Raw genomic sequence first — 115,343 nt, forward strand, 5'->3', positions numbered from 1 at the left:
GGAGAACACTCAAATGCCGGAGGATTAGGTTTTGTTAGAAAAAGCTTGCTTAAGAAAATCAAAGTAACTGCCAATGGTACTGCATACCGTAATTATGAACTAACCCATGATCATACGCTTATGGGGTATAATCGAGTGACTAGCATACAGGAGAAAACAGGAGATAATACCCTGGCACATTCTCCCATTACCTTTAGCTATACGAATACCAATAATAATGTTAACCATACATTATCATCTACTAATTTGGGAGTTGTTAATATAGAGCAGCGCAATGCGCAAATGACATCTCTTGATTTAACGGGTAATGGAAAAATGGATTTTATTGTATATCCAAAGGATTCTAAAAAAGAGTTCTGGTTGTTTAAAGGCAATAATTTTCAACGCCCTTATACTATTAAACCGGGCAATAGTTTTTACAAAATTTTTCCCACTACCTGGTTGAATCATCAAAACAAAATTTTACCGGGACAAGGGTTTACCTTAATACGAACCGCTACCAATTATGATGTAGAGTTCAAAGTATATTCAGATGGCGCTCCAATTGCGTTGCAGTATAGTAAAACCTGGGATATCCCTACCTATACCTACTCTAATAGCTGTTTTGGAGGAAGTGACCGTAAACGAATACCACAAACCTATTTGTCAGGAGATTTTAACGGCGACGGACTTACCGATGTAATGGCAGTAAGCAGACCTTTTGGCTATAGAAGCTGTTACTCAACTTTTCCCTGTGATCCTATTGACCCCCATGGAGCAGGTGAGAAAGAACCTCATACCGAAGAGCGTAATCCATTACTAGGAGGAGGCTGTTGTACCTGTAATCAATATTATGCCAAAGGAGGTAGTGTACATTTCATAGATTTAGACCGAAGGGTAACCTCGGGGTTTGTAAAGAAATTGAGTGCTCTAAAACAATACCTTAAATCCACAGATAAACTTCTGGCTCTTGATGCCAATGGAGACGGGAAAACGAATATTATTCATATCGCTACTGGTAAATTATTTGTATATGAGCTGGACAGCAACAAGAATTTGAAGCTTTTATGGCAAACCAACAATCAGTACATCAAAACCGACCGTCCTATACTTGCCGGGGATTATAACGGAGATGGAAAAGCAGATCTAATGATCCCCAGAGCCCATAACTCTAATACGTTTGATTTCTTTTTGGCAAACGGTAAAAGTTTCTGGTATAACAAGCGAACAGAGCCTTTTAAATATTATGTGACCAATTTTGATGCTAATGGAGGTACTTTACGTTCATATAATCTGGTACCAGTGGATATTAACGGGGATGGGAAAACTGATATTATTGATTATCATACCACTACCTATAATAGCAATTCTAATGGGTATCAATCTGTAAAAGCGTTTTATAACAAGTCCAAAAGGTCAACTTCTTCAGACCCAACATTTGTTCATGGTGGTGTAGCAACTTCCAATGGAAGCTTAAAACATTTCCCGGTCCCTATTTTTCTGTCGGGTGACCGCCCTAATGCTTCACTGGAGTTTGCATCTATCAGTAATAAATGGGTACATTCTTTTCGTTTTAACCAGGATCACCGTAAAGATGTTGCTCTTCAAAAAATATCCAATAATGGAGTGGACCATTATATACACTATAGTGATATGGATCCAAATGATAATCTGAATGGGGTAGTCTATACCCGTGGATCTGATCAGGTATACCCTTATGTAGACATTGCAACATCACCGGGAACCAAGCTGGTGCGCCGTATAGAACGAAAAGTACCTTCACTTTCTGTTCCTACCTTGAGGCAAGATTATTATTATAAAGGGGCTGTATCCCATTTTAAAGGTATGGGTTTTGCAGGGTTTCAGTATACTTCTCGCAGCAACTGGCATACAGGACATGCAGACCGTATCTATACGAATACAACGGCAGACCCCAAACGTAGAGGAGCAATAATAGACCGATACACGACTCCATATGATTATCGGTTTGGGTTTATCCCTTCAGACTATATATCCAAAACACGAAATGTTTATGAACATAGCCTGGCAAGTAATAAGGTGTTTAAGATTAAACAAACATCCTCTACCACCCAAAACCGTATAGATGGTAGCAGTGTTACCAGTCATTTTATATATGACACCTATTACAATCCTACACGACAAACCGATAATTATTCTGGGCAAGGGAGTACAGTGACCGAACTTACATATACCAATAGTCCTGGTAGCACCTATTATATTGGCAGACCAACAATAAAAAAAGTAACATCGACCATAGCCGGCAATAGTTTTAGTACAGAAGAGCAATATGGGTATACTGGGGCTTTGATCACCATCAAAAGAATAAAGGGTAATGGGACACATTTTAATACAGAAACCTATGGTTATGATGGCTATGGTAACCTTATCAAGACCACTACAACCCCTTATGGTGAGACCGCCAGAACTGCCAAGTTTACTTATGACCCTTCAGGTAGGTTTATTACTAAGTCTGTTGATATCGAAGGTTTGGAAAAAACGTATCAATATGACCCCGTAACCGGAAATCTTAAAAAAGAAATCGATCCCTTTAATTTTGCCACAAATTATCTATATGACAAATGGAACCGGGTAACCAAAGTGACCGATTATCTGGGTAATACAGCAAGCACCAGCTATACAGAGTCCGGAAATCATTATACGGTGACTACCACTGCTAATGATGGAAGTGGCTCGTCTTCCAAATTTGATCCTTTAAAGCGAAAAGTATATGATCGTAGTAAAACTATGGGAGGGCAATGGACTCAGGTCACCTATGGCTATGATAAGTTAGATCGCCCCGCCAGGCAAAGTGAGCCTCATTTTGGTAGTGCACCTACCCAATGGAATACTACAGAATATGACTTTTATGGTAGGGTAAAACGACAAAACCTGTATACCGGTAAATCAATCACCTATACCTATAGCGGACTTACTACTACGGTAGACGATGGTACCAAAACGGTAACCACGACCAAAGATGCAATGGGTAATATAACCAAGGTAAATGATCCGGGTGGTACGATTAACTATACCTATTTTGGTAATGGCACTTTAAAATCATCAAAATATGGTGGAGCTACACAAACCATCGAGCAAGATGGATGGGGTAGAAAGACTAAATTAACCGATCCGTCTGCCGGAGTATATACCTATGCCTATGATGGGTATGGGCAGATAACGAATCAAACCACTCCCAAAGGAAGTACAACCTATACCTACTTGCCCACAGGAAGATTGCAAAGTACTAAAACCATTGGGGATCATACCAATATGACCACTACGTATACCTATGATAATACAACCAAGATGGTCACCAGGATAAGTGCTACCGATGCAATTAACAGTACAGTGTATGGGTATACTTATGATTATGATTCCTATCTGCGCCCCTATCGAATACATGAAAACACGGGTACAGCGCAGTATGATAAAACATACCTTTATGATACTTATGGTCGGGTAAAACAAGAATCATATAATGCAAAGGTAGCGGGGCAAACCAGCTCCAGCAGTTATAATTATACCTATGATAGTCATGGTGCTTTTACCGGCTTTGATCATTGGGGTATTACTGCCCAAAACGCCAGGGGGCAAGCCACTCGTATTGCACTGGGTACAGGAGAGACCGAAACCAACGAATATGATGCTTATGGATTCCTTAAAAAAACAAAGGTTTTTATACAAAATGCCAATGCCAGTCATATCGAAAACACCTATGCTTTTAATGTACAACGGGGTACCTTAACCAGCAGAACTCATAAAACCAATACAAGTGCACATACGGGGACATATACCGAGGCTTTTGAGTATGATACACTGGATCGATTGACCAGGATTAATGGTCCTTTTGCAAAAAATCATACTTATGATACTTATGGGCGTATTACTAATAATTCGGCTATAGGAGGATTTGCCTATAACCAAGGGAGCAAGCGCTATCAAATGAAGGAGATGACCCTAAATGCTGCAGGAGCTGATTTCTATAAGAATAGAGCGCGACAACAGATTACCTATAACGCCTTTAAAAAACCTGTAGAAGTATACGAAGAAGGTAAAGGGCGTGTAAGTTTTGAATATGGTCCGATGCAAAATCGCACCCGTGTCTGGTATGGAGGATTACAGGAAGATAAAAATGCACGCAGGTATCACAAACAATATTCTTCGATTATCCCGGCAGAGGTTGTACATGACAAAGCAGAAAACAGTTACAAGTTTGTATTTTTTAACGGAGGTGATGCGTATAGTGCTCCAATAGCCAAAATTGAGAAGTTTACCAACGGAGCTAGTGATGGGGGTGCAATATACCACCTGCAACGAGATTACCTGGGTAGTATTCTAAACATTACCAAACAGCTTGGCAGTGGTACAGCGACAACAGGAGAATTGGTAGAACGAAGACAATTTGGAGCCTGGGGTACAGTAGATGCCTATTGGGCAAAAAATGGCAGTACCAAAATGGGGTATGATAGCCTGCTGGACCGCGGGTATACCGGGCATGAGCATTTCTTTGAGGTGGGGTTAATCCATATGAATGGGCGTATGTATGATCCTCAATTAGGTAGGTTCTTATCTCCTGATAATTATATCCAAAACCCGTATAATACCCAAAATTATAATCGATATGGGTATGTGTTAAACAACCCATTGATGTATACTGATCCTAGCGGGGAGCATTGGGAAGAATCGAATCAGGAAGGTTCGGGTTGGTTATGGTATGCAGCAGCAACCGGAACAAGTATTTATGAAAGCCTGAGAGGAGCGCAGATTGGGCGTTGGCTAGGGACTAATACCAGAAGCATCGGTAGGGATATTAGCAGACCCTTTAGAGAGGTAGGTCGTTGGTTTAGAGGCTTGTTTGATCGCGGTGGAGAAGATATAGGACCCGTAATCACAGAAATACCACAGGATTATGCTATTGGCGATCCGTTTATGCATTCAAACCCTGGAGTGTCTGAAGTGTTTATTAATGGAGGCGTTGCTTTTAGTTATGGTCAAATAAACAGTGTTTCACAAATGATTCAGGGAATAGCTACGATTTTTACTGATCCTTTATCATTATTTACATGGGATACATATTTAGGTGCAGTGTCCCAAGGATTAGGATCTGTTTTTCCTACGCTTAAAACTTTCAGAACAAATGCAGAGATACAAAGAGCCGCTGCAACTGGAAATATTAACAATATTTTTTATACCTTAGGAGGCATACATGTTGATGTTTTAACCGAGACATCTTCTATAATCCCCGCTTTTAGAGGCGCAAAGGTAGCATCGACAGCTGCTAAGGGCGGAGCTACCACTTGGAATGGATTCCAAAAAATGACTGCTGGACAGTTTGCGACAAGGGCAGAAGCTGCAGCGGCATGGAAAGCATACAAAAGTGCTAACGGAATTGTTACAGGAACTACAAGAAGTATGGCACAAAGAAGTGCCTTTTTGAAAGGAGCTGCGGATTCAGGAATGTATCCAAAATGGATGAATCAGTGGTTAAGAAAAGGTAAGGTTCCTCCTGGTCATCATGTAGACCATTATAAAGCTTTGTTTGATGGAGGATTAGATATTCCAGCGAACATGCGATTAAAAGATATTATTACTCATATTAATAGACATAGATACTATAGACCATAATTTTATGAAATCAAGAAAAGCAATAGTACCGATTAATATAGAAAATCCAGATAAGAAAATCAATGATTTTCTTTACCCTAAGTTGACAAATGATGGAGCTTCATTTTTTCGAGTTAGTAATGAGAAAGAATGGAAATACGGAATGGTTGTGCTTAAAGGTGGTGGTGTAACTGAAAACGATTTGTTTGCAAAAATTGTTGATGCAAAAACAAAAATTGAATCAGTAGATAAGTTATTGGAGACATTAAAAGTATATTTGGAGAAAGTCAAAGAGTTTTCAATTGGAAATATTGTATATGTTGAGAGTTCTAATAATAATGAAGGCTTTGTTTTAAAGAAACATGCGAACAGACCAAATATAAAAAGGAATAATAAATTGCCATAAATATAAAGAACCAACCCGAAGGTTGGTTCTTTTTCATTTTCAACTTTTATTAATTTCTTAAAATGATAAATAACAGTAAGAAACACAAAGAATATCTCCATAAAGTGTGACTCAGGATTGATAGGATTTATAACCTTGTAAATACAAATTCTAAATATCCCGAAGGGATTCTTAGATCACTTGATGTTAAAAGAAGTTAAGGCAGAGCTAACGATGTCCTATTTTCAGCTATATGGAAATAACTCAAACCTTTTAGATTTTTTAAAATAGTATATTTGTTATTGCTCAGTCTATAAGATGAATAAAAAATAATTTATATTGCTATAGACGACCGTTGCTGAAGAAGTATTAGTCAATTTATTAGATGATGAAGATGTAACAGGTCATGTAATTTCTTTATTAAGAAAATTAAAATCTAAAAAATCAGTTTCTAAAATTTCTAAATTCTTAAATCATGAAAATATCTTGGATAAGAAAAGAGGCAAAAAAAGCATTAGATAAAATAGGCTATCAGGAGATATAATTTAAAACAGAATAACCATGAAAAAAATTGGAGGTATTTTATTGATAATTTTTGGTAGTATTTTTCTAGTTTTTAACTTATTGTCAATACCAAGTTCTTTAATTTCTTTAGTTGACACTAATTATAATATAGCGTATTTCTTAGGATCACTATCAGTTATTTTTATTATGTTAGTATTTGGTGTACTTATGTTAGTATTAGGGATAAGACTTATTAGAAAAAGTAAATAACATTTTTAGAAAAAAGAGTTCAGGTTAATTTAAATAATCCTTAACAAGAGCTTTAGCACCGACCTTATTGGAACAGAATTAATCACAATATACTTGACGGGTGCTTATAGAAAACTCCTTCCTCTAGTGATGATTTTGTCTGTTTGCCTGAATGAATGTATCAATAAAAAGACTAACAAAGCATACTATTCATGTATTACTCTATAGTTGTTTATAAGGAAGATACATCGGATTAAGAAAACCCTTCAAAATGGTGAAATTATAAAGTAGGCTTGGGTATATTATGATTTAGATACAGAGTTAATATTCTATCCCCTTTTAGCTATTCTGTAACGTTTCATAAACAAATAAGTCTTATAAGTAGCAAAAAAACCAATATTTTAAGAGAAATGATATTTGGTTTAGTTTTTGTTTCGATTTTAAAAACAATAAGCAGTCCTACTCCTGGCGATTCCGCCCCGCTTATTGGTGAAAACAGTACATTCTAATCTAAAACCTATTCGTTGTATGGAATACCTAAACGTATTACATCAGCTATTCCATAAAGATACGGGATGGCTTACTACCGGTTATCTATCTACCCCAAAGTACCGCGAATTTCTAACACAAAAATACATTGCATTCTATTCCCATTTTTCTTTCACCTTTCCTAAAGTCAAAGAAAAATTCCCCACCAGTATAGAATATATAGAAGTCCCCTTTTATAATTATCATGTAGATAACTCTAAAGAAGGGTTTGTAAACATTCCCTTGGATCAACAGATATGTGAAATGTTTAGATATATAACTACCCTTTCGGGCTTTCAGACCAGTGCTATAGAAAGATTACATCTTAAAGAAACCAATGGTACTGTGTATGTAGAGCTTTTTCTTCGAGAGGACTTTGATGTACTTTCTGATATACAGCTAGCCTATTATTACTATTATGAGCAGATTGATAGCATAGCTGACCATATAAAACAACAGCTTCTTTTACTCTCTTTTGATGAAAAGAAAAAAGAAAAACGTCGGAGGAACACTATCCGAAAGTACCAAGTACAATTAAATCATTATATAGGTATATTGGAGCAAAAATTAAAAACGAGAGATGCCAGTGTTTCTAATGTCCGTAATATAGCTATTGACCGATCTATGATTGATGTATATAAGTGTGTATGCCTGGGACTAGAAGAAACTTTGATCCATATCGAAGAATATTACGGCAGATATATAGATCCTTCTATTACGATTACCTACCTTAAACGTAGATCTTTTATAGAGCGGTATTATGAAAAATGCGAACAGGGGATTACACTTTTTAAAGCACAGGGACTTCCCAAAGCCATAGAGAGAGAAGTCTGCAAACCTTTATATGCTATTTTGCAGGATACCATAGATACCATGAACTATATGCAGCGGGAATATTATCGTAAATACATAGACCTGTTTACACGTTTACTACGCAAATCAAAATCTGTAAGCCATGATGAAATCTACCGTTTACTGATTGCACTTAATTATAATACTCATAGTGTTTACAAAGCTATGGAAGAGGAAGCCCTGTTGCGTTTAGGTCGGATTTCCTGTTTTTCTGAAAAGCAGGTCTTCGCTTTTGAGCAACTTCATAGAATACAAAACATTGCCGTTACCAGTCCGTATAAATACCATCCTCAATTTCCTGGATTAGGGGAACATCTGGTCATTTTTTTCAGAAAATATATTGATCTGTTACAAAAACAAATCGAACTCGAGAAGCGACAAATAAAAAAAAGACGAGGAGCAGATATTGGCAAGATTAACAGGGTTGATCCCAAAGTTGGAAAACGCAAAATCAATATCACTGTACAGGAACTAGGCTTGCTTTCTCGCTTGTTTACCGATATAGGAGTGGTTAGTTTTACTTCTAAACAGAAGTATTTTAAATTCCTCTCTCAAATCTACACTTCCAAAGACACTCATATCATTTCAGAGAAAAGCCTGAAGAATAGTTTTTATACTATCTCTCCAGAAGTATTCGATTCCGTACAGGGGTTGCTTATAAAAATGCTAAACCAATTGCAAAAACTACGAGATACTGCTAACAGAAAAAAAGCAATGTAATTTTGAAACCAATTCTATGAACTAAAAAAAAGGGTTTTATACATACCTTTTTTTTGATTTGCACTCTTATAAGTGTTAACGATTTTAACATATCTCGGGAGCCCCCATTTTTACTGGGGTTGTTTAGGGTTGCGATTTTAAAAGGTTTTACTGAGGTTTCCAAAGGTTTTTTACCTCTTTTTTTAAAAAAATATATGCATTTTATGTGTATTAGTGTTTTTTTAAAAGAATGTAAATAATTGGAAATAAACTATTTACATAGGGTTGCTAAGGGGTTGCGCAACCCCTTAGCAACTACCGCGGCTTTGTTTTTTTGTTTTGTTTTACTCCAGAGCTATTGGAAGTATAGTGTTATACATAAAATTTTGATTTGTCAAAGGATCCTCAGGTTGCAACACAGGCGGTACAAATTGGATGTTTACAACTTCTCTGATAGGCTTTTAAACGAAGTCAAACATTTTAATAAAACAAGATATGGAACTTATCATATTTGAAAAGGAGAGTTATTATAAAATGATGGAAGAAATGATGACCTTAATGTACAAGGTAATTCGCCAGGCTAAAGAGGATGCCCTGGATGCCAAAGGGGAATCTGCGGATTTTATTGGAACCAAAGATGCCATGAAGTTACTTGGCGTCAAAAGTCGAAACCGCTTATATGACCTTCGTGATGCCAAACAAATAGAATACTACCAACATGGTCGTCGGATTCTATATTCCAAAAGAAGTATCATTACGTATTTAAAATCACAAAAGATTACTTAGTAAACTACATCGGGGAAAGCCCTGGAGCATTTAATCTCGATTATCGAGTAAACCATTGTAAACAGGGCGGTATGCAATCTGTTACCGCCCTTAATTGCCAAATTTGAAAAACAGAAATTATGTCAAAAGATCCCGCAGTATTATTTTATACAAAAGATTGGTTGGAAGGTACAGTAGATATGTTTCCTGAAGAAAAAGGAGTATATATCGACTTATTATCTTACCAGCATCAAAAAGGTTTTTTACCTCAAAATACCCGAAGACTTGCCAAGATCACCGGAATTTCAGAAGAACAATTTGTGAAAATATGGTCTGAAATCAAGCACAAATTTGTAACTATCGATTCGCTTGATACTTCGCTAAGCGAGGTACTTACCGATTGGAAGAACAAGACGTGTAGCAAGGGTAACAGTGAGGAACTGGTCAACCTGAGAATGTTAAAAGAAACCGTTTCCCGAAAAAAGATCAGTTCCAAAAAATCAATCCAAGCCTATGTTACCAACTGGTTTCGCTATGATGCCACCGGAAAAACTATTGCAAAATCGCAAAAACAAAAAATTTTGAAAGCTGTGGATTATACAGAACTTCTTTTTATACAAGCAGGAAAAAAAGAAGTTTATGCTCATTTACACACCCTTACGCAGCGAACCGCTAAGCGCTCGCAAAAAGCAAATGGAGATGTAAATGCAAATGCAAGTATAAATGTAAATAAAAATGAAGATGAAGATGCAAAAAAAAATCCGGTGACTTTCGCTTTTGATGATCTGACTATGCCCAATTTCAAAAAACGAGTTTGTACTTATTTTTCTCAAAACGGAAAGCTCCGTGAGAAAAAGGTGGACGACTTTTTTGAGGAGTTGGAGTATGCTGATAAGCTTAGGGAGTTCTGGCTTCAAACGGAAGCCTATATGCACTTCAAGAATAATTCCGGCGAAAAAATCCATAGCTGGAAAGGGTATTGTAAAGATTGGGAAACCTCAGACTGGATAAACAAAAACAAGCAGTTAAACGCACAAACAGTATCCAAACGAACATTTTCTATTAACCGCTAATCAATTACAAAAAACCAAAAAATGGAAGGAGATCATACCCGAAAAGTGATACTTACCAAAGCACATTTGTGGAAACTTTTTAAGCGTGCTTTTTTGGTACATGCGGGAAGGCATTTTATAGAAACCCCAGATTCACTGGCTAATATTGCACCGCTAATCGAGTATTTTGTATCAGATCCTTCCTTTTTTACCCGAAAGCACCTGATCCGTAGTATTGATGGTCAGCTGCTTCATCCCAGTTTTGATAAAGGTCTGCTGATCGTTGGAGGGTACGGGAATGGTAAAACGACCATCATGCAGGCGTTTGAGTTGTTATTTTCCTACTACCAGATGCCGATGCGGTTTAAGGGATATACCACCCATGATCTTGTCACCTGGTATGAGCGGATCGGATCGGATCTTACTTATCGGGAAAGTTCGAAATATCAGTTTTATCATTGCCTGACTACCGTTTTGGGTTTGTATCTGGATGATGTCAAAAAAGAAAGAGAGGCTTCTAACTACGGGAAGGTGAATCTGATTCGGGAGGTTCTGGAGAAACGATATAATCAAAAAAAGTTAAAAACATACCTGACCTGTAATTATCGTGAAGGAGATACTACAGAGGATGTGGAAGATGCCCTGACAGAATTTGGAGAAAAGTACGGGGGGCATATCTATGACAGACTTTTTGAAATGTTTAATATTATCGAGTTCAAAGGAGCTTCTTTTCGGAGGTAAAAGCTATTATCACAAAAGGACGACGACCGAGTGTTGTTATGAATCCACTCCGAACGCATTAAATACCAATCTCACCTCATGAGGATACAATAATTGCCTTCTCCCTGTATCCAATCCTTCAATTTTCTTCATTTTTCTACGTAAGGTCTGCCTGCTGACCCCTAAAAAATGGCTCAATTCCTGTTTCGTTTTAAAAGTAAACCGCATAGTCTATTGTCATTTAATGTCATTTAAAGTGTAGTAGTGTTGTGAAGAGCTACAAAGAGTGTCAAAGTCCTCCAGAGCCCTACAAACACTACCAATATACTACAATTTTCATCAAAGACTATCAGTATTCTCCAAAGAGTTTCATCGGCTTTTTTAGGCTGTTTTTTCGTCATTTCTTTGAGGTAAAACAATCAAGTTATGTTTAAATGGATCGCCGGTGGTTTAGCCGCTTTTTTCTCGATACGCTATTTATCCCGTTTACAAAAAGCCGGGAAAAATATCACGTCCCGAATCAAGGTGAAGATTCATAAAATTGGACTTACGGGGATTGAACTTACTGCAGAAGTCAAACTTCAAAACCCTAACCCGGTGGCGTTGGATATACAGCACCCCTTTGTCAAAATATTGTTTAAAGACAAAATCCTTGGCACTTCCTCTATAGAAAATTCGATTATTGAAGTTGCTGAGCATAGTGAAAAAACTTTTGACCTGAGAATTCAGTCCGCAGGATGGCTGACCCTGATCCAGATATTGGGAGTTACAGTTGCCAGTGATATCCGCTCCGGAAATCCCATTAAACTTCCCATCCAAACCCAGATGATTACCAGGGTCAACGGATTGCCTTATGAAAAAACAGATACGATTTTATTACAACTTTAATGAGAGCCACTACAAAACGACATATCGCTATTGGGTATCAGTATGATACCTTATTCCCAAAACCTATTGGGCAGGATACTGTGGTTGTGGGTCAGGGAAAAGCGCGTTTAAAAGACACTCTGAACCTGATCAAAGAGATGATTCTGCAAACCACCGCAGATACAGCAGTACTGGCTCCCCGATTGAAAGGTAATGGAGTGATGGATACCTGTAGGAACATTTGGAATTTTGTATACGGTCATATCCAGTATACCATGGATAAAACAGGAATAGAGCAGGTACGCCGACCTTCCCGAACATGGGCAGATCGGATATCCGGGGTAGATTGTGATTGCTATACCGTGTTTATCGGTAGTATCCTTGCTAACCTTAGCATTCCCTTTATGATCCGTATTACCAAATACGGAGGTAAAGCTCACTTTCAACATGTATATCCGGTAGTGTTTACAAACGGTAAACAAATTACGATAGATTGTGTTACTGATCAGTTTAACAAAGAAGTTACATATTCAGAAAAAAAAGATATCAGTATTACTGATCCTGTGATTACAGAAGATATCTCTGGACTTAGCGGAGTGGATACTGCAGCGATTGCCCTGGATGCTTTGGAACAAAGCCCTATCCCGTTACGGGAAATCATTCAAAAAAAAGATGTTACGCATAGCTGTCCGGTACATTTTAAAACAAAAAGACCACCCAAAGCTGTAGCAACGCATAGAAAACAAGGAAAAACAGTTTCTCCCTTTCGATTTGATGACCAGCAGCGTAACAGGAATATGGAAGCTAAAGAAGATTTTAATCTGCTTAATTTTTTAATCATTGCCAGCATATCTGTAGCCGCAGGTATTGGAGTATTACAGCTACTAAGCAAGACAAAACAAACAAAAACACCAAAAAAGAAAACCACAGTTCCCAAACCGTAATTGTTGGGAGCCTGGAAGATAACTATTGAAAATACTACAATTATGGAATTACACCGATTAGATGGATTTGATGCCACAGGAATAGATTATATGGATATTGAAGATTCTCAGAGCATGAGTGAGATCGTAAACGGAGTTTCTGACTCCGCTCCGGAGATTGCCTATGAGATATTGGATCAGGATGGTGATGTGGTGATGTATGCCGATATAGATGAGAATATCTATGTGATCGATGGTCTGGGAGGTTTCTTTAAAAAGATAGGACGAGGTCTAAAACGTTTTGCCAGAAAGGTGATTAAGCCCGTGGTTAAAACTTTTAACCGTTTTTTAAACCCTGCCACCATCCTGCTTCGAAATGGTTTTTTACTAGCCATGAAGATCAACCTGATGAAGGTAGCCGGAAAACTTCGGTTTGGATACCTGAGTGAGGCGCAAGCCAGAAAAATGGGTATTGATATGGATAAGTTTTCCAAACTAAAAAGAACAGTTAGAAAAGCAGAGAAAATCTACCGCATGGCGGGAGGAAGAGGCAGAAATCTTAGAAAAGCGATTCTAAGAGGAAAAGGCAATAAAGACCGAAAAGTCCCTTTAAGTGGTTTTACTATTGGCAGTATCGATCAGGAGCCTGTGATCTATAATGATCCTTTTGAAAAGTTTATTATCGAATCTGATCCTGATACGGTGGAGGCTTTTGTTAATAATGAGATTCAGGTAGCAGGATTGGGAGCAGTAGCATCGAGTACTGCGATTGCTTCCGCTACAGGAGCTGTTGCCAGTGTGGCTGCCATACTTAGTAAGATTGGGAATATCTTTGGAAAAGCCAAGCAGGTCAAACAACAGGCAAAGGAGTTGTTTCGAAAACCAAAACGTTCTGTCCCACAGCTTCCCTCGCCAAGAGAGATCAGAAGACCCATCGTTCGTCCTGCTCCCATTCCGAGAAGACCGCCACGAAGATCAATTCCGAGGCAACGACCAGCTGCTGCGGTAGTTTCCAGAAACAGGGCGTTACCTGCCAAGAGTACAACTCCTGAAGACAAAAAGAGTTTTTTTGAAAAGAACAAAGCCCTAGTCATTTTAGGAGGGCTAGCCATTGTAGGAACCGGAATTGCCATTGCGATGAAGTCCGGTAAAAAGAAAAAGGCAACACCTGTATCTGGGTTTCCTAAAAAACGCCCTCAAAGAAGAAAACCAAAAACCACTGAGAGAGATGCTTTAGGCAGGTTTACCAAAGGGCATTCTGGAGGAGGAAGGAAGAAAGCTTCTAAGAGAAAAGCCCCGGAAAAGTTAATCCCCAAGGCTTTGTTATGATTATGGATTTTGAAATATCAAAGGAGAAGTGGCTAATTCCAATTCCAATTCTTCCTCAAAAAAACACGCTCAAAAGTAATGTGGTGTAGACTAACAAATAATGAATTAAAGATTAAATAATTATGAAATCAAACGCAAAAAACAGTTTTCTGGAAGTTGGCAAACATCTTAGTACGGGAGTGCTGGGTATGGTTGCCGGATCTGCTGTAGGCAGGCATTCCCTGATCCTTGGTGCGCTGACCATTTTCGGGGGAGCCTACTATGGTAAAGACTGGCTTACCTCGGCAGGAGTAGGTATGGCTTTTTCCAACGGATTTGGAGGGAAGCCCAAAACCACTAATGGTATTGACGGGGTTAAAGATGATCTCGAAGAAGCCAAAGACAGAGCAGTAATTTCTCTAAAAGCGATCGGAAAGAAGCTATATCTGGATAAGTTTTCCACGAGTATGGCTAAAAAACTCTCTTTAGGAAATATTGAAGACCGTCCTCTGGTCTTTATGGGATCCAAGGTAGCAGATCAGGGAGACTTTGATACCTCAGAGGTAGATGAGATCATCCGAAAAATAGAAGAAGGAGAACCCTTACCCACTGTCGATATACATCAGGATTTTGATAATGACTTTGAAGAAGATGTTGTGGAAGGTTTTGAAGAAGAACTTACTACTGAAGCTATAGAAGGCATCGATATCAGTGAACTCGACGGAGCTGAAGATATTACCGAATTAAATGCAATTGCGTAACTCCTGTATTGGAGAGGACGTATGAATTTGTAAAACCATAAATAGTAAAAAATAAATACCATGAAAAAAAGTTCAAGATCACAATTCCTGGAGATTGTCAATGCTCATACGACGCTTCGGGATCACGCCAAGAAATATGACCCTGCTATGGTCAATGTTGCCAAAGGAATCAAGGAAGGACGCCTGCAACTGGCTGATGCAGCCTATTATTCAATCAAATTTGCCGGTAACAAGGCGAATATAGATATGTTCGAGACCCAGGATGCCAAAGAAATCGGGATTACTAATGTCACTCAGGCTAAACTCCAGAAGGACAGACTATTTTTATGTAACCGTATTATCCTGCTGTCTGCTATCATTGAAGGAGACCTTCCCGGGAGTGATTCCGAACTCAAAAAAGTAATGAAGCAAACGGATTTTGATAGTATCAAACATGTAGGTGGTTTACAAAACGGGGTATTCTCCCTGATAGCCAATAAAAAGATCATCATCGATGAGCGTCCTATGCAGGAGTTTGTTACTGATGGGAACACCATGCTCAATCTTGGAACTTACTTTTTAGAAAGCCCACGTTTTATCCGTGATGATGAGGAATTCGAATTTAATATCGAATTGGGCGAAGATGCTCCGGAGAAAACACTGGTGAAAGTGGTTCTGGCAGGAACTGTAACTGTACCCGCATAAACGATAAAAATATGGATCATAAGACCAAAGAAACCAGAGTTAGCTTTTCTTTTAAGGTAGACAAGCAGGATGGTCTGATCACTGTTGATCACCCGGAGCTTCCCAAGCATACCAAAATGGTAAAAGGCTTACAGCTGATCTGTGATTACCCTGATAAACTATATCATCGGGGAAGCCAGCGAATTGAGATTGGAGGCGAAGAACTTTTCCCGGAGGGATTTGACAGTAAACTGCTGATGTCTTCATTGAGCGTAGCCCCTAAAGAACGATTTTTTGAATTGGGAGATGTATTACCCGGAGACCTTTCTGTTAAAATACGATTTAGAGATAAGAACCACAACAGTGCTGATTTTGAGCAGGGGTATACGGTAAGTATCATCCTTTTGATTGAAGAGACCGTGTAAGATTTTGAAGTATAAATGGCATCCAAAAAAAAGAAAAAAGATGAAGTGTCAAATTGATATAAACAATAAAAAGGGTGATGACACTGTTATAGTGCGCAGGAAGTTTGTTCCAATAAAATTTAATATTCACAGGGAAAATCAATTTTTAAGCGCAGCGTCCAAACTTCCTTTTACCACCAGTAAAGTTATTGGCGTACTGACCACTACCAATGTAAAAAAGCAATGTAGTGACACTCCCTTTCCTACGCATCGTTATTATGGTGTAGCTGCATCGCAGATGGAAGATACTTCATTTTTGGAAACCAATCCAGGAGAAGTATACACTTCGATGTATCCCCCTGATGTGATTATAGAGCAGCAAGCCGGCGGATGGTGGTATTATGCCCATCCTGTAACAGATATTCATCCTTTTATAGTTTCAGGAGATTTTCCTTCAGAGCCAAGAACTCCAAAACTAATTGATCTAAAAGCTGAAGGACAATGTAACCCTGAACCCTATTACCTATGGAGTGAACGGTTTTACGGATATGCCATGATCACTTTTAATGTTATTATGTAACCCTAAAAAACGATGTTATGATACTCGGAAGGTTATCCTTATTTCAGAAAAGAGGAATTTTCTATACCGATATGCTACTGGATGCTAAAGATCAGTTTTCAGCCATAATCGACAAGGAATTATCCGCTGATCCTATGTTGCATCCCTCTGAGATGCCTACAAAATGTCAAATTACCCCGGTAGAAGAACCGGGGAACACGGATTATATCAGGGCTACCTTTGAAGATTATGGAAAAGCGGAGTACCCTTATGAGGTTACCGTATGGATACTCATTGAAGAAGTACCGACCTCATAGAGGTTTTAAAATGAATTATTAATACTATAATTCCCACCAGAGTGCGATAACAAAGCACGCTATGCATGTGGGATACTAAAACACACAATGTGTGATGGATGAGGGATTTGCACTGCAATATGCAGACAGACGAGTAAAAGAAAGAGGTTTTAAAAACTATCGGGTGGTATACCGGGAGTTTGTTTTACCTGGAGATGGTACGCTTAGTTTTCAGGCTCATAATGAAATCTGGTTGGTACTCCATATCGACTGGGGATTGATTGTAAAATCGGACTACGGACGTTATGATCACTGGTATACTCAGGGAATTACCGAAAACTCCCATGAGCATGGCGATAAGATTCAGATTCTCAATACCCTGAAGGAGCAACGTAAGATTCGCTTTTTACAGGTGATTTTAAAAACAAATGATGATGGAGGCAAGAAATAGAAAACCCGGATCAGTTAGACTCAGTGAGCTGCAATATCAGGAAATGCACAAACTTGGTTTTACTAATGAAAGTGCTTATGTACGTTATAAAATGGAACAGGCAGAGTCAAAACTAAATACCCTTCAGGAGACAGTACAACAGGTTAAAATGCTTCCTGCTACCCGCGAGAAAGTATCTCATGATGCTGTGATGGAAGACCAGTTGACCATCCAGCGATTGTCTATGGAAAACCGAAAGCTGCAGGAGAAGCTCGAGCAGATCAGTAAAAGCAATCAGGAAACCCTAAACGGAGTAGGTCATAAAGTACATTCTCTGTTACAGGAAGAATTACAGAAAAGAGATTATGAAGACCTCAAAAAGTCCTATTCGCAGTCAGAATCTAAGGTGAAAAAATTACAGGAAGATCTTGATGAGTCTAAAAAAGAAATTAAAGCCCTGGTTAAAAAACTAGGACTTGTAGAACTGGGCAAAGCCCTCCTTCCCGGAGCGATCTCCGGCTTAGCCAAACATTACCCCAAACAAATGAAGGGGATTGCGGGTACACTGGGAAGGTTGGGTGTCCCGGACACAGAGGGTACTACAAATGAAGAGCAGCAACACCTGTTACAAATTCTGGAGTACCTGCAGGAGGTATGTACCCAAACTCAGTTTGAGCAGGTATTGCAACTGATGATGCAGGTCGCAGAACAGCTCAAAGATGATGAGGGGCTGATCCAGAAAATTGGGTATTATATGGAACAACTACAGCAAAAGAAAAAACAAAACAATACTGGATCTAAGGAGGCTTAGATTTTGGACAATATCATTTACAGTTTAAAAAACTATGGAATCACAAATCACAATAACAATCACAGCAAAAGATACCACAGAAGTCCGTCGGGTAAAAAAGGCTTTTGAAACCATGTATACGCATTTTGGAGCTAAAGGCATTATCAAAATGGAGCAACTGTTTTTAAAAGATGCTTTTATACGGAACCTGGTTAAAATGAAGATTAATAATGGATAATTATGGCACTACCGGTATTGGCAATGCAAGCGATAAAGAATCGTCCAAAGGTAAAAGTCAGCCCAACGGCTACTAATATCCTTGTGGCTAGTGGACTGACCATTGGCGTATTCTTTTTAGTACGCTCATTAGTTCGGGGATATAAACGAAACCATCGAGAACGCCATGCCTTACGACCTGGGAATCCTGCCAATTTTGCCACCCGACTCAAGATGGCTTTTGAAAATGACAATGCTTTTGGATGGGGAACTGATGAAGAGTTAGTGTTTCAAACTATAGAACTTATCCCGAGCATTTCTATGATGCGAAAAGTCGAACGTGCTTATCGGGACTTATATGGCAGTAATCTGTCTGCTGATCTAAAAAGTGAACTCAGCAGTGAGGAATTTGCCATTGTTCAACAAATTATCAATTCAAAGACATAACTGATATGGATACTAAAACCGCAATAAAGCAACCTCTAAAACAAAAGAAAGTAACCAAACCTCTTTCGCAAAAAACAGTACTAATGTATGGTATTGGCGGAGGACTGGTATTAGGACTGGGATATCTGGTATATAGTCATCTTAGAAACCGATCCGCTGCAAACAGAAGTATACAACAACCTGTGTCTACGATTCGTCCAGGAGGAATCATTTCCACTCCTTCTTTGCCAAAAGTGGCCAGTGACCAATTTCCACTTCGAAAAGGATCCCGAGGATCATTGGTGGGTATGGTGCAAAAGGCACTTTTAGAAAAAGGTGGACAGGCAGCCATGATCATCAGGGAAACCAGTTTTAGAAATGGAAAAGTGGATAGAATCTTTGGGAGAGGAACCCAGCGAGCATTACGAGCTGCAGGATATCCAACAGTACTAACACAGAGTAACTTTACTAGCCTGGTGGGTACAACCTCCAAATCATCCTTTCCGGCAGGAAGTATTGCCAAAGAAATTATCAATGCTGCCAATAGTCAAAATCTCTTTGGAGTACTTAAAGGGCTGAAAAAAATCACCTCTGTATCACAATATCAAAACGTAAGTACTTTTTTTCAGAATGTAAGGATACTGGGTACACGGGTTTCCTCCCTTGTCAACGCCCTTTTGAGTGTTGCTTTTAAACGAAAGGAGCTGGAGAAGGTGAAAATCAGAGCAGAATTTAGAAGAATAGGACTTAAACAAAACGCCAGAGGTGTATGGTTTATACCAGGAATAGGAGCCCTTGATTATTTTGAGGATATGGGAGATCAGATCACAGAGCAATGGAATCTGGCAATTGCAGAAAGACCAACTCTGCTTCAGACGGAAGACGGATCTTTTATTGTACCGGAAATACTTCCCGGTACTGTAGTGGGATATATTACAGCGATAGAAGATGGTATGACTCGTATTTTAACACAATCCGGGGAAACGGTTTATGCCCCTGTACAAAACTTATCCTCGATGTAAATCATAAACCGAAAAATGTAACATGTAAAAGTTAAATCGTATGAAAAAATTAATGCAATGGCTACAGCCTTTTTTAGAAAAACTAAAACCCATATGCGGTTACTTTAAGGTATGGAGGGAGTTATCCTCATTAGCCGTGGGATTGATCCTATGGGTGCATAGTGCGGTATTCCTACGATGGATTGATCCTACCGCAGGAACTTATGATGCAGGAATATTTCAGGTATATCTTTTTGCCATCATTGGAATCTTTATCCTGCATGGCATTGTCCGCATCCTGATGAAGTTGATCTGGCCTACATCAGAAGAATACCTGGATCATCAGTTTAGAAATGATTTTAAAACCATCACACCATGGCAAAAACTAAAACTATCTACTTTTATCTTCTTTGCATTTTTATTTGCAGTGGCACTTTTAGCCAGGGCATTATAAATGAAGAACAATACGCGCGTGAGTGTGTTAAAGAATTATATGATTCTCAGGTTGGAGTTCGTGAAATCGGAGGTTCTAATCGAGGTGCATATGTAGAAATGTATCTGGCAAGTGTCGATTTGAAGCCAGGTCATGCATACTGTGCTGCTTTTGTGAGTTGGTGTTATCAAAATGCCGGAGTAGTTGCTCCCGAAAGCGGCTGGGTTCCCAGCTATGCCTTAAAGCGGAAACGAATCTATCACAGAGGGAAATACCAGCTAAAAACACCACAAAAAAGTGATGTGTTTATGATTTGGTATCATAGTCTGAACCGCCCTGCCCATATTGGATTTGTGGATCAGTGGGGGTCGACATGGATTGTTACCGTAGAAGGGAATACCAATGATAACGGATCCAGAGATGGTAACGGGGTATATCGCAAACGAAGGCTTACAAAACAAATATGGGCAGTATCTGATTTCGTCAGTAGCACTGGTAGGCAATAATTTTATATAAAATGTTAGCTAAAAGTTTACAAATATTACGAAGCAAAGGGTACGAGGTATACACCCAACCTTACCGGCTCAATATTGTTGGGTATCGTAGTCGGTTTGTGCGCAGTAATCGTTTTGATGATGAGATTCATGTGTTCTATACCAATGATACCGGAAAATGGGTGTATCATATTTTTAAAGCCACCACAGATCCCGGACAGTACTGGTTAGCAAATCCAATGCATCCACAGGGGACTGCATTTTTAAAGAAGGGGCAGTATATCGATGCCTATAGCCTTGGATTACACCGGGGTATATATCCGGCACTGGTACAAACGGCTCCGGTGGATATCATAAGAAACTACCAGCGAAAAGGGCTTTTTAAATGGTTTGAATCCGGAACCCGGAAAACAGGAAATTTTGGCATCAATATTCATAGAGCCGGAAAACAGGGAACCACCAAGATAATTGATGCCTTTTCTGCCGGTTGTTTGGTATTTGCCAATGCTGAAGATTTTAAACGATTTATTCATCTCTCCAAAGCGCATCAAAAACGATATGGGAATAGGTTTACGGTAACACTTGTTGATTTCAGGGATGAGCGAAGAAGGCGATTAAGTAAAGTTGCCTGGGGAACAGCACTGGCTGCCACAGGACTGATGCTATTAAAGAGAATACACTAAACAATGAGGATATCCAAAAATACACAGAAAGCAGGATTAGCATTAGTGGGGAGTATGCTTGGTTTTATCATCGCAAAGAAATATGCTCCTAAAGAAACTTACCCTTTTATCCTTATTGGTGGATTTTTAGGAAATGTACTGGGAGAAGAACTGATTGTTGAAAATATAACAAAAGGAATTGATGACTATGGAGAAAACTAAACTGCAACAGGTTTATTTTGAAGGAGAAAAACCAGTTAAAATCAAAGCCTACTATAAATATGAATTGGCAGCTTTGTATGAGGTTTGTACTAAAACATTCTCTTCCTGGATCAATACCTCATATCTTGAAGAACTAAAACAGTTTGGCTACAAAAAAAGTACAAAACTTTTGAGACCAGAAGTGGTTCGTTTTTTGTTTGAGAGATTGGGGGAGCCGTGACTCCTTATTTAAGCAAAAACTTACAAACTTTTTTTAAGATGATGCGTTTTACGTCTGATTCTCAATTTGTCATCATGATAGCGAAGGTAATCTGAAATCAACTTAGGAATAGCTGCATTTCGATTTAGATAATAGGGTTTGTTGTAAAAATCCATCTCGTATTGCATCATGAGAATAATTGATTTTTTCCTGATCTATTGACCATTTTAAATAGTAACAGGGATGATTACGGTTTTATAAATTACATGATTACTTCCTCCATAAAAATGTTAAAATCAAGATCCTTTCTGAATAATTTTTAAAATATCATAAAACCTTTCATAACTATTCATTCTCTCATTAACGTTAGATAATATTTTTCGCTCTTTCTTAATCGCTTTAATTTCATCTTGTATGGCTTTAATTTTAATTGCATCAATTGTATCAAATGCTACATTTACTCTATCATCTTTATTCTTTTTTCGTTTCTTTCTTTGTTTTGATAACCCCAGAAGTTTTTCCTCTAATTGTTCAATTTTAGAATACAAAGGTTCAAAAGAATGGGACAGGGTAGTTCTATACTCATCCATTACAGGAATAATTTCAGGATGAATAGACAAGCCTTTTTTCTCTTTGTCAAATTCTTTAATAAACTTTATAACATCTTGATAATCCTTATACGTACTAACATCAAAGCTTGTATTATTAGGAATATTAGCTTTTGAATCTAACCCCGTAATACCAATTGTTTTTACTGTTATATTCACTTTCATATTATTAGTCTCAGCTTGTGCTGCCAAACCTGCTAAAGAACTAATTCCCGTAAGATTCGCATCTGCCGAAATTTTTGATATTTTAAACTCACTCCTTAATCCTATTGCATATCGTATAGTTGGAATACCTGTACAATCACAGTCTTTGTACTGAATATAATCTGTAACTATGAACATACTTTCTTGATCATATTGGCTGTCTACAATCCCAAAAGCTTGCATTGCAGCTTTATTTTCTCCATGAAAAAAATAATGATTAAACTGAAACCCACTTGTTAAATCTTCTGGTTTTTTTGGTAATACGTATCGACAAGATTCTACTCCCTTTTCACTTAATTTGGCTGGTACATTTTTGAATTTTTCTGATCTATTAGGCTCTTCCTGTTTTTTCTGTTCATTCAAGTTTGGAAAAATAGTAACAGTAGGTTTTCCATGTTTAATAAGAAATTGGTTTTGAGTTAGTGGATCAAGAAATTCTTTTTCCAAAAACAGGGCTGGTTCATCGTGTGGTAGTAGTTGTGTAGTTGTTGAAAAACCTTTTAAGATTTCTTTTATCAATTTGTACTCTAATACAGCCTTAGAATAATAGTTTTGATCTGCTATTTGTGCATTCAAACCTAATACAAGTTGCTTTTCCGATTTTTGTGCTTTTTTAGCCTTTTTAGCTTTTTTTTGACCATAAAAGTTTATTGTAAACAAATGAATCAATATTATTGTAAGTAGTGTTTTTTTCATGATTAAATGTGAATTAATTACCTATGTAAATTAGCTAAATCAAAAAACAAATAAAAGGGGAAATAACCCCTTTTTCAATTATCATTTAGCCTACCAAAACTCTATGGTTAATTCTCCTTTTTCAACCCAATGTAGAATACAAATACTAAAAAATAGCTAAATACGATTTATACCTTTCTCACAATACAGGCGAACAACCACAAAACCAATCCAATACTTGGAATCGTTGGTTATATAAGAGTTTCTAGAAAAGTATAGATTGAGAGATGCAAAAGGCATGACAATCGGTAATTTTGATTAATAGCCCTTCTGTCTGACTAATAGAGTATTTTAAGTGTACTCAAATTTTACTCATACGTTTATAATTACGAAAGAGGTATTGAACTTATAATCTGCCTATTCGTTTGTTTTAAAGTATAAAAAAACTAATCTGTTAGATTGACCTATTGATGCTTTTTACAGAATATATGAATTGAGTAAATAAGTATGAAGACTTTCGGCAATAAATTCTATACCCCTTTTTTGGTATTTAATTTCTAATTCTTCAGAAGAGAAGCTAACATTCAACCCGTTATAAATATAAATATCAAAATTATGATTTTTCCAGTATATACGATAGTTATCAAGCTCTTCAGTAAAAACAGGAAATAACTCTTCTTTACACTTCCATAAAATTTCGGACTCCTCAATATCAAATTCGAAACAGGCAAATCCATATTTTTTGGTAAGTCTAACTCCTGGCATTGGAAATTCACGAAGTGTCATAATCTCCTCCGTTTCTAGAAACTGAAGAAGCATCGTTGATGAATCTTCATCATTCTTTTTAAAGTCAATTTTTTTCTCTTTAGGAACAAGAAAATCCTTTCTCATTTCAGAGTTATGTAGAATTAGATTTACTTCATCGGTCAATTTTTGATATAATTTTTCGTTTTCTCCTTCCTTACTAAATATAACCCCAAGTTCATTATTTTTTATCTCCGAATATTCATATAGATTCATCGAGGTAAGTATGCCCATATTTTCATTCAAATAAGCCTTTGCATGTAACCCTTCTTTATAGAGCAATCTACAATTTGCTAAGGAATCCAATTTATTCTTTTCAGAAGGTTTTAGTTCAGATTTTCCATATACTAATGTTATAGAAATCTTTTTTTGATCAGCCCTTTCTAGACGTTCAAATAATCCTTCTGAAATATTCAAATACGGTGTCAATAAAATAATTTCAAGTTGAGCTTCGTCTATAATTCTCTCTATAAAATAAGAAATCCCTCGAGTGGAAATAATATCAATCATAAGTTGGCAATAAAAGTGAAGTTTCAAAAAACAAAAGAAAACAGGCTTTGTGAAGAGCTAATTTCTTACATATAAAGGTATTTTAAATATAAAAAAATCCCTAATTTATTTTTAAGAAAAATGATTAGATATTCTATTGTTAACATACTAAAATACCTACTATACTATTAGAATCTTGATAAAATTACTGCTACTCAAAATCCAATAAAGTAAAAAAGAGAATCAAACCGAATTAACCCGAAACAGTCAAAAACTGCAATTTTAATTTTATCAATATGGAAAAACAATATATCTCATTTGAAAATTACAACAATGAAATTACCCATGTGCGTATTAAGGCATTACCGGAGATGCTTCAAAAAGGACATCAATTCTTTCTGGAAGCAAAGGAGTTTTATTACCAGGAACCAGAAATTCGGGAAACCATTGACATCTATCTGGAGCAGTTGAATGCACATCTTTTTAAGGATACAAAAGTACATGATCCGGATACACAGATTTCCGTTTCTTTTATTCAGGCGTTTCTGAATATACACCGAACCATTCAATCCAAAGAGGAATTGAAGAAGTTTATTTTTTCATTACAAAAAGCTATTACTGATAAAGAAATCACTAAAGAGGATATCCATGCCCGACATATAAAAGATATACAGTATAAACTAATTGCGCGGCATAATGAAATGATTCTACAGGATCAGGTTAAAGTTATCATTAATTCTAAATGGCGATTAGAGCTTCAAAAAATAATAGCACAAACTCCGATAGAAGGGTTAGGGAATTTAAATGTTATAACACCTTCAAAAGCTGATCCAATACAGATTATAACTACGAAAAGAGATACTTTGTTTACCTCTTTTGATCAGCACTTGACTAAAACAAATACACTTACTTTTAAAATACCTGGAGCAATGGGAGAGTTGTTGGGAGATATAGAAAAATTTGAACTGGCTATTACCATTGAAGGAGATCAGGGAGGAGGAAAAACACGGTTTACCTACCAACTAGCTGATGCTTTTGCTGATATTGGAAATGAGGTAGCTATTTTTTCTTTAGAGATTGGAAGTAAATCAGATCTGATTACCCGAATGAAAGAAGAGTACCTGCAACCAATCAACCAGAATCATATTTTTATTGCAGATCAGTTGCCTGATGGATACAACACAATCTCGAATGCAGCCAAAGATTTTGATGTGATCATTATAGATAGTTGGAATAAAACAGGATTGCCATCTCAGGATTTTGACCGCTTACGAAAGGAACATCCTGACACAATTTTCATTGTGATTTTTCAACGTACTACACAAAAAACAATTCGAGGAGGTACAGCCCCACTTTTTGATGCAGGGATTAATATTGAGATTGTCAAAGCGGATGATACTTTTAGAAATAATTATGCTATTACAACCAAAAACCGATATGGTGTTACTGGGATTAGATATAATGTTTTTAATAAGAACATCATAGGAAATTCAGAAGGTGTTTTGGAGTCAGTTTTAGAAAACTAAAAAATAGAAATATAACATTAAGGAAGCTTTTTTATGAGGAACAATATCTATTAATATCAATCTATAAGTTTAAAAAATTGATAGAATAGTTACTATTGAAATTTAGGTGTGTGCATATGACCGTTTTTGTATAGTCATTACACTTTCTTGTTAATAATTCGGTATAAGTGTATTTTATATGTGTAATTTTTAAGCTTATCTTTAGACAATAAAATTTACCCCACCTGTTGTTTAGATATGTACGTATTAGTACGTCATCTCAAAACTACAATTTTACAAGTAGACACATTTTAAGAGTAGAAGTATTGGAAAAGAATATCTATATAGATGTTTCTTCCAGTCTGCAATCTAATTATAAATCATTGAGTTTTTAATTGAATGTAATCCATATTGCTTTTTAGGCACTTTAGATTATAATAGTAAAAGCTCAATAAATTGATAGTTTAATTGATCAATTAAAATACTGATATGAAATACGAAAAAGGACAAAAAGTAATATATGCTAAAGGAAATGAGAATAACTATAAAGCAATTATTTTACATCGAAAATGGGATTTCCCAAAAGACTATATAGATACTCCTTTTGCACATGGAAACTTTGACTATTTGATTAAAGTAAATTGGGGAAATAAGGAAGAAGATATTTTTGTTATGGAGTCAGACTTGTTGTAATAAAAAATCAAAAAACCGATGGATAAAGAAAAACTAATAAAGGATACTTCAATAAGGGCTGTCAAAGATACACTAAGGCAACGCTTTCTTAAATGGTCAGATACAGGTAGGTTCGTTACTTATGATGAGTTATTAAATGTTTTAGGATTTGAAGAACCTCTTTCACCGGAGCAGGCAAAACAAATGTATTCTTCATTATCTAATGATTCAAGAATAACCAAAATCTAAATAAACGATATATTATGGCTAAAAGAAAAGAATTAATGTATGCAGTAGAAGGAATACTTAATCCTTTTTTCGTTGTAGAAAATTCTGATCTTGATAAAATTTATTTAACAGATCAAAAAAGGTTTGATAATGCTAATTCAGATGAACTTATAAACTGTCAAGTATTAGAATTTGAGGAGTATCAAGATCAAATAATTTATAGAAGAAAGGAACCTGAAATGTTTGTAGATATACAAAGGTCATTATTATCAGGTTTGTTGTTAACTTAATAATCGAAAGTGCAGATAAACTATGGAAAATACAGAAAAAGTGACTTAGAAAGCTAAGAGAAATTAAAGCATAGAATGAAAATCCTACAAGCAATAAAAAGTATTCCTGTGGAAAACCACAATAATTGTATAAATAGTTTGTAGATATTGTAGACTGAAAATTCAGTAAAATATTATAAAAATAAAAAAAGAGTAAAATTATGGCACTTAAACCAGGACCAAAAAGAATTGCTAAAACAACAGGTAAACCAGATAGACGTCAGCGAGATAATAAAGAAACGCCTGGAAATACACCATCATTAAAGCCGCCTAAACGGTCAAAAAAATAATTGAGAAATATAATCATACGATTGACACTATAGAATAGAATAAATTAAAATTAAAATATGCTAAAAAATCAACCTTTCCGATTCAATGATGAAATAATTCAACAACTTTTTGGTTTTGAAGATGCTGAGAGTGAGTCAATTGGGAGACTAAGAGAATATTATTTAAAAAAAGATACATATCAGCGAGTAACATCAAATTTGCCTTTACGAATCTTAGTTGGACATAAAGGAACAGGTAAATCAGCCTTGTTCAAAGTCGCGATGGTTGAGGAGAAGGAAAAAGGTAATTTGCCAATTTTAATTAAACCAGATGATATAGCTGAATTGGGTAGATCTGATGAAGATTTTTTATTAAAAATAAGACAATGGAAATATGGTTTAATTAAGATTATTGGTGCTAAAGTTTTATCTGAATTAGGTCTATATGATGAAGATGCAAAGAAAAAACTTAGCTTATTTGGTGTTAAGCTTATTTCTTTTTTAAGCAAAACTATTTCTACGAAAAAGGTTAGTATAAATTTGGAGCCAACCCAACAATTACTTGTAGATAATTTCCTTAAATCAAAAAAAATAATTGTTTTTATAGATGATCTAGATAGGGGCTGGCAAGGTAGAAAAGATGATATTCAAAGAATTTCTGCGTTGCTAAATGCAATTCGTGACTTTTCTAATGAAAATAATGGATTATCGTTTAAAGTGTCTCTTCGTTCGGATGTTTTTTTTCTAGTTAGAACTTCGGATGAATCAACCGATAAGATAGAGTCTTCTGTAGTCTGGTTTTCCTGGACAAATCATGAAATATTGGTAATGCTGATTAAAAGGATAGCGACTTTTTTTGAAGAACCCTTGAACGAACAAAAACTTTTAGAAACACCGCAAAGGCACCTTGTACATTATCTCGAAAGAATATTTGAAAATCCATTTCAAGGTCGCGGAAAATGGGAGAAGGTTTCCATTCATAAAATACTCATGTCTCTTGTTAGGAAAAGACCGCGAGATTTGGTGAAACTTTGCTCATCTGCGGCACAAATTGCAAGCTCGGAAAACTCTTCGAAAATTAAATCATCTCATCTACAAAGAATATTTGAAGAATATTCGCAAGGTAGAATTCAAGATACTATTAATGAATACAAATCTGAACTTCCAAAAATTGAAAATCTAATTTTCGGAATGAGACCAAATAATGATGAAAGAAAAAAATCAAGCGGATACATATTTAAAACATCAGAGCTTCAATATAAAATAAATATGATAAAAGAATCTAACAATTTTAAGTTTGCAAATAAAAGAGTAGCAGACGCAAAAAGTTTAGCTCAGTTTCTTTATAAAATAAATTTTATAACGGGTCGTAAAGTTTTAGAGAGCGGAGAAATTCAAAGAAGATATTTTGAAGAAAGTAGGTATCTATATAGTTCATTTGTAGATTTTGGTTACGACTGGGAAATTCATCCAGCTTTTAGGTGGGCATTACAACCTGAAAACCTTAACGACATAATGAACCAACTTGCATTAAGTTCAGATAATTAATGATAAAGTTACATAACCTTTTAGCGAATACAAGAAAAACCGATTAACCACGTGGAAATAGGATTAGTAATTACAATTTTAGTTTTAGGAGTTGCTCTTTTCATTGTAACAAATCAATATAAAAAAACAAAAAACAAACTAACTTCTATAATCGAAAATAAGAACGCAGAACTATCTGTCAAAGTTGAGGAAAATAATAAGCTTAATTCCAATTTGGAAAGATTTAGTGGAATAATATCTATTGAGAGTGAGATTGAATCAAAAAACAAAGAACTTATAGAAATTCAGACTAACGCAATCGAGTTGAACGATAATTTTATTAATGCAAAATCAATTTTCAAAGAATTAGAAAAGGACATCAAAATCTATAAAAATGATTTAGAATTTATTGAGCTTGGAATTTATGAACCGATTTTTGATTTAGAAACTTCAGAGGAATACAAGGAAAAAATAACGGATATTGTAAACAAACAAAAACAACTTATTAAAGGTGGAAATGCTTGTGTTTGTAATACTGAGTGGGTAGTTGGGAATAGCCGAAAACAAGGAGAAATAATGACTCGAAGATATATCAATTTAACTTTGAGGGCATTTAATGGTGAATGTGATTCATTAATTTCCAAAGTGCGCTGGAATAACATCAAACGTTTTGAAGAAAGAATTAAAAAAGCTTTTGATGCAATCAATAAGCTTGGTAAATCAAATAATACATTTCTTACTGATAAATACCTAAAGCTTAAACTCGGTGAACTTCATTTAGTTTATGAATTAGCGCACAAAAAATATCAAGAAAAAGAAGAAGCAAGAGAAATAAGAGCACAACAGCGCGAAGAAGAGAGAGCACAACGCGAATTCGAAAAAGCGCGAAAAGATGCTGAAATGGAAGAAAAGCGTTTCCAAAAAGCATTAGAAAAGGCTAAAAAGGATTTAGGGCTAGTGAGTGGAGAAAAATTAGACGAATTAAATTCTCAAATCGCTCAATTGGAACAAAACTTAAAAGAAGCAAATGAAGCGAAGGAAAGGGCAATTTCAAGAGCTCAGGAAACAAAATCTGGTCACGTTTATATAATTTCAAATCTCGGCTCATTTGGTGAAAATGTTTACAAAATTGGAATGACAAGAAGACTTGAACCATTGGATAGAGTAAAAGAATTAGGAGATGCTTCTGTACCTTTTACATTTGACTTGCACGCAATGATATTTTCAGAAAATGCACCTGAACTTGAAAGCTTATTACACAAAGAATTTGATAATAGACGTGTCAATAAAGTCAATTATAGAAAAGAGTACTTTAATGTATCGTTAGAAGAAATTGAACAAGTGGTTAAAGAAAACTATGGTAAGGAAGTTGATTTTGTAAAAGTATCCGAAGCTCAACAATACAGAGAAACACAATCAATTATAAAACAACTTGAGAAAGGTGGAAAAGAACAAGCGGAAGATGAAATTGAAAAATATCCTGAAAGCTTATTCTGAAAAAGCACTTGCTACAAAATTGCAAAAAAATAGCGGTTTGGTCGCTAAACGAAAATGGATTTATAAATCGAAAAACAGTAATAAACGGAAAAGTAGGGTCTATAAAATCCGTTACTATTTTTATACGTAACCGTTTAAAAGTTCAATAAAACGATGGAAACCAAAACACCAAAACAAATTGCTAAAAAACAATTTGAATTGTTTAAAAATAATATCGATCAAGCCGATGTTTCTAATGATTACCCACATGCTAATGCTAAGGAGAATTTAGATACTATAAACATGATAAATTTTATGCCTGAAGGAGAAAAGGCAAGATCTTATTATGAAAAGTTATGTAAAGATTATCTTGAAAGAATCGGATTTTATAACAACAACTAAAGTCCAAATAAACCATGGATAAGAATTCTATTATAGAAGGAATAATTATAGCAGGAGTTGGAGGTATTATAGCTGCTATTTTCATACCAATTTTATACAGGTATAAAGAATTGCATTTGTATGAGAATAGATAGAAAGAAGGTGGAGTATAAACATACGGATGAAGATGGGGTTAAAAAAGGAGCTGCCTGGAGAAGTACTAGAGCTATAGCAAGTCATAACAATTTAACGGAAGATAGAGTAAGATACGTTTGCAGTAATTCCAAGAAAGTAATCCTTAGTATTAGCGAAAAAGAATTATGGGTTATGAAGGAAAAGTGCGAAATAATTAAAGTCTAAATAAACGATGAGTGAAAATAAATTTGACATGGCCTTAGAGACTTTAGCCAAAATGAATACGGCTGAATTAAAAGCTCTTTTGGATTACTGTATTGGTTCAATTACAGAAACAAAAATTGTTCTTAATCAAGGGGGGGATAAAAGAGAATACTTTGAAGAATGTTTAGGGTTGCTTGAATTGTTTAAAGAACGATTAGACACAACTTTATCATTGAGGTTATGGAGTACTTTTGGAATAGATAACCCTCGATTATTTATAGAAGATCGAATAAAACAGAAATCTAAAGTCTAAATAAACGATGACTAATGAATTAATAAGAAAGAATCTTACAAAAAGAAAAGAATCTTGTTTGTTTACTCTTAATTCTATTTCAAACCTAGATAGGTGTCTTAAAGATGTTCTTAGGAACTTAAACAAATTTGATTTTAGTAGCTATAAGCATAATTTAGAGAAAGAAATTCTTAAAAACTTAAAAGAATGGTGGACAAACCCTAATAAAGGAATTAAAAAAGAAGAGCAGTTATTTGCTATTCTTTTTGAGTATGATTATTTCTTTCAGAAAAATGTGGAAGCTACTGCATATGGAATTGGGGAATGGAAAGATTATAGAGTACAAACGGACAAATTTAATATGGGTTTTGATTATGATTTCACAACAGAATTTTATGCTTGTCCTGGAATAAGATTAAATTTTTTCGATAGCCTTGAGTCTTTAGATTACTCTAATTTGCCCAAAAAACACACTAATAACAATCTGAATTTTGAGGAGTTAAAAATTGAAAAACCTATAGAGATCGATGAATTTAACGGCATTGAAGACCTTTTAGGTTATCATGAAATAGTCGAATTGCACAAATTTCAAGGCATGTTAGCTGTACACGATGTATTATTAAAACTTGACTCAAAAAAGGTCTTTGAATCCGTGAATTATAAAAACAACTTCATGTTTCTAATTGATGAACATGATTCAGGAGAAGTTTATCCATTGTTAATAAAAAATAAATAACTTATGCTACCGTGTAAAATAATTAAAAACCTTATACTTTTCAACACGTAGATAAAAACGGAAACTTAAAAGTTCAATAAAACGATGAATCGTAATAAGTAAATGGTCATATTAGAAAAAATAACTTTTGTCCTCATATTCACTATTTTTATATATTTCTGGAATAAATATGTAGTAACAAAGTTGATTCAGAGTGTTGTAAAAAAAAATCCAAATAATAAATGGTTATCAAGGAATCAAGAGACAATCATTAAGATATATAAAGGTTTCTTTTGGTCATCACTTTTATTGTTAATTATTAGCATGTTATTTAGTAATTAATCTTTGGTTTCTTAAAAATTTAAATAATCGATGGAAAACTATATTCAATACGCTGGAGGATATCAAAAAGATAATATCGATTTATCTGATATTAAAAAAGCCATAAAAGATGTTCAGCAAGCAGATGATGAGCACGGTGCTTTTTGGGTTTCTGTAATAATAGAAAATGAAAATGTAATTGAAACCAATAAAGATTTAAATCTTTCAATTATTCTGGATGAAGAACAAATGAAGTTTCAAGCTACCAACTGGACAGAAGTTGAGGAGCTTTTCTTCTTATTATTGGATGAAAAATTCATCGATATAAAAAATAAAATAAAAGTTCAATAAAACGATGAAAAAAAGAAAAATATTCTCAATACCCATTGATAGAAATAATCCTCATTATGTAGTTATTGACTTGAGAAATATGAAAGATTTATATGTAGTATCTCAAAATGATTTTTTATCAGCTAATATTAAAAGTGATGAACCAATAGAGTGTACCAAATTGGAAACAACAGAATTTGAAGATGCAGTATCTTATAGTTTAAGTGATCCGCTTCAAACTATAGAAATTGAGAGAGGATATTTAGCAGGAATATTTCTAACAAATAAAGTCCAATAAAATGATCAAAGAAAGAAAAGCATGGCAATATTTAAACTAAAAGGAGATAAAACCACCAGTAAGGTTTGGCTTAACGATAAAGAATTAGACCTTAAGAAATCGCTCAAAGTTAAGTTTCATTCTCCAAGTGGATTTTCATGGGGTTATGATGGTGCTGGACCAAAGCAATTATCATTAGCAATTTTATTAGAGTTTTATTCAAAACAATGGGCTCTTGATGAGTATTTGCATTTGTTGGAAACTGAAATATCAAAATTGCCTTTTGATCAATCATTCGAAAAAGAAATAGATTATTAAAGTTTAAATAAGTGATAATATGAATACAGATTTATATGGACATTCATTGAGGAAGTTTTATAATCGATTTGGCATGGAAAATGAAGGACCTTCTAATAGTATAAATGTATCTTCTTTATTGCCGTCTATTGATTTTTCTGATGAAATCAAATTGATTGATAAAATTTGTAATGATCAAACTGTATTTGGAAAGTTTAAGGAATGTAGAATGCTTATTAACGATGTGGCAGATTCTCTACAAGATGAGAGTTTTATGAATGAGATAAATAATACAATTATAGATGTTAAAAACGATGATTATGAGCACCTTACTAATGGAATATTTTGGCAATATTTAGCATCTGTATTAGACCCTAAAGTTAGTGAAAAACTGGATATCAACATCCCATTTAATCCATTACCCAGCATTCATCAAGAACTCTTAAAAACTCAAGGGTCATTGATTTTTAGATTATACATTGGACTCGTTTATATGAAAGAAGGTCCAATCATAAATATTTTGAAACGATCTCAAAGAAATAAAAACCCTATTTCTCAGAAAGTCTACAAATTAATGAAATGTGATTATGTAAGGCATATTCGTAATGCTTTATCACATTCGACATTTAAATCAACAAGTTTTGGTATTTATTTTAAAGATGAGGATAAAGGAATTTTGAAATGTGAAATAGTAGCTTCTCCAAAATTTTTGGATAGCCTTACAACTTGGATAATGCTAATAAATTATCAATGTTCTAACGCGATAGACCCGAAAAACATAAAACACAAAGATTAAATAAACGATGAAAGAATTTTTAACTAGAACTATATTTTACCTGTTTTTCATTAGTCTGTTAATTCCTAGTTGTAGCAACTATAAAGAATTTGATAGGGGAGATTTGGATTCAATTGCTGAGTTCGCTATTGAAGCTATTAAGCAAAAAGATACAACTTCGTTCTTACGGTTATTTGATTATAGCCTTCGGCCTAAAAATGACTCTATTGATATTAAAAAGGTTATTGTTGAAAATTTTATTCGTGCATATGAAATATCCAAGAGGCATGAATTAAAATATATCAATTATGACTTTATAGATGCACTTTCCGGAGGAGATTTAGTAGATAAGGATTCTTACAATATATATATATTAAGGCTGGAAATGATTATTATAAACTAAGGTTTACTGATCACAGTAAAAGACCAGAAAATTACTTTTCTATATTCTATTTAGATAATTTAAGCTATGAATGCAGAAGGGTAGAAGGAAATCTTTATGCTCCCGATATGCTATTTGATCATGGTATGGATTGGAACAGTCGTGACAACTACCATTTTAATGAGGTGAAATATAATTTCTTTAATTTAACGGAATATGATATTGATAGTTTAAAATTTAGATTGACTATTGAAGATAAAAAGACCAAAAGAATACTGTTTCATCAAACTGTCAAATCGTTTGAAAAAATTTATAAAGGAGATATGAAAGCTGTAAAGGTGTCAGAACTAAGAAATTTCAACTCTAAAACAGTATTATCCAAAGCGGATTTAAGTGTAAAAGCTGAAATTTTAGAAGTTTATCCCAAGCCAAAAATTACCCCATGTACTAAAATAAAAAAGTTGGAGAATTTGTAGCCTAAGTTAAATAAATCGATGATTACCTCTGGATATGAATGGTTGGATTACACATATTTTATTGTAGTACCAATTGTTACTGTAGTTTGGGTCTTTAATCCCTTTAAAGAAAAGACTGAAGAAGATATTAATAAATCTAAAAGGATAGTTCGTCGATGGTTGAAGTATGGAAGAAGTGGATATATAAGACAATCTCAGATAGACTTTGAAGCAAAGTATTGGCTATTTGGTTTCATTGTAACATTTTTTCTTTTTATCCTGCCTTCTATATTAGAAAGTTTAGCGTTGGTACCCATTAGATAAATGTTTTAAAACTAATTAAAAGTTCAATAAAATTAATAAACTTCTTGCTTATATTGATGCTAAAGCAGAAGGGGGTAATTTTAGATGCTTCTGTGAGAGTTGTAGTGTGCAAGGGATTTAGGTATCAAAGTAATTACTATTGCGGCATTTAAAGTACAAATGATGTTATTAGACATATTCTGGTAATAAATTTATGACACTTCTATTGTTTTAATTCAACCTACAAAGTTTAATCAAAACTTTAGTACGCTATCCAAAGCGTCATCGGCATCTTTATGTATAAAATTACCTTGATATCCAATCGTGGTTGTTAAGTGGGAGTGGCGGTAAAGCTTTTGTAACATTCGGGGAGATATTTTGTCTCCGGCTATATTACCAAAAGAATGGCGTGCAATATGTGTAGTAATCTTTTTATCTATTTTTGCTAATTGAGCAATTTTTTTAAGGTGTTTGTTGAATTTTGAAACAGCAGTATTTGTTTTTCGATAAATATCTTCAGGATCCTTTGGGTTTGCTCTTTTTAATTCTGGGAAAATATAGTCATTATTCGATGTTTTATCGTTTTCATAGTACTCAAGGATTTTCATAACCTTTATAGGTAATTTTAAAGAATCCACTTTGTTATTTTTCCCCATCTGGTAAGTTATTCTTCCATCCCTTATGGAGTTCCATTTCATTTCCAAAACATCAGAAATTCTGATCCCTGCTAGATAAAAGGAAAACAAAAACACATTTCTTGTATGATGTGTAGTGGTTCCTTTTTCTAAATCAAGGTCTTCAATCGCTTTTATTTCATAATCCTCAAGACCAATTTTGATAGTTTCTGGAAATTTTATCTGGACTTTTCCCTTACCGAATGGATAATTATCCTGTTTTACTATTGCTTCTTTTATTGCGATATTATATAATGTACGAACTAAAACAAAAATGTTCATAACTGTTCTTTCAGAAACCCCTTGGTAGGAGATAAGGTAGACTTTAAGTTTTTTTAGAAATAAAATATCAATTTCTTGAAAGGCTAAGTGGTTGCTTTTGTGAAACTCTTCTATGCATTTTAGTCTACTTTTATCAGATTTTGCTCTTTTGAACTTTCCTGTTTTTTCTAGATTTACAAGATATTCATTTGCCAACTCAAAGAACGTTTTATTTTTATTTTCGTTTTTAACAAATGAGGTAATTTGCTTTGCAGTAAATGTTTTATTCGCGGATTCAAATTCAAAAATCAAGTCTTCTATTTGATCATACTTTTTTCTGATTAATCGATTGAGTTGAGCATGTTTGATATGTGAAGTTTTGACTTTGTTGTTTTGCTCATTCCAATCCTTAAGTTTGATGTTATGACCCAGATAAAGATAACTTGTCTTTCGGTTGACCGTAACTCTTATTGCCAAGCGATATATCTTATTTCCTTTTTCGTTTTTTGGATGTAGAACCTTTTTAATAGAAGCCATGTCTTATTAACTTTTGAGCTAAGATAAAGAAATTGGGTAAAACATAGGTAAAACATTTTAGGTGTTTTTAAATAATTTTGTTAAACATTAATAAATGGTAAAGTGTTGATTTTATTATGTTTTACGTGTGTTTAGTGTTGGTTGAGGTTGTTTAATGTGTTGTGGTCATAGAACTTAAAATCCAATGTCCATTAGGACGTACGGGTTCAAGTCCCGTCTTCAGTACTTAACCCTCTTAATCTTTGATTGAGAGGGTTTTTTGTTTTTAGATGTTTCGTGATTCTTTAGTAAGTGTTGGGTTTTTGTTGATATTGAACACAAAAAGATATCAAAGACTTGGAGGTTTATGGGGAGAAACAACTGTTGTATAAATAAAAGATTTGAAAACTGAATATGCTGATAAAATAATTCCTATTGCCTCCGTACATTCTGAATTAATTCGAAGAAGAATACCCTACAAAAAGCTAAATATTGATTTATGGTTTGATAATAAAAGTAAAACTTTTATTTGGGCAACTAATACGTTAATTCGTAAAGGAAGTATTTTTGGATCAAGTTGTTTTCCTGAAGTTAAGTATCACTTCAAAATGAACGCAATAAATGGAAAAATAACTGAATATGATTCTGAAAAACGAGGAGAATATTTCATTAAATAAGAATAAAGCAAGTTACACAGCACTTTCGTTTGACTTCATCTGACAGAGGTTTATAATTGAGCATAAATAACACCTACATAAGACTACTAAAGTTAGTATTAGAAAATAGTAGGAAAAATCAGTTTCTTATGTAGGAATTATCAAAAATTACGTAAGAAAAACCATGTTTTGTGTAAGAATTACCAAACACCTTAATGAGAATTATCTTGTTGTTTATCAAGTTTTTACCGCAAGAGGGTGAATACATAATCAGTAAAAATTTGAGGAGGTTTCCGCAGCACATTCAGTGAATTTTATAGCTACTTTTGGAGAGTGAGAAGTAAAGGAGGTGATTATACTTTTTACATTATAGTAAAGTGATTAAAAACAGCATTTTTGATTGAGTAGCTACACTCTGTTTTTGATTATAAGAAGAGGAACCCGAAAATCTTAAGAGTAGGGCTAAACAGTTCTAGATAACCAATTATATACAAACCAAAACCTGTTGAAGTAAGATTAACGTAATACATCAATCCCATTAGTTGTGCAATCACCTCATACATTAATTTAATTCTAAAATCTTAAAACCTTAAAATTATGAAGTCAATTAATCAAATCAACAAATTACTCTTACTGGTAATGATTCTGTTTATAACTTTTGGTTGTGAAAAAGAAGAACTGTCTGTTTTTTCAGAAGAAAATAGTATTGAGGAAAACACTGGTAAAAAGACAGCAAATAGGGCTATTCTGTCAAGAGATACTTCTTTACGACCTACAGGCTCTAGTACTTATATTTGGTTTAAAGGAGGTACCAATGTAGTATTCGATGGTCAGGGGAAAGTAAAAATAGGAACTATAAAATACAATAGCAGTCTAAGGCCATCGGGCTCTAGTATCTATATCTGGTTTAAAGCCGGGACTGAAGTCACTTTTGAAACCGGGCAATCCGGAAAAGTAAAAAAAGGAACCCTAAGATATAATAGTAGCTTACGACCATCGGGCTCCAGTACCTATACCTGGTTTAAAGCCGAAACTGTAGTGCTTTTTGAAACCGGGCAATCCGGAAGAGTGAAAACTGGGACCTTAAGATATAATAGTAGCTTACGACCATCGGGCTCCAGTACCTATACCTGGTTTAAAGCCGAAACTGTAGTGCTTTTTGAAACCGGGCAATCCGGAAGAGTGAAAAAAGGAACCTTAAGATACAATAGTAGCCTACGGCCATCGGGCTCTAGTACGTATATCTGGTTTAAGGCTAATACTTTGGTAACTTTTGCTACCGGACAATCCGGAAAAGTAAGAACAGGAACGTTAAGATATAACACTAGCTTAAGACCTTCAGGTTCTAGTATTTATATAATGTTTAGTGCAGGAACAGTAGTTACTTTTGATAATTCTGGTGGTGTAGTTTAGTCCAGAGATGTATTTTCAAACAGAGATAGCCCGATTGTAACGGGTAAAGTACATCGAATAAGATCGAACTAATAAAATTATATTGCCCGTAGCTTTGGTAGTCTTATTGATATAAAATACGTTGGATACAACATACCAGAACTATTTGAAATTCTCAAAAAGGGGGAGGCAATTACAGTTAAATATGGGTGGTTATATTTAATTATTTTTTACCTGAGCCATCAAAAACATTGTTTTTGGTGGCTTTTCTTTGTTTTATAACTTTTTTGTGAAGGTAACTACTTGCCTATTTAAGGCACAGACTAAGGGGAGTCCTTAGAATAAACTTCTTACAACACGATGTACATGCTATAGCATCTAAGTAATCAATCAAAAGGTTATTGTATTTTTGGTAAGAACTAATGCTTACATTGACAGACAATGCATAGAGAAATCTAAAAACAAGGTAACATTTTGTCTTTCTATGACACATATATTAAACGATGTACATAATGCAACAAAAGAATAAACTAAAAATATTTTTTCTACTATCTCTTACTTTCTATACAATTCTTTCGTTTGGACAGAGTCAAGCAGAAAATTGGCAATCTTACATTGCTTCCTATGATGAAAACAAGCCAGGATCAACAACTGTGAGAATGGATATTGCTAATCAAACGCCGATACCTCAATATGATTATGTATTAGTTACTGGACTCACATATAAAAGTACAAGAGAAGATGGTTTTCCTGAAGGTAAAACCTTTGAAGTATTACACAAAGTGGGTGATGAATTGGTGGAACTTTTGAATGGGAATAATGAAAGCATTCTTGTTGGTTCATTTATGTATAATTTTCAGAGATTAGAATATTTTTACCTCAAATCAAACAAGGGTATTGAAAACAAAGTAAAAGAATTCTATGATTCTAATTATCCTGATTACAAAAACTACATAAATCTAAAAGAAGATAAAGAATGGACTTATTACAAAGAATTTCTTTATCCCAGTGATGAAATTCTAGAGTATCTCGGAGACCAAAGTGTTATAAAAAACTTACAAGAAGCTGGAGATAATTTGAGTAAAGCAAGACGAGTAGATCATTGGGCTTATTTTAAAAATGAATCGGAAATGGAATCTTTTAAAAAAGAACTTACAAAAAAGGGTTTCCAAATTCAGTCCTCAAGCCAGATTGAGCACAAGTCTACTCCGTTTGAAATACAATTTTGGAGAGTGGATAAAGTTGATATTAATTCTATCTATCCGATAACATCAGTATTAAGGAAAAAAGCACAAGAATATAACGGAGACTATGATGGATGGGAAACCTCTGTTGAAAAAGAATAAAACACTACTGGCAATATGGATACAATAGAATAACACCCTACTACTTACAGATTAATGGGAGCGGGGAATTATTATTGGATTAAGTATTAATAATGGAATATTTTAAGAGATATGAAATATATTATAATAACTGGCTTCATAATCCTGTTTGTAATTTTTCTTTACTGGGCATATTTACCTGATTACAAACGGAATCCTAAAGAGTTTTGGAGAACCATAATCGGAATGCCAATTGGAATGCTTCTTGGTGGAATTGGACTTAAAGATTTGAACGAGAAAATAAAAAAATGGGCTGTTGGAGAGAAAAAGAAACGCAAAAGCGAAAAGTAAACTTGATTTATCGATATATTAAAATTAGCAACCAATACGTAAGAAAAATCAAATGGCAGAATACATAAATCCGTTCTCGAATAGAAAACAGTATCACGAACATACTGAATGGATTGATGACCATTTAAGTAAGTTTTATGATAATAATTCAATCTCTGTCTTCCATGAAATTCCAACTTTGGATTTACATCTTGATGTTTATTTGATAAAGCCTGAAAATTCATCATTCAATATACTTTTGACTTCAGGGATGAGTACTTTAAAAATGAATGTTTCAGAGCAAGCCGAAAATCCAAAGGAATTGGAGTTTGCCGAATTGATGATGCTTATTCCAAAAAGTATTGAATTCGGAGAAATTTACTCTGGAGAAAACAAAAATGATTGGATTATTTCAATTCTTAAAAGGACTGCAAAGTTTCCACACTTTTATGATACCTGGATTGGTATAGGGCATACTATTCAGGCAGAAGAAGACTTAACACCTTATGCATCGGATACTCAATTTGCAGGAGCCTTAATCCTTCCTTCTGTAACATTCGGAAAAGATTTTACAGAAATACATAAAAACGGACGAAAAATAAACATCTATAATATTCTTCCTCTCTATAAAAACGAGATCGAATTTAAAATAGAAAATGGGTATAGTAAACTATTAGATTTACTAATAAAAGCAAATGGAAAAGAAGTACTGGATTTGAATAGAAAAAATCTAATCCCTAAAAAGAGATTTTGGAATAGGTTTATTGGAGGTTAAACCGCCTAAACTGAAAAATTTTCATTCTTTTTTTACCTAAGATCAATAATCTATTTAATTTACATCATCGAGATTTGGGTAGGTGTTGTAATAATACTAAATAAATGTTCTGGAAAAGAAAAAAGAAAAAATCAACAGGATTGAAATGTTCAGAATGTGGGCAAGTACATTCAGAATGGCCTGCATTAACTTTTAAATCCCCTTCAAACTATCATAACCTTTCTGATAATGAAAAGTTGGACATGGGAAAATTAGATTCAGATTTCTGTGAAATTCATTACGAAGATCAAGTTGATCGATTTATAAGAGTAACACTTACACAAAAAGTAAATGACGCATGTGAAATTCTGGAATATGGTCTTTGGGTTTCTCTAAGTGAAAAAAGTTATTCTGATTATAAAGAAAATTACAATAATACGAATCACGAAACAGGCTATTTTGGTTGGCTATGTAATACTATTCCTGAATATAGAGATACATCCTCAATCCCTTGTGATGTAATGACAAAAAGAGGGAATAACAGACCAGAAATTTTTCCGCACAAAGATGTTGATCATCCATTTGTTAGAGATTATTACCATGGGATTTCAAAAGAAGAAGCCGAAAATCGGATAAACGAAATGATAAAAAATATTGATGAACACTAAATTTAAATGACTAAAAAAGAAATAGACACCTTAATCAAAAAGGAAAATGGGGTCATCTTGCTCAAAAAAGATTCTGAAGAAACGTTTTTAGAAAGTTTTTTTGGAGAATTGTCTGTTTTGACTTTTGTTTACTTTTTAATCAAAAGAAAAATAGATTATTTAATTCTTACAGAACAACGGGTACTCTTTATTATCAGGAATAAGATTATCGAAAACAGAACCTTAACCGGTACTGAAAAAGTGGTATACAACGGAATCAAACCATCCTTTGAAATTAATACCTCAGAACAGCAATATTCTTTTTCTTTACGTAAACTAAGAGTGAGCTATGAGGAGTCAAAGCTTATAAGGCAAAGAATATCTGAATTTGAGAATAGTAAACAATGAAAAGGGTAAAGAAAAACACATCACGACTGATAGGTTATTCATCAAATAATTTGTTTACTGTTATGGTAGCCGATTGCCTGTATCCAATGAAAATATTGTAATCATTGTTATAGAAAAATGAAACCTAAGGTAACATTTTACCGAATTAAGACATATACCTAAGAATACAATTCAATGAAAATTAATCGTAATGATTCCCGACTTCTTAAAGAAATTTGAATCCGACCTAAAAAAATACGAACGAGAATTTGTTCGTATAACCGCAAAACCAAGAAAGGAAAAACTTCTTGAAGATAATTTAGGGTTAACGGACAGTAAGTTTTTAGGAACTCCTTTCTTTCCAAAAGAAAAAGAATACCCTAAAGATAGAAATGGAAAACCAATGATCATGGTTGCCCAACTTAATTTTGAGCAGATCCCCAGACTTGAATACTTCCCCGAACATGGAATATTGCAACTTTTTCTTTCATCTACCGATTGGTATAGTGAAGATTCAGCTATAATTTATCATTCAAAAGAAGATTTAAATACACCGGTATTAGATAACTTCTCATTTCTTTCTATCGAAGATTATGAAGAAATGCCTGTTTATAAGCTTCACCAACTCTCGTTTGAAAAAGGGATTGATCATGGAGGTTCAACGGATTCGCAATTTGATTTTCTATTTGATGAAAAGGACTATTGGGATTTTACTGAGGGCTTAACTGAAGAACAAGAGAAAGAATTTGGAGAATATTTTAACTCCGCAGGACACAAAATAGGTGGATATGCCGAATTTACACAATCAGATCCTAGAGATTACAATGCCGGTCAAAGTGATGATGTTCAGGTTTTACAAATTGATGTTGACGACCATATAATGTTTGGTGATAGTGGAGTAGGACATATTTTTATAAGCAAAGAACATCTTGTCAAAAAGGATTTTTCAAAAGCTTATTTCTATTGGGATTGTTGTTGATAGACGTATAGCACATCAACACTCATAGATATTTTAAAAAACCTTGAAAAAAGGAAAGAGTACTATAACATGATATCAGGGGTAGCTAGATAATTGGTAGATCTGTTTTGTGAATTTTTATATAGCTACTTTTACTAAAATTCGCTTCATACCTTAAAACCAGTTAGATTTGCGGATAAGTATGTATAGGATATAAAACTTTAGAACATTGTTAGACAACATAAATAAACAATTTTGATACATAGAAAAACTAACCTTAAGATCATTTGGCAACGAGCTAAGCTTAGACCCAGATTATTACTTTTTGCATTTCAGGGTATTGCATTTTCATTATTTCTTTTCATTCCTATTGTTTTCATGATGAGCTCTATAAAAAATAGCTTTCCTTATGTCGAAAATGTTGAAGAAATAGCATCTAATGGAATAAAAGAAAATGCAGTTTTAATTGATATTGAACCAATAGGAAATGTTACTATAAATGGTGATAATCCTACAGTTTTAATCTATGAATTTGATTTGGATGGACAAAAAAGACATTCTAAATTTAGTGTTTTTGATCCCAAAAAAATAGAGGGTCTTAAGAAGGGAGATGTCATTGCAATTAAGCACTTTAATGAAAAATCTATTGTACTTGGATATGAGCAATATTCATTTAGTATGGATTTTATTTATTATATCGCCAGTCCTTTTTTGGTAATAGGATTAGTATTTTGTTTTGTATTATACACACGCATTAAAAAAGAAATTGGACTTTATAAAACTGGAAGAGTTAGGGAAGGTAAAATAATTTCGATAAGCCATAATAGAGGATTCACATTTTCAAAATTTGGACTATCTATGGATGTACATTATGAATATGATGGTTATGATGGGGAAAATAAAGTAGATAAATCGCGAACGAATAATTTTGCCTTAACCAATAATAAAGCAGTTGGAGACGTAATCCGAATTTTGGTATCCCAAGACGGAAAATCATCTTGTCTTTATCCAGAATTAATTGCTAAAACAAATGGCTGGAAAGAAAATTAGAAACAAAGAGTTTGAAAACAAAACCAACATATCTAAAAGGGAAATCGGTTTTTATTGTTTCGATTTTAGTTATCATCGTTACCATTCTCACTGTGTATTGGAGCGGGATACATTATAACAGGAGTTTGACTGCTAACCTTTATCGATCTTTAGGGGTTATTGCTACAGCACTATTTTTGTTTATGACCTACGGTTTGTATACTGGGATTAGGCTTATTAATGATTTTCCAAAATTTAAAAGTTTTAAGACTGGTGATTATTTGCCTAGTTCTGGAACAACTCCTGATATATCAGATATGCCAGATATTGATGTCGGAGAGGGGATAGGTGCACTTATTCTGTCTGTACTGTTCTGGATCGGCATGACCATTCTTTTCGTCATCTTACTCATTTTTTTAGAAGCAATTTTTTGGTTTTCTATCTTTATCATTTTGGCAATGCTATACTGGATTTTTTTTAGAGCCTTGAAACTTGTTTTTAGTAAATCACGTGATACCAAAGGGGATATTTGGTTTTCCTCTGTATATGCCCTAAGCTATACCGCTTTGTATATCGGCTGGATATTTGGGATTGTGTATTTGGTTCAAGTGATAAAATAGAAGATGATTTGGGTTACCTTAGGATGATTCTTTTGAGTAATAAGAAATGTTATTATAAAAAAGAAAGCGATCTAAATAGACCGCTTTAAATGTTTTCACAACGGAATAATCCTTATTGTGAATTGCTTTCAAAATTGTTCCCTAAAATTAATAAAAAAAACAGAATAAAAAAGTTTTATTGGTTTTTATATAGTTGTAATTTCATGACATCATTCAAAAGAATCCAGATTAGTTTTCACCCCTATTTTATCTGCGATTCTTTTTTAAGTACAATACGGAAATCCACAATGTAAATATTTCAGGGTTTCTTATTTTCAACCAAACAAATCATCTATGAAACATATTTTAGGGCTAGACCTGGGGACAACATCTATTGGTTGGGCTTTTGTAAACGAAGCAGAGGATAGTAAAGAACAATCATCTATTATAAAAACAGGAGTTAGAGTTATTCCATTAAGTACAGATGAGCAAAATGACTTTAAAAAAGGAAATAGCATTACAATTAATGCAGATAGAACATCAAAGCGTGGAGCTCGTCGAAATTTGCAACGATACAAACAAAGAAGAAAAGCTCTTCTGCAGATTTTAAAGGAGATAAAGTTTTTGGATCAAGAAAAATTTCTTTCAGAAGATGGAGCCCTTACACACAGTACTTATGCTTTGAGAGCAAAAGCTCCTTTGCAAAAGATATCCAAAGAAGATTTTGCAAAGGTATTATTAATGATCAATAAAAAGAGAGGGTATAAAAGTAGTCGTAAAGCGATCAACCCAGAAGAAGGTCAATTAATAGATGGCATGGCTGTAGCCAAAGAGTTATACAATAACAACCTTACACCGGGGCAATATTCTTATAAGTTACTTGTCGGGGGTAAAAAACAATTACCCGAGTATTATCGATCAGATTTACAAAATGAATTTGATACTATATGGAAGACCCAAAAAAAGTTTTATCCAGATCTATTAACAGAACAACATAAAGAGAACCTTAAAGGAAAAAATAAGACTCAGACTGAGAATTATTTTAAAAAAACATTAGGTATTGAAAAAGCAGAAAATAAAGGAAAAAACAAAAAGTTAGAACAATACCAATGGAGAAACATAGGAGTTTCTGAAAAAATTGAGATACGAGAATTAGTCTTTGCTCTTATAGAAATTAATAACCAGATTAATCAGTCTAGTGGCTACTTAGGGGCAATTAGCGATCGTAGTAAAGCGCTTTTTTTTAACAATATTACAGTTGGACAATACCAATATAACTTTCTAAAGGAAAACCCTCATGGTTCTCTCAAAAATCAAGTGTTTTACAGGCAGGATTATATGGATGAGTTTGATGCCATATGGAAAGAGCAATCCAAGTATTATCCAGAACTTACCGCAGCGGTAAAAAAATCAGTGCGAGATATTACAATTTTTTATCAAAGAAATTTAAAATCTCAAAAAGGGCTTATCAGTATCTGCGAATTCGAAGGAAAAGAAAAAAATGTAACAGTAGATAGAGTCACTAAGAAAAAAAATATTGGACCGAGAGTAGCTCCAAAGTCATCACCAGTATTTCAGCAAGCCAAGGTATTACAAAACATCAACAATATTAGAATCACTAGAAAAGAAAGTAATGAAGAATACACCATAGATGAAGATACCAAAGCGTTATTGTTTCAAGAGTTAAACATGACAGAATTCTGGTCATCAGCTCAGTTACTAAAATGGATATTTCAGGGATCCCCAGAAAAACCTAAAGACTGGGAGGTAAACCTAAAAAAGATTGAAGGAAATCGCACACAGGCAAGTCTTTTTAAAATTTATCGCCAAATACTAGCCATAGAAGGGTATGATAACATTGATTTTGAAAGAGCCGAAGCCGCTACCATTTTAGAAAACTTACAAGCGTGTTTTCAACAAATAGGAATTCATAAAGATATTTTGACTTTGGATATGTATGCTACAGGAAATCAATTCAGTAAACAACCTGCCTATCAATTATGGCATTTATTGTATTCTTATGAAGATGATAATTCGTCTACCGGTATCGAAAGTCTTAAACAAAAGCTTCAAACTAATTATGGGTTTAAAGAATCTCATACCAGGTTATTAACTTCAGTAGTTTTTCAACAGGATTATGGGAATCTGAGTGTTAGAGCGTTACGAAAGATCTATCCGTTTTTAGAAAATGGCAACCATTATGATCAGGCATGTAAACTGGCAGGGTACAATCATTCGCACTCATTGACTACCGCAGAAAATGAAAACCGCTCACTAGATAATACCTTAACACTTCTAAAAAAGAATTCATTAAGGAATCCTGTAGTAGAAAAAATATTGAATCAAATGATCAATGTGGTCAACGCCATACTTGCTCACCCTCAAATGGGACGTCCTGACGAAATAAGAGTAGAACTCGCCAGAGAGCTCAAAAAAACTGCTGCTCAACGTAAAGAGATGACTTCGGTTATTGCAAAAACTACCAAAGAGCATCAAAAGTATCGCGAAAAAATTAAAGAAGAATTTGGGTTACCATATGTAAGCAGAAAAGATTTGATAAAATATAAATTATACCTTGAGTTAAAATCGATAGGTTTCAAAACATTATACTCGGGCACTTACATTCGACCAGAAGAATTATTTACTAATAAATTTGATATAGAGCATATTATACCACAATCAGTACTGTTTGATGATTCATTTTCTAATAAAACATTAGAATTAAGAGATATAAATCTGGAGAAAGGAAACGAAACAGCTTTTGACTATTGTAAACGAAAAGGCTGGCAAAATGATTTTGAGTCCAGGATACAGGAAATTTTTTCTAAAAAAGATATCAAATACGGAAAACGCAAAAAGTTATTGATGACAAAATCGGATATCCCAGATGATTTTTTAAATCGGGATCTGGGTAACTCTGCCTATATCGCCAAAAAAGCTACAGAATTATTAAAAAAGATTAGCAGGACTGTTACAACGACTTCGGGAACTATTACTGCCAAATTGAGATCCGATTGGGAATTGATTAATGTTCTGCAAGAATTAGCCTGGGATAAATATTCGGCTTTGGGGCTTACCTACTATCAAAAAAACAAACATGGAAAAGAGCTCCCTCGTATAAAAGACTGGACAAAACGCAATGACCATAGACATCATGCTATGGATGCCATAACGGTAGCCTTTACAAAACCTGCATACATTCAATATCTAAATAATATGAATGCCAAAGGAGAAAAGAATAGTGTTATATATGGTATTGAACAAAAATATACTTATCGCAATGGTGAGGGAGGAAGAAAATTCGAAAAACCCTTTGAGAACATTAGAGAAGAATCCAAAAAACATTTACAATCAATTTTGATATCTCATAAAGCAAAAAACAAAGTTGTGACCCTTAATAAGAATAAAATAAAAGTTAAAGGCAAGGGTAACTTTATTCACAAAACAGAGCTTACCCCCAGAGGGCAATTGCACAAAGAGACCATCTATGGGCGATCTGGTTTTTATGAAATCAAAGAAGAAAAAGTAAATGGAAAATTTGACGAACATAAAATCCAAACCATTACCAATCCAGACTATAAGGAAGCACTGTTTAACAGGTTATTAAGTTTTGATAAGGATCCCAAAAAAGCATTTACAGGCAAAAACAGTCTATCCAAAAATCCTGTGGTTATAAAAAATACAAATAAAACTATTCCCGAAGTAATAAAAACAAAAACACTTCGATCGCAGTTTACTATTCGCAAAAATATTACTCCTGATAATTTTAAAGACTTAAAAAGTATTAACAAAGTAGTAGACCTCGGTATACGAAAAATACTAAATGATCGGTTGGTAGAGTTTGGAGGAAATGCCAAAGAAGCCTTTTCTAATCTTGAAGATTATCCTATTTGGTTTAATAAAGAAAAAGGAATAGTCATCAAATCTGCAAAAATAACCGGAGTTAGTAATGCCGAACCTTTGCACTATGCAAAGGATCATCATGGGAAAGACATAGCAGATGACCAAGGCAAACCCATCCCTGTTGATTATGTAAGTACAGGTAATAATCACCATGTTGCGATCTATCATGACTCCAAGGGAAATCTGGATGATGAGATCGTTACTTTTTTTGAAGCTGTAGAAAGAAAAAGTCAAAGAGTACCTATCGTGAATTCTAATTCTGAAAAAGGATTCCCTTTGCTATGTACCCTCAAACAAAATGAAGTGTTTGTTTTTCCTTCAAAAGATTTTGATCCATTACAAGTTGACTTACTAGACCCTTCCAACAACGGAATAATCAGTAAGCATTTATACAGAGTGCAAAAGTTTTCAAAAGTATCTTATGGTAATTCTTCTATTAGAGATTATGTCTTTAGGCATCATTTGGAAACCGAACTAAGGGATAATAAAGAATTAAAAGATATTACCTGGAAACCCATTAAAAGTTTAGGACATCTTCATGGTATCGTAAAAGTAAGGTTAAATCATTTAGGAGAAATCGTTCAAACAGGAGAATATTAATATCATGATTAAGCGTACTCTTTTTTTCGGAAATCCTGCTTACTTAAGCACTAAACACGAGCAATTGATCATCAATTTCCCCAAGCAGAATAGAGATGAAGTTACTATACCTATAGAAGATTTGGGATATATAGTTTTAGAAAACCCACAAATAACGATTACCAATGGATTGTTGACTAAGTTAATAAAAAACAAAACAGCAGTCATTACATGTGATAAGCAGCATTTACCTTGTTCTTTTTTACAACCATTGGTAGGTCATAGCGAGCAAACCGAAAGAATACGGTATCAACTCAATGCCAGTCTACCTCTCAAGAAAAATCTATGGCAACAAACCATAAGTGTCAAAATACGTAATCAAGCCATGCATCTAATCAAGTATGGTAAAAATGGATTAAAACTAACCCGGTGGGCAGGAGAGGTAAAAAGTGGTGATGCAGGAAACCATGAAGCTATAGCGGCAGCTTATTATTTTCAAAATTTGTTTGCTATAAAAGAATTTAGCCGCAATCAAAAAGGAGTTCCTCCTAATAATTTGCTAAATTATGGATATGCCGTATTGCGAGCGGTCACTGCAAGAGCACTAATAAGCAGTGGGATGTTACCATCTGTTGGGATTTTTCATCATAATAAATATAATGCGTTCTGCCTTGCCGATGATATTATGGAGCCTTATCGTATATATGTAGACGCTATGGTGTATGAAATCACTCAATCTTTTAAAGAGTATAAAGAACTTTCTGGAGACCTAAAATCGATCTTATTAAAAATCCCTACGATAGATGTACAAATAGATGGCAAAAAAAGCCCTCTAATGATAGCGATGAGCAGAACCACCAACTCTTTATATGAGTGCTTTTTAGGTAGTAGTCGTAAGATTTTATACCCAGAATATGAATGAAGACTATTTTTCACGCCTTAATCAATATCGAAGTATGTGGGTATTAGTCTTTTTTGATTTACCAACAGAAACCAGAACCGAACGAAAAGCCGCTAATCGATTCCGAAAAAACTTATTGGATGATGGGTTTGCTATGTTTCAATTTAGTATTTATATGAGGTTTTGTGCGTCTCGAGAAAATGCAGAAGTACACACCAAAAGAACAAAGAATGCGCTACCCAAAAAAGGAAAAGTAGGGATTATGCAAATAACCGATAAACAATTCGGGATGATGGAACTCTTTCATGGTCAAAAAGAGGTAGAACCAGAAAAACCATCCCAACAACTAGAGCTTTTCTAACTTGTTAGTTGGTTTTTTAATTCTAAAATATCGCTTAGGGCACAGGATATCAGTAGTTTATAAAGAGTATCCTGTGAATCCTAGTTAAAAGTACAATTTTGAATGCAATTCACAACCCAATCGTATTAATCGAATAATTCCCCTCTCCTGTGAATCCTAGTTAAAAGTACAATTTTGAATGCAATTCACAACTCAGATAATACATCTAATTCATTAATGTTTCCTGTGAATCCTAGTTAAAAGTACAATTTTGAATGCAATTCACAACACTCTCTTCTGTACATCTTGATCTTGATGACCTGTGAATCCTAGTTAAAAGTACAATTTTGAATGCAATTCACAACGCAGATATTTCACTCCAAACCTCATCATCACCTGTGAATCCTAGTTAAAAGTACAATTTTGAATGCAATTCACAACGGCCAGGCATACTTCTAGATGCTAACCAATCCTGTGAATCCTAGTTAAAAGTACAATTTTGAATGCAATTCACAACATCAGCCATCTGTTTCATAGCAGAAAAAGCCTGTGAATCCTAGTTAAAAGTACAATTTTGAATGCAATTCACAACAGCCTTTTTATTATTTCACACAGCACTCCCCCTGTGAATCCTAGTTAAAAGTACAATTTTGAATGCAATTCACAACAATCGATCAAATGTTATTACGTATGGTTGACCTGTGAATCCTAGTTAAAAGTACAATTTTGAATGCAATTCACAACTGAACTTCCTTGATATCCTTTTTTTAATTCCCTGTGAATCCTAGTTAAAAGTACAATTTTGAATGCAATTCACAACTCCTAGATTTTTCATATTCGAAAACGTAAACCTGTGAATCCTAGTTAAAAGTACAATTTTGAATGCAATTCACAACAGTCCTATTAAATAAAAATATCTCTGGATTCCTGTGAATCCTAGTTAAAAGTACAATTTTGAATGCAATTCACAACTTTTAATGTTGTTTTCAGATGATTTAATAACCTGTGAATCCTAGTTAAAAGTACAATTTTGAATGCAATTCACAACTAGGTCATGAAGGCTTAAGTGATGATATCACCTGTGAATCCTAGTTAAAAGTACAATTTTGAATGCAATTCACAACACTAATTCTAGGATCGGATTCCTTTACTATCCTGTGAATCCTAGTTAAAAGTACAATTTTGAATGCAATTCACAACATTTACTATGAAAACAGTACACTTCTTAGACCTGTGAATCCTAGTTAAAAGTACAATTTTGAATGCAATTCACAACAGAGACACTATAGTTAGTACAAAGAGGATTCCTGTGAATCCTAGTTAAAAGTACAATTTTGAATGCAATTCACAACTAGTTCTGGATTGGTAGACTTGATAACTACCCTGTGAATCCTAGTTAAAAGTACAATTTTGAATGCAATTCACAACTTATTTTGTTGTGGTTCTTTTTTACCATTTCCTGTGAATCCTAGTTAAAAGTACAATTTTGAATGCAATTCACAACTAAAACATGAGTGCATTTCAAATTTTTAGACCTGTGAATCCTAGTTAAAAGTACAATTTTGAATGCAATTCACAACTTATATCTAAAGACTCCATTTTCAAGGATTCCTGTGAATCCTAGTTAAAAGTACAATTTTGAATGCAATTCACAACCATGTTTGCAATTCCTATATCTGGAAACTGCCTGTGAATCCTAGTTAAAAGTACAATTTTGAATGCAATTCACAACAAACAGGCGCAGCAGGTGTTCAATTAAAGACCTGTGAATCCTAGTTAAAAGTACAATTTTGAAAGCAATTCACAACTGTTTGAACCTCACACCATTTTTTACAAAACCTGTGAATCCTAGTTAAAAGTACAATTTTGAATGTAATTCACAACATGATCCTAATATCAAAAGATTTGAGTTTTCCTGTGAATCCTAGTTAAAAATACAACTTTGAATGCATTTTACAACCAAGAAATAAGCTTCAATTTGTTTCTTACTTATGGTTTTAGGTATTTTCCTTACTCACTTTTTATTACTTTTTCTAGTTGCAATATGGTCTTACTCCCATCAATATTTGTATAAAGTAATTTAATAAAACCATATTCGGTATTAAAAAGTGAAGTTAATTTGGTCTCACCTAGCCCACTTGTTGCTGTGGCATCAATAGTATAACACTCTAATTTGCCAAAAGCCGTATTTATCTTCTTTTTATCTGTTATTTTATAAATATACTTATTTTCAATTCCTCCTTTCCAGGTTAACCATCTTTTGTCTGCCCAAAAATCTCCTATATCCAAATTCCAGGTCCATGTATTTCCAACTTCAAAAGGAGTTTGTATGTACGGAAAAGGATTTAACTCAAGAATCCTAAAATATTTATCCCGTGGTGGATGCATCCATACGTTTTTTTCATTTTCTATAATACCCGACATCGAATTAAAAGCAGATGATTTATCCTTGGTTAAATAATCATATTGAGCTACTGTTTGATTATAGTGTGGTTCAAATTGTGTCATAGGTTCTAGTCCCGGATTTATCTTAATCTTAACCTCTAGAATGGTATTTTTGTCTATTGAGTCGGCAGCAACAAACTTCCAGGAATGCTTCCAGTTATCTATAGATGGGTCTTCTTTAAAATAGTATCTGCTATTATCTTTTGTAATATGTTCGTAGGAATATATGAACTCTAGTTCTTTTCTATAAATAGTATTGTTGTCTGTATACCTAGTAAGTTTAACATTTGTAGAATCAAACACTTCAACAAATATTCCTCCTTCCTCGATAAGTGTATAATCCTTATGGTTTTTTTCAAGATCTGATTTACAACTTGTCATCGCGATGGCTAAGATGAATAGCCTTAGTACTATTTTCATGGCTAGTGTTTTTATAAGGGTCGTTGTTTGTTTATTATCCATCTGTTTTATAGACCAATATTACAAATCCAATACCAATAAACGATTAGTCATACTATTATTTGCGGTAATACGATGTTGCCTTAAAAACTCTTGTACTTTGTTCTCTTTATCTTTTCCTCTGACTACTCCCAGCAAGTTTTTTCTGGTTAGTTTTCTTAGTTCTAAAGGCGCATAGACCGTTTTAAAGTAATACACCCTAAACATCCCCCAGTTGGGCAAAAATCTATTCTTCTCTTTATACACCTGCAACCAATTATTTGATCCTGTAAATTCACATAGATTGCCATTGGGTAGAAAAGTAAAATGAAATGGATCAATCCAATCTACCTTTTCTATATCAGATAAAATGATTTGCTTAAGGTTTTTGGTATTTATAGGACTTGAAGCATAAAACAGTGTGACTTCCATTTTATGTAAAAGATCAAAAGCATCTAGTTTGTTTAATCCCGAAAAATGCTTGAGAACCTTTAGCATGGTCGAATACTCCTTACTCATTCTTTTTAGTATCATAGTTTATACTACAATGATAGTAAGTAAGCGTCTCATTTTTTGAGACGTGCTAAAAAAGTAATTCGGATTATCAATGTCATTTAGTTAACGATTTTAATTGTCAGTCTGAGCCTGTCGAAGACATTAGAAAACACGAACTTGGAAGCACTTCGACAGGCTCAGTGTGACAACCCAGTGTGACAAGAAATTCTAAATTATCCTTAACTAAACTACATTGCCTAGGTTTGAACAATGTATAATAAGGGTAAAAAAAAACCTCTTATTAATCATTAAAAAGAGGTTTTTTTATATTTTCTTTAATCTATAATATGGTTTTGTTATAGTATAGATGGGAAGCATGCTAACAATTACATTCTTGCATAAGCAACACCTAACTCCCAACCTATATACATTAATAGCATTGTTACTCCTAGTACAATTGTAACAAATTTTAAATGACTCGTTTTATTGATGTACTTAGAAATTCCATCTAAAATATTTGCCTTGATTTTCATAATTTCTTTTTATGGTTATTTTATAACGACCTTAAAGTGCAGTGTCATTTTTTTTTTGCTTTAAGTATAACACCTACAACCATAAGCAATAATCCTAAAGCAAAAGCAGTCATATATAGTATTGAAGAAACTTTAAGTGTAAGCAATATGATACCAATAACCGATATAATACTACCGATACTTAATATAGATGTTCCATTTATGTTTTTCATAATTTTTTATGAGTTTAATATTTCTACAAAAATTAGTAAGAAAGATTAAATAGTAGACGACCGATTTTTTCTCCTACATACCATGAAAAAAAACTAAAAAAGCAATAACGACCAACCAATAATAGATTGTCCTTTCTTTCTTTTTCATTACTAGCTTCATATCAAGTTTTTATTTTATATTGAAATTACTTGCCATAGAAGAGGTGTCGTATCAATTACATCCTTGCATAAGCAACACCTAACTCCCAACCAATATACATTAATATCATTGTTACTCCTAGAACAATTGTAACAAATTCTAAATGACTCATTTTATTGATAGACTTAGAAATTCCATCCAAAATAGTTGCTTTGATTTTCATGTTTTAATCATTTTTAAATTAAAAATTATCTAAAAGATTACTTTAATAGCTATCAAATATAAAGAGACTGTTATACAACAACAGTCTCTTCTATATACTTAATTAGTTTTTACTAATGTATCAATTGGAAATAAGTATATCCAGCATGAAACGCTATAACTGGTAAGACTAATAATCCAAAGCCCCCATTAATTTCAGTCAATTCCTTCATGCTCAATTCCTGAGTTTTATTATCTTTTTTCATATTTGAAGTTTAAAATTAAGTTTTCAAATCTTTCATAAGAAATAAAGCATCAATTTTTAAATTCCTTGTGCTGCACTATATTGAAAACCTAAATAAAAGAAGAACATAAAAAGTAAGATGCTAATCACCACTAGCCATATGATTTTGGCTGGAGTTACTGGTTCTATTGCTTGCGAAAGGTTTTTAAGAAAACTCATAATTCATTATTTTAATTAAACGTTTTTTTAATCAGTTTACTGTGCAGCAGCATACTGATATCCAGCATTAAAAAAGAAAGAACCAATGGCTACAGTAAGAGCCAGTGCGGGGATAAGTCCACCACCATTTGTTTCATTCAATTCAGCTACACTAAGTTCTTGTAAATTTAATTTTTTTGAGTTCATTTTGAAAATTTTAAATAATTAATATTTGTTTTAAAAATAAGTCCATAATGATTTCGTCAAATCAAGTAGACAAGTCTTTGTTGTTGCAACAACGGGATAAAGAACTGCGCCATTCTTTATATACTACAATACTACAAGATCAGCGTCTCATTTTTTGAGACGCTATCATAAATATTGGTTTTTTATTCAAATTTTGTGATCAAAAATCGTTTGCCCAATCCAGCCAAATATGATCCGCCATTAATAGATCGGATCTCGTTATGATCAAGCTCACTATCGATAAAGCCAAAACGGTAATGCACATTTTTGGTATATATAAAACTCTGGCAGGCAAAATCATAAGCTACAGGAGCATTTAGCTCTTTCATCGTATCAATAAGCCGATATACCTTGGCTCTAGATATTCCCAGTCTTGATGCCAGTTTTTCTGGTGATCCCGTGGCTTGCAAGCGAATGAGTTGATCGATTCTCTCTATAAGTTCTATGTGTTTGATAATGATATTCATTGTTTTTTCTTTTTTGTTTTGTTTAAAGAAGCAGAGAGGCAAAGACGCTGAGATGCAAAGTTTGTACATCTGACCTCTGACCTCGGACTTCTGACCTTTTTTAGTTTTTTTATTTCACATTCGGTTTATCAAAGTGCTTCGACAGCCGAATGCCAATTTTACCTATAATCTGAACAATTCAATTCCGCTTTCACTTCGGCTACGCTCAGTGACCGCTATGTGTCGTTTTTGTTTAAATTATTATCAATCCGAGGGCTGAGCCCTTCGACTAGGCTCAGGGAACACGAAGCCGAAGTCCGATACTATGACAACCGAATGCCAGTCTTATTAATAACCTGAGCAATACAATTTCGCTTTCACTTCGGCTACGCTCAGTGACCGCTACGTATTGTCTTGCTTAAACTATCCTCAATTCGAGGGCTGAGCGAAGTCGAAGTCCGATGCTATGAAAACCAAATACTAATCTTATTCATAATCTGAATAATTCAATCCGGCTTTCACCTCGACAGCACTTCGACAGGCTCAGTGTGACATTACTATTCACATTTCATTTCTGATACCCGACCTCGGACATCTGACCTCGAGCTTCCAACCCTTCCAGGGATCTGCTTTTGCCATAATTCATAATATTTTTGTTGTTTTAAGTATAGTGTATCATGGTTACCTTCTTCTACCACTTTTCCTTTTTCTAGTACCACAATGGTATCAGCATTCACTACAGTACTCAATCGGTGTGCAATTATGATAATCGTTTTATCTCTATCTCGTAGGTTCTGTACTGCTTTTTGGATATAATTCTCAGACGTACTATCCAGTGATGAGGTTGCCTCGTCTAATACCAATACTTCAGGATTTTTGTATAAAGCCCGAGCAATAGCAATTCGTTGTTTTTGCCCTCCGGATAAGGTAGCTCCATTTTCTCCAAGATAGGTAGCAAAACTATTGGGGAGGGTTTCTATAAATTCCAGAATCCCAATCGTCTTACATACCTCTATAATCCGTTCTACATCGGGAGCAAATTCGCCTACCGCAATATTCTCGATTACATTACCCGCAAAGAGATCTATCTTTTGTGGTACTACACTCACCAGATTTCTTAGACTGCTGCTCTCGATATGTTTTAGATTCTGATCTCCTATAGAGATTTTACCTTTTTGTATAGGATATATATTTTGTAAAAGTGACATCAGTGTAGATTTACCAGAACCACTCTCCCCAATAATCGCGGTAATTTTTCCCTTGAGAATAGTCAGTGTAAAATCTTTAAAAACCTCTACTCTGGATCCGTATCTAAACCCTACATTAGAAAAATGGATATCTCCTATATTCTGTTGAGTTAGTTTTACCTTCTGGGCATCTTCTTCTCGCTCCAGATCCATAATTTCAAACAAGCGATCTGCGGCAATCAAGGCATTTTGCACCTGTTTATTGGCACTGATCAGACTGGCAACAGGACTGGTAAAATATCCTATGATCGCATAAAAAGCCATCAACTCCCCAGCGGTAATTTCTTTTTGAATTACAAAAAAAGAGCCACTCCATAACAAAATAATAGTGAACAACTGGGCTATGGTAGCTGTGCTTGAGTTAGAGAATACACTATTTAATGCAGACTTGTATCCTGTTTTTAGCAATCCAATAAATCGTGTTTCGGTTTTGATATTTGCAAAATCCTCAAGCCCAAATCTTTTGATAGTACCTACCGAGTTTAGGGATTCTACCAATTGACTCTCTAGTTCTGCCGATTTTTCCATGATCCCTCGTTCAGTACGCTTGTTTAGTCTATTGGTGATCATATAAATGATGGCATATACGGGGATGATTGCCAGCATGATTAATGCCAGTTTCCAATAATAGGTAAACATCAACCCAAAAGAAAAGATCAGAATCAAAACGTTAACGGTAAGATCCAGCGCAACCCCATTGATAAAATTCCTGATTTTTACAGCATCATTGATTCGGGAAATGATCTCTCCTACGCGCATGGTATCAAAGAATTGCTGTGGTAGTTTTAGCAAGTGTTTATAATATCCCAGAATAAGTCGTGCATCAATCTGCTGCCCGGTTTTAATCAGAAAAACATCTTTATAGGCTCCTACCACAAGTTTTAAAAGCAATAATCCGATCATGACAATCCCCAACAGGTTAAGCAGTTTGGTACTGGTACCTATAAACACATGATCTGTAAGTTTTTGAATATAAATAGAGGTAGAGAACCCCAATAAGGTATAGATTAGTGCGCCTATAAATGCCTGTGTCAATACTCCTTTATGAGGTTTTAGTAAAAACCAGAACCGCTTGAATACAGATACTTTTTGATTACCTGCTATAAAATCTTCTTTGGGTAATAGTAGTACCAATACTCCTGTCCATTCTGCAGTAAATTCCTGATATGTTTTTTTATGAAATCTACCGTCTCCCGGATCCATAATTTTGATATACTCTCGGGTTACTTCGTAGATCACTACATAATGCTGCAATTTTTGGTTAACAATCACATGGGCAATGGCAGGTTTAGGGATTTTAGACAAACTACCCAGATCACCACGTACTCCTTTGGCTTCGAATCCTAATTTTTCGGCAGCCTCGATGAGCCCCAATACATTGGTTCCCTTTTTATCGGTACTGGCAAACTGCCGAATACGGGCAATGGGTAATTGTAGTTTATAATGTGCCGATATCGATGCCAGGCAAGCCGCCCCGCAATCTGTAATATCGTGTTGTTTTATTTTTGTTTTCGACATTTTTTTCAAATTCAAAGGTTTAAAGGTTTAAAGAAGCAGAGATGCAAAGTTTACCTACCACAACAAACCTTGATCTCCTATCTTCTTGGCTTTATTTTTTTTACTCATAGTTATTAAAAACATTTTCCTAAATCCCGCTTGCACTTCGGCTACGTGTTCCCTGAGCCTAGCCGAAGGGCTCAGTGACCGCTAATTGTCGTTTTGTTTATTCTATCTTCAACCCGAGGGCTGAGCGTAGCCGAAGTCCGATGTTATGAAAACCGAATACCATCCTCAGTAGTGATCTACACAATACAATTTCGCTCTCACTTCGACTACGCTCAGTGACCGCTATGTGTCGTCATGATAGCTTAGTGTGACATTGTTTGATCATTTCACTTCTGACATCCGACCTCGGACATCTGACTTTGAGTTTCCGCCATCGGGCTTCGAGAGTCTCAGCCCTCGATAAGCGTATATGGCGTAATAAATTCGCACCCTGAGGCTCTCGAAGGGTAAGGCGCCTTGGCGTACAACTATATTTGTACATCTGACCTCGGACTTCCGTCTTCAAGCTTCCGACACCCGACCTTTGACTTCTACCATCACTCAACTATGCTCTGCTATTGTAGGACTAGATGGATTAAACCAATCATCGACTTTATCGTATAATAATTCAAATAAGGTGCGTTCTGCAATTTGAAATCGTGCGCTAAAAGTCATCCCCCTGTTTAAACTTCCTTTAAAACCATTTTTGAGTTGCAGATGATTCTGGTTGATAGCACAACGTACTTTAAAAACAGGTTGGTTATTAATCATATCTACATCTTTGCTGATTTCCATAATTTTTCCTGTAGCCAGTCCCCATTGGTTATAATTAAAAGCATCGATCTGAAAATTTACAGATCTATCTGTACTCACCAAGCCTATATCAGATGGAGACAGGTAACACTCTGCGATCAGTCCTGTATCGGGGGATATTTCGGCAATAGTAGTCCCACCTGCAATCAGGCTCCCAGAGGCTATTCCCATTATATTTTTGAGAATACCGTCTATTGGAGCTGTTACCACTAGTTCCTCTTGATGTTTCTCTAATTGTGATACTCCATTTTTTAATTCTCTGATCGTATTATGATATTCTGTTACTGCCACTTGCCAATTACTTTTTTGTTGTTTTCGATATTGGCGTAATGCTGCAGTTGCCAGTCGATACTCAAAAACACTGTTTTCATAATCTACTTTGGCAATCACCTTTTTTGTATACAATTTCTTAGTGCGTAGATAATCTGTTTTTGTTTTCTTAAAACGGGTGCGTAGCTCCCGCAATTTTTGGGTGAAATACAAATATTCCTTTTGATACCGCGCCGATGCTATCTTGCTCAATTTTGGAGTAGGGGTATTGATCAAATACTCGCAATCCTTTATATATTGTTCTGTTTCTTTAATCTGTGTAGTTGATCTCTTAATTTTTTCTTTTACCAAAGTGGTATTGACCATAAGCAAGGTATCTCCCTTTTTTACCTTTTGATTGTCAACCATGTCGGCAAAAACCACTGTGCCCGATTGAAGCGGAGTGATAGCCACTCGTTCCTTACCAGGTTTTAGCATTCCTCTTGCCGTAGTATAGATATCAATATTGATAAAGGGTAAAAGTGCCAGGGCAATAACAAAAGCAGTAAGTATGGTTGTATAAATCATTTTGCTCCTGTTGTTATGCGCAAACTGGTGTACTTCTACAGTATGCTCTATAATTTCTTTGGGAAATAACTGTTTCATCTTAGTGATAGTTGCTAATAAATTGATATACCACAGTAAAATGATCGATCAATACAGTGGTATATTCTAAAACAAGGTTGGTTATTATATATATCATAGGTGTTTATTTTTTTATTGTTGTACAAGTATAGCGGTAGCTAGTTTCATTTTTTGGAATTGGGTTGTTTTTTTGGTTTTTTTTTGAGTCCGATGTCGGAAGTCCGATGACCGATGCCAAATACCACTCCTCAGTAGTGATTTACACAATACAATATCGCTTTCACTTCGGCTACGTGTTCCCAGAGCTTAGTCGAAGGGCTCAGTGACCGCTAAGTATCTTTTTGTTTCAACTATCCACAATCAGAGCTGAGCACCCGACTTTGGACATCTGACCTCGAGTTCCCACCATCGGGCTTCGAGTGCCTCAGCCCTCGCCCAGAGGATGTGGCGTAAAAAAATCGCACCCTGAGGCTCTCGAAGGGTAAGGCTCCTTGGTGTACAACTATTTTGTACTCCCGACCTCACACCTCAAATCTCAACCCCTCCATCTTCAGACTCCCGGTCTCAAGCTTTTATTCAAAGCGCTTTGCTCCATTCTATAAAACCCAAACGAAAACCCAACTGCTTCCTCATAGACAAAACTTTGTATCGTAATATCATATGCGATGGGTGCTTTTAGTGATTTCATGATATTGATCATTCTATAGAGTTTTGTTTTAGAGATATCTAGCCGAAAAGCAAAATCTTCTGGCGCTCCTGTTGCCCGCATACGGATAAGTCGATCCATTCGTTCTATAATCTCAACTTGTTTGATAATAATTTCCATTTTGTTTTCCTTTTGCTATGTTGTTTTATATTATGTATTGGAGGTCAGAAGACTGAAGTCCGAGGTCGGAGGACAGAGGTTCCCTTGTTTTTTTAGTATTAGCTAGCATGTCATCCTGAGTCTGTCGAAGGGAGTCGAACCTTTCTTTTTCAGTTGAACTTCGACAACACTTCGACAAGCTCAGTGTGACAGCTCAGTGTGACATTGTTACTTCCAACATCTGGCTTCCGGCACCCGACCTCACCTTCTTTATTATTCAATATTCTGTATTCATCATTTGATATTCTTACACTGCGATACCCAACATCTGATCTAAAGCTACCCACTTACCCAAGTACCCCTACCCACTTAAGAAGTACCCCGGGGTACTTTAACTGTTAAAGCTTCACGTAACTTTGTCAGTTGGGGTACTTCATTACTGGGAGCTTGGGGTTACTTTGTCAGTTTGACCACTTGGTATTGTAGGAGCACCCACTTCATTACTTGGTGATTCTGGCATTTTTGCTATCGATCCTGCTTTTTTTGTACTATGACCTATGTTTTTTGATATAGGACTACCGATTTTTGTGGTTGGCTATATTTATAATGGGGTATCGCCCTCATTGGTTGTAGACTGGTTAACACTCTGTGTAAAGCGAGCTTTTAACAGCTCGTGTGCGCTTTGTGCACCTTCCATCGGCATTTTTCGGGCGGCATCGGCCAGGCTATATACCGATAGTGCCACCCTGTATACCTCGCTACCTACAATCATCTGGGTATCTTTCATTTGGCGTAGCAGACCTTCTAACTCCAGAATAACGGGGTCTAATTGTTCAAAAAGCTTTAAATCCTTACGGGCTTCTTCTGCAGTAAGTGCTTCGGGTATCCATTTGGGTTTGCCCTCGAGGATATGAATGCTATCTTCTGCAAAAATCTTATTGGCGCTATTGATCTTGGGTAGATTTTTACGCTCATTGGGCGTTAGGTTTAATAAAAAACTCAAAGGCTCTTTTAGGGCTTTGATATTTTGCTGTATCGCCTCGACTTCATCTTTGGTAAGCACTTTACTAATTCTGTTGTTTTCTTTCATTTTTTTTGTTTTTAATTGTTTATTTTTTGAAGCCCTCACTCCCGAGGGCTGAGCGGAGTCGAAGCCCGCTTTCACTTCGACTACGCTCAGTGACCGCTACTTCGGTATTCAGTATTTGTTATTCACCCTTCAACATTCCTAACCTCCCGTTCTATACGCTGTAACATATCATACATCAGGATCACTTCTTTCTCTACTATTTTTACAGGAGGATTTATGATTTTTAGTACCTCTTTGATTACTGTTTTTGAGGCATTGATGCGTACAACTATCTTATCTTCAACCATTATTTTTTGTAGGCTGTTTAATTGGGTATACTTAACAAACATAAGCAGGCAAGTTTATGATGACATTGGGGAGCTACACAAACCATTTTTTGGGTTAAGTAATAGTATGTTCCGAGCTTTATAAATCAACTGTACTGCTTCTTCCGTCGTCTTTCCTTTTGCATATAATTTGTTAATCCAACTATAGAGTATTAACTCATATGAGCTATCATGAGAAAGATTATATATAAATAAATTCATTTTTAGGTGTAACATTTTTATGATATCAGACATAAACTTATGTTTGCTGTTATATTCTTTATACTCCATGTTGGTTAGTTTTATGGAGTCAAATGTAGTTGGAGGATAAGGAGCTTTGCAAGGAGAGTATCTAAGGATTCTAGAAATTGGACTCCAAATTCTGGAATTTATACATTAAAAAATAGAAGCTCTATCTTTGTTTAAAAGTTTTATATAGAGGAGGTTAATCTAGTATTCTGTGTTTTTAATATGCTAAAAAAGAATAAAATTCAAAAGCTTAGTTTTTATATCAAAAAAATATTTTTTGATATTTTAAAAAAAAATGATTTATTGAAATACACCTTTCTTAATAGGAATTTAGCTGTTTTTTTTATAATCATGGTTAACTTAATTTCTAGTGGGCAAGATTCAAATTTTACAATTCCTGATTCTCTTTCCAATAAAAGTTTTGATAATCTTTATGATCAGTTTTACGATCACATGAATATCGAAAATGAAGATGCTAAAATATATGCCTTGACGTATCTCCATAAAGGTATAATGAATAAAAGTAATTACAGAATTACTTGGGGGCACTATTTATTATCTGTTTTTTATGGTTTAGAATCAGATAAATGGCTCACACATATAGATAAAGCAATAGAAGCAAGTAAAGAAATTAATGACAGAGACTTTCCAACTTTATTATTCATTAATAAAGCTGTAATGCAAGCTGAAAAGGGAGAATTTAATGAGGCAATCAATAATTATCTAGAAGGAATTAAATATTCTAAAAAAACTGGTAGTAATCATTATCAATATATGATTAAACACAATATAAGTTTGTTAAAAAGAAAGTTAGGAAAATATAATGAAGCAAAATTATTATTAAATGAATGTTTAGCTTATGAAGAGCAAAAAAATAATAGAAGTTATGAGGATTCCATTTCGTATCTAGTCACATTATCAGAACTTATCACCACTCACCGCTATAATAAAGAAATTGATTCTTTTACTAAGTTAAATGAAAAAGGTTTTTCTCTATCTAGAAACTATAGGATTCATAATTTGTTTAAAATAAATGATGGAATTAAAGATTACTACGAAGGAAATTATCACAACTCTATAAAAAAAATCAGCGATGCGATTCCTTATTTTTTTGTTGAAGAAAATAAATATTTTTATGAAAATTACAATTTAATAGATGCATATTGGTATCTAGGTACCGCATATGAGGAACTGAGCAATTATAAAAAATCAATTCAATATTATAATAAAGTTGATTCAATTATAGCAGAGACAAATTATTACATCCCTCAGAATAGATTGGTTTATACAAAACTTATTAATCATTATAAGTCTATAAATGACAAAAAACTACAATTAAAATATATAAATAGGTTATTGTATGTAGACAGCATTCTAAATAAGGATTATAAGTTAATTAACAATAAAATAATTAAAGATTACGAAACTCCAGAACTGCTTAGGGAAAAAGAGATTTTGATTAAATCCATGAGCAATCAAAACTCTACCTATAAAAGCTTTATTGTCGGACTATTGATTGTTTTAACAATAGTCAGCTTATTATTTATTTATCAATATCGGAAAAAGAAATTGTATCACCTTAGATTTGAAAATCTATTAAAAAAGAAAAATTCAATATTAATAGAAAAAAAAGACTATACTAATATATCAACAACAACCTCAAATGACATAGGTATCCCTCCAGAACTTGTGAAAACAATATTAAACAAACTTCATAAGTTTGAGGAAAATTTAGACTTTACAAAACAAAATATTACTACCAATACTTTAGCAAAAGAATTTAACACTAATTCAAAATATTTATCAAAGATTATTAATACTCATAGACAAAAAAGTTTTACGCAGTATATTAATGACTTAAGAGTAGAATATGTCATGAAAAAACTAAGAATCGATTCTAAGTTTCAGAATTATACCATAAAGGCTATTGCTAAAGAAATAGGCTTTAGTAATACCCAATCATTTTCGACTTACTTTTATAAGAAAAATGGGATTTATCCATCTTTTTTTATCAAAGAACTTAAAAATATAAAAAACTCAAAATAAGTAAGTTATGTTGTGTAGTAGTCCAGATTCAGGAATTTGGACTATTGTTTGTTTGAACATTAAAATTTTATTTGAATATTTGACATGTAATTTTGAAAAACAAAGAAAAATGAAAAAGCTAAAATTAGAAAAACTAAACATTACTAAGTTACAGAGAATCGAATCTTTTATTATTAAAGGTGGAGACACTACTGGTGCGGAAAAAAGCAGGTTTGCTTTATGTAAACCAGGGGGACATGGGACCAATGGGACTAATCAAGATTAACATAAACCATTAAGGAAGTTATAATTTAAAACTTTTGAACTCTTCAAAAATTTCTATTAGAAGTTATATTATATTATTTATGAGAATTATTTTTATCGCTCTATTATTTTTAACAGCTTGTAGTGAAAGTACTATACCTCAACAGCCCATTCTAAAAAGAATTAATGCTGTTGATGAATATCATAATCAAAAAATAACAGACCCTTATAGAAACTTAGAAAATCTAGAAGATTCAACTACAATTTCTTGGTTATTAGGACAAGAAGATTATGCTTCAAAAATTTTAAAAAATATCCCTGGTCAAGATCGGCTAATCGAGAAACAAAAAAGATTCGATAAAGAAAAGTCATATTCAATAGGCTTAACAAGAAAAACTTATGATGGACAATTTTTTTATACAAAACTTTTTGCTGGGGATAGTGTTGCAAGGTTATATTATAAAAAAAATATAGCCGCTAAAGAAGAATTGTTGTATGACCCTTCAAGTTATGGTAAGGGAGAACAAAAGTCTTATCTTATAAATTATTTTAAACCTGATTGGAAAGGTGAAAAAATAGCAATAAGCATCGCAAATCTTGGTGAGGAGATTTCAGAGATTATCATTTTTGACAAAAAATCAAAAAAGATAATCTCTGAACCTCTTAAAAATGCCAGACCTGGTATTGGGGGGGTATATTGGTTACCTGATAATTCTGGATTCACCTATATATATCACCCTCATATAGACCCTCATGATCCTAATTATGGTCTTAATTCTAAATCTTTATTGTATAAACTAGGTAGCGACCCCAATATTCATAAAGAAATATTTTCAAAACCTAATAACCCTGAAGTGGTCTTTAAACCTGAAGACTTTCCCAAAGTATTAATTTATGGAAACTATTATCAATATGCTTTTGGGCAAGTAAGCGGTTCATCTAGGTTTAAGGATATGTACTTTAAAACTATGGCTGATTTACCTCTTTCAAATAAACCTTGGAAATTATTATATAAAAAGTCAGACAAAGTAGAACAAATAGATATACAGAATGACTATTTAATCTTCTTATCAGCAAAAAATGCATCAAATTATCAAATATGTAAAACCTCTTTAAAAAATCCTGATTTCGAGAATCCTGAAATTTTAATACCTCAGGATAAGAATAGTGTTATTAGTGATTTTTCAGTTACTAAAGATGGTATTTACTTTGTAAGAATGAAGAATGGTGTTGAGGCAAAACTATATCAATATGTAAATGGTGAAGAAAGGGAAGTAATTATGCCTAAACCATCAGGAAGCATTAGAATAAATAGCTACGGTACTAAATATAATGAACTTACTATTTATAATGAAGGTTGGCTAGAAGAAGGCGTATTGTATGAATACACTTCTTCAAGTAGTGAATTCATAAATATAAGTTTAAATCCTCCATTTGATTATCCGGAATTTGAAAATCTTATTGTTAAAGAAATTGAAACAAAATCACATGATGGAACTATGATACCAATATCAATCATTCATAAGAAAAATGTAAAAATGGATGGTAAAAACCCAACTCTTTTTTATGGTTATGGAGCGTATGGTGACCCAGGTAACCCTTTCTTTTCCTCAAGTTTCCTTACTTGGGTTAATGAAGGAGGTATTATTGCAATTGCACATGTAAGGGGAGGTGGAGAAAAAGGTGATACTTGGTATAGAGGAGGTTTAAAAAATACTAAACCTAATACATGGAAAGATATGATAGCTTGTACTCAACATATGATCAAAGAAGGGTATACGTCTCCTGAAAAATCAGTCCTTATGGGTTCAAGTGCTGGAGGTATTATGGCTGGTAGGGCAATGACAGATCGTCCAGATTTGTACAAAGCTGTAATTCTTATTTCACCAGCCATGAATATGTTACGATCCGAAATACAACCTAATGGTTTGAATAGCATTAAGGAATTTGGTACTGTTAAAATTGAGAAAGAGTTTAAAGCATTGTTAGAGATGGATTCCTATCATCATGTTGAAAAAAATGTAAAGTATCCAGCTACTTTAATTACAGCAGGGATGAAAGATGGGAGAGTAGTAGTATGGGATCCTGCCAAATTTGCTGCCAGATTACAAGAAAATAGTAGTAATCTTGTTCTTTTTTCTGTTGATTTTGATTCAGGGCATGGTTCTCTTAATAATTCATTAGAAAAGTATTATAAATCATTTGCAGAAGCATTTTCTTTCGCCTTTTGGCAAACAGGACATCCTGATTATCAACCGGAAAATTAACTCTAAATTACAAGATTAATGCTGATTAAAACTCTTAAAACCTTCATTGTCAACCTAATTCTAATCTTGAGTATTAATACAAATGCTCAACGTGCCAATTGGACGCAACAAGAGTGGTCTTCTTTTGTACAAACTATAGTAGTTAAAACAGATAAAAAAATAAAGTTTAAACTACAGGCTGATGTAAAGGTACTAGGGGCAAGTGAAAAAAATAAAGCAGGATTGTGGGTAAGAGTGGATAATGCCCCGGGGGAGTATGGTTTTTTTGATAATATGAATGATAGACCAATAACATCCTCAGAATGGAAAACTTATGCTATAGAGGGGTATATAGACGAAAACGCCAAAGCAATTAATTTTGGAGGTATTTGCTATTATAATGCTGCATTTTATTTTGATAATTTTGCTTTGTTCACCGAAACTGAAAACGGGGAGTTTGAAAGATTAGAAATCAAAAACTCTGGGTTTGAGAAAACAATTACAGATGAGGGTGATATCCCTAATTGGCAACGAGGGATAAGTAAAAATCGAAAAATGCGGGTTGAAGGTTTTACCTATCAATCCAGTAAAGATACCAAAGATGGAAAATACGCCTTACTTATTACCGGAAATAATGTAAAGAAAGATTCTTCAAGGTTTATTAATTCATCAAAAGAATACACCCCGCAAATCGGGACATTAGTCTCTATGCTTAATAACCTAAGCACTAGAGTTGAGAGAACGGTAAAAAATCTAAATCAAAGAGAATTAGACCATTTATTAGATGATAAAGCAAATCGAATTGGTGCCCTACTCTTACACCTTGCTGCGGCAGAAGCATATTATCAGGTCTATACATTTGAAAATAGAGGATTTAACGAAGAAGAAAAGAAAAAATGGAGTCTAGCTCTGGAGCTTGGTGATGAAGCGCGTAAAATTATAAGAGGACATGATGTAGAATATTATCTTGACATCTATAAAAAAGTACGAAAAAAGACATTAGAAGAACTACTAAAACGTAATGATGAATGGTTAAAGGAAGGAGGACGTCAAGGAAGCAATTATCATTACAATTGGTTTCATGTAATGGAACACCAATCCAGTCACCTCGGTCAAATATTACTACTAAAAAAGCGTATTCCTGAAGATGAGAAGATTACTGTACCAAAAGAAAAGGTAGATCAGTAATATTTTGCCTTCTGGCAAACTGGACATCCTGATTATCAACCCAAGGAATAAGTGGATTTATAATTAAAGCTAACCATTTTTATAATTAAAAGCGATCATCAGTCTATGAAAAATGTATTCCTCTTTTTATTCTTTTTGTTTCGGTTTTTGGGTATACTCAGGTAAAACAAATCATAATGGATTCTGGAACTCCTTATGATATCGATGTAGAAATCAAACAAAAAGACGGTAGTAAAAAGCTAGTGCCCTTCTCAGAATTATCCAAATCAGGCAAGGTGGTAAATGCTTATAATGCCTTATTAATGGCAGAGCAGATGTCCAAAAAATAAAAATATGATTACAGAAAATAAGATTGTCCTTCGTTTTTTATTCCTGTTTTTTGGGTTGTTACTATTTCCGTTTCCATTAAATGTTATCCCTAAACTAGATTTTATTCAAAACGCTCTATCTGATGTATATCATATAATTATTCCATGGATTGGAAAACATATTTTACAGCTAAACTATGACATTACTGTTTTTACCAATGGTAGTGGGGATACCACTTATGATTATGTGTTAGTCTTATTTTTTTTGGTATTAGCAGCAATCGCTACTATCGTTTGGTCAATTCTCGATAGAAAGGAAAGAAGCTATGAGAAACTTAATTATTGGTTTTTGGTACTGTTGAGATTTTATGTCGGTTATATAATGCTTTCTTATGGTATGGCTAAAGTAATTCCCTTACAATTTAAAGAGCCCTCTTTTTTTAGATTGTTAGAACCCTATGGAGATTCCTCTCCCATGGGGTTAGTGTGGACTTTTATTGGGGCATCAAAAGCGTATACTATTTTTAGCGGACTGGCTGAAGTAATAGGAGGAATACTCTTATTGCATCGAAAAACAGTTGTGCTTGGTGGTATGATATTGATACCCGTGTTAGCCAATGTAGTTTTGATTAATTTCTGTTATGACGTTCCTGTAAAATTATACTCATCAGAGCTGCTCCTAATGGTGTTACTTATTATGGGACCTCACTCCCAAAGGTTACTAAATGTTATCCTGTTTAATAAACCCACAAAACCAATTGAACACAAAGAACCATTTACTATAAAAAAACGACTACGAATTAAGAATGCTGTAAAATGGATTGTCGTAATTTTTTTCCTTTATGCTAATATTGGAGATTCAATAGAATCTAGTAAAAAATATGGTCCTGGTGCTCCTAAGCCTGCTTTGTATGGACTGTATGAGATTACCGATTTTAAAATAAACTCTAAAGAGATTGTTCCTGTTATTACAGATACTATAGGATGGCGGTACATTGCTATAGAGCGCCCAAAATCTATCCAGTTGTATAAGACTGATATGTCTATGGTATGGTATACATCTAAAATCGATACCACCTCTAACGCAATAGAGTTAACACATCCCAAAGATTCTACAAAAGTATATACCTTAAATTATAGTAGAACAGATTCTACAATGGCTATCAAAGGGGTTATTGCAAAAGATACTATCGATTGTAACACAAAACGATTAGACAAAAAGGATTTTCTTCTTACCAGCAGAGGCTTTAACTGGATTAATGAATATCCCTTTAATCGATAAACAAGAACGTGTGCTCTTCTTAGTTAAAGAATGCTAGAAACGACAATATGGTCTGTTTAAAACCGCACCTCATTCTGCTTTTGTACGAAAATCTTACACTATATACACTAAGCGAGGGCTGAGGCTCTCGAAGCACGGTGATGAGAGCAGGAGGTCAGAAGTCGGATGTCCGAGGTTTTTATAACAATGTACATATATCGCTACCGAGGGCAGAGCGGAGCCGAAGCCCGGTAATTGAAGTCCGAGGTCGGAAGTTCAGATGTATGAAATACAGTTGTAGATCAAGGAGCCTTACCCTTCGAGAGCCTCAGGGTACGAAAATCTTACACTATATACACTAAGCGAGGGCTGAGGCTCTCGAAGCCCGGTGATGAGAGCAGGAGGTCAGAAGTCGGAAGCCCGAGGTTTTTATAACAATATATATACCGCTACCGAGGGCTGAGCGGAGTCGAAGCCCGGTAATTGAAGTCCGAGGTCAGATGTATGAAATATAGTTGTAGATCAAGGAACCTTACCCTTCGAGAGCCTCAGGGTGCGAAATTATTATCCTATATACTCTAAGCGAGGGCTGAGGCTCTCGAAGCCCGGTGATGAGAGCAGGAGATCAGAAGTCCGAAGTTTTTTATTTACAATATACATATACCGCTACCGAGGGCTGAGCGGAGCCGAAGCCCGGCAATTGAAGTCCGAGGTCAGATGTGCAAAATACAGTTGTAGATCAAGGAACCTTACCCTTCGAGAGCCTCAGGGTGCGAAATTCTTATCCTATATACTCTAGGGCGAGGGCTGAGGCTCTCGAAGCCCGGTGATGAGAGCAGGAGGTCAGAAGTCCGAAGTTTTTTATGTACAATATACATATACCGCTACCGAGGGCTGAGCGGAGTCGAAGCCCGGTATAGCCAAAGTGTAAATGGTATTACTCTGCCAACCTTTCTACGATCATCGAAGAAAAATAGTTTACTCCTGTTTTGATACAGCTTTCATCAACTTGAAAATTGGGAGCATGGGGCATTGATAGTATTCCCTTTTCAAAATAGGAGCCTCCTAAGTAAAAATATACCCCAGGTACATGCTCTTGAAAGTATGCAAAATCATCTCCTCGATAATCTGCCATGATTCCGTGTAGCATAATGATGTTTTCTGCTCCATATAATTGCGCTATGTGACCTAAAGATTTTTTGGTTAGCGTTTTATCGTTGTATAGATTGGCTCTCTCGTACGAAAACTCAACTTCAATAAGGTCTTTTGCAAATTTGGAGTTGCTTATCTCTTGTTTTAATTGTGGTAGCATAACATCAAACTTTTCTTTTGCGCTTGATCCGATATATGCTTTTATAGTTATTTCGTTCTCTGTCTTTTCTACCTTAATACGTTTTTTATTTACAAAGGTATAGTCTGTAAAAATTGTGTTTGGGCTTGCAAGTCCTATAGTAGGATCGCCCAAACTATTTGGATCCCAGAACTTACTGTCTGGAGCTACATTTTGAAGCTTAGAAATAAGTTCTTTGCTATAGGCAACAATGGCGTCATTTTTATCTGAATTTTGAAACGAAATTTTAATCGTTTTATAATCGGCAAACATCCATTCTGGTTTTGTTGAAATCATAGTTGTTGCCATAGGAGCGATATGTGAACCATAAATTTCATCTGGACTAATCATCTCGAACAAGCCATCATCAATCATTGCTTTTGCTCCTGTATAGGGTTCTTCGGCAGGTTGAAAAATAAAATAAATAGTACCGGTTAGTTTCTCCTTCAGTCCTGCCATTACATTGGCTATACCAAGGGCAATAGTAGTATTTACATCATGCCCGCAAATATGACGAACACCTTTGTTTTTTGATGCAAAATCTACCACATCAGGAATATCAGATGGCATAGCATCCATATCGGCTCTCCATGCAATGCGTTTTCCTTTTTTACCTGTATTTAGGATTCCAACTACACCGTAGCCTCCAATACCTGTCTTGACTTCAAGCCCCAGGGATTGCAGGTATTTTGTAATCTTTTCTGATGTACGTTTTTCATTGCCTGATACTTCTGGGTGGATATGAAAATCGCGACGGATTTTTACAAGACTATCGAAAATCTTACCAGTCTTTTCTTGAATATTAGCATGGATAGGAGATTCAATAGTTGTACTTTGACCGTGTGAAACTAGTGCAAAAAGTAAGAGTTGCACGGTAAGGGCTAGTGTAATTGCTGTATTATTTGAAGTCATTTCTGCACTATTTTTTTAATTAATACTGCAAAAATGTGAAATACTAGTATGGTTTACCTGACACATTTGTGACAAAATCATTTTTTTGCAAGTTTACTTCTAATTCGACTCAATGATTGTCGCTCAATCCCTAAATGAGATGCCAAATGCGATAGACTGATTCTATTGATAATATCTTTGTTTTGCTCAATAAAGTCAAGATACCTTTCTTCCGCATTTTTGAATAAAAAACTTTCAACTCTATCAGTTTGTACAGTCAAAACATATTCGGCGATTAGCCGACCGTACATTTCACTATTTTTATACTTGTGATATCCTTCCTGGATTTTATGATAAGGCAATTTTATGATAATAGAGGGTTCCAGGCATTCAATAAAATATTTAGAAGGTTTTTGTCTTATAAAAGCAGGGTAATCAGTTGCATAGTTGTTTTCGCTTACAAAACCAGTGGTTATTTTATTTCCTTTTTCATTGATATAATATCTTCTTAAGAGCCCCACGCATACATAGCCCATTTCTTTTTGAACCTCTCCAGATTTAAATAAGAACTCCTTTTTTGCATATTTCTCTATGGTTAGATATGAGCTTAAAAAAGCCAATTCCTCTGGATCTAAATCAGGAAATGTTTTAAGGTAAAGCTGTATATAGTTTTTTAACTCTTGTTGCATTGAGTGTTTTGCTTGTTGCCAATCTCTTAGCGATGATTAGTAAGGGAATTCAGAGCGCCTAATTTTTGAGTTGTTACACTGCTAAATGACTCAATAAATATACTAAAACACAATGTTAAGCACCAAATTTCGTACTAGGTATTGGTATTGTTCTAAATAGTACTTCTTCAACTAGGATCATTTTTCAACCCTATTTTTCCATAAAAAAACCAGGGAAGCAGCGTCATGCCATAGGCAAAAGAGTCTGTTTTTTTATATTTTTTGGCAAGGATTTTATTGATAAATAGCTTAGGTATTAACCGAATAAAAGGGATGTGAATAGGAATAATCCACCAAAGAGGTTTATTTGTGATTTTTAATAATGTAACATTATTAAGAATAGGGATTAAAGCATAGTAGTCCTTTTGGTTCTCTTTTTTAAAAATATGATATAGGCTTTTAAAATAGATGATTAGGGTAGCAATTAAAAAACTAGGAGGTGAAACAATATGAAGCGCCCAAGAAAAGTTTCTGCTTCTAAGGAGTTCTACTATCGAACTATAAGGAGTATTGATAAAATATTGAATTAGATCAAGGCTATTCACATGATAAGGGCTAAAATTCATTAAGCTCATAATTCCGGTACTATTTTCGTCTTTAGGAGTACTTATTAATCTATGAATGTGGTAAAAAATAAAGTCAATTGCCCAACTAATGAAATAGGAGATTAAAACATACAATAGCGTTAAGGTTAATAGTCCCATAAAAGAAGGGCTACTGGTTTTTTGGTAGCTTTTATATGCTAAGACTAAAAAGGAGCCAAAAATTAGGATGCAATACATTTGATTAAAAAGCAATTCAATATATATGGCATCTCCTAGTTCTTGCACATTAAAAATAATGTAAAACAGCTTGGTTATAAATGTTGTTAGTAAAACATAAAGTAAGCTTTTTGTTATACTTATTTTAAGTACCTCTTTGAAGTTCATTTTTTGTTAGATTTTCTAGATGTTGTAGGTGTTAGTTTTTTCCATTCTTCATATACTCGTTGGCTCTTTCTCTCTGCTTTTTTGGATTCTCTGTATTTGAAAATAATTTCCTTGAAGTCATCCCCTTGTTCATATTTCAAAAAACGGTCGAAGTGCATTCCTGAAAGACTAATAAAAATTACTTCGTTATACGATACAATGAGCGAAAACTCACCATTCAAATCACTTGTGGCGCCATTAGTATATTTACCAATTTCCATAATGGTCACTCCAGGGATTGGCTCATCTTTATCTGTTATAATTCGTCCGTTAATAGTTCGGGTATTCTCATTACTTTTGGTTTGAGCCATTCCGAAAGAACAGTTGCAAATCAAGATTAGTAGTATATAAAAGTTTCTGTTCATAACATGATATGTTTTATAGCTAGCTGTAAGCTGTTTTTACTCCATCTTACTAATCAATTTCAAAACTTCATCTGCTACAAATTTTCCGCTATTTGCAAAAGATGCTGTTACTAACCTGTTTTTAGAGTCGATAATTTCGTAGTTTATTTTCTTTGCGTGATTATAAACTTTTAAATTAGCACCTCTTTTTTTCAATTCCGTTTCCATGTCATAAGGTAACAATTTCCCAAAGTTGGATTGTTTCATTATGTTTTTTTCATTCCAGCTAGGAAAGCTTGTCATGGTTTTATTTTTTACCAGGTATGCTCCTGATTTTAGTTTTACATCTATAAGAGTTGCTGTTCCGTGACCAATTGTTCCGATAACTCCTCCCAATTCATATATTTCTGATATAATTTGAAGAATGTCTTTATTCTTATGAGTATCCCAAAATTGCCCATATCCGCCAGGAATGATAACAGCCAAATATTCCTCGGGATTAATTTCTGTTGCTTTTAAACTATTTTGGGTTTTACTTTTAAATACTTCACTTTTGATAACTGACTTTACTAAACTCGTGGTATCACCACTATGATATATTGGAATTTTGCCTCCTTTTGGGGATGTAATATCTATTTCAAAGTTTTTTTCAGAGAATTGATAAAAAGGAACGGCTAATTCAATCAGATACGTTCCATTGGGTTCACTTTTCATTTCATTGATATTGGTTGTAATGAAAAGAATTTTGGTTTTTTCGTTTTTTTTATTACAGGAAATAATTAAAACTAATAGTAATAGTATTTTGAAAATTTTGGTCATAATTCTGTTTTTTTACTTTTAAAAAGCGCTATCAATTCAGAAAATCCTTCTTCACCTATTTCTGATTTATTGATTCTTACTGGCCAATCCTTTTCTGATTTGAGGACAATAAACATTACATTTTTTAAAATTAAACATCTTTTAATTTGACTGTAGAATATTGATTCATAGTTTGTTTTTCCGTATGATAATTTTATCTGCGTAGCTTCGATAATCAGATTTTCTGAGCCACTTTTAAACTTTTGACTGCTTTGATTTATAGATTTCAAAGCAGAGTAAGTATACAACAATTCAAAAAATAGGAGTATGACACCTAAAATAGCAGAAGCAAAAGCGATTCCTTTAATGTCAAATTCTATTATAGGAAAAAAAGAAGTCAAAAAAATAAGTCCACTTAGGAGTAGGCAACCAAAAATTGGATACCATTGTTTTCTTCGGCTATGAAACAGGTAATTCTTATAATCCTTTTTATAATTTATTTCGGAATAATTTATTGTGTAATTCAAAATCGAGTTTTATTGATATGTTGTAGCTTATACGTATGCGCAAAATCATTAACGGTTTATAGCCTTTGTACTTTCTACCAGACTAAAAATCGTTGATATGTAGGATTTTCAATTTAAGCAATAATTTTTATTTGATGTCATTTGCATGGGTTTAATACGGCATTCTTATATTCCTCATTACTATATATTTTGTTTAGGTCAATTTTTCCGACCTCTCATTTTATGTAAGCCAATAAGGTGGTTCATTTGCTATAGTTTATAGCCTCAAAAAATACTTAGGATTGATAGACAAAACGATAAAAAATGGGGTCGCTACCTCTATTTTATCTTCGAAATAAAGACCTTGAAAATCTCTTTTCAACAAGTCAAAGAATAATAAAAGCCTCTTTATAGAGGCTTTTATAAAATCTATTACTATTAAAAACTATAGGTGTGTGTATCGATTACCAGTGCTACTACCAGTTTTTTAGTAGTAACTCATTTTAAAACAAATCACTATATTCCAGAGGGTCCAGAAAGAACTAAACAATACTCCACCAATAAAAAGTATGTATCTGAGCCCCTCGGTGATTTTGATTTTATTCTTAAAATAATACCAGTCAAAAAGTTCCATTAATGTCCCTAATGAATAGAAAATGTTAGCCCCGATTCCCCACAGTATCACTCCAATCGTATCCCCAGTTGTCCATTGGTAATCTATGCTACCAAGGAAATCATAAATCCCATATATCCCTGAAAGACCAACTGCAATATTGAAAATCCAGCGTTTGGATTCCCACCACTTTATATTTGTTTTTAAATCTTCTAGTGTCATTTCGAATGTTTGTTAGCATACATAGGTGTGCCTTGAAAATATATGAATCGGAATAAGGTAAACATATCCGCGCCAATTGATCTATTTGCCCATTTTTATTTCTTATTCAACGCTATCTATATAATTTGCTTTGAAATATCCATCAATAATACGTCTGCCCTCAATTTCAGAGTTTTCAATATAAAATTTCCCTTCGATTATATTTGCCTTTTGATCGTGAGTAATTATTGAGATATATGAATCATTAGATTGATTAGGATTATTAGAGAGTAAGTCTTCAGGAAGATTAATTCTATTCTGAAAACTCACTCCTAAAGACTGAAAACTTCCGTCTGGTTTATAGCGATAACTATTTCCGGTTTCTACAGTAGAAAGCATAGAGATTTTCATTCTTCCGAAGTTACCATCATACCCATTAATTGTAATTTTATCTATCCCTGAAGATGTTGATCGACCAGACTCTGGAGAACCTGGATCCTCAGACATAAAACGATACCCATTAACCTTTGCAGAAATCAAATTTCTATCAGGGTTAAGGTCTTCGCTTTTCTCAGTATACGGAAGTGAGAATTCTCCGCCTTCTAATTCAACAATTTTTAATTCTCCGGTAGCAATATCTATCCACCTAAACAAGGTGCCGCTAAAAGTTCCTGAAACCACCTTGTTCTCTGTATCTAGTTTTGTAATATTGATTTTACCGACCTGATCATTACTTAAAACATTACAACCATATACATCTATATATGATGGACCATTACCGGTATTTGTGTCATTATAATCTAAAAAATAGATATTAGTTTCTAGGTTATCTTGTACGGTTCCAATTTTATAGTTGCCTTCTTGAATGTGATGATCTAGAAAAACTTCTCCTACTGTTAATCTCAAAAAATCATCATCGCCCTGACCGATTATAACTAATCTCTTATCATCCCATAAAGTTGCACTAGCATGGGTAGTTCCAGTTGTAGAATTCCCAAATTCTATGACCTTTCCATTTACAGTAGCTTTTAAAACTTTTTGTGGGGTACTTACTTCATCTTCGTCTTTTGAACAGCTAATAAGGTTTATGACTGATACTAGTAAAACAAAATTTAATATTTTCCTCGTATTCATTTTAATTGTATGTTTTCTTTTAATGTGTGTAAAGTTGAATGTAAGTGTCATGGCAAAGCAAAATGTTACCTTGCTTTTCGGTTTTTTTTGTGTATTGCTTGTTAACTACAGAAATTTCGGTTAACTCGAAGGTTCTTTTAGATAAATAATATGTGGTTACTTGATTATTTTTTCTCTAATCTTTTATATCCGTAATACATCAGGCCACAACATATAAATAATCCGATTATTGCAGGTGTCAAAATAGATTTCCCAGATTCACCTGCATTTTGAATACTCCAAACTATTTTGCCTGTAGCCATTAGTACAACTACACCAATACCCATAACTAAGCTCCGTTTCCAAAAAGCCAAGCCTAATGCCAAAAATGACAATGGAATCGTTAGGGACAACAGTTTCTTACTCAAGTTCCAATCGCCATAGAGATAGTCTTTTTCAAACTGTAAAAACTGAATCACATTTTGGTTAACGATTTCTGGTTTGGGAAACCAAAACATACTTGTAAATAGGGCAAATATAGAAATCATCATTCCTGCAAAACTTTTTCTATAAGCAAAATAGCAAAACGGTAGCAGAAATAATGGTCTTAGATACCAACTCCATTGGTTATGATGTCGTTCAAAAACCCAATCAAAAAAAGAGGTGTTGATCATTGATATCACCACGAAAGCAATAGTAAAGCTTAAAAATATGCTACCAATTAGTAGATCTGTATTCCGGTTTTTCATCTGTTTTTTTTAGGTTTGTTACGATACACAGTTTATACAAGTAAAAGGTTAAGTGTTTACTACATTAGTTTCTATGATTGTAGGTTATTGTTTCTTGGTTAATTGTTTTATGGTATCTCTGGTTTTTCCCGATTTTCATTGTTGTAAACCGTGTGTCGTGCTTAGGAGGCAAGGTTCATTTGATTAGATCCCAGCTTATATGGTATTAAGATCTGTCTTTTATTTTTAAAATACGCTTTGCTGCGGTTTTTGCTTCTTCCGTATAACCACTATTTTTATCTGCAATACTTTTTAACTCCGATTCAGGCTTTGATTGGAACTTTCGCTGATAACTCTTAATTAGTTTTTCCGATTCTCTATTCTTGTCTGTCAAGTCTTGTTCTGTTAACTTCTTTTCAGGAAACACTTCGTTTAATTGCTTTTTGTTTAGGGCAAGGTATATAATCAATAAAACTAAAAATATTGGATTGAAATTAATGGAGCCAATACTGAATGTAATGTTCGAATAATAAATGTCAATCAAATTGATAATTCCAAGTATCAAAGTTAGCCCGAATACATAAACAAACATTTTTTTATTCTTGAAATAGAATATTGTTGAAACTCCAGTAAGTACTATTGCTAGATAATGCTTGTAATTCAATACATAATCCGTTAGAAGTGTAATTCCGATTGAATAGAGTAGGAGAAGTATACAAATCAATAATGGGATTATTTCTTTTTTTATCATATGTTGGTTAAGATACATAAATTAAAGATTAGATTTTATACTCCATTAATTTCTAATCTTGTTGGTTATCGTATTTTTTAATTTTTCATTCAAGTTTCTTATGAAATCTTTTCGTGCGACAAGTTCATGTAGTTCGGCTTCGAATGTTTTTGTTTGGCTCAGTTTTGGGAATAATAGCTTCCCTTTTGCAATTGAATAGGTTAGCAAGACATTGAAATAATTATATAGTAAAATCACCTTTTGAATATAGTCGGTTTTAATAACGGTAAAGCCAATGCGTTGTGCAGTTCTATCGTTGATGATGTAACTTGTTCCACGAATTTTGATGTTTTCAGTCTTATTATTTTCGTTTTCTTCAATAAGGTTCAAAAGCCCTTCTAGATATTGCTGAATTATAAAATTCACTCTTTGTTTTCCATTCATCTTTTGGTCAATTACAAAAACATAATCAAACAAGGATCCTCCGTGTATTTTGATCATTCCACTTTTTGGCTTTTCAGACAGGAAAAGTGATGAGTGATATCGCAAACCACCGCTCTTTTTTAAGGAAGGTGTATCAAAGAAAGGGGCAATGATAGATAGTGTTATCGGGAAGGTTAAAATCACCAATAGATAAAACCCTGTTCTAAAAGAGATAAATAAAGAGGTTAGGATTGCTACTAATGAAATACACCCAATCAAAAATTGAATTTGATTTTGTTTTCTTTTTGGTTTTGCGTAAAATCTGTGTTTCAAATTATTCGTAGAGTTGTTGTTAACGATCTGGTGTAATAAGGGTAGCAGTTTTAAGTTTGTTATAGGGTGCCACCTGCTGGTTCTTTTAATTCAGTTTCGCGAGTTGTTCGTCAATTTCTTTATGGATTCTGTTTAATTGCTGAGTGTATTTGTCGGTATCTTCTTCAATTGCTTTCTTAAATAATTCAAAAGATTCTAGCCTTAATTCTGCATACTTTAGAAGAATTTTGTTTTGTTGTAACAACTCAGAAGGTAAATTTTCAAAATTGTTGGTTTTATTGATAATCTCAATGTTTTCTTTCCATTTGGGGATAGTATTAGTTTCTAATTCTTTAATTAAGGAATCATCTGATTCTGTATTTATATGGTCATAGAATACCAAAGTCTCTTCTTCGTTCTTAGAGAATACACTCAGTTCTGTATCATATTTGTCATAAATTTCATTGTCTGTTCCTAAGAATACATATCCAAATATTCCTATGAGGAGGATTAGTAAAGAAATAAATCCAATACCTGCTGCTCTCCAACCTGAGAAAAAAGAATTTCCATTCTCTTTATGTAACTTTAAGATATCTCCTTGTTTCCATTCGACAATCCCCCAAATAATACCTGTATACGTTATAGGAATTAATTGTCGCGGGATTTTATCAATTATATTTTCTGGAATCATAAACATTCCTGTAAAAAGTATAATCGTTGATAGTATCCCAATGATTAGAGCATTTTTTCCTTCATTCGGTTTATCTAAGGCTTTGAAATTTTCGCCTATCATATAACCGGCTGCTAATGGACCGCCTAAAAATGTGGCTCCACCAATAGCTTTTGAAGAGTAAAGCTTAATTTTTTCAGTTTTATTTTCTATTTCATTCATTTGTTTTATGCTTACGGGTAACGTTTACTATATGTGTCATGGCAAGGCAAAATGTTACCTTGCTTTTCGGTTTTTTGGTGTATGGGTTACCAATTTTTTCATTATTGTAAACAATGTGTCGTGCTAATAAGGGAAGAGTTACTTCATTAAATTTTTGACATTCATACTTTTGTTGAGTCTAGCCGCAATTATATAGCAATCTTAGAGGGTGTTATTTCAAGTAATTTTGCATAATGCTAAAATAATTTGATTCATATGCATTTACCGTTAATCCAAATTGTGCATTGAAAGCTGATTCGAATGTAGCCCCTTGTTGAATTGCCAGGTACATTTCAATAATGTCCTGATAGGATGTATTCAATCCGTTTGCGTCAACCAGATAAGCTACAGAAAGACCAAACAACGGATAATAGTCTCCATCAGAAGAACTGGTTCCGGTTGGCTGCTCCTGAATCGATATGGGATTACCTCCATTGGTATTTTGCCAATCAACAAGCTCATCTAGGGTAGTGTACCTGGTACCATTTGAAACCAGAACGGCAATACCTTCCCAAAACCATCTGTGAGAAGTAAACTCTGTTGGCGAAGACACTAAATAGGAGAGTTCTACCAGGTGCATTAATTCGTGTTTAATACCTTCTCGGTTAAAATTCCATTCATCGTTTGATAAGGGCACAAATCCATTTTCGGGCATACCCACAAACATACTAAAATGAGGATGAGTACCTACAAAACCTCGACCATCATCTTTGTGATGACCAATGTGTACCTTTCCATTAAAATTAAAAGAACTACTATTAAACAGACTTTTTAGTTCTGAAAGAGATGATTCTGCATACTCAGAAATATAAAGCCTTCTGGCTGGGTCTGTTGTATTAGAAAATATAAAGAAATTTGGGGTTTCAAGCACTAGATCATCCGGGGTGTAAAAATCACTTCCAGATCCATTATATGTTTTTCCAAGATTCCATTTTCCTCTTGGATCATCAGTTACACTAATTTGAACAGACTGTGTTATCACCTCATTATTACTAAGTGTAACTTCGCAGCTTAGCGTATGCTGATTTGCAGAAAAGAAGTATTTTCCTTGAAAAAAACTGTTTTCGAGATTACCATCTATATTAGAGAACCACTCGATTTTATTATAATCAATAGATTTTCCGTTTTCGTTAAACAATGATCCTCGTAGAGCGACCAAATCTGTATCTGATAGGGAATTGAGTTCTGATGCATTAATTTCTAAAGTGACCTCCCCTACATGATTTTCACTATCATCATCACTACTACAGGAGCAGATTAGGATGGAGATCATTAGTAATCTTAGTTTATGACTGATTTTCATTTGTGTGTTAGGTTTAAATATCGCCTGCAACCCCTCGTAAACCGTATATTGGCATATAATGGTTATACGGTTTATCTAGCTGTAGGGGAGATGTAAATTAACAATTATTTTTGAAATGAGTAAGTATTGTGTTAATTATGAAGGGGTTCTGCTCACTCTAAGTATCATTAAAATGATAGTCAATTTTAATTAAGATGTAAAAAGTACAATGACCATTGGCTTAATCGCCAAACCACTAACACGTTATATTATGTAATAAGCTGACTTTTTCGACTTGTGACTAATATCTTTGTGTATAGATGGTAGAGGATAAATACATTTGCTTTTCGGATAATAAGATACTAAATTAAACATAAAACGCTTCGGGTTTGTACCCGAAGCGTTATTGTTTTTACTTTGTTGTATGCTTGCTTTTTCTTCTTTTTTAGTTTGGAGAATTTAGACCTAGTTTATTTCCTTCAGTATCGATAAACAGGGCAAAAAAACCATTTTCATCTGCATGGGGAGTTTTGGGAACAATAATTTTTCCTCCATTTTTTTCAACCTTATCAAGTATGGTTTGAAGATTATCTCCGCCATTTAGATATATGGTTACCCCATCAGCAGAAGGTTTTTGTCCTTCTACCTTCATTATAACTCCTGTAACCACTTGTTCTTCATAAGGGAAAATTCCCATTTCCATTCCTGGTACTTCCATTTTTTCAATGTTAATATCCAAAATTGCTTGATAAAAGTTAATGGCTCGTGAAATGTCTGTTGCCGGAATTTCAAAAAGAGAAATAAAACTATTCATATCATTTATATTTTTTTCTATTGGTAAATCTTGTTTTTCTATTTCTGAGTTAGGTTTGTTCTGGCTGTTACAAGCCATAAAAACAAAAACAAACAGAATGGCGATACTTAGGATTATTTTTTTCATGTACTTTAATTAGGTTGCACTACAAAATTATATTTGATAGGAGAATTGAAATTGTAAAAATGCGACACTTGAATGCTATTTGTAGAAAAGGGTAGAAAGAGCCATATTTTCATTTCCTAAAAACTCTTTTGGAGTAGTTCCGATAAATTCTTTAAAATCTTTAATAAAGTGTGCCTGGTCGAAGTATTCACTTTCGTAAGCAATGTTGGTTAGGTTTTTATCACCACTAAGTAACATTTTTAAAGCGCTTTGCAAGCGCAATACCTTACCTAACTGCTTAGGGCTAATGCCAATCTGCTTTCTGAAATTTCTTTCCAGCTGCCTTCTTTGCGATAAATTATCTTTTAAAATTTGATTTATCGAGGTACTTCCATTCGTAGCAAGTAGGGCGTCTACGGTTGTTTTTACTAAGTTTTCGATAGTTGTACTCTGATTGAGTTTGTTTAAAAGAAATGTTTCAATAATTTCAATACGTTTTTGAGTACTGGTTGCTTGAGTGATTTTTTGTTCTAACTCTTTTGCAGGAATCTCGCCAAATAGATTTTCGATTGGTGTTTCAGTATCCACCAATTGCTCAAGTGGAGTGTTTATGAAGTTGGCGAATCCAAATGGGTAAAAACAAATGGCGAATGACTTAACATTTCCTATAGGTTCTATATAATAAGACTTTGTTCTTTGCCCCATTACCATAGAATTTGGGTGTATTACAAAATCATTTTCAGAGATATACCGTTTAATTTTATCTTCGAGATTAAAAGTCATCTCAATACACCCATCAGGAATAATTTTTTGTTTTTGATTAGAGGGGTCAAAAGGAACTTCTAAAGTCCAATAAAACTTAACTATAGCACTTAAATCTGGATGTGGTTGAAACGTTTGATAATTCATTTGCAGTTTGTTTTCTTAAGTAATGTAGAACGTTAACATATAGTAAGCAGGGTAGAAAATAAGCAATTGTTTTTGGTTTGACCACAAGTCAAATCAAAAAAATGGAGAGATCGCAAACTATTACAAACCTCTAGAGCTAACATAAATCGACCTATTTGCTATATTTAGGGTTGGCAAATTGTTATTTGTTTTTTTTGAAAAAAATAATTCAAGTGAATTATTTTTATTTATTCGGGTATTATTACGATCATTCGAACAACTATGAATGTCCAAAAACCTAGTGCTGGTAGCGATAATCCAATTAAAGTCCATTTTTTCTTCAAATCTGTCCATGTTTTCCAGTATTTTACTGTTCGTCCAACTACTGCTAAGGCAAGAATAAAAGCAGTTATCATAGCGGGAAGAAAAAACATAAAATTAAATCCAAAATTATGAGGTGCGTAACCTTCATTAATTCCTAAAAGAAGTTCTCGTAAAAAGTTAATTCCTATGGCAAAAAGCAAAATTCCGGAACTAGCGAATGCCATTCGAGTCGATGATTTAATTTTCTTTTTATGAATTTCGGATAATATCATTTCTTGTTTCTCCAAGGAAGCATGTGCATTATATAAATTGTTAGTTACTTTTACTTGATTGTAAAACTTCGTTCAATTAACTCGAATCCATCTTTGTTCTTGGTTTTATCTTCGATTGCCTCGTGTTTTATGATGGCAAAAGCTTTGTTGTTCTCATAAAAAAAATGAATAATACCCTCGTGTTTTAGACCATGTATACTTGCTGTAAATTTTACCGACATAGTGTTTATAGTGTTGAATTTATCTCGACTCTCTTTTGCAAAACGTAAATTAGAATTACTGAAGTTAATGTCGTTTCTTAATTCATTTTTATAAATAGTTATCCAATTGTTTAAGTCTAATTCTCTATTTATCCAAGATAAGGTAATAATACCGCTAGAATTTAGTCCATCTTTTTCTATTGATAAATAATAACCTTGGTCTTCTAGATTTTCTTCATAAGTTATCTTCCATCCTTTTGAGTAGGTTAGAGAAACTCCTTGTTTTTCGAATTTTGTTTGTGAAGTCTCTTGAGAAAAACTGCAAATAGAGAGTATCAATATTGAAAACAGGATGCTTTTCATTTTATTTTTTGTTGATTGTAATTAGTGGTTGTTTGTACGAAAAATATCGATTATAACTTATGGGTTTTTACTTGATTATTGATGGTTTTTGTTTCTTTTTTAACCTATAAAATTTTGATGCCACACAGCAAAAAGCAAATTACCTTTAAAGCAGTACTAAATTGTTTTAATTTTTATAATGTTGTACTTATTTTTTTTATCCGTCGTAGTTGTCTAATTTCCAGCCTTTTTTAGGTCTTATTTTTCTCCAATCCCAATACTTGTCATATAGTTCGTCATGAAAAAAATCGAGATCTTCAGCTAGCTCATCTGTTTTGTCAACGAAACAAATTTCAGTCCATTTTCCAAAACTTTCATCTGGTTCTGAAGTTCCGTCAATTATATTAAATAAATCAAACAGAACACCGGCAGAGTTATCAGCCAAAATTTTCCTCAAAGCACTTTTTAAATTAGGGTCATTTTTCAATTTTTCCAGTGAGCGATTTTCTTCTTCGGTAAAACCGCAATTTGGTGGATATGTTATAAAATCCATTTCATCACCTTTATACAATTTATCAGAAATGAAGTCTGCATTTTCCTCAATCTTTTGATTAGCGGATAGTAAAAAAGTTTTGATGTTATGTTTTGATAGTTTCATTTTTTAGGCATGTTCGTTAAGATACATAGTTTACACAAGTTAAAGATTAGGTGTTTACACTAAATTAGTTTCTAATCTTGTTGCTTGTTGTTTCTTTCTTTGGTTTCTATAATATACTTTCCAAACTCTGTGTTTAGCATTTTGTAGCCATTAGCTAAAACGTTGCTTCAATTTATTTAATTTGAATATGTCTTTCATCATTACTTTTATGCAATGCTTTTAACTGTGTTATAAGCTCATTTGTTTTTACGACCTCAATATTGGTATTTGGAATAATTATATTTTTCCAAGTCCAATTGTGATGCTGGATTATCAAATTTGCCTTTAGATGTTCGCGATCTCCTGTTGTGTGTCCGTCAGATATCATTGTAACATTAAGTTCTTTACTTAAACAAGAGCGAAAGGTTGTGTCAACACAAAGTTCTGTTACAGCACCTGTGATGATTACATCTTTCACCTTGTATTCTTTTAGAATTGATTCTAAGTCCGTTTTAAAAAAAGAATCGCAAGCCGTTTTTGTAATTTTAATATCATTATCAACTACATTTAGTTCGTCAATTATTTCCCAACCTTTGGAACCTTGATTCATATCTTCTTCAACACTTCCATTATGTTGTATGAAAATCACCAAGCCATTTTCATCTCTGACAATGGAAGCTAAGTTATTGATTCTATTTATTACACCATCTTTATCATATCTTGGTGTGGTAAAAACAGATTTTTGCATATCAATTACCAATAGTGCTTTCATAGATTCTTGTTTTTAAATGTTTTACAGAATTGTATATAGTTACCATAGCAACCATATTTCTATATAAGTAGCTAAATTAATGAATTTTAGTATGGAATAGAACTGTAAATTTATACGATCGATCGTAGTCATATCAAAGCATAATGTTTGTATAAAGAAAGGACTAAGAAGTGAGTTCTGAGCTCTCTTTTTAGCCCTTAATTATGATCTAATCCAATAAAAGTTGAGTTACGGCAGCAGTATTCATCGCCCATTTTATATCATAAGGCTCATCCGCTTTATTTATATCAGAAACTATGGTTAAGCCTTGCGCTTCTGCCTTAAGTTTAAGAATATTACCGATAGTAAGTTTACTATCTAATTTTGCTAATAAAGCTTCTACTCCCTTGGTATCTAAATTTTGAACTACCTGACCACCAAAACTCATTTCTAGCCATACAATTTCTCGGTTTTCAATATCAAGAACCCCAAATACTAGTCCTTTTGACATGGTTTGAGTAATTCTAACTTGATGTTGTACACAAGAAGGATCGTATGCTACTCCGGTTTTAGCCGAGATTTTCATAGGATACTTACTATCCATCCACCCTACAACAAGATTAGGAGATAAATTACCATTGGTATAGGCATTACAGGTAAAACTTACATATTTAGCCTTTTTAGAGGCTAATTCATCAAGGTTTATGTCAATATATTCTGCAGTACCTACTTTATCAGGAATTTGTTGAATATCTCCACTATGTTTACATCCAGGGATAACCAACTGAGAGTATGAGCAAAAAGAAGATCTGTTTTCGTAAGCAACGCTACAGCTTAGGTCCATATCCAGATGTTGGGCATTTAGCCCTTCTCCCCATTGCATGAATAACCTAACAATGTTTCCTTCTACAGGAAATTTGGTTCCCATTAATGCAGATGGTAAATCCTGTACAGTATCGCTTCTGTCTCCAATAGATAGAGGTATATTATACAAGCCTTCATCTATATAAATAGTCTGGTTCTTATTTTCAATCGATGAAAATCTTCTTTTCATTACCTCAATGCATAAATCTTCAATTTTTGATTGCATCGCTTTTAGGTGGTCATCTTCGTACAACTGTAAGAACTTGTTAGCAGAAATACGTTTGTTTGTCCCTCCCAGAGGTTTTACATTTCTTGATGAGGTCTTATCAAAATATATTTGCGCATACATATTTAATGTAAAAAGCAATCTGGCAGGGATATTATCTATAATTTCAGAGAAGTGTTTTAATGTCACATCTTCCCCAAACCATAACATGTTTGAAAATAGTGATCTGGCAAACAAGCCTGGTCTTTGCTTTAAGAGTTTAAAAGTGTTCTCAGCATCACTTTTTAATCGATAATGATTGATTTGTCCTTGCCATACGGTATAGGTCTGGTTATAAAAAACATCTAAAAGCTGAGCGAGTTTTTCAAACCCTTTTTTCTTGGCATATTCTGCTAATCGTAGCGCTCTGATAAAACGTATCCATATACCACGTTTGGGATGCATAATTTCGCAAGACTTTTCTGGTATCAATGCCAATCCATTTAGCCATGTAGCTACTTGTTTACATTCTTTTCTTGAATACTTTAGCTTCAAATCTGCTTTAGCTTGTAGTTTTGCTTTTCCACTTTGATCAACCATACTAAATGCGCGAGTCGAATTTTTGGCTGCTCTGTTAATGATGGTTTTTGGTTCTATCACCTGTAGAAAACCAGTGTGTTTATACCATAAATATCTTAATATATCATTCGGATTCTTAAATAACACTTGTGCCTCTTGGTTTCTGTCAGTATTTGCTAAAGTGTCTATAACAAGCATTAGCGTCTCTTTTATACCGATTTCTATATCTTGAGGAATAGGGAATTGATCTAAAAGTATTTTTAAACTATCCACTTGTGTAGCATCTAATGCTGTTTTTGAAGCTAAGAGGTCAATATAAAATTGATTTAGATCCTTTTCGGTCCATAGGTTTAGGGTTTTTAATTTGCTTCTCTGGTTATAATTTTCGATGTTACCAAACTCAAAAGGAGTTCCACAAAAAGGACAACCGTTGTACCTTTCTAAAGGAAATGTACCTTCTGGTATGATATGACCACAGGCTAATCTGGTTCCTTTGTTAGTTTGAAAAACAGTACCAAAAAACGTGATGATATGATCCAGAGCTGTTTCATTCGTAGGGATATTCCATTCTTTTACGAGTGGTGTCCAATTTTTTTGTACTCCTGTTATTTCTTTCAGGACTTCGAGAAGTTCCAGTTTTGATTTTGGATTTGTATTGTTTAGCGCATGTAATAGCTCTTCAGAAAATGTAAAACCTAGCTTAGCGGCGTTTGCTACCAAAACAGAAGTCGTTTGATTCAGTGTTTTATGATTGCCTGTGATCGTATCTTTAGAAAGATAAACGGCATTTTGTCTTAAGCTTATTTTTAGTACATCTTTTTTCATCATAGTATTATTAAATTAAAGTAAGATAATCCTGCTTCTGTGTTCAAACCCAAATCGAATGGCTTACGCCAGGAAGTAAGAAGCAATTGACCTTATTTTGTATAGTAATGTAACACCTTCTCCCGATTTTTAAAACTACTGTTTAATACCGTTATGAAGTATGATGTTACTCCCTATTTTGTGAGGCAGGTGGGATTCGAACCCACGACCTGGGCGTTAAAAGCGCTGGAGTAAGTTTATATTGACCTAATTGGTAATCTTTAAACAATTTTGGACTCGAACCAAAAGCCCCTTATGCGGGACTTTTACCTGTTGAAGTATGTTTAAATTGACCAGAAAGAATATTTTTTCACCTTAGGTATTCTAGTTTATATGGTAATTTATAAACTAACCTGCTCTATCCATCTGAGCTACTGCCTCAATTTTATTAAAATCGGGTAATTATAAAAGTCTTTTCTTGGATGAGTGAAGTAACTCTTATTTGACCTGATTTTTATGTTAAAGAACGTTGTCTTGTTATTTATTGATTCAAAGGTGATATCTTATTGCGCAATAATTTTTCGTAGATGTAAAATTTTTATAAAATTTTTAGAATGAGTTGTTGTTTTGGGGATGGTATAATCTTCTTTTGTAATGTATAAGTTTAATTTGAGGAGATTCTAAAATTGTGAATATCTATTATATGTATCAGTAGTGAGAGCTTTTTTAAAAATATATATTTGGCATCCTAAAAAAAGAGATATGAGTACAACTTGGTATGAGTGTAAAGTAAAGTATAGAAAATTAAATGATTCTGGAGTGCAAAAGGTTACCACAGAACCTTATTTGGTAGATGCATTATCTTATACAGAAGCCGAAACCAGAATTAATGAAGAAATGTCTGCATATATTAGTGAAGAGTTTAAAATCACAAATATAAAACTGGCAAATTTTGCAGAGATACATCCGTTTGAGAATTCTGACCGTTGGTTTAAATCAAAGGTTTCTCTGATTGCTTATGACGAAGAAAGTGGTAAAGAAAGAAAAACCAGTATGTATCTGTTAGTACAAGCAAACGATGTAAAAGAGGCTTATGATAATACAAATAGTATGATGAAAGGTTCTACCAGTGATTATACAATTCCGGCTATTTCTGAATCTCCTATCATGGATGTTTTTCCTTATTTTACAGGAGAAGAAGAGCAGTTAGAAAAGTTTAAATCTACAAGAGATGCTAATGTATCCAGAGAAGAAGAACCAGAAACTCCAGAAGTTCGAGAAGAGTTAGAAACGCCAGTAGAAGCAAATATAGCTGATAGAAAAGAGTATTTTGAAGAAGAATAAAGTACTCTAATGAATTACTAATATTTTTGACAATACATTTGGTATTGGTAAAAGAATATAACTTTCAAAAAAATCCCCTCTTTTCTTGTTGTTTAGAGGGGATTATCAATAAATTTAGAAACACCTTTTTCTTAGAATTAGTCGATACTATGATTTCGTTTCGTAGCATTTTTATATTCTAAAGTTAGGTGCATTCAAATAATAAAACTAGAGTTAAAAGAGACTTCTAGTTTAATGTGTTATTTCTTCTCTTACATGATGCATAAATCTATAGTATAGATTTTTTGTTAATAGAATTTTCCAGAGCTTTTTTAAAAAACACTTTAGACATTTTAAAAATAAATTGTTCTTGAGAATTTGGTCGTAGTATCCTGTAAAAATTATTTTTTTGAGTGCTTCAATAATATTTGTTAATAAAGAAAATATGAAGGAAAAATACTACTTCATAAATATATACGTTAATAGATGCAAATAATAAAAAAACAACAAAATATTAATCGAAGTAAAATACCAAAATATATGTAAAAAAGGAGGTCTAAAGGACAAACCTCCCTAAATATTGTTAATTGTCCAAATTAAACTCAACAAAATGAAAAAACTGAATTTATTAGCAGTAATCTTGTTGGTGACTATCGTTGTTTCTTGTTCCCGCAATGACAATGATTATGATCCCAACGTAATTAAAGATGAAAACACCGAACTTCTTGAAAAGAACAGTGTTACTTATTCATCTGAGGAATTAAAACTCTATGAACTAATCATGGAGTATCGACGAGAAAATGGTCTAAAAAGTATTCCTTTATCAAACTCTTTGTCTTTTGTAGCCCAATCACATGCTAGAGATCTAGTAGAAAACAAACCAGATATTAGTGAGGATTGTAATGCGCACAGCTGGTCAAATAATGGGAATTGGTCTGCTTGCTGTTATACATGGGATCACGCCCAAGCAAGTTGTATGTGGAATAAACCTAGAGAAATGACCTCATATACGGGATATGGTTTTGAAATAGCCGCTGGAAGTTCGAATCCAATTTATGATGGATACATTATGACTGCCGATTATGCTCTTCAATCATGGCAAGGAAGTTCTCATCATAATGATGTGATCTTAAATGGTGCATGGTGGAATAGTGATTGGAATGCTATAGGGATTGGTATGTACGGCGGATTTGCAACTGCCTGGTTTGGTCATGCACATGATCAATAAATATGGGATTTCTTGTTTTCTGAAAAATCAAATTTTACTGATACTCTGTTTCAGAAAATAATTAATGACATACTTACTACATCTATTGGACTAGAAAAATGATGTAAATAAAACCACCTTCCTTAAAAAATATAGGAAGGTGGTTTTTAAACTTTATAGTAAATGATTAATATTTAATAACGTAAAGTTTTAACAAACTACATTATCAATTTAAATATAATGAAATAATATATACCGTATAAAAAAGCTCTTTTATTCTATAAATCAACACTCCTTAATTCAATTTTTAGGAGGTTGTCTTAACAGAAAAAGTCGATTAAGACTTTATTGATTCGGAGCTCCTTTTAATCTTTTTTCAATCTTTCTTTTTATAACTGTAAGTCGTTTCATCAGATCCATTAATTCAGGATCTTTTTTTTCTTTATAAAGTTCGTTAACGCTTAAGATTATATCTTTTACTTCTCTAGACGCAACAATACGCTCACTATTGGTTGTAAAAGACATTTTTCTTTGCTCAAATTCTAATGCTCTTTCGAGAATGTCCATAATATTTTGTTTACTAAATTATCGTTTTAAAAAAGTGTAATCTATCAGTTAGTAAATCACTGCAAAGTTAACCTAATTTTTAATTTTTTTTTATAAACTTAACCTATCTTAAGAAATTTAGTTAATAAAGTTTAAATAAACAACACATTTGAATGTAATTATGTTTTTTGTAAATTAGAAAGGACTAAAAAAAAGCCCTTTTATAATATAAATTCTCAAAATAGGCGTACAATTTTCGTGAATTTGTTATAAAATAACGTTTTTTAAATTATGTAGCATATTCCTTGTTAGGGAGATAAATAAAAAAACAAGTTTAAATTGATGTGAAAACTATTCTTTATATACAATCTGTATTAGATGATATAACAGATCAAAAATGTTCTGTGTTAAAAAAAGAGGCTTTGACAAAAGGATATTATACAGTTTTTTGCTTTGCAAGCAAACATGATATCGAAGAGCCAATAGTAGTGCAAAATGAGTTTGTTTTAGAATTAGAAAGTAAAATAATAGAGTATTCTCCAGAATTGATTGTTTTGCATACAGGTATTGCTTTTAGATGCTATCCTGCGCAAATTTTACAGTCACTTACCATAATTAAGTTTAAATACCCTGAAATAAAAGTTATTCATGAACCAATTCCTCTGCTTGATATTAATTTTGACAGAGTTAGTTTTTTCTTTGATAAAAAGAAAGAGAGCACAAGAACCGAATTCTTATTTTGGCTATTGGGTGATAATGAGATTTTTGATAAACAAGAAGAGTATTACAAAATATGGAATTTATGGAACAACCAAAATCAATAACTGAAATTATTCTTACCTCCACTGTACTCGCATCAATTGTGACATTTGTTTTGACTGTTATTTTTGGTCAAAGGCAGAAATATAAATACGATAAAAAAATAAAAGAAATTGAGAGAGATCACCATCTTGAGATTGAAAGATCAAAAAATGATTTTGAAAAAAAACTAGAAAAGACAAAACAAGAGTTTCAATTAAGACTTGAAGCACAAAAAGAGGAGCATGAAAGAAAGATGGAGGTTTTAAAGAGAATTGAAAGTGTTCGGTATGATAGTTTTGAAATTGTTGCTGAAACCTGTTATCGTGCAAAGAACCTATCAAGAGCTATTTCAAAAGGAAGATCAGAAGACAATGCGATAGAACGATTATCACAACTTAAAGGAAATATTGAAAACCTCTTATTTAAGGGAGGTGTTCATTTAAAAAAAGGAGAAATATTTAAAGAAGTTCATGCCTATAAGAACCTGTTAGAGATTTACATTATACAAATACATAAAAATCTAAATAAAGACATGCATGATTCTGATGAAAAGGATGTTGAAAAAATATACAACAGAATTGAAAATTTATTTAATAAAATTGATGAGCTAATCTTAGAAAAAATATATTAAATTAATCAGAAGTAAAGTAGTAGATGTTTATTTGGGGTCTTTTGAAATATTAATCATATCGATACTTACAACAGTTCTAAAACCAAGATGTTCTAAGGAGGAGTCTATACTGGTTGCCATACGTGCACTATTGCGATAGCTAGCGCAATAAGTATCACTGCATAAAAAAGAACCTCCTTTGATTACTTTTTCTTGTAGCGTAGGATTATTCGGGTTAAATGGTTTTGCTGCCCCTTTTGGATTATGAATAACACCTTGTTGTTTTAATTGTTTATAATACTTTACGTTATACCAATCGGTAGTCCATTCCCAGACATTGCCAGCCATATCATAGAGATGATAAGAATTGGGAGAATAGAAGCCAACAGGAGCTTTATTTTCATAACCATCTGTCAATGTATTGTAAGTTGGGAATTCTCCTTCCCATGTGTTGGCATACTTATTTAGAATTGTTTGATCATTCCCCCAGAAAAAAATAGTATTTTTTTCGTTTTTCCCTCTGGATGCATATTCCCATTCAGCTTCTGTAGGTAATCTGCGACCTGCCCAATTGCAGTATGCAATGGCGTCTTCATAAGCAATATGTACTACGGGATAATTATCTTTTCCCTCTATTGAACTATCTGGACCTAAAGGGTGTTTCCAGTTTGCTCCTATTTTCCATTGCCACCATTGCGAATAGTCATAAAGATTAGGAACACTTTCTTTTGTCTTTTTAAAAATTAGAGAGCCAGGCTGTAAAATAGAATCATGTGGTTTAGGAGCGTCATTAGGTAGTTGCTTTTTTATTTCTTCCCAAATCACTTCTCGTTCTGCAATGGTTATATAGCCGGTTTTATTTACAAATTTTTTAAATTGCCCATTGGTTACTTCCGTTATATCCATAAAAAAACCATCGACAGAGACCTGATGCGCAGGTTTCTCGTGTGCCATAATCAAGGTGTCATTTTTTAAAGCACCTTGAGTAAACTCTCCCCCAGGAATCCAAACCATACCATCAGGGATAGGTGTTCCTTGTGGTAAATCTTTAATAATTACGTAATGCTCTCTTACTAGAGTCTTATGAATAGGTTTTGATTCTTGCTGTTGCTTACAACCAACTATTGTTACAAGAAAAAATAGTAATATCAGCTTTCTGCTATACCTTGTAAAAGACCTGTTTTTATGCATTTTGATGTATGTGTTTTTTTTCTAAACTATTTGGATGAACCAGATACTCAAATGTAACCTTTTTATATATAGATTTTTAATGAGTTAAACAGACTGATAATTCGATTTTTAAAAATTGAAAAAAAAAGATCTTACTTCGGTGTTACAACTATTTGGTTTTCATCAATTTGTTGTTTGAGAGTTTTTTTTTGTTTCTATTTTTTGTTTTGCTAATGATGAATTTTATCAAGGCATTCTTCAAAACGAGAAAATTTGCTTTTTATCGAGGATTACCCTTTTAATTTGGCGTTTTTTCTATCGATTGAAAATCTGAATGATATTTTTATTATCTAATTATTAGGGAGTTATTAAAACATTTGCGATGAAAAAAGATTTAGATATTTCTGATGTAAGGTTGATTATTCGAAATTTGATCTCATTTATCGTAGTCGAAGGAAAAGAATATGTGAGTGATGCAAAGAAAAAAGAATATGTGTCTTCATATATACAACTTCTGATAAAAACTATCCACCATATTGATGAACAGGAAGAGTTATCGATAATAGAGGATATCGCCGATGATATTTCGACATATTTAGAATAAAACCTATTGTTTTTTGTTTTCATTTTGATTGAAGAGAGCTTTTTTATTGCCAAAGGAAGCTTTCTTTTTTTTAAAGTAATAATAACTTTTATATCTTATGCGTTTTAATACCCAAATTATAGCGCAGTGAACGAGCAAGACTACATAGAAAGGCTAAAAACGGAGAATAAGCTTCTTCAGGATAAGCTGGATAAGATTAACAAAGGAAAACAGAAAAAAAGAAAGTTTAAGTGGTGGCTCTTAAAAAAATCGGGAACTCCTATTTTTGGTAATCGACTTAAGAATAGCATAAAAAGTGCTATTAGTGAGTATAAAGAGTATAAAACTGTTTCTGTAGATACTGTTTCTGATGTGTCGTCTAATGTAATATGGCGAGTTACAAGAATTGGGTTGTTTGCATTTTTATTTGCCGTAGTTCCTTCGTTGGTATTGATTTTTCAGACCAAACTATTACTAAACCAAAACGAATTAATCACCAGTCAGAATAATTTGGTAGAAGCTGATAGGAGATCATCTTTGGTGTTTGTGATGGGAGATGTTTTGGCAGATTTGAACGAAGAGCTGAAATACAAGGGTTCTGGTAGCCGTAATATAAGTAAGACCTTAGAAGCAAGAATTATAAGTCTTTGCATGTCTATGAAACCATATAGATATATTGATAATGGTGTGTTAATTGATAGACCGATTAGCCCTGAGCGTGGACAGTTGTTGTTTACACTCCTAAAAAGTGATTTGGGGTCGGTATCATCGCAGGATATTTTGAACTCTGCTGAATTTAAGTATACAAACCTTAGAAATGTTAATATTGGGAGAGGAATAAATCTTAAATATGCAAGGTTGGATTATTCGGATTTAACTGGAGCTCAAATGCCTGCTGCTAATCTCGAAAGAAGCGAGCTTAAAGAGACATTAATGAGTGGAATAAATTTATCTGATTCAAATTTAAAAAGAGCACGTCTAAATAATGCTGATTTAACTAGAGCAGAACTGTTAAGTGTCGATTTTACAAATACAAACTTGTTTGGGGTTGATTTTACTGGAGCCGATCTTTCTGGAGCTATATTATGGGGTGCAAAGCTGGAAAATGCAAATTTAACAGATGTAGTATTAGACAATGCCATTGTGGATAGGCAAGATTGGATAGCCTATGTGTCAGATACTCTAGATCTTAAGGGATCAGGAGAGATAGAAAGCCAGTATAGGATTAAAAAACAGGGAAAACAACAGTTTATCCTTGTTCCTAGAAAGTAGCACTATTTGTTGTTAGAAAAGATAGAATTATGAGTTTTTTTAACTAGCCAGTTTCCAGCAGGAAAATACAAGGCGAAGAACAAAGCCATTCCTAAACTGAAGTTTTGAGGGTTAAAGAATTTGTCGAGGATATTCGCAGGGTATGCATAAGAGGTCTGCAACCAGTATCCAAAGAATTCTAATATTCCCATTGCTACTAAGCCATAAGCATATTGATTAAAAAAACTATATTCTTTCAATAGAATAGAAATAGGAACCATATATAAGATATAACAGGTAATTACTTGCCACCAGTGGGTAAATCTGGCGATTTCCATTTCGGCTCCAAACCAATTCATTCCTAATCCCCAAATAAAATAAATGACAGCATAAGTCAAAATTAATGTACTGGGAGTTTTTTTTAGCGTATCTAGATTTTTGAGTACTATATTCTTCATTAGTTTTGATGTGTTTACTGGTTTTCTGGATAAAGATAAATTATATAATATAGGGGGGTAGTATTTTTGAATTTGATTATTAGTATTATTGATGATTAATAGAACAGGTGTCTTTTAGTCTATAGAATAATAATAACTTTACAAAAAAAAGATTATATGAGTATGGATGATATAAATGAAGTGATTAGAAATAGAAGGTCTGTTTTTCCTGTTCAATACAATGAGAAAGCCGTTTCTAAAGCATTTATAAAAACACTATTAGAAAATGCTAATCATGCCCCAACACATAGATTAACTCAACCATGGCGGTTTAAGGTATTACAAGGTGATGCAAAGGATCGATTAGGGGTGTTTTTATCAGATACATATACTGACATTACGGTCAATGAGGACTTCTCACCTTTTAAACATAAAAAGATTAAAGGTAAATGTACATCCGCAAGTGCAATCATAATTATTTGCATGCAAAGGGATCCCAAGGAACGTATACCTGAGTGGGAAGAGGTAGCATCTACTGCTATGGCGGTACAAAATATGTGGCTAACCTGTACTGCTAATGATATAGGTTGTTACTGGAGTAGTCCCAAATTAATCGAGTACATGGGAGATTTTTTTGATTTTGAAGAGGGAGAGCGGTGCTTGGGGATATTTTATCTGGGTAACTACGATAAAGTGGAAGAAAGAGTTTCAAAACGGGATCCCATAGAGGATAAGGTGCAATGGTTATAATAAAAAAAACCATCCGTATAGCGGATGGTTTTCTTATTGTATTTTAAAATAAAAAGACTATTGTGCAGTCATTTTCTGAGCAAGTGCTGCCATCTTCTCAGAGCTAGCAGTCATGTAATCAGTCCATTTTTTAGCATCTTCACCAGTTAATTCACCAGCAATCTCAGAAGCTTCTTTACCTAATTCAGATCCTTTAGTTGCAAGTCCAGCAAATGCAGTCATGTCTTTGCTCTCTACGATTTTTGTATACTCAGCGATGTAAGCTTCATATTTGTTAACGTATGCTTGTACTTTTTCATTACTAAAGTTAGGAACACCTTCTACAGCAGTTTCTACTGTTTCAGCTACTTCTTCAACAACTTCTTTTGCTTTATCTGCAGTTTCTTCAACAACTTCTTCTGCAGTTTCTGCAGCTTCTTTTGTTTTGTCTGCAGCATCTTTACAAGAGATTACTGATACAAACACTAGAGCTAAAGCTCCTAAAAAAAATTTTTTCATAATAAATAGATATAGTTAATTTTGGTTACTTAACGCCAAATCTAATACTTTATTTTATGTATTCGAAATTTAAAACGGGTAAAAAATACACACTAGTTTTAATTAACTAAACTATAAATAGATATATCGTGCTTTAATGAGAATAAAATAGATGATTTAGGCAGAAAAACACCAGATTGTGCTGGGTTTACGGTATATTGTTTTTTTCGGTAAGATATTTCCAGTATCGTTGAGGTAGATGTTGTTTATGTAATTTATTGTTTTTTCGAGATTTTATATTAACATTATCGTAATATGTCACCCATAGTTTTTGAAACTCTTTTTCTCCATGTGCTAAGAATTCTGGTGCAATTTTAGATTTATTTTTGTGAAAATCCTCTATAATAATGGTTTTTACAACTTTTAGGTCATAATAAATACCGTAATCTCTTTTTAAATCATAAATAATCCATTGTTGATCGGCATAGCGATCTTTAAAATGAGGAATGAGAAGAGGTAAAACATTAAAATCTGGCTCTACTGTTGCTGTGTAGATATGATCGCTAGTTAGTTGAAAACGCACAAATGCTTCCATTCTGTGTTTTTCTCTTCTTACCATTTTGGCAACCTGACTAATTTTGAGAATGTCTTTGTTACTATAATCAATTGCTATATTGTGCTCTTTTGCAAATACATTTTTCATATAACTCAGTAGTGTGTTCTCTACTCCTTTAATCTCACTTAAAAAAACTTTAAAAAAATCTCGTTGTTCATATGGTGTTGTCTTTGATTTAAAACCTTTCCAAACTCTATTTGCTTTACTTTTTTCAGTAATAACATTTTCGGTTATAGTAAAAAGTTGATTGTTGATTTCTGATTCTTTTCTAATATTGGGATCTGATATTTTTTGATCATATATCATAAAAACACAGCATAAAAAACCATCAAAACTGCCATCATATATTACTATTGTTTGAGGGTTCATACACGTCCGGTTTTTAAGAAAAAAGGCTTAATTGTTGGTTAAAATACTTGTTATACTTGCTTTGGGATTCTTTTAGTATTTTATTTTTTAAGATATGTGGTTGGAGTTCTTTTTTTATAAAATCTTTAGAATCGCATGTAATAAAATATTGAGCTCTGTTCAAGGCAATACCAATTGCTTTAAGATGAGTCCAGTTAAGTTTTCTGAATTTTCGGGCCTGAAGTATTTTAGATACAGATTGCATGCCAATACCTGGTACTCTTGCTAACATTTGTTTGCTTGCTGTATTAATATCAATTGGGAACAAATCCTGATTGCGCAATGCCCAACTTAATTTTGGATCTATATCCAGATCTAGATTTTGGTGCGAGTCATTAAGTATTTCGTGAATAGAAAATCCATAAAAACGTAATAACCAATCTGTTTGATAAAGCCGGTTTTCTCTTAAGATAGGAACTTCTGTTTCTAAAGAGGGTAGTCTTATGTCTTCTAAAACCGGGATGTATCCTGAGTAGTACACTCTACGCATATTAAACTCTTTATAATAATAAGTGGCAGAGTACATAATGTCTCTGTCACTTTCTCCAGTAGCTCCAATAATCATTTGAGTGCTTTGTCCAGCAGGAGCATATCTTGGAGTGCTTTTAATGATTTTTTTTTCAGCGTTATATTGAATGATTTCATTTTTCACCTTTTTCATAGGTTTAATAAAATCGTCATGTTTTTTATCTGGAGCTAAAAGCCTTAGTCCTGATTTGGTTGGTATTTCAATATTAACACTTAATCGATCCGCATATAATCCTGCTTCACGCATTAGTTCATCACTTGCTCCAGGAATAGATTTGAGGTGGATATATCCATTGAAATTTTCCTCTAAACGTAATTTTTTAGCAACAGAAACTAAGCGTTCCATTGTATAATCAGGGGTTTTGAATATTCCTGAGCTTAAAAAAAGCCCTTCGATATAATTTCTTCTATAAAAATTAATAGTTAGATCTACTACTTCCTGAATCTTAAATGCAGCTCTTTTAGTATCATTACTTTTTCTTGTTATGCAATATGCACAATCATAAATGCAGTGGTTAGTGAGTAGAATTTTTAATAATGAAACACATCTGCCATCTTCTGTATAACTATGGCAAATCCCAAAACCTGTATTGTTTCCTAAACCTTTTTGAGAATTAGCTCTTTTGCCACCACTACTTGCACATGAAACATCATATTTTGCAGCATCGGCCAGAATTGATAGTTTCTCACGTATTCTTTCAAACGACATAAATATTTTCTGTAGTCGTTTTTATTGTTCTCGTTATTTCTTCGATATCGGTAAGAATCTGGTAATCCGTGAATTTAAGAACCGTAATTCCTAAAGATGAAATAAATAATTTCTTGGGAGCATCCAAGTTATAAACATCTGAAAATTCGTGAGCATAACCATCAATTTCTATTGCGACTTTTGAATGAGGGCTGTAAAAATCGAATTTATAATTTTTTATTACTTGATTTTTGATGAAGAAAAACCCTTTTTCCTTAAGTTTTTGCTGAAGTTTATCAATAGCAGTAATTGAGTTGTCTAATGAATGCCTGATAATCTTTTCAGACACTTTTTGATACAATGGAATAGTTTGTGAAGACATAATAAGATCCTTTTGGTTGTAATTTTTCCAAATTTATGGAAAATTTCCATAAATATTAAAATAAAAATATGTTAAAATTGGAAATATTCCAAAATCTTGTATCTTTGTTACTGATTATCCTAATTTATGATAGTGCTTGCGTATGATAATAATATTAAAATTTTGATTTTATGGATAGTTCAACCAACCAAACCATAAAGCGTTTTAAACAAATTCGCGAAGAGAACCATTATACCCAATCTGATTTTGCCAAGGTTTTACAGATTAAAAATTCTACAGCTGATATCGAGCGTGGTAAAACGAAGATTTCGGGAAAAGTCGTAGCCAGATTACTACAAGAGTTTAGTATTAATCCATTGTGGTTATTTGGAGAAAGTGCCCAGAAAAAAATACAATTGCACCTTGGTGATGTATCGCCAAAAGTAGTTACCATAGATTCTCAAAATAATGAGAATATTGTATTGGTAAATGTAAAGGCTGCAGCTGGGTATCCACATAATGTGCAGGATTTAGATTGGTATCAACAATTACCTGCGTTTGATATTCCTTTACCAGAGTACAGAAATGCTACATATCGTGGTTTTCAGGTAGAAGGGGATAGTATGCTGCCTTTGCTCGAACCTAAAGAATGGGTGATTGGAAAAGCTGTAAATAACCTATCTGAAGTAAGTAATAATACCATTTGCGTAATTGTCTTGGATGATAGTGTTGTGGTAAAGAAGATAAGAAAAAATGAAGATGTATCTGTGATTACATTAATTTCTTTAAATTCTGAATATTTACCGTATACCATTAATACGCATCAAATTGTAGAATTGTGGGAGGTGAATAGCAAATTAACTTTTAATATTGACGCTAATTCTGATATGACCAGCATGAAGCAATTGCAGGAAGCCATGATGGTTTTAACTTCTGAGGTACGAAATTTAAAAAGTTAACGTATCAAACCCGTTTTTTTTGCATGTTCTATGGCTTCTTCAGAGGTGTGAACAAGCAAGATGGGGGAGGCGTCAAAAGAGTCTATGATTTTTTTGATTCGCTTTTCTTTTCGGCGATGTTTTACATTCCTTAAATAAATTGCCAAAATACGACCAGGGTATTCTTCAGCGATTTTGGTATAAATATCTGCATCTTTTTCTCCACTATCTCCAATAAGAATAAACTTTAGATTTGGATACATTTTTAAAAGATTTAGAATTTCGGATTGTTTATGAGGTGCTTTTGGTTTTGGTGTTTTGTCAAAGGGAGTTCTAAGGTCTCTAAGTAAAATTGGACCTTTAGGGAAGTTATTTTTTTTAAAGAATGCACTAAGATAATCGTATAAATTCCAAGGACTATTACTTACATAAAAAAACGGATTTACAGGAGCCTCCTTTGTGCCCAGATGTAGTTTTTTATAAAACTTTACTGTACCTTCTATAGCTGTTCTTTTATCAAAATTTTTGAAAAAAGTATTTGCAATAACTCTCCATTTAAATAAAGAAGCGACACCTGTATGTAAGATTGTATCATCTATATCGCTAATGATTCCAAATTCAGCTTGATCTGAAGGAATGAGCATTTGACTACTAAAAGTATTGTCTAAACTTATTTTTTTATGTGTTTCTTCTTTTTTATAGGATACAGAATAGGTGATCCAACCTTTGTTATCGGTATATTGAGAAAGAGTGTTGAGGTCAAGTTCGAGATGGTAATATCCTTCATGATCTGTAACCGCTTCTATGATTTTTTTATCAGGTAATCTTAACTCTATAGGAGTATTCCTGATTTCATCACTTTCAAATTGCCTGTATATGTTTCGTAAAGTTTTAAAAATATGCTGATTGGTACTAAAATCGATATTTTCATCTTCAAGCGCTCTCCCAGTAGCACGAAAAAGAGAATTTGTGCCATAACCAAGATATGTATTGATACGTAAAGCTTTTTTCTTAAACATAGAAAATATAAAATTTTACAATTTGCATATACTTGTTTTGGTGTAATTTATTTGTTAGTCGTATTAGTTTAGTTTTTTTAATTTTAATAAGGATTAATACGATACTAACTTATAACATTTTTGGCTATTTTTTAAAATAGCCTTTATTATTAGGCTTAAAAGGAGACAACTTTGATATTTTGCTACATACATTATAAAAATAAACAACCTCGCTCAAAGAGCGAGGTTGTCTATAAATAATTTTTTATTTTTAGTTTAGAGAGGTTTTAATTGCTTCGATTTCGGCTTTTACTTCAGCTTCTGTTCCTTTTAATTCTTGTGTTTCACTTTTAATTTTTCCGTTCTCTAAAGTTTCGATGGTAATAGTAGCTAATGCTAGTTCTTTATCCATTTTCATACTAATTTCGATGTTTTTTTTAGAAGCAGGATTTATAGATTCAACTACTTCGATGGCATTAGACGCAACAGCTGTTTCTTCGTGATGCCCACCTAAGATAGGGGCAATAACAAGACCGATAAGGCATGTTAATTTAATTAAAATATTCATTGAAGGACCTGAGGTGTCTTTAAATGGATCTCCAACAGTATCACCTGTTACTGCAGCTTTATGAGCATCAGAACCTTTATAGGTCATTTCGCCATTGATTTCTACACCTGCTTCAAATGATTTTTTTGCATTATCCCATGCACCTCCGGCATTGTTTTGAAAAATAGCCCATAGTACACCACTTACGGTAACACCAGCCATATATCCTCCTAGCATTTCTGCAATGGCTTTGTTGTCCATTCCAAAAATCATTGGGATAAAAGCAATTACGATAGGAAATCCAATAGTTAATAAGCCAGGTAACATCATTTCTCTTAGCGATGCTTTAGTTGAAATAGCAACACATTTGTCATATTCTGGTTTTCCTGTACCTTCCATAATACCGGCAATTTCTCTAAACTGACGTCGTACTTCTTGTACCATTTCCATAGCTGCTTTTCCAACAGCATTCATTGCCAAAGCAGAGAATACTACTGGTATCATGCCTCCAACGAATAACATTGCTAATACTGGGGCTTTGAAAATATTAATTCCATCAATCCCCGTGAAAGTAACATATGCGGCAAATAAAGCCAAAGATGTTAAAGCAGCAGAAGCAATTGCGAATCCTTTTCCTGTTGCGGCTGTTGTATTTCCAACAGAATCCAATATATCTGTACGCTCTCTAACGATTGGTTCTTGTTCACTCATTTCTGCAATTCCACCAGCATTATCCGATATTGGACCAAAAGCATCAATTGCTAATTGCATCGCTGTAGTTGCCATCATTGCAGAGGCCGATAAGGCTACCCCATAAAATCCTGCAAAAGCATAAGATGCCCAGATTGCTCCTGCAAATAATATTACAGAAGGGAATGTAGAAATCATTCCTGTTGCTAGACCAGCGATAATATTGGTTCCTGCACCTGTACTTGATTGTTGTACAATTTTAAGAATTGGTGATTTACCTAATCCAGTGTAGTATTCTGTTACAGAAGAGATTACTGCTCCTACTACAAGACCAACAAGCGTAGCATAAAACACTCTCATCGCAGAAACCTGTACGGCGCCTTCTCCAAAGAACTCCATGGTCATAGTCTCCGGAAGCATCCACTTACATAATGCAAAACAAGCTACCGCTACTAATATAATAGATGTCCAGTTACCTACGTTTAAGGCTCCCATTACTTGAGCCTCTTTAGCATCATTACTTTTGATTTTGACAAGCATTGTACCAATGACAGAGATAATGATACCAGCACCAGCAATTGCCATAGGTAATAATATTGGTCCAATACCTCCAAAGGCATCAGTAATAGCTCCTCCCATATCTTTGATCACATAGTTACCTAATACCATTGCGGCGAGAACAGTTGCTACATATGATCCAAATAAATCAGCTCCCATACCGGCAACATCACCAACATTATCACCAACGTTATCTGCAATTGTAGCAGGATTACGTGGGTCATCTTCGGGGATACCTGCTTCTACTTTACCAACAAGGTCAGCTCCAACATCGGCAGCTTTGGTATAGATACCTCCCCCAACACGAGCAAATAATGCAATAGATTCTGCTCCTAAAGAGAACCCTGCTAAGGTTTCTAAGACTATAGTCATGCTACCAACAGAAGTCCATTCTCCACCCATAAAAACATGGTAAAATATAATAAAGAAAGCTGTCAGTCCTAATACAGCTAGTCCTGCAACACCTAATCCCATAACCGTACCTCCGCCAAAAGAAATTTTAAGTGCATTTGGTAAACTGTTACGAGCTGCTTGGGTTGTTCGAACATTTGTTTTGGTAGCGATTTTCATCCCGATATTCCCGGCAAAAGCAGAAAAAACAGCTCCAAAAATAAAAGCAATTACAATTAGCCAGTGAGTTGTATCTACAACTATAGAAACTATAAATAATAAAACGCTTACTATTACTACAAATATTGCGAGTAGTTTATATTCTGCATTTAGGAAAGCTAAGGCACCTTCATAAATATGGTCCGAAATTTCTTTCATTTTACCATCACCAGCATCTTGTTTCATTACCCAAGATTTTTTGATAAGCATATAAACTAGCCCCAGTAATGCCAACACAATTGGCATATAAATCATATATGATTCCATTAAATAGATTTTAAGTTAATTAGTCGCTAAAAGTAGTGAAAATACCCTAAATAGAAAAAGATAGTTGAGTAGCAAATGATTACGGTTAATTATTGGTGAAAAAGATTTTAAAAAACACACTGTTTATAGGGGGTAAACTGTTAAAATGATCTTCTAATTTTGCTAGTATCTAAAAAACAAAATAAAAATGAATACAACTTTTTTTTATAATAATCGCTTTTTTTTGATGGTATTTTGCGTCTTTTTTTTGACAAGTTTTGTTAATGCGCAATATACTTTCGAAAAGTATTCAGCACCAGAATATCAAGAGTATAATAATTGGGTTGAATATGATAGAATTGATACCAGTGGAAGATATGATTGTACCATTTCTATTGACGACTTTTTTGATAATAAAGATAGGTTGACTATTCAGTTAACCTGGTTTGTAAAAGATATTGATTTTGGGGTGATTCGTGTTTTTCGTAATAAGGAGCAAATTCAAAAAATTAGAGAACCCAAAGGGTTTTCGCCCCTTACAATGGCAGGAACCTTGGTGTGGGTGTCAGACATTAATGGAGATGGAAAGAAAGATGTTAAAATGGTACAGCAAGGTACTGGAAATGGAGTCATGAGTATGCTGGTAAAGGTTATGTATCTATTTCAAAATGATGGTGCATTATTTAAAAAAGTATCGTTTGATGATATGGTGTTTGAAGAGCATAGAGAAGAAAGAGATATAGATAAAGATGGTAATTATGAGATTCTAACCATGAACCTTGAGTATATTAATGGACATAGTTATTGGGTTTTTAATGCCTTTGAATACGCCAATGAAAATTTGAAAAATGTAAATCATAAAGTAGATTATCCCATGGTCATTCAATATAAACATAAAAGAAATTATAAAACAATTAACCATCTTGATGGAGTTCGAATAAAAGCATATGAAAGAGATTTTCCTGAAAGGTGCGATATAAAATAGAATAAGACAATGTTTTATTTATAGAGTGCTTTTAAGGAAAAGAATTAGATTCTCTGCACTTTTCAAACATGTTCTGAAGCATAGTTAACAAGGTTGACAAAACTCGTTTTATCCCTGTTTCGTCTTTTCAAAAGTTCAAACGTGTATTTCAGAAGCTCAACTATATTTTTTAGGCTACATGATAGTACTCTTGCTGTCATAATTAAATCATTATGAGTCGCCATACGGTGTCAATATTGTAAACCTAAATTTATATTAAAGTTATGACAAAAAATTATTTAAAAATTGTAAGTAAAGTTATTTTGATTGGTTGTTTTGGAATGTTTCTAGTGAGTTGTGAAGCAGAGGATGGAATAAATGGAATTAATGGAGAGGATGGAATTAATGGTGTAGATGGTACAGATGGAGCTGATGGTATAGATGGAGCTGATGGGACTAATGGTGTTGACGGAACAAATGGAGTTGGTTTTGATGAGTTAACTGAGTATGGAGCGATAACAATTACAGTAACCGGAACAAGACCGGATAATGTTGCTTTTACGGATACACAAGAGTTGAAATTTGCTCCTACCGAAAATTATCAAAACGATTTGATAAGAAACCCTACAAATTTGAATTTTGTAGTTAGAAGATTTGCGAATACTCCAGAGGATAGTGATAATAATTCTATAGGATTAAATTTTGCGTATCATACAGGAGGTGTAGTTGCAAAGCTTTATGATCTTAATATAGATTTTGATGAGTATGCTATTGTTTCTGATGATTTGAAGTATCTAGTTCTGGATGATAGATTTGATGATGACGATTCAAGTGTATCTGATTTTAGTATAAGTGATTATAGTTTTGACGAAACTACACATAGCTTAAAGTACTCTTTTACGATGATCGTAGCAGGAGGTTATAATTCTACAGGAAATGATATGACTATTTCGGGAACAGTAGATGTAACTGTGCTCGAAAATGTTAGTGGAGGCGGAAACCAATAATATTAATAGTATTTAAAGAAGTTGTTTTTTGGCAGCTTCTTTTTGATTTTTACGATTGGTGTTTTTTCAAGGAAAGAAGTGTCTTAATCGGGAAATCAAGATTACAAGAAAAACAAAGAGACCACTTGAAAAAGCGGTCTCTTTTGTTTTATAAGTTATATAATTTACTTTTTGATATTAGGATATGCTAAATAACCCTTCTGGTTTTTGCTCTAATTCTTCAAAACGTTTAACACATGCCTTAATTATATCTTTGGCTTCATCAATATTACCCCATCCACCTACATCAACTTTTTTCTCTTCAAGGTCTTTGTATACTTGAAAGAAGTGTTCTATCTCTTTTATAAGGTGCGGATTTAATTCTTTAAGATCTGCAAGACGACTTGCTATTGGATCAGAAACAGGCACACAGATGATTTTTTCATCAGGTCCTTTTTCATCTGTCATATGAAAAACACCAATTGGCTTTACCTCTATTACGCAACCTGGAAATGTAGGCTCTGTAACAAGAACTAAAACGTCTAATGGATCACCATCTAAGGCAAGAGTTTCTGGGATGAACCCATAATCTGCAGGGTACATCATAGATGAAAAAATCATACGATCATATCGTATTTTTTTTATGTCAAAATCGTATTCGTATTTATTTCTACTTCCCTTCGGAATCTCAATAAGTACATCAAAGCTTTCGCAAGTAGCTGCGCTCATAATTATATTCTCTTTTTAATGGGCGGCAAAGATAAGTATTACAAGGGGGGAGTTAAAATTTATATAGATAAATTATTATATTTTTAAACATATCTTAATACTCAGCTAGACAAAAGCATTTTTGTGAAAAATTTATGGTAAAATATGATGATTTGATTTTGCCTTATAAAAGCTGATCTAATAAAAAAAGTTTTAGAAATAGAACCCGAAAGATCCTGTAACTCCAAACTTACGAGCATCTGGAATGTCAAAATAATTACCTCTAAAGTGGAAGTCTATTCTAAAAACTTTAAAAATATTTCCGACACCAAAGCTATATTCCCAATAGGCTTCATCATTAGGAGCTCCGACTGTTTGCAAGAAACCTGAAGCATCGAGAGCAATGTTTTTGTCGGATAACTCGCCCCAGACACCACGTATGCCTACTAACTCTCTAAGGTTAAGTTTTCTTAAGAGAGGTATTCTGGAGAATATTCTACCATTAAAATTATGCTCCAAGTGTAGAGAAGTGTACGTGTCAGTTACAAACTCATAATAATTTAGTAGAGGAAAAGTGTTATATATAGAAAGATATGTTTGGTTTCCTGGTATAACACTTAATAGACCAAGAGGAACATCTCCAAAAGTTTTACCTACTTCTAACGAGCTATTTAAGACACCAAATCCTCCAATATTCCACGGTTGTTTATAGAAAAACTGAATTTTTTGATATTCAAAGTCACTTTCTATTACATCCTTGATTCCTACACTATAATTTAGAAATAGAGTCGAAAAATCTCCATCATTTACCACAATTCTATCTACACCATATCCTGTAGTTTTTTTGCCTGGAGAATAAGCTATTTGAGTTGCTATTTCTGTCTGTTTGATTTGAGTTCTAAGCTCATTGGTTTCTGGGTCATAGAAATCCAAACTAAACAGAGAAGAATCGGCAGGTTTTAGGGTTCTATATGAACCGGTAATACCTACGGTAAGATTCTTTCTAGGTTCTATTTGCATAGAAAATGCAGATAGATTAATAGATGTAAGCCTATCATTATCTCCTGTTGCAACTACAGAAGAAGAAGCTAAACTTCTCCCTTCAACATTATTAGTGTTGGTTAAACTGGCTCCTAGCTGTTCTACATCTCTTCGATTACCAGCAGAAACAATAAGGCGAGATTTGCGGTCAACTAAATATTTTCCTGAAAGACCATATTTAAATTTGTTGTCCTTAAATCCATAGGCTCCGTAACCCTCTATGCGCCATCTGTCATTAGAAGTAAAGTAAGTTCTACCCCCAGCTCTTAATCTAAAGCCTTCGATATCATTAAACCCAACAGTATTAAAAAGAGGTCCAAAATCAAAACCATTAAATTCTATATACCCCGATGCTAATATGGTACCAATGTTATAAAGCCGTTTAAATGCTTTTACGGTTTTTAATGTGTCAAGTAGTTTGTATACTTTTTCTTCATCTTTGTTAAGTTCTTCCATTCTGGCATTTTCCCAGAAAGAATCTTCTCGATTATAAATGTCTTGATCATAAGGGTCTACCTGGCTTTGGTAGAATTTTTTATCCTTTTTTACATCAAATTTATAGTGGTCATAGAGAGTTGTTCTTTTGCCATATACACCGCGAGACTTTTCTTTTTTGCTGAAAGCGAAATCAGATTGAAAATAATCTTTTGTTATCAGAAAAATAGAATCATTTAGTACATCAAACTCCTGTTCTATATATAAGTCTTTTACCCAGTTGATATTTGCGCTCTTTGTAACTTCTAGATTAATTTCTTTTATGGCCCAAGTGGTATCGTTAACCCAAAAATCTCCTTTAAACGTAAGTTCATTCTTTCTTCTGGGATAGTAAATGATGTTGTAGCACCATTTATTGCCAATATAAGCGCTATCTGTAAGTACATAGTTGTAAACGCCTATTCCTGTTCTGGATAGTGGACTGGTAAAGCTTTTGTCAAAAAACTTCAGGTAATTCTCGTATACATCGTAATCTGAGTATAGGTCTTTTACAAAGGCAATCAGTGTTTGGTTATCACTAAATCCTGCATTCTTATTTCCTGTTAAAACTTCTTTCTCCTCGTTTATTAAGTTATCTCCATATACTTTTGAAAAAGCCTCGTTAAGAAAAATAGGAAGATATGTTTTTCCTGTTATTCGGGAAGTGTCTACATCATCAAAAATGAACTCCATACCATTAAAAATTCTACTATTAACCAAAGCACTATCTATGGTGTTTAAGTCAAATTCAAGCTTTTCATATTTATCATAGGTATATTGTTTGAATTTTTTCACCCCATTTTCTCTTCTGTTTTCCCAGATTTTTCTTAGGATATCAATTGCAGGGTTATTTTTTTTTGAGGTTTTTCCTTTATAGATAACAACTTCATCTAAGGAGGCAGCTTCTTCTTCGAGGAGGATTTCTATTTTGTAGGTAACTCGTTTGGTTAGTTTTATAGTTTTAGTTTGAAAACCAATAAACGAAACTCTGATGTTGGAGTAATTATCTTCAGATTCCATGTAGAATCTACCATTTTCATCTGTAATAGTACCTATTGTAGAATTTGAAAATACAATATTAGCAAACGGAATTGGTTGTTTGTTACTATCAAAAACCTGCCCTCCAACTTTGGTTTGTGAATAAAGAAGTGTACAACCAAATACAGTAAGAAGTACTCCCGAGAGAAAATGTTTCATCTAAAGTTATTATTTTAATACTTGTGATAATTAGTGGATCACATCAAATTTTAGACCACTTTTGTTCATGGTAGCGATTATAAAATTGATGAAACGCAAAATAAAGAAGTTCATTTTATTTGTACATTACTTTTTTGACAGCTTTAACAACATCTTCACTGTTAGGAAGCCATTCTGCTAACAATCCTGGAGAATAAGGAGTTGGAGTGTCTGCTGTATTGATTTTTATGATAGGTGCATCTAGGTGATCAAAGATATTCGATTGAACTTGATAGGTTATCTCAGAAGCAATGTTTGCCAATGGCCAAGCTTCTTCAAGAATAACTAGTCGATTTGTTTTTTTAACAGAAGTAAAGATAGATTCTAAATCTAGAGGGCGAACTGTTCTTAAATCTATAATCTCGCAAGAAATGTTCTCTTTAGATAATTCATCTGCTGCTTTGTGTGCTTCTTTAATTATTTTTCCAAAAGAAACTATAGTAACATCACTACCTTCTCTTTTGATTTCTGCTACACCAAGAGGGATAGTGAATTCTCCTTCAGGAACTTCTCCCTTATCACCATACATTTGCTCGCTTTCCATAAAAATGACAGGATCGTTATCGCGAATAGCAGATTTTAATAATCCTTTTGCGTCTTTCGGATTAGAAGGGACAACTACTTTTAGCCCAGGAGTATTTGCAAACCAATTTTCGAAAGCCTGAGAGTGCGTGGCTCCAAGTTGACCAGCAGAAGCTGTAGGTCCTCTAAAAACAATAGGGATATTAAATTGACCTCCACTCATTTGTCTCATTTTTGCAGCATTATTAATGATCTGGTCAATGCCGACTAAAGAGAAATTAAAGGTCATAAATTCTATAATAGGACGGTTACCATTCATAGCGCTTCCTACGCCGATACCCGCAAAACCTAATTCAGAGATAGGAGTGTCAAGAACACGATCAGGACCAAATTCATCTAGCATTCCTTTACTCGCTTTATATGCTCCATTGTATTCTGCAACCTCTTCTCCCATTAGGTATATGGATTCATCTCGGCGCATTTCTTCACTCATTGCTTCGCATATTGCTTCTCTGAACTGTATGGTTTTCATCTGTTTATTTTTAATATTTTAGTGGTCAAAAAGAATCTTTGAAATAAAAATAATTATTACCAGCTATTAAACTTAGATATTTATTTTTATTGTATTAGTTTTATCGGTAAAAGTTATTTTACGCAATAATGAAGGCAAAAATAGCAATTAAAACCCTTTGGAGGTGATGGAATATTGAAAAATTTACTATGCACGCATAGTAAATAAGACTTTTTATTTGTACATTCGCCTATATTATTAAATTCTCAAAAAACACATATATAAAATGAAGATATTAGTTTGTATTAGCCATGTGCCAGACACAACTTCCAAAATTAATTTTACGGATGGTGATACTAAATTCGACACTAATGGAGTGCAGTTTGTAATTAATCCTAATGATGAATTTGGACTAACCCGTGCCATGTGGTTTAAAGAAAAACAAGGTGCTTCGGTAGATGTAGTGAATGTTGGAGGTTCTGAGACTGAGCCTACTTTGCGTAAAGCCTTGGCAATAGGAGCGGATAACGCTATAAGAGTAAATGCAGAAGCTACTGATGGTTTTTATGTAGCCCGCCAGTTAACAAAGGTTATTCAAGATGGAGGATACGATCTTATTATAGCAGGTAGAGAATCTATTGATTATAATGGCGGTATGGTTCCTGGTATGATTGCTGCTCTCACAGGTGCTAATTTTGTCAATACCTGTATTGGGGTAGAGGTAGAAGGAGATACAGCAACTGTTATTCGTGAGATTGATGGAGGGAAAGAAACATCTACGACTAAATTACCTTTGGTTATCGGAGGGCAAAAAGGATTGGTTGAGGAAAGCGATTTGCGTATACCTAATATGCGAGGGATAATGATGGCTCGTAAAAAACCACTTACCGTTGTAGAACCAGTTGAGGCTGATCAGGAAACAAAAGCAGTTCAGTTTCAAAAACCTGAACCAAAAGGAGATGTTACATTGGTAGATCCTGAAAATATAGGTCAGTTAGTTGAATTATTACATAATGAGGCTAAAGTTATTTAATCAGGTTAGTAATAAAATATAAACAAAGCTGAAAATTTGATCAGCACAAAAAAATATATAATATATGTCGATTTTAGTATATACAGAGAGCGAAGGTGGGAAGTTTAAAAAAGCCGCTTTTGAAGTTGTGTCTTATGCCAAAGAGGTGGCTGCTATGTTGAGTACAACAGTAACAGCTGTTAGTATTAATGGCGGAGATAGCAGTGAATTAGGAGCGTATGGTGCAGATAAAGTTTTGGAAGTAAATAATGACAAATTATCTACTTTTAATGCAAAAGCCTACGCAGATGCAATAAAACAAGCAGCTGAAAAAGAAGCAGCAAAAGTAGTTGTGTTAAGTTCTAGTGCAGATAGTAAGTTTTTAGCTCCCTTGTTAGCAGTGAATCTCAATGCTGGTTATGCTTCCAATGTAGTAACACTGCCGGAGAGTGCTTCTCCTTTTAAAGTAAAGCGAACAGCATTTACGAATAAAGCTTTTAATATTACAGAAATATCTACAGATGTAAAAATAATAGGGTTGTCAAACAATGCTTTTGGGCTTAAAGAAAATAGCGCTGCAGCCACGGCAGAAGCGTTTGAACCTATTTTGTCTGATGAAGATTTTGGAGTGAATGTAACATCTATAGATAGAGCTACTGATAAAGTATCTATCGCTGATGCAGAAATTGTTGTATCTGGTGGTCGAGGTTTAAAAGGACCCGAGAACTGGGGAATGATAGAGGAGCTTGCAGATGTTCTTGGTGCTGCTACAGCTTGCTCCAAACCAGTAAGTGATATGGGATGGAGACCACATGCTGAGCATGTTGGACAAACTGGAAAACCAGTAGCTTCTAATTTGTATATTGCAATTGGAGTTTCAGGAGCTATACAACATCTTGCAGGAATTAATGCAAGTAAAGTAAAAGTGGTAATTAATAATGATGCCGAGGCACCATTCTTTAAAGCCGCAGACTACGGAATAGTTGGGGATGCTTTCGAAGTAGTGCCAAAACTTATAGAAAAATTAAAAGAATTTAAGTCGAATAACGCATAATTTTCATAAATTGTGCCCAATTAGGGCTGTTTGAACTTATGTAAAAGTCCACATTGTTCAAACAGCCTTTTTTTATTGAGAGCAATATGAGTTTAGTTCGACTGAACATAAAAGGAATATCATACAGTCAGACCCAAAATGGTGCATATGCGCTAATTTTAAGTGAGGTTGATGGAGAAAGAAAGCTGCCAATTGTTATTGGTGCTTTTGAAGCACAATCTATTGCGATTGCTTTAGAGAAGGAAATTAAACCTCCCAGACCGCTTACACATGATCTTTTTAAAAATTTTGCAGATCGGTTTGATATTGTAGTAAAACAAGTGATTATCCATAAACTGGTGGATGGTGTTTTCTATTCTAGTGTTATCTGTGAACGCGATAAGATTGAAGAGATTATAGATGCCAGAACAAGTGATGCTATAGCATTAGCATTACGTTTTCAAGCCCCTATTTTTACCTATAAAAATATTTTGGATCAAGCTGGGATATATCTTAAAGTAAACCCTAAAAAAGATGATGCCACTGATACAGAAAGCCTTTTGGTAGATGAATTAGTTTCTGATGATGTAGAAATGGTAGGGAAAGAAACCAGCTATAAAGACTTGTCTCTCGAAGAATTAAATCAAATGCTGAATCAAGCTGTTGCTAATGAGGATTATGAATTGGCAGCGAGGGTTCGAGATGAAATTTCTAAAAGAAGCTAGCTTACAATTGTTGGGGTTAAAAATCTAATCTTTTTTAAATGATTTCAATTTTTATGAAGAAAAGAATATTTACTTTTCTACTTTCTCTATTCGCTTTTGCTTTATTATCAGCACAATCAATAGAGAAAAAATGGGTTTTGGATAAAGTTGATGGAACTTCAAAAAGTGTTTTTAATACAACAAAAGGAGATTACCTTCAATTCTATAAAGGACATTTTGAATATTCTTTTAACAAGGGTTCAGAGAAACTTGAAGGAGATTATTTACAGCAAAACAGTATTCTTTTATTATTTCCTGAAACCGCTCAAGATTCCTTAATACGATATAAGGTTGCTAGCCTAACAGATTCAACT

Annotated in this window: 126 protein-coding genes and 1 CRISPR repeat array (1 of these 127 running past the window's edge); of the genes, 76 read left to right on the forward strand and 50 right to left on the reverse strand. The window is 33.8% G+C overall.

The annotated features are described in order from the left end of the window. The 7 genes from C1X07_RS22240 to C1X07_RS22270 form a co-directional block, all read left to right on the forward strand. On the forward strand, window positions 1-5,625 hold a 5,625-nt coding region (locus tag C1X07_RS22240), incomplete at its 5' end, for an RHS repeat-associated core domain-containing protein (protein ID WP_103072256.1). 4 nt (window positions 5,626-5,629) lie between these two features. After that, the gene (locus C1X07_RS22245; RefSeq protein ID WP_103072257.1) at window positions 5,630-6,010 is read left to right on the forward strand and encodes a hypothetical protein; all 381 of its coding nucleotides are present in this window, start codon (window positions 5,630-5,632) and stop codon (window positions 6,008-6,010) included. A gap of 540 nt (window positions 6,011-6,550) precedes the next feature. Further along, window positions 6,551-6,763 carry a hypothetical protein gene (locus C1X07_RS22250; RefSeq protein ID WP_103072258.1) on the forward strand — a complete coding sequence of 71 codons (213 nt, stop codon included), beginning with the start codon at window positions 6,551-6,553 and terminating at the stop codon, window positions 6,761-6,763. 507 nt (window positions 6,764-7,270) lie between these two features. After that, window positions 7,271-8,842: a hypothetical protein gene (locus C1X07_RS22255; RefSeq protein ID WP_103072259.1), complete on the forward strand. Its 1,572-nt coding sequence runs from the start codon at window positions 7,271-7,273 to the stop codon at window positions 8,840-8,842. Window positions 8,843-9,316: 474 nt separating this feature from the next. Continuing rightward, a complete protein-coding gene (locus C1X07_RS22260; protein WP_103072260.1) occupies window positions 9,317-9,607 on the forward strand; it encodes a helix-turn-helix domain-containing protein in 291 nt (96 codons plus the stop codon). A gap of 119 nt (window positions 9,608-9,726) precedes the next feature. Then, window positions 9,727-10,659, forward strand: a complete 933-nt coding sequence (locus C1X07_RS22265; protein ID WP_103072261.1) for a DUF1376 domain-containing protein — start codon at window positions 9,727-9,729, stop codon at window positions 10,657-10,659. A 21-nt stretch (window positions 10,660-10,680) separates the two neighbouring features. Then, window positions 10,681-11,379 carry a P-loop NTPase family protein gene (locus C1X07_RS22270; protein WP_103072262.1) on the forward strand — a complete coding sequence of 233 codons (699 nt, stop codon included), beginning with the start codon at window positions 10,681-10,683 and terminating at the stop codon, window positions 11,377-11,379. Window positions 11,380-11,415: 36 nt separating this feature from the next. Here the strand turns inward: C1X07_RS22270 and C1X07_RS25495 are convergent, their stop codons facing one another. Further along, window positions 11,416-11,586: a helix-turn-helix domain-containing protein gene (locus tag C1X07_RS25495; protein ID WP_128755362.1), complete on the reverse strand. Its 171-nt coding sequence runs from the start codon at window positions 11,584-11,586 to the stop codon at window positions 11,416-11,418. A 198-nt stretch (window positions 11,587-11,784) separates the two neighbouring features. On the opposite strand from C1X07_RS25495, the gene C1X07_RS22275 reads away from it, so the two are divergent. From C1X07_RS22275 to C1X07_RS22360, 18 genes are all read left to right on the forward strand, one after another. Beyond that, window positions 11,785-12,246, forward strand: coding sequence for a hypothetical protein (locus tag C1X07_RS22275; RefSeq protein ID WP_103072263.1), 462 nt, complete (start codon window positions 11,785-11,787; stop codon window positions 12,244-12,246). Beyond that, on the forward strand, window positions 12,246-13,169 hold the full coding sequence (locus tag C1X07_RS22280) for a hypothetical protein (protein ID WP_103072264.1): 924 nt from the start codon (window positions 12,246-12,248) through the stop codon (window positions 13,167-13,169). The genes C1X07_RS22275 and C1X07_RS22280 overlap by 1 nt, the downstream gene beginning before the upstream one ends. A gap of 3 nt (window positions 13,170-13,172) precedes the next feature. Beyond that, a complete protein-coding gene (locus C1X07_RS22285) occupies window positions 13,173-14,477 on the forward strand; it encodes a hypothetical protein (RefSeq protein WP_128755363.1) in 1,305 nt (434 codons plus the stop codon). Between the two features lie 122 nt (window positions 14,478-14,599). Next, window positions 14,600-15,217 (forward strand): hypothetical protein, encoded by a 618-nt coding sequence (locus C1X07_RS22290; protein ID WP_241507311.1) that lies wholly within the window; start codon window positions 14,600-14,602, stop codon window positions 15,215-15,217. A 60-nt stretch (window positions 15,218-15,277) separates the two neighbouring features. Further along, on the forward strand, window positions 15,278-15,901 hold the full coding sequence (locus tag C1X07_RS22295) for a hypothetical protein (RefSeq protein ID WP_164914235.1): 624 nt from the start codon (window positions 15,278-15,280) through the stop codon (window positions 15,899-15,901). 11 nt (window positions 15,902-15,912) lie between these two features. After that, a complete protein-coding gene (locus C1X07_RS22300; protein WP_103072268.1) occupies window positions 15,913-16,305 on the forward strand; it encodes a hypothetical protein in 393 nt (130 codons plus the stop codon). A gap of 40 nt (window positions 16,306-16,345) precedes the next feature. After that, window positions 16,346-16,864, forward strand: a complete 519-nt coding sequence (locus C1X07_RS22305; RefSeq protein WP_103072269.1) for a hypothetical protein — start codon at window positions 16,346-16,348, stop codon at window positions 16,862-16,864. A gap of 17 nt (window positions 16,865-16,881) precedes the next feature. Continuing rightward, window positions 16,882-17,160 (forward strand): hypothetical protein, encoded by a 279-nt coding sequence (locus C1X07_RS22310; RefSeq protein ID WP_103072270.1) that lies wholly within the window; start codon window positions 16,882-16,884, stop codon window positions 17,158-17,160. A 91-nt stretch (window positions 17,161-17,251) separates the two neighbouring features. Continuing rightward, the gene (locus C1X07_RS22315; protein ID WP_128755364.1) at window positions 17,252-17,590 is read left to right on the forward strand and encodes a hypothetical protein; all 339 of its coding nucleotides are present in this window, start codon (window positions 17,252-17,254) and stop codon (window positions 17,588-17,590) included. Continuing rightward, a complete protein-coding gene (locus C1X07_RS22320) occupies window positions 17,568-18,380 on the forward strand; it encodes a hypothetical protein (protein WP_103072272.1) in 813 nt (270 codons plus the stop codon). The genes C1X07_RS22315 and C1X07_RS22320 overlap by 23 nt, the downstream gene beginning before the upstream one ends. 34 nt (window positions 18,381-18,414) lie before the next feature. Further along, window positions 18,415-18,597 carry a hypothetical protein gene (locus C1X07_RS22325; protein WP_103072273.1) on the forward strand — a complete coding sequence of 61 codons (183 nt, stop codon included), beginning with the start codon at window positions 18,415-18,417 and terminating at the stop codon, window positions 18,595-18,597. An 83-nt stretch (window positions 18,598-18,680) separates the two neighbouring features. Continuing rightward, window positions 18,681-19,022, forward strand: coding sequence for an annexin (locus tag C1X07_RS22330; RefSeq protein WP_241507312.1), 342 nt, complete (start codon window positions 18,681-18,683; stop codon window positions 19,020-19,022). 5 nt (window positions 19,023-19,027) lie between these two features. After that, window positions 19,028-20,023: a hypothetical protein gene (locus C1X07_RS22335; protein WP_103072275.1), complete on the forward strand. Its 996-nt coding sequence runs from the start codon at window positions 19,028-19,030 to the stop codon at window positions 20,021-20,023. A gap of 40 nt (window positions 20,024-20,063) precedes the next feature. Further along, a complete protein-coding gene (locus tag C1X07_RS22340; RefSeq protein ID WP_103072276.1) occupies window positions 20,064-20,456 on the forward strand; it encodes a hypothetical protein in 393 nt (130 codons plus the stop codon). A 98-nt stretch (window positions 20,457-20,554) separates the two neighbouring features. After that, a complete protein-coding gene (locus C1X07_RS22345) occupies window positions 20,555-20,941 on the forward strand; it encodes a CHAP domain-containing protein (RefSeq protein WP_241507313.1) in 387 nt (128 codons plus the stop codon). Window positions 20,942-20,952: 11 nt separating this feature from the next. Continuing rightward, window positions 20,953-21,612 (forward strand): hypothetical protein, encoded by a 660-nt coding sequence (locus C1X07_RS22350; protein WP_103072278.1) that lies wholly within the window; start codon window positions 20,953-20,955, stop codon window positions 21,610-21,612. A gap of 3 nt (window positions 21,613-21,615) precedes the next feature. Beyond that, window positions 21,616-21,813 carry a hypothetical protein gene (locus tag C1X07_RS22355; RefSeq protein WP_103072279.1) on the forward strand — a complete coding sequence of 66 codons (198 nt, stop codon included), beginning with the start codon at window positions 21,616-21,618 and terminating at the stop codon, window positions 21,811-21,813. Further along, window positions 21,800-22,033, forward strand: coding sequence for a DUF4248 domain-containing protein (locus C1X07_RS22360; RefSeq protein WP_241507314.1), 234 nt, complete (start codon window positions 21,800-21,802; stop codon window positions 22,031-22,033). The genes C1X07_RS22355 and C1X07_RS22360 overlap by 14 nt, the downstream gene beginning before the upstream one ends. A 275-nt stretch (window positions 22,034-22,308) precedes the next feature. On the opposite strand, the gene C1X07_RS22365 is transcribed toward C1X07_RS22360, so the two are convergent. Together C1X07_RS22365 and C1X07_RS22370 are read right to left on the reverse strand one after the other, a co-directional pair. Further along, window positions 22,309-23,520, reverse strand: coding sequence for a hypothetical protein (locus C1X07_RS22365; protein ID WP_103072280.1), 1,212 nt, complete (start codon window positions 23,518-23,520; stop codon window positions 22,309-22,311). Between the two features lie 456 nt (window positions 23,521-23,976). Then, window positions 23,977-24,813: a phospholipase D-like domain-containing protein gene (locus C1X07_RS22370; RefSeq protein ID WP_103072281.1), complete on the reverse strand. Its 837-nt coding sequence runs from the start codon at window positions 24,811-24,813 to the stop codon at window positions 23,977-23,979. A 275-nt stretch (window positions 24,814-25,088) separates the two neighbouring features. Between C1X07_RS22370 and C1X07_RS22375 the strand changes: the two genes are divergently transcribed. The 18 genes from C1X07_RS22375 (at window position 25,089) to C1X07_RS22455 (ending at window position 35,686) form a co-directional block, all read left to right on the forward strand. Continuing rightward, window positions 25,089-26,318 carry an antirestriction protein gene (locus C1X07_RS22375; protein ID WP_103072282.1) on the forward strand — a complete coding sequence of 410 codons (1,230 nt, stop codon included), beginning with the start codon at window positions 25,089-25,091 and terminating at the stop codon, window positions 26,316-26,318. A gap of 468 nt (window positions 26,319-26,786) precedes the next feature. Continuing rightward, window positions 26,787-26,990, forward strand: a complete 204-nt coding sequence (locus C1X07_RS22380) for a hypothetical protein (protein WP_103072283.1) — start codon at window positions 26,787-26,789, stop codon at window positions 26,988-26,990. 18 nt (window positions 26,991-27,008) lie between these two features. Next, complete coding sequence (locus tag C1X07_RS22385) at window positions 27,009-27,218, forward strand: hypothetical protein (RefSeq protein ID WP_103072284.1); 210 nt, start codon at window positions 27,009-27,011, stop codon at window positions 27,216-27,218. 14 nt (window positions 27,219-27,232) lie between these two features. Continuing rightward, window positions 27,233-27,487, forward strand: a complete 255-nt coding sequence (locus C1X07_RS22390) for a hypothetical protein (RefSeq protein WP_103072285.1) — start codon at window positions 27,233-27,235, stop codon at window positions 27,485-27,487. Window positions 27,488-27,687: 200 nt separating this feature from the next. Continuing rightward, complete coding sequence (locus tag C1X07_RS25420) at window positions 27,688-27,816, forward strand: hypothetical protein (protein ID WP_262494927.1); 129 nt, start codon at window positions 27,688-27,690, stop codon at window positions 27,814-27,816. 57 nt (window positions 27,817-27,873) lie between these two features. Further along, complete coding sequence (locus tag C1X07_RS22395) at window positions 27,874-29,343, forward strand: P-loop ATPase, Sll1717 family (RefSeq protein WP_103072286.1); 1,470 nt, start codon at window positions 27,874-27,876, stop codon at window positions 29,341-29,343. Window positions 29,344-29,394: 51 nt separating this feature from the next. Then, entirely contained in the window at window positions 29,395-30,819 is a 1,425-nt protein-coding gene (locus C1X07_RS22400; protein ID WP_103072287.1) for a DUF4041 domain-containing protein, read from the forward strand. 153 nt (window positions 30,820-30,972) lie between these two features. Beyond that, window positions 30,973-31,200, forward strand: a complete 228-nt coding sequence (locus tag C1X07_RS22405) for a hypothetical protein (RefSeq protein WP_103072288.1) — start codon at window positions 30,973-30,975, stop codon at window positions 31,198-31,200. Between the two features lie 141 nt (window positions 31,201-31,341). Continuing rightward, complete coding sequence (locus C1X07_RS22410; RefSeq protein ID WP_128755366.1) at window positions 31,342-31,539, forward strand: hypothetical protein; 198 nt, start codon at window positions 31,342-31,344, stop codon at window positions 31,537-31,539. 7 nt (window positions 31,540-31,546) lie between these two features. Next, entirely contained in the window at window positions 31,547-31,831 is a 285-nt protein-coding gene (locus tag C1X07_RS22415) for a hypothetical protein (RefSeq protein WP_103072290.1), read from the forward strand. A gap of 7 nt (window positions 31,832-31,838) precedes the next feature. Continuing rightward, window positions 31,839-32,546 (forward strand): hypothetical protein, encoded by a 708-nt coding sequence (locus tag C1X07_RS22420; RefSeq protein WP_103072291.1) that lies wholly within the window; start codon window positions 31,839-31,841, stop codon window positions 32,544-32,546. A gap of 351 nt (window positions 32,547-32,897) precedes the next feature. Continuing rightward, window positions 32,898-33,197, forward strand: coding sequence for a hypothetical protein (locus C1X07_RS22425; RefSeq protein ID WP_103072292.1), 300 nt, complete (start codon window positions 32,898-32,900; stop codon window positions 33,195-33,197). Between the two features lie 4 nt (window positions 33,198-33,201). Beyond that, on the forward strand, window positions 33,202-33,474 hold the full coding sequence (locus tag C1X07_RS22430) for a hypothetical protein (RefSeq protein WP_128755367.1): 273 nt from the start codon (window positions 33,202-33,204) through the stop codon (window positions 33,472-33,474). Between the two features lie 21 nt (window positions 33,475-33,495). Further along, a complete protein-coding gene (locus C1X07_RS22435) occupies window positions 33,496-33,771 on the forward strand; it encodes a DUF6166 domain-containing protein (protein ID WP_103072294.1) in 276 nt (91 codons plus the stop codon). A 19-nt stretch (window positions 33,772-33,790) separates the two neighbouring features. Continuing rightward, on the forward strand, window positions 33,791-34,546 hold the full coding sequence (locus C1X07_RS22440) for a hypothetical protein (protein ID WP_128755368.1): 756 nt from the start codon (window positions 33,791-33,793) through the stop codon (window positions 34,544-34,546). A gap of 7 nt (window positions 34,547-34,553) precedes the next feature. Then, complete coding sequence (locus C1X07_RS22445; protein WP_103072296.1) at window positions 34,554-34,928, forward strand: hypothetical protein; 375 nt, start codon at window positions 34,554-34,556, stop codon at window positions 34,926-34,928. Window positions 34,929-35,035: 107 nt separating this feature from the next. Continuing rightward, window positions 35,036-35,383, forward strand: coding sequence for a hypothetical protein (locus tag C1X07_RS22450; RefSeq protein ID WP_103072297.1), 348 nt, complete (start codon window positions 35,036-35,038; stop codon window positions 35,381-35,383). An 18-nt stretch (window positions 35,384-35,401) separates the two neighbouring features. Beyond that, on the forward strand, window positions 35,402-35,686 hold the full coding sequence (locus C1X07_RS22455; RefSeq protein WP_103072298.1) for a hypothetical protein: 285 nt from the start codon (window positions 35,402-35,404) through the stop codon (window positions 35,684-35,686). Between the two features lie 233 nt (window positions 35,687-35,919). Here the strand turns inward: C1X07_RS22455 and C1X07_RS22460 are convergent, their stop codons facing one another. Further along, window positions 35,920-37,137, reverse strand: coding sequence for a site-specific integrase (locus C1X07_RS22460; protein WP_103072299.1), 1,218 nt, complete (start codon window positions 37,135-37,137; stop codon window positions 35,920-35,922). Between the two features lie 380 nt (window positions 37,138-37,517). Between C1X07_RS22460 and C1X07_RS22465 the strand changes: the two genes are divergently transcribed. From C1X07_RS22465 to cas2, 13 genes are all read left to right on the forward strand, one after another. Next, entirely contained in the window at window positions 37,518-37,793 is a 276-nt protein-coding gene (locus C1X07_RS22465) for a hypothetical protein (RefSeq protein ID WP_103072300.1), read from the forward strand. A gap of 576 nt (window positions 37,794-38,369) precedes the next feature. Then, complete coding sequence (locus C1X07_RS22470; protein ID WP_103072301.1) at window positions 38,370-39,185, forward strand: hypothetical protein; 816 nt, start codon at window positions 38,370-38,372, stop codon at window positions 39,183-39,185. Window positions 39,186-39,676: 491 nt separating this feature from the next. Next, complete coding sequence (locus tag C1X07_RS22475; RefSeq protein ID WP_164914236.1) at window positions 39,677-40,510, forward strand: DUF695 domain-containing protein; 834 nt, start codon at window positions 39,677-39,679, stop codon at window positions 40,508-40,510. A 111-nt stretch (window positions 40,511-40,621) separates the two neighbouring features. Further along, window positions 40,622-40,840 (forward strand): hypothetical protein, encoded by a 219-nt coding sequence (locus C1X07_RS22480; protein ID WP_103072303.1) that lies wholly within the window; start codon window positions 40,622-40,624, stop codon window positions 40,838-40,840. A 52-nt stretch (window positions 40,841-40,892) separates the two neighbouring features. Further along, window positions 40,893-41,594, forward strand: coding sequence for a suppressor of fused domain protein (locus C1X07_RS22485; protein ID WP_103072304.1), 702 nt, complete (start codon window positions 40,893-40,895; stop codon window positions 41,592-41,594). A gap of 104 nt (window positions 41,595-41,698) precedes the next feature. After that, window positions 41,699-42,241, forward strand: a complete 543-nt coding sequence (locus tag C1X07_RS22490) for a DUF2199 domain-containing protein (RefSeq protein ID WP_103072305.1) — start codon at window positions 41,699-41,701, stop codon at window positions 42,239-42,241. A 6-nt stretch (window positions 42,242-42,247) separates the two neighbouring features. Further along, on the forward strand, window positions 42,248-42,628 hold the full coding sequence (locus tag C1X07_RS22495; protein WP_103072306.1) for a hypothetical protein: 381 nt from the start codon (window positions 42,248-42,250) through the stop codon (window positions 42,626-42,628). Window positions 42,629-42,818: 190 nt separating this feature from the next. Beyond that, window positions 42,819-43,586, forward strand: coding sequence for a YwqG family protein (locus C1X07_RS22500; RefSeq protein WP_103072307.1), 768 nt, complete (start codon window positions 42,819-42,821; stop codon window positions 43,584-43,586). A 234-nt stretch (window positions 43,587-43,820) separates the two neighbouring features. Next, the gene (locus C1X07_RS22505; protein ID WP_128755369.1) at window positions 43,821-44,615 is read left to right on the forward strand and encodes a hypothetical protein; all 795 of its coding nucleotides are present in this window, start codon (window positions 43,821-43,823) and stop codon (window positions 44,613-44,615) included. Between the two features lie 11 nt (window positions 44,616-44,626). Further along, window positions 44,627-45,214 carry a hypothetical protein gene (locus C1X07_RS22510; protein WP_103072309.1) on the forward strand — a complete coding sequence of 196 codons (588 nt, stop codon included), beginning with the start codon at window positions 44,627-44,629 and terminating at the stop codon, window positions 45,212-45,214. A 333-nt stretch (window positions 45,215-45,547) separates the two neighbouring features. Further along, window positions 45,548-49,696, forward strand: coding sequence for a type II CRISPR RNA-guided endonuclease Cas9 (gene cas9 / locus C1X07_RS22515; RefSeq protein ID WP_103072310.1), 4,149 nt, complete (start codon window positions 45,548-45,550; stop codon window positions 49,694-49,696). 4 nt (window positions 49,697-49,700) lie between these two features. After that, a complete protein-coding gene (cas1, locus tag C1X07_RS22520; protein WP_103072311.1) occupies window positions 49,701-50,597 on the forward strand; it encodes a type II CRISPR-associated endonuclease Cas1 in 897 nt (298 codons plus the stop codon). Next, window positions 50,590-50,937, forward strand: a complete 348-nt coding sequence (gene cas2 / locus C1X07_RS22525) for a CRISPR-associated endonuclease Cas2 (protein ID WP_103072312.1) — start codon at window positions 50,590-50,592, stop codon at window positions 50,935-50,937. The genes cas1 and cas2 overlap by 8 nt, the downstream gene beginning before the upstream one ends. A gap of 70 nt (window positions 50,938-51,007) precedes the next feature. Next, window positions 51,008-52,876: a CRISPR direct-repeat array (repeat unit 46 nt; unit sequence CCTGTGAATCCTAGTTAAAAGTACAATTTTGAATGCAATTCACAAC). Window positions 52,877-52,926: 50 nt separating this feature from the next. On the opposite strand, the gene C1X07_RS22530 is transcribed toward cas2, so the two are convergent. The 14 genes from C1X07_RS22530 to C1X07_RS22570 all read right to left on the reverse strand — a co-directional run bounded on the left by C1X07_RS22530 (window position 52,927) and on the right by C1X07_RS22570 (window position 63,503). Further along, window positions 52,927-53,823, reverse strand: a complete 897-nt coding sequence (locus C1X07_RS22530) for a hypothetical protein (protein ID WP_241507315.1) — start codon at window positions 53,821-53,823, stop codon at window positions 52,927-52,929. Between the two features lie 18 nt (window positions 53,824-53,841). Next, window positions 53,842-54,318, reverse strand: a complete 477-nt coding sequence (locus tag C1X07_RS22535; protein WP_103072313.1) for a hypothetical protein — start codon at window positions 54,316-54,318, stop codon at window positions 53,842-53,844. Between the two features lie 362 nt (window positions 54,319-54,680). Next, entirely contained in the window at window positions 54,681-54,827 is a 147-nt protein-coding gene (locus C1X07_RS25140; RefSeq protein ID WP_164914237.1) for a hypothetical protein, read from the reverse strand. A gap of 44 nt (window positions 54,828-54,871) precedes the next feature. Beyond that, entirely contained in the window at window positions 54,872-55,039 is a 168-nt protein-coding gene (locus C1X07_RS25145) for a hypothetical protein (protein WP_164914238.1), read from the reverse strand. Between the two features lie 215 nt (window positions 55,040-55,254). Further along, on the reverse strand, window positions 55,255-55,401 hold the full coding sequence (locus C1X07_RS25150) for a hypothetical protein (RefSeq protein WP_164914239.1): 147 nt from the start codon (window positions 55,399-55,401) through the stop codon (window positions 55,255-55,257). Window positions 55,402-55,701: 300 nt separating this feature from the next. Further along, the gene (locus C1X07_RS25155) at window positions 55,702-55,842 is read right to left on the reverse strand and encodes a hypothetical protein (protein ID WP_164914240.1); all 141 of its coding nucleotides are present in this window, start codon (window positions 55,840-55,842) and stop codon (window positions 55,702-55,704) included. A 36-nt stretch (window positions 55,843-55,878) separates the two neighbouring features. After that, complete coding sequence (locus C1X07_RS25160; protein ID WP_164914241.1) at window positions 55,879-56,028, reverse strand: hypothetical protein; 150 nt, start codon at window positions 56,026-56,028, stop codon at window positions 55,879-55,881. A gap of 182 nt (window positions 56,029-56,210) precedes the next feature. Next, window positions 56,211-56,534, reverse strand: a complete 324-nt coding sequence (locus C1X07_RS22545; protein ID WP_128755371.1) for an HTH domain-containing protein — start codon at window positions 56,532-56,534, stop codon at window positions 56,211-56,213. Between the two features lie 536 nt (window positions 56,535-57,070). Further along, window positions 57,071-59,278 carry a peptidase domain-containing ABC transporter gene (locus C1X07_RS22550; RefSeq protein ID WP_103072316.1) on the reverse strand — a complete coding sequence of 736 codons (2,208 nt, stop codon included), beginning with the start codon at window positions 59,276-59,278 and terminating at the stop codon, window positions 57,071-57,073. 588 nt (window positions 59,279-59,866) lie between these two features. After that, the gene (locus C1X07_RS22555; protein ID WP_103072317.1) at window positions 59,867-61,033 is read right to left on the reverse strand and encodes an HlyD family secretion protein; all 1,167 of its coding nucleotides are present in this window, start codon (window positions 61,031-61,033) and stop codon (window positions 59,867-59,869) included. Window positions 61,034-61,562: 529 nt separating this feature from the next. Then, window positions 61,563-61,838, reverse strand: coding sequence for a DNA-binding protein (locus C1X07_RS22560; protein WP_103072318.1), 276 nt, complete (start codon window positions 61,836-61,838; stop codon window positions 61,563-61,565). Window positions 61,839-62,418: 580 nt separating this feature from the next. Continuing rightward, window positions 62,419-62,982: a hypothetical protein gene (locus tag C1X07_RS22565; protein WP_103072319.1), complete on the reverse strand. Its 564-nt coding sequence runs from the start codon at window positions 62,980-62,982 to the stop codon at window positions 62,419-62,421. 47 nt (window positions 62,983-63,029) lie between these two features. Continuing rightward, a complete protein-coding gene (locus tag C1X07_RS24815) occupies window positions 63,030-63,236 on the reverse strand; it encodes a hypothetical protein (protein WP_128755372.1) in 207 nt (68 codons plus the stop codon). Between the two features lie 12 nt (window positions 63,237-63,248). Further along, a complete protein-coding gene (locus C1X07_RS22570; protein ID WP_103072320.1) occupies window positions 63,249-63,503 on the reverse strand; it encodes a hypothetical protein in 255 nt (84 codons plus the stop codon). Between the two features lie 180 nt (window positions 63,504-63,683). Here C1X07_RS22570 and C1X07_RS22575 point away from each other — a divergent pair, with 180 nt between their 5' ends. The 6 genes from C1X07_RS22575 to C1X07_RS22590 all read left to right on the forward strand — a co-directional run bounded on the left by C1X07_RS22575 (window position 63,684) and on the right by C1X07_RS22590 (window position 70,774). Continuing rightward, complete coding sequence (locus C1X07_RS22575) at window positions 63,684-65,507, forward strand: helix-turn-helix domain-containing protein (protein WP_103072321.1); 1,824 nt, start codon at window positions 63,684-63,686, stop codon at window positions 65,505-65,507. 109 nt (window positions 65,508-65,616) lie between these two features. Then, on the forward strand, window positions 65,617-65,772 hold the full coding sequence (locus tag C1X07_RS25165; protein WP_164914242.1) for a hypothetical protein: 156 nt from the start codon (window positions 65,617-65,619) through the stop codon (window positions 65,770-65,772). Between the two features lie 79 nt (window positions 65,773-65,851). Further along, a complete protein-coding gene (locus C1X07_RS22580) occupies window positions 65,852-68,017 on the forward strand; it encodes a prolyl oligopeptidase family serine peptidase (protein WP_103072322.1) in 2,166 nt (721 codons plus the stop codon). A 66-nt stretch (window positions 68,018-68,083) separates the two neighbouring features. Beyond that, window positions 68,084-69,184 carry a mycothiol transferase gene (locus C1X07_RS22585; RefSeq protein WP_241507316.1) on the forward strand — a complete coding sequence of 367 codons (1,101 nt, stop codon included), beginning with the start codon at window positions 68,084-68,086 and terminating at the stop codon, window positions 69,182-69,184. A 176-nt stretch (window positions 69,185-69,360) separates the two neighbouring features. Further along, complete coding sequence (locus tag C1X07_RS25170; RefSeq protein ID WP_164914243.1) at window positions 69,361-69,513, forward strand: hypothetical protein; 153 nt, start codon at window positions 69,361-69,363, stop codon at window positions 69,511-69,513. 4 nt (window positions 69,514-69,517) lie between these two features. Continuing rightward, window positions 69,518-70,774 (forward strand): DoxX family protein, encoded by a 1,257-nt coding sequence (locus tag C1X07_RS22590; protein WP_103072324.1) that lies wholly within the window; start codon window positions 69,518-69,520, stop codon window positions 70,772-70,774. Window positions 70,775-71,690: 916 nt separating this feature from the next. Here C1X07_RS22590 and C1X07_RS22595 read toward each other — a convergent pair. The 20 genes from C1X07_RS22595 to C1X07_RS22690 all read right to left on the reverse strand — a co-directional run bounded on the left by C1X07_RS22595 (window position 71,691) and on the right by C1X07_RS22690 (window position 89,457). Beyond that, a complete protein-coding gene (locus C1X07_RS22595) occupies window positions 71,691-72,995 on the reverse strand; it encodes a M20 metallopeptidase family protein (RefSeq protein WP_103072325.1) in 1,305 nt (434 codons plus the stop codon). 77 nt (window positions 72,996-73,072) lie between these two features. Then, window positions 73,073-73,663: a Crp/Fnr family transcriptional regulator gene (locus tag C1X07_RS22600; RefSeq protein WP_103072326.1), complete on the reverse strand. Its 591-nt coding sequence runs from the start codon at window positions 73,661-73,663 to the stop codon at window positions 73,073-73,075. Window positions 73,664-73,830: 167 nt separating this feature from the next. Beyond that, entirely contained in the window at window positions 73,831-74,631 is an 801-nt protein-coding gene (locus C1X07_RS22605) for a DUF5684 domain-containing protein (RefSeq protein WP_103072327.1), read from the reverse strand. Next, window positions 74,628-75,035 (reverse strand): peptidase associated/transthyretin-like domain-containing protein, encoded by a 408-nt coding sequence (locus tag C1X07_RS22610; RefSeq protein WP_128755373.1) that lies wholly within the window; start codon window positions 75,033-75,035, stop codon window positions 74,628-74,630. Before C1X07_RS22610 ends, C1X07_RS22605 begins: the two co-directional genes overlap by 4 nt. Before the next feature lie 36 nt (window positions 75,036-75,071). After that, complete coding sequence (locus C1X07_RS22615; RefSeq protein WP_103072329.1) at window positions 75,072-75,833, reverse strand: type 1 glutamine amidotransferase domain-containing protein; 762 nt, start codon at window positions 75,831-75,833, stop codon at window positions 75,072-75,074. Next, on the reverse strand, window positions 75,830-76,339 hold the full coding sequence (locus C1X07_RS22620) for a hypothetical protein (protein WP_128755374.1): 510 nt from the start codon (window positions 76,337-76,339) through the stop codon (window positions 75,830-75,832). Before C1X07_RS22620 ends, C1X07_RS22615 begins: the two co-directional genes overlap by 4 nt. A gap of 466 nt (window positions 76,340-76,805) precedes the next feature. Next, window positions 76,806-77,153, reverse strand: a complete 348-nt coding sequence (locus tag C1X07_RS22625; RefSeq protein ID WP_103072331.1) for a hypothetical protein — start codon at window positions 77,151-77,153, stop codon at window positions 76,806-76,808. A 102-nt stretch (window positions 77,154-77,255) separates the two neighbouring features. Further along, window positions 77,256-78,266: a DUF6252 family protein gene (locus C1X07_RS22630; protein ID WP_128755375.1), complete on the reverse strand. Its 1,011-nt coding sequence runs from the start codon at window positions 78,264-78,266 to the stop codon at window positions 77,256-77,258. A 164-nt stretch (window positions 78,267-78,430) separates the two neighbouring features. Further along, on the reverse strand, window positions 78,431-78,994 hold the full coding sequence (locus tag C1X07_RS22635; protein WP_103072333.1) for a hypothetical protein: 564 nt from the start codon (window positions 78,992-78,994) through the stop codon (window positions 78,431-78,433). A 205-nt stretch (window positions 78,995-79,199) separates the two neighbouring features. Beyond that, window positions 79,200-79,724, reverse strand: a complete 525-nt coding sequence (locus tag C1X07_RS22640; protein ID WP_103072334.1) for a hypothetical protein — start codon at window positions 79,722-79,724, stop codon at window positions 79,200-79,202. A 45-nt stretch (window positions 79,725-79,769) separates the two neighbouring features. Further along, on the reverse strand, window positions 79,770-80,459 hold the full coding sequence (locus C1X07_RS22645; protein WP_241507317.1) for a hypothetical protein: 690 nt from the start codon (window positions 80,457-80,459) through the stop codon (window positions 79,770-79,772). Window positions 80,460-80,544: 85 nt separating this feature from the next. Then, a complete protein-coding gene (locus tag C1X07_RS22650; protein ID WP_103072336.1) occupies window positions 80,545-81,330 on the reverse strand; it encodes a hypothetical protein in 786 nt (261 codons plus the stop codon). Between the two features lie 211 nt (window positions 81,331-81,541). Continuing rightward, window positions 81,542-82,672 carry a hypothetical protein gene (locus C1X07_RS22655; protein WP_103072337.1) on the reverse strand — a complete coding sequence of 377 codons (1,131 nt, stop codon included), beginning with the start codon at window positions 82,670-82,672 and terminating at the stop codon, window positions 81,542-81,544. A 424-nt stretch (window positions 82,673-83,096) separates the two neighbouring features. Next, a complete protein-coding gene (locus C1X07_RS22660) occupies window positions 83,097-83,591 on the reverse strand; it encodes a VOC family protein (protein ID WP_103072338.1) in 495 nt (164 codons plus the stop codon). Between the two features lie 75 nt (window positions 83,592-83,666). Continuing rightward, the gene (locus C1X07_RS22665; RefSeq protein ID WP_103072339.1) at window positions 83,667-84,479 is read right to left on the reverse strand and encodes a helix-turn-helix transcriptional regulator; all 813 of its coding nucleotides are present in this window, start codon (window positions 84,477-84,479) and stop codon (window positions 83,667-83,669) included. A gap of 227 nt (window positions 84,480-84,706) precedes the next feature. Further along, window positions 84,707-85,006 carry a hypothetical protein gene (locus tag C1X07_RS22670; protein WP_103072398.1) on the reverse strand — a complete coding sequence of 100 codons (300 nt, stop codon included), beginning with the start codon at window positions 85,004-85,006 and terminating at the stop codon, window positions 84,707-84,709. Between the two features lie 98 nt (window positions 85,007-85,104). Beyond that, the gene (locus C1X07_RS22675) at window positions 85,105-85,617 is read right to left on the reverse strand and encodes a hypothetical protein (RefSeq protein ID WP_103072340.1); all 513 of its coding nucleotides are present in this window, start codon (window positions 85,615-85,617) and stop codon (window positions 85,105-85,107) included. Between the two features lie 196 nt (window positions 85,618-85,813). Then, complete coding sequence (locus tag C1X07_RS22680; RefSeq protein ID WP_103072341.1) at window positions 85,814-86,254, reverse strand: hypothetical protein; 441 nt, start codon at window positions 86,252-86,254, stop codon at window positions 85,814-85,816. Between the two features lie 172 nt (window positions 86,255-86,426). Next, the gene (locus C1X07_RS22685) at window positions 86,427-87,005 is read right to left on the reverse strand and encodes an isochorismatase family protein (protein WP_103072342.1); all 579 of its coding nucleotides are present in this window, start codon (window positions 87,003-87,005) and stop codon (window positions 86,427-86,429) included. A gap of 208 nt (window positions 87,006-87,213) precedes the next feature. After that, the gene (locus C1X07_RS22690; protein ID WP_206604270.1) at window positions 87,214-89,457 is read right to left on the reverse strand and encodes a hypothetical protein; all 2,244 of its coding nucleotides are present in this window, start codon (window positions 89,455-89,457) and stop codon (window positions 87,214-87,216) included. A 741-nt stretch (window positions 89,458-90,198) separates the two neighbouring features. On the opposite strand from C1X07_RS22690, the gene C1X07_RS22695 reads away from it, so the two are divergent. After that, complete coding sequence (locus tag C1X07_RS22695; protein WP_103072399.1) at window positions 90,199-90,780, forward strand: DUF4494 domain-containing protein; 582 nt, start codon at window positions 90,199-90,201, stop codon at window positions 90,778-90,780. A 589-nt stretch (window positions 90,781-91,369) separates the two neighbouring features. Further along, window positions 91,370-91,987: a CAP domain-containing protein gene (locus C1X07_RS22700; protein WP_103072344.1), complete on the forward strand. Its 618-nt coding sequence runs from the start codon at window positions 91,370-91,372 to the stop codon at window positions 91,985-91,987. Between the two features lie 324 nt (window positions 91,988-92,311). On the opposite strand, the gene C1X07_RS22705 is transcribed toward C1X07_RS22700, so the two are convergent. Next, window positions 92,312-92,533, reverse strand: a complete 222-nt coding sequence (locus tag C1X07_RS22705; protein ID WP_103072345.1) for a hypothetical protein — start codon at window positions 92,531-92,533, stop codon at window positions 92,312-92,314. 323 nt (window positions 92,534-92,856) lie between these two features. Between C1X07_RS22705 and C1X07_RS22710 the strand changes: the two genes are divergently transcribed. Next, entirely contained in the window at window positions 92,857-93,336 is a 480-nt protein-coding gene (locus tag C1X07_RS22710) for a hypothetical protein (protein ID WP_103072346.1), read from the forward strand. Then, window positions 93,315-93,944: a hypothetical protein gene (locus C1X07_RS22715; RefSeq protein ID WP_128755376.1), complete on the forward strand. Its 630-nt coding sequence runs from the start codon at window positions 93,315-93,317 to the stop codon at window positions 93,942-93,944. The genes C1X07_RS22710 and C1X07_RS22715 overlap by 22 nt, the downstream gene beginning before the upstream one ends. A 27-nt stretch (window positions 93,945-93,971) precedes the next feature. Here the strand turns inward: C1X07_RS22715 and C1X07_RS22720 are convergent, their stop codons facing one another. Next, the gene (locus tag C1X07_RS22720) at window positions 93,972-95,114 is read right to left on the reverse strand and encodes a formylglycine-generating enzyme family protein (RefSeq protein ID WP_103072348.1); all 1,143 of its coding nucleotides are present in this window, start codon (window positions 95,112-95,114) and stop codon (window positions 93,972-93,974) included. Window positions 95,115-95,475: 361 nt separating this feature from the next. Here C1X07_RS22720 and C1X07_RS22725 point away from each other — a divergent pair, with 361 nt between their 5' ends. Continuing rightward, window positions 95,476-95,697, forward strand: a complete 222-nt coding sequence (locus C1X07_RS22725) for a hypothetical protein (RefSeq protein ID WP_103072349.1) — start codon at window positions 95,476-95,478, stop codon at window positions 95,695-95,697. A gap of 126 nt (window positions 95,698-95,823) precedes the next feature. Next, window positions 95,824-96,948, forward strand: coding sequence for a pentapeptide repeat-containing protein (locus tag C1X07_RS22730; RefSeq protein WP_103072350.1), 1,125 nt, complete (start codon window positions 95,824-95,826; stop codon window positions 96,946-96,948). A 2-nt stretch (window positions 96,949-96,950) separates the two neighbouring features. On the opposite strand, the gene C1X07_RS22735 is transcribed toward C1X07_RS22730, so the two are convergent. Further along, the gene (locus C1X07_RS22735) at window positions 96,951-97,385 is read right to left on the reverse strand and encodes a hypothetical protein (RefSeq protein ID WP_103072351.1); all 435 of its coding nucleotides are present in this window, start codon (window positions 97,383-97,385) and stop codon (window positions 96,951-96,953) included. Window positions 97,386-97,541: 156 nt separating this feature from the next. On the opposite strand from C1X07_RS22735, the gene C1X07_RS22740 reads away from it, so the two are divergent. Further along, window positions 97,542-98,114 (forward strand): nitroreductase family protein, encoded by a 573-nt coding sequence (locus C1X07_RS22740; protein ID WP_241507318.1) that lies wholly within the window; start codon window positions 97,542-97,544, stop codon window positions 98,112-98,114. Between the two features lie 57 nt (window positions 98,115-98,171). On the opposite strand, the gene C1X07_RS22745 is transcribed toward C1X07_RS22740, so the two are convergent. The 4 genes from C1X07_RS22745 to C1X07_RS22760 all read right to left on the reverse strand — a co-directional run bounded on the left by C1X07_RS22745 (window position 98,172) and on the right by C1X07_RS22760 (window position 101,213). Beyond that, window positions 98,172-98,579 carry a hypothetical protein gene (locus tag C1X07_RS22745; protein WP_128755377.1) on the reverse strand — a complete coding sequence of 136 codons (408 nt, stop codon included), beginning with the start codon at window positions 98,577-98,579 and terminating at the stop codon, window positions 98,172-98,174. A 220-nt stretch (window positions 98,580-98,799) separates the two neighbouring features. Continuing rightward, window positions 98,800-99,576 (reverse strand): TIGR03915 family putative DNA repair protein, encoded by a 777-nt coding sequence (locus C1X07_RS22750; protein WP_103072354.1) that lies wholly within the window; start codon window positions 99,574-99,576, stop codon window positions 98,800-98,802. 13 nt (window positions 99,577-99,589) lie between these two features. Next, complete coding sequence (locus tag C1X07_RS22755) at window positions 99,590-100,852, reverse strand: putative DNA modification/repair radical SAM protein (RefSeq protein WP_103072355.1); 1,263 nt, start codon at window positions 100,850-100,852, stop codon at window positions 99,590-99,592. Continuing rightward, window positions 100,842-101,213: an endonuclease domain-containing protein gene (locus C1X07_RS22760; RefSeq protein ID WP_103072356.1), complete on the reverse strand. Its 372-nt coding sequence runs from the start codon at window positions 101,211-101,213 to the stop codon at window positions 100,842-100,844. Before C1X07_RS22760 ends, C1X07_RS22755 begins: the two co-directional genes overlap by 11 nt. A gap of 170 nt (window positions 101,214-101,383) precedes the next feature. Between C1X07_RS22760 and C1X07_RS22765 the strand changes: the two genes are divergently transcribed. Then, a complete protein-coding gene (locus C1X07_RS22765) occupies window positions 101,384-102,151 on the forward strand; it encodes an XRE family transcriptional regulator (protein WP_103072357.1) in 768 nt (255 codons plus the stop codon). On the opposite strand, the gene C1X07_RS22770 is transcribed toward C1X07_RS22765, so the two are convergent. Continuing rightward, window positions 102,148-103,149, reverse strand: coding sequence for an App1 family protein (locus tag C1X07_RS22770; protein WP_103072358.1), 1,002 nt, complete (start codon window positions 103,147-103,149; stop codon window positions 102,148-102,150). The genes C1X07_RS22765 and C1X07_RS22770 overlap by 4 nt on opposite strands. Window positions 103,150-103,399: 250 nt before the next feature. Continuing rightward, entirely contained in the window at window positions 103,400-105,799 is a 2,400-nt protein-coding gene (locus C1X07_RS22775) for a sodium-translocating pyrophosphatase (RefSeq protein ID WP_103072359.1), read from the reverse strand. A gap of 187 nt (window positions 105,800-105,986) precedes the next feature. Between C1X07_RS22775 and C1X07_RS22780 the strand changes: the two genes are divergently transcribed. Both C1X07_RS22780 and C1X07_RS22785 read left to right on the forward strand, forming a co-directional pair. Next, on the forward strand, window positions 105,987-106,763 hold the full coding sequence (locus C1X07_RS22780) for a hypothetical protein (RefSeq protein WP_103072360.1): 777 nt from the start codon (window positions 105,987-105,989) through the stop codon (window positions 106,761-106,763). Window positions 106,764-107,026: 263 nt separating this feature from the next. Next, entirely contained in the window at window positions 107,027-107,749 is a 723-nt protein-coding gene (locus tag C1X07_RS22785; RefSeq protein ID WP_103072361.1) for a hypothetical protein, read from the forward strand. 177 nt (window positions 107,750-107,926) lie between these two features. On the opposite strand, the gene C1X07_RS22790 is transcribed toward C1X07_RS22785, so the two are convergent. The 3 genes from C1X07_RS22790 to C1X07_RS22800 form a co-directional block, all read right to left on the reverse strand. Next, window positions 107,927-108,457: an inorganic diphosphatase gene (locus C1X07_RS22790; RefSeq protein WP_103072362.1), complete on the reverse strand. Its 531-nt coding sequence runs from the start codon at window positions 108,455-108,457 to the stop codon at window positions 107,927-107,929. Between the two features lie 192 nt (window positions 108,458-108,649). Continuing rightward, window positions 108,650-111,148 carry a DUF5686 and carboxypeptidase-like regulatory domain-containing protein gene (locus tag C1X07_RS22795; protein WP_103072363.1) on the reverse strand — a complete coding sequence of 833 codons (2,499 nt, stop codon included), beginning with the start codon at window positions 111,146-111,148 and terminating at the stop codon, window positions 108,650-108,652. Between the two features lie 115 nt (window positions 111,149-111,263). Beyond that, window positions 111,264-112,241 carry a pyruvate dehydrogenase complex E1 component subunit beta gene (locus C1X07_RS22800; RefSeq protein ID WP_103072364.1) on the reverse strand — a complete coding sequence of 326 codons (978 nt, stop codon included), beginning with the start codon at window positions 112,239-112,241 and terminating at the stop codon, window positions 111,264-111,266. A gap of 265 nt (window positions 112,242-112,506) precedes the next feature. On the opposite strand from C1X07_RS22800, the gene C1X07_RS22805 reads away from it, so the two are divergent. The 4 genes from C1X07_RS22805 to C1X07_RS22820 all read left to right on the forward strand — a co-directional run. Continuing rightward, window positions 112,507-113,253, forward strand: a complete 747-nt coding sequence (locus C1X07_RS22805; protein ID WP_103072365.1) for an electron transfer flavoprotein subunit beta/FixA family protein — start codon at window positions 112,507-112,509, stop codon at window positions 113,251-113,253. Between the two features lie 64 nt (window positions 113,254-113,317). Beyond that, complete coding sequence (locus tag C1X07_RS22810; protein ID WP_103072366.1) at window positions 113,318-114,286, forward strand: electron transfer flavoprotein subunit alpha/FixB family protein; 969 nt, start codon at window positions 113,318-113,320, stop codon at window positions 114,284-114,286. A gap of 86 nt (window positions 114,287-114,372) precedes the next feature. Further along, window positions 114,373-114,990 (forward strand): bifunctional nuclease family protein, encoded by a 618-nt coding sequence (locus C1X07_RS22815; RefSeq protein WP_103072367.1) that lies wholly within the window; start codon window positions 114,373-114,375, stop codon window positions 114,988-114,990. A 53-nt stretch (window positions 114,991-115,043) separates the two neighbouring features. Beyond that, a protein-coding gene (locus C1X07_RS22820; protein ID WP_103072368.1) for a NupC/NupG family nucleoside CNT transporter crosses the window boundary here: on the forward strand, window positions 115,044-115,343 show its 5' portion. The gene runs 1,401 nt beyond the window's last position; only the first 300 of its 1,701 coding nucleotides appear in the window; its start codon is at window positions 115,044-115,046; its stop codon lies beyond the right edge, outside the window.

This window comes from Aquimarina sediminis (genome assembly GCF_002895435.1).
GTDB classification, from domain to species: domain Bacteria; phylum Bacteroidota; class Bacteroidia; order Flavobacteriales; family Flavobacteriaceae; genus Aquimarina; species Aquimarina sediminis.

What these genes read in the sequence shown, in the direction of transcription:
- C1X07_RS22245 (WP_103072257.1), top strand. Translation starts at nt 5,630, where the DNA reads ATGAAATCAAGAAAAGCAATAGTACCGATTAATATAGAAAATCCAGAT.
- C1X07_RS22250 (WP_103072258.1), top strand. Translation starts at nt 6,551, where the DNA reads ATGAAAAAAATTGGAGGTATTTTATTGATAATTTTTGGTAGTATTTTT.
- C1X07_RS22255 (WP_103072259.1), top strand. Translation starts at nt 7,271, where the DNA reads ATGGAATACCTAAACGTATTACATCAGCTATTCCATAAAGATACGGGA.
- C1X07_RS22260 (WP_103072260.1), top strand. Translation starts at nt 9,317, where the DNA reads ATGGAACTTATCATATTTGAAAAGGAGAGTTATTATAAAATGATGGAA.
- C1X07_RS22265 (WP_103072261.1), top strand. Translation starts at nt 9,727, where the DNA reads ATGTCAAAAGATCCCGCAGTATTATTTTATACAAAAGATTGGTTGGAA.
- C1X07_RS22270 (WP_103072262.1), top strand. Translation starts at nt 10,681, where the DNA reads ATGGAAGGAGATCATACCCGAAAAGTGATACTTACCAAAGCACATTTG.
- C1X07_RS25495 (WP_128755362.1), bottom strand. Translation starts at nt 11,586, where the DNA reads ATGCGGTTTACTTTTAAAACGAAACAGGAATTGAGCCATTTTTTAGGG.
- C1X07_RS22275 (WP_103072263.1), top strand. Translation starts at nt 11,785, where the DNA reads ATGTTTAAATGGATCGCCGGTGGTTTAGCCGCTTTTTTCTCGATACGC.
- C1X07_RS22280 (WP_103072264.1), top strand. Translation starts at nt 12,246, where the DNA reads ATGAGAGCCACTACAAAACGACATATCGCTATTGGGTATCAGTATGAT.
- C1X07_RS22290 (WP_241507311.1), top strand. Translation starts at nt 14,600, where the DNA reads ATGAAATCAAACGCAAAAAACAGTTTTCTGGAAGTTGGCAAACATCTT.
- C1X07_RS22295 (WP_164914235.1), top strand. Translation starts at nt 15,278, where the DNA reads ATGAAAAAAAGTTCAAGATCACAATTCCTGGAGATTGTCAATGCTCAT.
- C1X07_RS22300 (WP_103072268.1), top strand. Translation starts at nt 15,913, where the DNA reads ATGGATCATAAGACCAAAGAAACCAGAGTTAGCTTTTCTTTTAAGGTA.
- C1X07_RS22305 (WP_103072269.1), top strand. Translation starts at nt 16,346, where the DNA reads ATGAAGTGTCAAATTGATATAAACAATAAAAAGGGTGATGACACTGTT.
- C1X07_RS22310 (WP_103072270.1), top strand. Translation starts at nt 16,882, where the DNA reads ATGATACTCGGAAGGTTATCCTTATTTCAGAAAAGAGGAATTTTCTAT.
- C1X07_RS22320 (WP_103072272.1), top strand. Translation starts at nt 17,568, where the DNA reads ATGATGATGGAGGCAAGAAATAGAAAACCCGGATCAGTTAGACTCAGT.
- C1X07_RS22325 (WP_103072273.1), top strand. Translation starts at nt 18,415, where the DNA reads ATGGAATCACAAATCACAATAACAATCACAGCAAAAGATACCACAGAA.
- C1X07_RS22335 (WP_103072275.1), top strand. Translation starts at nt 19,028, where the DNA reads ATGGATACTAAAACCGCAATAAAGCAACCTCTAAAACAAAAGAAAGTA.
- C1X07_RS22340 (WP_103072276.1), top strand. Translation starts at nt 20,064, where the DNA reads ATGAAAAAATTAATGCAATGGCTACAGCCTTTTTTAGAAAAACTAAAA.
- C1X07_RS22345 (WP_241507313.1), top strand. Translation starts at nt 20,555, where the DNA reads ATGTATCTGGCAAGTGTCGATTTGAAGCCAGGTCATGCATACTGTGCT.
- C1X07_RS22350 (WP_103072278.1), top strand. Translation starts at nt 20,953, where the DNA reads ATGTTAGCTAAAAGTTTACAAATATTACGAAGCAAAGGGTACGAGGTA.
- C1X07_RS22355 (WP_103072279.1), top strand. Translation starts at nt 21,616, where the DNA reads ATGAGGATATCCAAAAATACACAGAAAGCAGGATTAGCATTAGTGGGG.
- C1X07_RS22360 (WP_241507314.1), top strand. Translation starts at nt 21,800, where the DNA reads ATGGAGAAAACTAAACTGCAACAGGTTTATTTTGAAGGAGAAAAACCA.
- C1X07_RS22365 (WP_103072280.1), bottom strand. Translation starts at nt 23,520, where the DNA reads ATGAAAAAAACACTACTTACAATAATATTGATTCATTTGTTTACAATA.
- C1X07_RS22370 (WP_103072281.1), bottom strand. Translation starts at nt 24,813, where the DNA reads ATGATTGATATTATTTCCACTCGAGGGATTTCTTATTTTATAGAGAGA.
- C1X07_RS22375 (WP_103072282.1), top strand. Translation starts at nt 25,089, where the DNA reads ATGGAAAAACAATATATCTCATTTGAAAATTACAACAATGAAATTACC.
- C1X07_RS22380 (WP_103072283.1), top strand. Translation starts at nt 26,787, where the DNA reads ATGAAATACGAAAAAGGACAAAAAGTAATATATGCTAAAGGAAATGAG.
- C1X07_RS22385 (WP_103072284.1), top strand. Translation starts at nt 27,009, where the DNA reads ATGGATAAAGAAAAACTAATAAAGGATACTTCAATAAGGGCTGTCAAA.
- C1X07_RS22390 (WP_103072285.1), top strand. Translation starts at nt 27,233, where the DNA reads ATGGCTAAAAGAAAAGAATTAATGTATGCAGTAGAAGGAATACTTAAT.
- C1X07_RS25420 (WP_262494927.1), top strand. Translation starts at nt 27,688, where the DNA reads ATGGCACTTAAACCAGGACCAAAAAGAATTGCTAAAACAACAGGTAAA.
- C1X07_RS22395 (WP_103072286.1), top strand. Translation starts at nt 27,874, where the DNA reads ATGCTAAAAAATCAACCTTTCCGATTCAATGATGAAATAATTCAACAA.
- C1X07_RS22405 (WP_103072288.1), top strand. Translation starts at nt 30,973, where the DNA reads ATGGAAACCAAAACACCAAAACAAATTGCTAAAAAACAATTTGAATTG.
- C1X07_RS22415 (WP_103072290.1), top strand. Translation starts at nt 31,547, where the DNA reads ATGAGTGAAAATAAATTTGACATGGCCTTAGAGACTTTAGCCAAAATG.
- C1X07_RS22420 (WP_103072291.1), top strand. Translation starts at nt 31,839, where the DNA reads ATGACTAATGAATTAATAAGAAAGAATCTTACAAAAAGAAAAGAATCT.
- C1X07_RS22425 (WP_103072292.1), top strand. Translation starts at nt 32,898, where the DNA reads ATGGAAAACTATATTCAATACGCTGGAGGATATCAAAAAGATAATATC.
- C1X07_RS22430 (WP_128755367.1), top strand. Translation starts at nt 33,202, where the DNA reads ATGAAAAAAAGAAAAATATTCTCAATACCCATTGATAGAAATAATCCT.
- C1X07_RS22435 (WP_103072294.1), top strand. Translation starts at nt 33,496, where the DNA reads ATGGCAATATTTAAACTAAAAGGAGATAAAACCACCAGTAAGGTTTGG.
- C1X07_RS22440 (WP_128755368.1), top strand. Translation starts at nt 33,791, where the DNA reads ATGAATACAGATTTATATGGACATTCATTGAGGAAGTTTTATAATCGA.
- C1X07_RS22445 (WP_103072296.1), top strand. Translation starts at nt 34,554, where the DNA reads ATGAAAGAATTTTTAACTAGAACTATATTTTACCTGTTTTTCATTAGT.
- C1X07_RS22450 (WP_103072297.1), top strand. Translation starts at nt 35,036, where the DNA reads ATGCTATTTGATCATGGTATGGATTGGAACAGTCGTGACAACTACCAT.
- C1X07_RS22455 (WP_103072298.1), top strand. Translation starts at nt 35,402, where the DNA reads ATGATTACCTCTGGATATGAATGGTTGGATTACACATATTTTATTGTA.
- C1X07_RS22460 (WP_103072299.1), bottom strand. Translation starts at nt 37,137, where the DNA reads ATGGCTTCTATTAAAAAGGTTCTACATCCAAAAAACGAAAAAGGAAAT.
- C1X07_RS22470 (WP_103072301.1), top strand. Translation starts at nt 38,370, where the DNA reads ATGAAGTCAATTAATCAAATCAACAAATTACTCTTACTGGTAATGATT.
- C1X07_RS22475 (WP_164914236.1), top strand. Translation starts at nt 39,677, where the DNA reads ATGCAACAAAAGAATAAACTAAAAATATTTTTTCTACTATCTCTTACT.
- C1X07_RS22480 (WP_103072303.1), top strand. Translation starts at nt 40,622, where the DNA reads ATGAAATATATTATAATAACTGGCTTCATAATCCTGTTTGTAATTTTT.
- C1X07_RS22485 (WP_103072304.1), top strand. Translation starts at nt 40,893, where the DNA reads ATGGCAGAATACATAAATCCGTTCTCGAATAGAAAACAGTATCACGAA.
- C1X07_RS22490 (WP_103072305.1), top strand. Translation starts at nt 41,699, where the DNA reads ATGTTCTGGAAAAGAAAAAAGAAAAAATCAACAGGATTGAAATGTTCA.
- C1X07_RS22495 (WP_103072306.1), top strand. Translation starts at nt 42,248, where the DNA reads ATGACTAAAAAAGAAATAGACACCTTAATCAAAAAGGAAAATGGGGTC.
- C1X07_RS22500 (WP_103072307.1), top strand. Translation starts at nt 42,819, where the DNA reads ATGATTCCCGACTTCTTAAAGAAATTTGAATCCGACCTAAAAAAATAC.
- cas9 (WP_103072310.1), top strand. Translation starts at nt 45,548, where the DNA reads ATGAAACATATTTTAGGGCTAGACCTGGGGACAACATCTATTGGTTGG.
- cas1 (WP_103072311.1), top strand. Translation starts at nt 49,701, where the DNA reads ATGATTAAGCGTACTCTTTTTTTCGGAAATCCTGCTTACTTAAGCACT.
- cas2 (WP_103072312.1), top strand. Translation starts at nt 50,590, where the DNA reads ATGAATGAAGACTATTTTTCACGCCTTAATCAATATCGAAGTATGTGG.
- C1X07_RS22530 (WP_241507315.1), bottom strand. Translation starts at nt 53,823, where the DNA reads ATGGATAATAAACAAACAACGACCCTTATAAAAACACTAGCCATGAAA.
- C1X07_RS22535 (WP_103072313.1), bottom strand. Translation starts at nt 54,318, where the DNA reads ATGAGTAAGGAGTATTCGACCATGCTAAAGGTTCTCAAGCATTTTTCG.
- C1X07_RS25140 (WP_164914237.1), bottom strand. Translation starts at nt 54,827, where the DNA reads ATGAAAATCAAGGCAAATATTTTAGATGGAATTTCTAAGTACATCAAT.
- C1X07_RS25145 (WP_164914238.1), bottom strand. Translation starts at nt 55,039, where the DNA reads ATGAAAAACATAAATGGAACATCTATATTAAGTATCGGTAGTATTATA.
- C1X07_RS25150 (WP_164914239.1), bottom strand. Translation starts at nt 55,401, where the DNA reads ATGAAAATCAAAGCAACTATTTTGGATGGAATTTCTAAGTCTATCAAT.
- C1X07_RS25155 (WP_164914240.1), bottom strand. Translation starts at nt 55,842, where the DNA reads ATGAGTTTTCTTAAAAACCTTTCGCAAGCAATAGAACCAGTAACTCCA.
- C1X07_RS25160 (WP_164914241.1), bottom strand. Translation starts at nt 56,028, where the DNA reads ATGAACTCAAAAAAATTAAATTTACAAGAACTTAGTGTAGCTGAATTG.
- C1X07_RS22545 (WP_128755371.1), bottom strand. Translation starts at nt 56,534, where the DNA reads ATGAATATCATTATCAAACACATAGAACTTATAGAGAGAATCGATCAA.
- C1X07_RS22550 (WP_103072316.1), bottom strand. Translation starts at nt 59,278, where the DNA reads ATGTCGAAAACAAAAATAAAACAACACGATATTACAGATTGCGGGGCG.
- C1X07_RS22555 (WP_103072317.1), bottom strand. Translation starts at nt 61,033, where the DNA reads ATGAAACAGTTATTTCCCAAAGAAATTATAGAGCATACTGTAGAAGTA.
- C1X07_RS22560 (WP_103072318.1), bottom strand. Translation starts at nt 61,838, where the DNA reads ATGGAAATTATTATCAAACAAGTTGAGATTATAGAACGAATGGATCGA.
- C1X07_RS24815 (WP_128755372.1), bottom strand. Translation starts at nt 63,236, where the DNA reads ATGTTTGTTAAGTATACCCAATTAAACAGCCTACAAAAAATAATGGTT.
- C1X07_RS22570 (WP_103072320.1), bottom strand. Translation starts at nt 63,503, where the DNA reads ATGGAGTATAAAGAATATAACAGCAAACATAAGTTTATGTCTGATATC.
- C1X07_RS22575 (WP_103072321.1), top strand. Translation starts at nt 63,684, where the DNA reads ATGCTAAAAAAGAATAAAATTCAAAAGCTTAGTTTTTATATCAAAAAA.
- C1X07_RS25165 (WP_164914242.1), top strand. Translation starts at nt 65,617, where the DNA reads ATGAAAAAGCTAAAATTAGAAAAACTAAACATTACTAAGTTACAGAGA.
- C1X07_RS22580 (WP_103072322.1), top strand. Translation starts at nt 65,852, where the DNA reads ATGAGAATTATTTTTATCGCTCTATTATTTTTAACAGCTTGTAGTGAA.
- C1X07_RS25170 (WP_164914243.1), top strand. Translation starts at nt 69,361, where the DNA reads ATGGATTCTGGAACTCCTTATGATATCGATGTAGAAATCAAACAAAAA.
- C1X07_RS22590 (WP_103072324.1), top strand. Translation starts at nt 69,518, where the DNA reads ATGATTACAGAAAATAAGATTGTCCTTCGTTTTTTATTCCTGTTTTTT.
- C1X07_RS22595 (WP_103072325.1), bottom strand. Translation starts at nt 72,995, where the DNA reads ATGACTTCAAATAATACAGCAATTACACTAGCCCTTACCGTGCAACTC.
- C1X07_RS22600 (WP_103072326.1), bottom strand. Translation starts at nt 73,663, where the DNA reads ATGCAACAAGAGTTAAAAAACTATATACAGCTTTACCTTAAAACATTT.
- C1X07_RS22605 (WP_103072327.1), bottom strand. Translation starts at nt 74,631, where the DNA reads ATGAACTTCAAAGAGGTACTTAAAATAAGTATAACAAAAAGCTTACTT.
- C1X07_RS22610 (WP_128755373.1), bottom strand. Translation starts at nt 75,035, where the DNA reads ATGAACAGAAACTTTTATATACTACTAATCTTGATTTGCAACTGTTCT.
- C1X07_RS22615 (WP_103072329.1), bottom strand. Translation starts at nt 75,833, where the DNA reads ATGACCAAAATTTTCAAAATACTATTACTATTAGTTTTAATTATTTCC.
- C1X07_RS22625 (WP_103072331.1), bottom strand. Translation starts at nt 77,153, where the DNA reads ATGACACTAGAAGATTTAAAAACAAATATAAAGTGGTGGGAATCCAAA.
- C1X07_RS22630 (WP_128755375.1), bottom strand. Translation starts at nt 78,266, where the DNA reads ATGAATACGAGGAAAATATTAAATTTTGTTTTACTAGTATCAGTCATA.
- C1X07_RS22635 (WP_103072333.1), bottom strand. Translation starts at nt 78,994, where the DNA reads ATGAAAAACCGGAATACAGATCTACTAATTGGTAGCATATTTTTAAGC.
- C1X07_RS22640 (WP_103072334.1), bottom strand. Translation starts at nt 79,724, where the DNA reads ATGATAAAAAAAGAAATAATCCCATTATTGATTTGTATACTTCTCCTA.
- C1X07_RS22650 (WP_103072336.1), bottom strand. Translation starts at nt 81,330, where the DNA reads ATGAATGAAATAGAAAATAAAACTGAAAAAATTAAGCTTTACTCTTCA.
- C1X07_RS22655 (WP_103072337.1), bottom strand. Translation starts at nt 82,672, where the DNA reads ATGAAAATCAGTCATAAACTAAGATTACTAATGATCTCCATCCTAATC.
- C1X07_RS22660 (WP_103072338.1), bottom strand. Translation starts at nt 83,591, where the DNA reads ATGAAAAAAATAATCCTAAGTATCGCCATTCTGTTTGTTTTTGTTTTT.
- C1X07_RS22665 (WP_103072339.1), bottom strand. Translation starts at nt 84,479, where the DNA reads ATGAATTATCAAACGTTTCAACCACATCCAGATTTAAGTGCTATAGTT.
- C1X07_RS22670 (WP_103072398.1), bottom strand. Translation starts at nt 85,006, where the DNA reads ATGGCATTCGCTAGTTCCGGAATTTTGCTTTTTGCCATAGGAATTAAC.
- C1X07_RS22675 (WP_103072340.1), bottom strand. Translation starts at nt 85,617, where the DNA reads ATGAAAAGCATCCTGTTTTCAATATTGATACTCTCTATTTGCAGTTTT.
- C1X07_RS22680 (WP_103072341.1), bottom strand. Translation starts at nt 86,254, where the DNA reads ATGAAACTATCAAAACATAACATCAAAACTTTTTTACTATCCGCTAAT.
- C1X07_RS22685 (WP_103072342.1), bottom strand. Translation starts at nt 87,005, where the DNA reads ATGAAAGCACTATTGGTAATTGATATGCAAAAATCTGTTTTTACCACA.
- C1X07_RS22690 (WP_206604270.1), bottom strand. Translation starts at nt 89,457, where the DNA reads ATGAAAAAAGATGTACTAAAAATAAGCTTAAGACAAAATGCCGTTTAT.
- C1X07_RS22695 (WP_103072399.1), top strand. Translation starts at nt 90,199, where the DNA reads ATGAGTACAACTTGGTATGAGTGTAAAGTAAAGTATAGAAAATTAAAT.
- C1X07_RS22700 (WP_103072344.1), top strand. Translation starts at nt 91,370, where the DNA reads ATGAAAAAACTGAATTTATTAGCAGTAATCTTGTTGGTGACTATCGTT.
- C1X07_RS22705 (WP_103072345.1), bottom strand. Translation starts at nt 92,533, where the DNA reads ATGGACATTCTCGAAAGAGCATTAGAATTTGAGCAAAGAAAAATGTCT.
- C1X07_RS22715 (WP_128755376.1), top strand. Translation starts at nt 93,315, where the DNA reads ATGGAACAACCAAAATCAATAACTGAAATTATTCTTACCTCCACTGTA.
- C1X07_RS22720 (WP_103072348.1), bottom strand. Translation starts at nt 95,114, where the DNA reads ATGCATAAAAACAGGTCTTTTACAAGGTATAGCAGAAAGCTGATATTA.
- C1X07_RS22725 (WP_103072349.1), top strand. Translation starts at nt 95,476, where the DNA reads ATGAAAAAAGATTTAGATATTTCTGATGTAAGGTTGATTATTCGAAAT.
- C1X07_RS22735 (WP_103072351.1), bottom strand. Translation starts at nt 97,385, where the DNA reads ATGAAGAATATAGTACTCAAAAATCTAGATACGCTAAAAAAAACTCCC.
- C1X07_RS22740 (WP_241507318.1), top strand. Translation starts at nt 97,542, where the DNA reads ATGAGTATGGATGATATAAATGAAGTGATTAGAAATAGAAGGTCTGTT.
- C1X07_RS22750 (WP_103072354.1), bottom strand. Translation starts at nt 99,576, where the DNA reads ATGAACCCTCAAACAATAGTAATATATGATGGCAGTTTTGATGGTTTT.
- C1X07_RS22755 (WP_103072355.1), bottom strand. Translation starts at nt 100,852, where the DNA reads ATGTCGTTTGAAAGAATACGTGAGAAACTATCAATTCTGGCCGATGCT.
- C1X07_RS22760 (WP_103072356.1), bottom strand. Translation starts at nt 101,213, where the DNA reads ATGTCTTCACAAACTATTCCATTGTATCAAAAAGTGTCTGAAAAGATT.
- C1X07_RS22765 (WP_103072357.1), top strand. Translation starts at nt 101,384, where the DNA reads ATGGATAGTTCAACCAACCAAACCATAAAGCGTTTTAAACAAATTCGC.
- C1X07_RS22770 (WP_103072358.1), bottom strand. Translation starts at nt 103,149, where the DNA reads ATGTTTAAGAAAAAAGCTTTACGTATCAATACATATCTTGGTTATGGC.
- C1X07_RS22775 (WP_103072359.1), bottom strand. Translation starts at nt 105,799, where the DNA reads ATGGAATCATATATGATTTATATGCCAATTGTGTTGGCATTACTGGGG.
- C1X07_RS22780 (WP_103072360.1), top strand. Translation starts at nt 105,987, where the DNA reads ATGAATACAACTTTTTTTTATAATAATCGCTTTTTTTTGATGGTATTT.
- C1X07_RS22785 (WP_103072361.1), top strand. Translation starts at nt 107,027, where the DNA reads ATGACAAAAAATTATTTAAAAATTGTAAGTAAAGTTATTTTGATTGGT.
- C1X07_RS22790 (WP_103072362.1), bottom strand. Translation starts at nt 108,457, where the DNA reads ATGAGCGCAGCTACTTGCGAAAGCTTTGATGTACTTATTGAGATTCCG.
- C1X07_RS22795 (WP_103072363.1), bottom strand. Translation starts at nt 111,148, where the DNA reads ATGAAACATTTTCTCTCGGGAGTACTTCTTACTGTATTTGGTTGTACA.
- C1X07_RS22800 (WP_103072364.1), bottom strand. Translation starts at nt 112,241, where the DNA reads ATGAAAACCATACAGTTCAGAGAAGCAATATGCGAAGCAATGAGTGAA.
- C1X07_RS22805 (WP_103072365.1), top strand. Translation starts at nt 112,507, where the DNA reads ATGAAGATATTAGTTTGTATTAGCCATGTGCCAGACACAACTTCCAAA.
- C1X07_RS22810 (WP_103072366.1), top strand. Translation starts at nt 113,318, where the DNA reads ATGTCGATTTTAGTATATACAGAGAGCGAAGGTGGGAAGTTTAAAAAA.
- C1X07_RS22815 (WP_103072367.1), top strand. Translation starts at nt 114,373, where the DNA reads ATGAGTTTAGTTCGACTGAACATAAAAGGAATATCATACAGTCAGACC.